This window comes from Sellimonas sp., assembly GCF_047234585.1.
GTDB lineage: Bacteria > Bacillota > Clostridia > Lachnospirales > Lachnospiraceae > Sellimonas > Sellimonas caecigallum.
Genome location: NZ_JBKSWG010000004.1, coordinates 56,910 through 146,334, shown reverse-complemented (window position 1 = coordinate 146,334; position 89,425 = coordinate 56,910). Strand labels below are relative to the sequence as shown.

The following is an 89,425-nucleotide window of genomic DNA, read 5'->3' as shown; positions in this document are numbered from 1 at the left end:
TTTTACCTACTTGCATTCTGCTTTTTTTAATTTTTAAATTAACTTAATGACATTGCGTTTACGCGGCCTTTTTTATGAAAAAATATCGTTCCGGTATGCGACAAATACGATGACGGAACGCTCTCCAAGCAAAACAGAACCTTTCGTTTTCGGCATATCAGGTTCCGGGAAGGTCTGTCGGAGTGGATCTCCTGTATTGACGGCGATGCGCCATTCAAAGCCATCTGGAAGAGGCGGAAGTGTCAGATAGACGGCTTCCCAGTACGTATTGACCGCCAGATAGACAGTATCTTCATAACCAGAAGTTTCATTTTGACCGGAGAACATGACACCTAAAACATGAGAATCGTATGCCAGATCGGGATGCCAGGGCACTGTTCCATGAAAACTGACAGAAGGGAAACCGAATCGGCTTTTTTCAAGGTCCCGGCAAATGACAGTGTGCTTTTTTCGGAAAGCAATCATGTATTTGACAAACGAAAAGAGGTTCCGATTTTTTTCCAGAAGATCCCAATTTAGCCATGAAATCAGATTATCCTGGCAATAGGGATTATTGTTCCCAAATCTTGTATCGGCAAATTCATCTCCAGAGAGAAACATCGGTGTCCCGCGGCTGCATAAAAGAACCGCGAAAGCGTTCATCATCATCCGCATCCTCAGACGGCAGACATCCGGATCATCTGTCTCTCCCTCAAAACCACAGTTCCAACTGTCGTTGGAATCTGTTCCGTCGGTGTTTCCCCACCCATTGGCTTCATTATGCTTCGTATTATATGAATACAGGTCATTCAGAGAAAAACCGTCGTGACATGTAAGAAAATTGACTGAGGCATTGCTTCCGCGCTCTTTTGGATGATAGAGATCCGGGGAACCGACAATTCTCAGTGCGGCGGAACCGATGACGCCATAGTCGCCCTTCAGGAACCGGCGCATGTCATCCCGGTATTTGCCGTTCCATTCCGCCCAGCGCCGCCATGAAGGGAAGGAACCTACCTGGTACAAACCTCCGGCATCCCATGCCTCCGCGATGAGCTTGACTTTGCCTAGGATAGAGTCAAAGGCAAGAGATTGCAAAAGAGGCGGCTGGCTCATAGGGGAACCGTCCTCGTTTCTCCCAAGGATGGAGGCAAGGTCAAAACGGAATCCATCCACATGATAATCTGTAACCCAATAGCGAAGGCAGTCAAGAATGAGGTTCTGCACCACTGGATGGTTGCAGTTCAGAGAATTTCCGCAGCCGCTGAAATTGTAATATTGTCCGTCTGGGGTAAGGAGATAGTATATGTTGTTATCAAATCCTCGGAATGAAATATATGGTCCCTCTTCATTTCCTTCAGCTGTGTGATTGAAAACGACATCAAAGATCACATCCATACCGGCCTCATGGAGTGCCTTGATCAGTTGTTTTAATTCCCAGCCTTCCTGATTATATTCGGAAGAGGAGGCGTAGCTTGTATTAGGCGCAAAAAAGCTGACCGGATTGTATCCCCAGTAATCCAAAAGCTGATTCTCATCGATGAGCCGGCAGTCCCTCATCTCATCAAACTCGAATACCGGCATTAGTTCTACTGTGTTGATCCCAAGTTCTTTGAGATAGGGGATTTTTTCCATAACGCCCCGGAAGGTGCCGGGATGATCTACACCAGAAGAAGTGTCTTTTGTAAATCCGCGAACATGAAGTTCATAGATGATCGTATCGGACATGAGAAGCGGAGTGTGTTTTTCTGCTCCCCAGTCAAAATTGTTGCGCACGACGCGCGCCCGGTAGCCATGAGAGATGTCGTTTTTGCATCCCCATCGGCTTTGCCCGGTAACAGCCTTGGCATATGGATCAAGTAGAATCTGCCTTTTATCAAACAGAAGTCCCTTCTTTGGCTCATAAGGACCATCCAGGCGATAGGCGTACTCAAACTCTTCGATATCCAGGCCAAATACGATCATGGAGTAGACAAAACCGATACGGTAATGGTCAGGAAAGGGGAGAACTGCAAACGGTTCTTCTGCTTCGCGATGGAATAAGAGGAGTTCACACGAACTGGCTCCCCTGGACTGGATCGTAAAATTTACACCGCCTGGAATGACCGTTGTGCCCGGATAGAGAAAGAATCCGGGACGTACCTGGAAACCGGATATCATATCAAGGGGTTTTAAATGGCTGCTTGGCACTAAAGTAAGGTCAGAAAAGTTCAATTTCAAAACACCTCCTGATGTAAGAAAAGCTGTCCTCTCAACAGGACAGCATTTTTTCTTTTCGTTCTATTCTTCGTCAGATGCGGCAGTTTTCTTTTCTGTTTCTTCCGTTTTCTCTTCAGGCTTTTTTTCAGCCGCTTCGCCTTTTGCCGATTCGGAGTGGGAAGCATTGTTCAGAGGGACATATTCACGCCCGGAAGTATCGCCGAGATCATCGTCCAGATCAAAATCCAGATCTTCAAAATCGTCTGCAAATTCATCTTCCAGATCCTCATTTTCTTTCTTATTCTTCATATAAAGAATTCCTGCGGCAGCAGCACCGATCGCTGCGAGACCTACGATACCTTTTTTCCATTTACTCATAGTCAAGGGTACTCCTTTCTGTTGATTCATATACAATTATTGTAATACTTTTGGGGAAGAAAGAAAAGGGAGTTTAGCAAATTTATTTTTTATTAATAGTTATCTGACAACATGTGTAAAGTTTTCAGAGGAATGGAGTTGAGGACCATTCCGAAATATGATAGAATGTACCATGTTCAGAATAGAAAAAAAGGATTGGAAAAATTGCAGAGTAGTAAAAAAGAAAAAGTACAGAAGAAACTTTTTAGCGTTATTTATGGCCGTACTGCGATTCTTTTACTGTTTGTTCTTGTGCAGTTTGCGGCAATGTTTCTTGGAATTTATGCCCTTGCAGATAAATGGACGTATCTGTATGGAGTATTTATGATCATCGGATTTTTTGTCGTGATCTATATTATCAATTCGGAAGAAAATCCAGCATTCAAGATGACATGGATTTTGTGCATCATGGCACTGCCGCTCTTTGGGTCGATCTTTTATATTTATGTAAAAACCCAGCTTGGTACAAGATATATCGGAAAGCGGCTGCGTGTTCTGCGGGAAGAAAGCAGCCCGTACATGCAGCAGGATATGGGGATCATCTCAGCTATGAAGGAGAGCAAACTGGCAAATAAAAATTTGTCTTATTATCTTGGAAAACACTTGGGATTTCCGACATACGGCAATACAGATATGGAGTTCTACCCTTTGGGCGAAGATAAATTTAAGGCGCTGATCAGAGAACTGAAAAAGGCAGAGCATTTCATTTTTATGGAGTACTTCATCGTGGAAGAAAGCTATATGTGGGACGAAGTAAGGCGCATACTTGAAGACAAGGTATCCGAGGGGGTTGAAGTAAGATTTATGTATGACGGCATGTGCAGTATCAGCATGCTGCCGTATGATTATCCGAAATATCTCCGAAGCAGAGGAATTCAGTGTAAGATGTTTAACCCGATCCGCCCGATCCTGTCCACCATACAGAATAATCGGGATCACAGAAAGATTTGTGTGATCGACGGAAAGGTCGGATTTACAGGGGGGATAAACCTTGGAGATGAGTATATTAATCGAAAAGAACGGTTCGGACACTGGAAGGATACGGCGATCATGTTGTCGGGCGACGCGGTCCGGAGTCTTACTGTTATGTTTCTCAATATGTGGAATGTGGATGAGAGAAAAAGTGAAAACTATGATCGCTATGTGCGGCCGGCCAAGAAGATATTTGACGAGTCTCTTGGATATGTACTTCCATATGGGGACTGCCCGTATGACAACGAAAATGTCGGAGAAGAAGTGTATTTTCATATCCTGAATCATGCTAAGGACTATGTACACATCATGACACCGTATCTCATTCTTGATAATGAGATGCTCACAACTCTTACGAGAGTGGCAAAGAGTGGGATAGAGGTTATTATTATCATGCCCCATATTCCAGATAAGCCGTACGCATTTGCCGTGGCAAAGACGTATTACAAAGAGCTTATAGAGGCAGGAGTGGAGATTTATGAGTACACGCCTGGGTTTGTTCATGCCAAGATATTTGTGTCTGACGACGATACTGCCACAGTGGGAACGATCAATCTGGATTTCAGGAGCCTTTACCTGCACTTTGAGAATGGGGTTTTCATCTACAACAATAAAGTGGTGGCAGATATCGAGAAGGATTTCCAGGAGACTTTACAGAAATGTCAGCGCGTGACATTGAAAGAAGTGCGGGAACGGAGCCTGAAGACCAAGATAGAAGGACAGATACTGCGGCTTTTCGCCCCGCTTATGTAGGCGGATGAAAAGGAAAGGCAGTCAGAACGCGAAAAACCCCATGTTTTTCGAAATCTTTCGGCAAAAAATGAAAAATCAAATGTACATTTACGAAAAAATATAGTATAATGCATAGGTGGTTGAAAAACGAATTCACATACAGGAGGATATGTTATGGTAAAAGCAGTAGTAGGTGCCAACTGGGGAGACGAGGGGAAAGGTAAGATCACGGATATGCTCGCGGAAAAAGCGGATATCATTGTTCGTTTCCAGGGAGGAGCAAATGCGGGACATACAATCATCAACGACTATGGAAAGTTTGCACTTCATACACTACCATCCGGCGTGTTCTATGATCATACAACCAGTGTTATCGGAAACGGCGTAGCTCTTGACATCCCGGTTCTGATAGGAGAAATTCAGTCCATCGTGGACAGAGATGTGCCGATGCCGAAGATCAAAGTATCTAATCGAGCACAGATGGTAATGTCTTATCACAAACTGTTCGACCAGTACGAGGAAGAAAGACTTGGAAAGAAATCTTTTGGTTCTACTAAGTCCGGGATCGCACCATTTTATTCAGATAAATATGCAAAGATCGGATTTCAGGTAAGCGAACTGTTTGATGAAGACTTATTAAAAGAAAAAGTTGTTCGTGTGGCAGAACAGAAAAATGTCCTTCTGGAACATTTATATCATAAACCGCTGATCAATCCGGATGAATTGTTTGAAGAGCTGATGGGATATAAGAAAATGATCGAGCCGTACGTGTGCGATGTATCCTTATTCCTTCACGAAGCTCTGAAAGAAGGAAAGGAAATCCTGCTGGAAGGCCAGCTTGGAACACTGAAAGATCCAGATCACGGAATTTACCCGATGGTTACATCTTCTTCTACCCTTGCTGCGTATGGAGCAATTGGAGCAGGAATTCCGCCGTACGAAATCAAAAAGGTAGTGACTGTGTGCAAGGCATATTCCAGTGCAGTAGGAGCAGGTGCTTTTGTAAGTGAGATTTTCGGGGAAGAAGCGGATGAGCTGAGACGCCGCGGAGGAGACGGCGGAGAATTCGGAGCTACGACGGGAAGGCCGAGAAGAATGGGATGGTTTGACGTAGTGGCTTCAAAATACGGATGCCGGATGCAGGGAACGACAGATGTGGCGTTTACTGTTTTGGATGTTCTGGGATATCTGGAAGAAATTCCAGTCTGTGTCGCTTACGATATCGATGGAGAGATTACAACAGAATTTCCGCCGACTTACTTGCTGGAAAAAGCAAAACCAGTCATCGAAAAGCTTCCGGGATGGAAATGTGATATCCGGGGAATTAAAAAATACGAGGATCTTCCGGAAAACTGCCGCAAATACATTGAATTTGTGGAAGAAAAGATCGGGTATCCGATCACACTTGTGTCCAATGGACCAGGAAGAGACGATATCATTTACAGATAGAAAAGCAAAAGAGAACAATAAAAACTCCCACCCTTTGCTTGAGGGGCGGGAGTTTTTGTTTTCAAGGAAAGACAGTACCGTTTTTTACAAAAGATGAATACCGCTTTCGACAGCTGCTTTTGAAATATCATCTGGCCAGATAGAGGACTGTACTTCGCCGATATGAGCTTTTCTCAAATAAAACATACAGATGCGGGACTGTCCAATTCCGCCGCCGACAGTGTATGGGAGCTCACCGTTCAAAAGAGATTTCTGAAAATCGAGATGAGCCCGGTCTTCGCATCCTGCCAAAGTAAGCTGACGCGCAAGAGACTCTTCATCCACGCGGATTCCCATCGAAGAGAGTTCCAGTGCGATATCCAGAACCGGATAGTACACGATGATATCCCCGTTCAGATCCCAGTCATCGTAGTCCGGGGCACGTCCGTCATGCTTTTTGCCGGAGGTGAGAGTTTTTCCGATCTGTTTGATAAAAATTGCCTTTTTCTTTTTGGCAAACAAATATTCCCGTTCTTTTGGGTCAGAATCCGGATACATATCTTCCAGTTCCTGGGAAGTGATAAAAGTAATCTCATCCGGAAGAATCTCATCTATGTAATTGTATCTTCTTGCCATGAAATGTTCAGTCTCTTTTAAAGCGGCGTAAACTTTTCGCACGGTGTACTCCAGTGTCTCATCGTTTCGCTCTTCCCTGGAGATTACTTTTTCCCAATCCCACTGATCCACATAGATAGAGTGCAGATTGTCGGTGTCTTCATCCCGCCGGATGGCGCTCATGTCTGTGTAGAGCCCTTCGCCTGAATGAAAGCCATAGCGTTTTAAAGCATACCGTTTCCATTTGGCAAGAGAGTGTACGATCTCTACATTGGCATCATCCTGTTCTCGGATCCCGAAAGAGACAGGACGCTCCACACCATTTAAGTTGTCGTTCAATCCGGATTCCGGTTTCACGAAAAGAGGGGCGGAGACACGGGTCAGATGCAGATTTTTGGCAAGGGAACGCTCAAAATGGTCTTTCACTTCTTTTATGGCAACCTCAGTCTCGCGGATGGAAAGGGGAGATGCATAGCCGTCTGGTATTATCAATTGCTTCATATCATTTAGTCCTCCTTTAGAAAATCAGTTTCTAGTTTAAAATAAAACTTTCGCACTGTCAAGAGATAAAGTGATGAAATAAAAACAAAAATGGTTTCGAATTTTTCCATACAATAGACACAGAAGAAGGTTATGATGGAAATGTCATAATTCCAGGAGCAGGAGCATATAATGAAGATACCGAAAAGAAAAGGAGGCAGGATCATGCAGCAGAACAGATGGACAGACACGATCGAAGTGCTGACGATAGAAGAATACTTGAGTAAACGAGAACGGATCAGAAGAGAAGAAAAAGAAGAGAGAGAGACGACAAAAGAAAGCAGGATGGTTCCCCTGCTTTGGATGAGTTAAAACTTATTTTCATCATCTTCATCTTCTCCGGAATCATGGTGTGAAAACCGGTAGAACATCGTATATGCGTAGAGAAGGACCGGCACGAAGATCGTACAGGCGATAGATGCCTTCAAAAATCCCTGAGTTTTGGAATGATCGATCAGGGCAAAGAGAAGAGTACTGCCGTACATGGCGATCAGAAGGATGATCCCGATCCATGCGAGAATGCGCTTTGTTTTTTTCATGAATAGACCCTCCGTAAGCTTTGAAACTGTTTTTATTATATAGAAAAACAAGTGGAAAAGCAAGGCTTGGCGGAGGGTTTTGCTTGCAATCCGGACATGCGTGTTATATAATATTCCTTATCGAGGAATATAAAGGCAAAGGAGAATTCGTGAAATGAGTACGTTATTAGAACAATGGAGAGAGACAGCCTATTCCAGAGAAATGACAAAAGATCAACTGGAAAAATTCTGGGGAGCTTATTTCCAGATCGAGAAAGGGATTTATGAAAAACTGCTTTCCAATCCGGATGAGAAAGTGAAAGGTACAGTAAAAGAGCTGGCTGAAAAGTACGGCGTGGAGCTTATGACAATGGTTGGCTTTCTGGATGGTATCAATGAAAGCCTCGTACAGGAAAACCCGATCGAGACGATGGATGAGAACACAGAAGTCACATTGATTTACGATAAAGAAAAACTGTACAAAAATATGGTAGATGCGAAGGCAGACTGGCTGTACGGACTTCCGCAGTGGAATATCCTTCTTTCCGAAGAGCAGCAGAAGGCTCTTTACAAAGAAGCAAAGAAAATGCACACATTTGTGAGAGAAGGAAAGAAAATCGGAAGAAACGATCCGTGTCCGTGCGGAAGCGGAAAGAAATATAAACACTGCTGCGGCAAAAACTAATGCTGCAGACAGCAGGAGTTCTGTTCCTTCTTTACTATGCGGTCATATGTGTGTATGTGAGAAGGTGGAATGCCACATTTTCCCGGGTATGGCTTTTTTCAGGGATAGTTCTGATTTTTGCAGAAGTATGCCGGAGTCAGATACCGGAAACGATAAAGATCATTTCAGCGGCTGCAGGGACGGTGTTCTGCGCCGCTGTTTTCTTTATTTTCATTCGGATGGTGTTTCTTTTGAGAAAGCCGGAAGAAAAGAGGCTTGATTACCTGATCGTGCTGGGTGCAAAGGTAGATGGCAGGAGGATTACCATTTCCCTCCGCCTGAGACTTGAGAAAGCCTTCCGGTATCTGCAGGAAAATCCAGACACAAAGGCGATCGTGTCCGGAGGCAAAGGAAAAGGAGAAGATATCTCAGAGGCGGAGGCGATGGCGTCCTATCTGGAAGAGGCCGGTATTCTAAAAAGCCGTATCGTCCGGGAAGGAAAATCCACATCCACAGAGGAAAATATGAAGTATTCCATTGAAGAAGTTCCAGACAGTAAAAAGAAGAGGACAGGAGTCGTGACGAACAGTTTTCACATGTATCGGGCAGTCATGCTCGGAAAATATGTGGGCTATGAGAATCTTTACCCGGTCACGGCAAAGTCAGAGCCGGTGCTTTTTCTCAATTATCTGCTCCGAGAGATATTGGCTGTTCTCGTATTTCCGGTTCGGAGGATATGGAAAGCAGGCAAAATGAGCATTGACAAATAAAATAGCAGTGATTATAATGAGAACCATAGTAAAAGGCAAATGCGTTGAAGAGACGAGTAGGATGCGGAAAGGATACAGAGAGAAGGGTCTAAGGCTGGAAGCCCTTTATCACGGAACCATCTGAAAACTACCTCTGAGCGGCGGCAAAACCGCCCGGCTTGAAACCGTTATCATTCAAATGAGATGTGTGCCATGTAAAGGCACATAAGCGGGGTGGAACCGCGGGTTGAAATACTCGTCCCTTGCAGTGTGAAAGCTGCAGGGGATTTTTTATGGCAAAAAAACTCTATTTTGAAAGGAGAGGGATATGGAACAGATCAAGGAACTTATCACTTTGAACAACGGAGTCCAAATTCCGGCTATAGGATTTGGCACATACAAAGCGGTAAAAGGAGATACGTCGGAAGTGATCAGAAAGGCGATCCGCTGTGGGTACCGGTATCTGGATACGGCCTCTTTTTATGGGACGGAGAAGTATGTCGGGGAGGCGATCCGGGAAAGTGGTATACCGAGGAAAGAATTTTTCATCGTGTCCAAAGTCTGGAAAGATGAAATGGGATACGAAAATACAAAAAAGGCTTTCACGAGGACACTGAAAAATCTCGGGACAGACTACTTGGATCTATATCTGATCCATTGGCCGAAGCCGACTCCAGACTACGATGACTGGGAGGAGCTGGATCGGGAGACGTGGAAAGCGATGGAAGAATTGTGTGAGGAAGGGAAGATAAGGGCAATCGGACTTAGCAATTTTCTTCCGCACCATATCGAAAGCCTTTTGAAAACGTGCAGGATTGTTCCGGCGGTAGATCAGCTGGAGTTTCATCCGGGATATACCCAGGAAGCAGCGGTAAGGTACTGCAAGGAAAAAGGGATTTGGGTGCAGGCGTGGAGCCCTCTTGGGAGAGCGCGTGTCATGGACGATAGGCTCATCGAGGAACTCTCTACGAAATATCAGGTTTCTCCAGCACAGATCTGCCTTCGATATGCTCTCCAGAAAGGAGTCATACCGATCCCGAAGGCATCGTCCGAGGAAAGGATGAAGAACAATAAAGATGTTTTCGGTTTTGAAATCAGTATGGAAGACATGTGCCGTCTGGACACGATGCCGCCGACGGGATGGTCGGGGGAACATCCGGACCGGGAACGCGTCATGCTGAAATAGAGAATATGAAAAAATAAGAAAAGGAGATATGAGATGAAGATTACATTGAAAGATGGTTCCGTAAAGGAATATAACGAAAGTAAGTCCGTAATTGATATTGCGGCGGATATCAGCGAAGGGCTCGCCAGAGTTGCCATGGCGGGGGAAGTAAATGGAGAAGTCGTAGATTTAAGGACAGTCCTGTCAGAAGACTGTGAGCTGAACATCCTTACATTTAACGACGAAGGAGGACGGGATACATTCCGTCATACTTCTTCCCACATCCTTGCACAGGCGGTAAAGAGACTGTATCCGGATACAAAACTGGCGATCGGACCGGCTATCGCGGATGGGTTCTATTATGACGTGGACAGAGAGACTCCGTTTACAACAGATGATCTGGAAAAAATCGAAAAAGAAATGAAAAAGATCGTAAAAGAAGCACTTCCTATCGAGTCATTTACTCTTCCGAGAGAGGAAGCTATCGCCTTGATGAAGGAAAAGGAAGAACCGTATAAAGTGGAGCTTATCGAGGATCTTCCGGAGGATGCCGTGATCAGCTTCTACAGACAGGGAGAATTCACGGACCTTTGCGCAGGACCGCACCTGATGAGCACAAAACCGGTCAAGGCGTTCAAGCTCACAAGCCTTGCGGGAGCGTACTGGAGAGGCGACGAGAAAAACAAGATGCTTACAAGAATCTACGGAACTTCCTTCACAAAGAAGGCAGATCTGGACGAATATCTGGAAAGACTGGAAGAGGCTAAAAAGCGCGATCACAGAAAGCTTGGAAAGGAACTTGGCCTCTTTATGATGAGAGAGGAAGGACCTGGATTCCCATTCTTCCTTCCGAAAGGAATGGCGCTGAAAAACGCACTTCTGGAATACTGGAGAGACATTCATACAAAACACGGGTACGTTGAGATTTCCACTCCGATCATGCTGAGCAGACATCTGTGGGAGACAAGTGGACACTGGGGACATTACAAAGAAAATATGTATACAACGGTTATCGATGAGCAGGATTTTGCAGTAAAACCAATGAACTGTCCGGGCGGTATCCTCGTATACGAATCAGAACCGCGTTCTTACCGTGATCTTCCGCTCCGTATGGGAGAACTTGGGATCGTACACCGTCATGAAAAATCCGGACAGATGCATGGACTTATGCGTGTCCGCTGCTTCACGCAGGACGATGCCCATATCTTCATGACTCCAGAGCAGATCAAAGATGAGATCCGCGGTGTGGCAGAACTGATCGATGAAGTCTACACACTGTTTGGATTTAAATACCATGTGGAACTGTCCACACGCCCGGAAGACAGCATGGGAAGCGATGAGGATTGGAACATGGCAACAGATGCCCTGAGAGAGGCACTTGACTCCCTCGGACTTCCGTACGTGGTAAACGAAGGGGATGGGGCATTCTACGGGCCAAAGATTGATTTCCATCTGGAAGATTCCATTGGACGTACTTGGCAGTGTGGAACAATCCAGCTTGATTTCCAGCTTCCGCTGCGTTTCCAGCTGGAATATACAGGAGCAGACGGAGAAAAACATCGTCCGATCATGATTCACCGGGTTGTATTCGGATCTATCGAACGATTCCTTGGTATTCTCATCGAACATTTTGCAGGGGCATTCCCTACATGGCTTGCTCCGGTGCAGGTAAAAGTGCTTCCAATCTCCGACAAATATCTGGATTATGCACAGAGTGTGTTTGAAGCATTGAAAAATGCCGGAATTCGCGTGGAGATCGACACGAGAGCTGAAAAGATCGGATACAAGATCAGGGAAGCTCAGATGCAGAAAATTCCGTATATGCTTGTGGTAGGCGCAAAAGAACAGGAAGAGGGTCTTGTGTCAGTCAGAAGCCGGTTTGCCGGAGATGAAGGACAAAGAACACTCGATGAATTTATCGGCGATATCAAAAAAGAAATTTTTGAAAAAACAAAACGTGAAGTAAAATCCGAAGAATAGACGGCAAAATATTCGGGCATACTACACTCTGAATAAAACTAAGGAGGTAGAAAACATGCCAGAATTGAAATGTACCGTGCAGAACTGTATGCACAATCAGAACTATTACTGTAACCTGGATGCGATCCATGTCGGAGGAGAACAGGCAAAACAGGCGTCCGATACATGTTGTGACAGCTTTGAAGAGAGAAAGAGCGGCACGTACAGCAACGCCACAATGGAAGCTTCCCCTGTCAGCATGATCGACTGTAAAGCGCAGGAATGCTGCTATAACGAGTCATGCAAATGCATGGCAGGAAAGATCAGCGTAGAGGGCGGCGGAGCCTGCACATGTGAAGGCACAGAGTGTGCAACATTCAAGTGCAGATAAAAGAACAATTGAATCCCTGTCAGAATATGACTGAACCAAAAAACCTCCAGACTGTCTGTCAGTTTGGAGGTTTTTGCGTGGTACATTTAAAACGGTGTCCCGACCATATCGTACGGAGTTACCTGATAAACGTAATAATTGAGCCAGTTTGTGTAAAGATTATTGGCATTAGATCTCCATGTAAGGAGTGGTTTATTTTCCGGGTTGTCATCCGGGTAGTAATTGACTGGGATATCGATCGGAAGACCTTTTGCTTTATCTCTTTTGTATTCCTGATCCAGTGTCATACGGTCATATTCCGGATGTCCCATGACGAAGATCTGTCGGCCGTCTTTTGTCATGGAAAGGAAGATGCCTGCTTCATCGGATTCGGCCAGGATTACAAGATCGCTTATGGCCCGGATTTTCTCCGGATCGATTTGAGTGTGGCGGGAATGAGGCGCGTAGAATACGTCGTCAAATCCGCGTACAAGAGGGATCTTGCGATTCAGGACACGATGCTTAAAGACACCGAAAAGCTTTTTGTCAAGCGGATATTTATCAATCCCGAAATGATAGTAATAGGCAGCTTGTGCTCCCCAGCACAGGTGGATCGTGGAGGTTACATTTGTCTTTGTCCAGTCCATGATCTCTTTCATTTCATCCCAGTAGTCGACTTCCTCAAAGCGGAGATGCTCGATAGGAGCACCGGTAATGATGAAACCGTCGAATTTTTGGTTTTTGATATCCTGAAATTTTACATAAAATTTGTTGAGATGGTTGGCGGACGTGTTTTTTGATTCATGGTTGGACACCATGACAAATGTCACATCTACCTGGAGCGGTGTGTTGGAAAAAGAGCGCAGAAGCTGTAATTCCGTATCTTCTTTGAGCGGCATCAGGTTCAAAAGGCCGATCTTTAAAGGACGGATGTCCTGATGGGTGGCGCGGTGTTCATCCATTACAAATATATTTTCCTGCTCCAGTATTTCTTTTGCAGGCAGCTCATTCTGTACACGAATCGGCATGGCTAGTCCTCTCCTTTTTTCTTATTTTCTTCTTTTATGTAGACAAAGGATCCGTCTTCCTTCATGTGGTCGACATCTCCGTATTCTGCCGTCTGACAAGGGAGTTTCTTTTTCTCCAGTTTATTTTCGATGATCATCTTGAAAATATAGTAGAGCACAGCAAATGTCGGTACCCCGGCGATCATTCCTACGAAACCGAACAATCCGCCTCCAAGAAGGATAGAAAATACGACCCAAAAAGCAGAAAGACCGGTGGAATCCCCGAGAATCTTTGGACCGATGACATTTCCGTCCAGCTGCTGGAGAAGCAAAATGAAGATGGCAAAATAAAGTCCCTTTAACGGATCGGTAAGACCGATCAGGATGATACACGGTATGGCTCCGATATACGGCCCAAAGAATGGGATGACATTCGTCACACCGACGATCACGCTTACAAGTACGACATACGGCATGTCAAGCAATGTAATTCCAAGGAAACACAGGACGCCGATGATGGCAGAGTCGATGATCTTTCCGATAATGAAACCGCCGAAGATTTCATTGCTCTTTCTCGTAATGTGAAGCGTCATGTTTGCATGGTCGGTTGTCATGACTGCGTAGATGATTTTCTTCGCCTGTGCAGCAAAGAGCTCCTTGCTAAGGAGTACGTACACAGATACGATGCATCCGATCAAAAACTGGAAAACTTCATTTAAAATGTTGATGGCTCCAGTGGTAAGATTAGTCATAATGACATTGATCTGACGCAGGAGATCTGTCTGTATCCAGTTCTGAAAGCTCTCTGTGGCATGGTTCAGCAGATTCTTGATGATCATACCGGTTGTTGATTTGTCAGACTGCAATTCTGTGAGTTTGTCCATCCCCGCATTCATCTGGGCAGGAAGTGTTGTAATAAGATTTTCGATACTTCTTGCCAATTCCGGTATCAGCATGTTGCACAGAGCTAATATGATTGCAAAGAGAAAAACCAAGGCCAAAAGAATGCCGGTCATGCGGGAAAGCTTTTCCGCCGTCTTTTGCTTTTTCAGTTTTTTCCCAAGTATAGGAAAAAGATACTTGTCGACTGTTTTTACAATTGGATTCAGCAGATAAGCGATGGCAAATCCATAGATGATGGGCTTTAGAATACCGATGACAGTACGGACACTGTCGGCAAGGATATCTGCCCTCAAAAATGCAAAATAAAGAACAATACATGCCGCCACCACAAGAAAATATGTCATGCCTCTGCTGAAAGATTGGCGCAGCTTGGAAGGCCCTTTTTTCCCAAAACGGGGAATGATATGGGAAGTCTCATCCTTTGCTGTCTTTTCTTTGTTTTGTTCTGATTCTTTCATTTGATTCCCTCATTTCGAAACATATAAATCTATTATAGCGGCGTCGTTAAAAACCGTCAACCAAAAGAAAATATGTTACATTTCCCAAGCTTTCTTTACATCTTCCAGCGGAAGATCCTCCCCCGTATAAAGCCGGAAAGCAGCAGCACCCTGGTAGAGGAGCATGGCCAGCCCGTTGGTGTTCGGACAGCCGGCTGCGTCTGCCATTTCGAGAAGACGTGTTCTGGCCGGAGAGTAAATGATGTCCATCACAAAAAGACCCGGATGTAGGAAGGAGATGCCCGGAATCGGAGACGCATCTGTGTGAGGAGCCATGCCTACATTGGTGGCATTGATCAGAATATTCGCATCAGAAAGAACAGAACGGAGCAACGCCGTATCTTCCAGGCTGAGAAGATGAACGGCGCAGCCGGTCGCTGTTCGGATTTTTTCGATGAATGCTGTATGCTTTTGTATGCTTTTTTCCCGCACAAAAACAGAAATCTCTTTTGCGCCGTCCAGAGCGGCCTGAGCGATGAGGGCTGTGCCGGCGCCTCCTGCGCCAAGGACGACAAGATTTTTGCCGCGGACCGGGCAGCTATTTGCCTGGAGGGCCATCATGGCACCTGTGCCATCGGTATTATATCCTGTTAGGATTCCGTCATTGTTGACGATCGTGTTGACAGCGCCGCAGAGATCAGCCTCTTTGGAAATATGATCGAGATATGGGAAAACGGAGGTTTTATTAGGCATGGAGAGATTTGCCCCTCTCATACCAAGTGTTCGCATAGAGCCGATGGCATCTTTCAGCGTATCCTGGTTGATGCAAAATGCCAGATAGACACAATTGATCCCCAGTTTTTCGAATGCAGTGTTATACATGGCAGGGGATTTGGAATGTGATGCAGGGTCGGCGAAAAAACCAAGAAGTTTTGTGTGACCGTTGATTTTTATAGACATAAATTAGGAACCTCTTTCTATATAGAATGATTTATGGTAAAATTATACCGGTTCAGTGTGTTAAAGTCAATGTGAAAAAATCAGACAAAAACAGACAAGGAGACAAAAAGTGAGAAATATATTTTTGATCGGATTTATGGGTACCGGAAAGACGACGATATCGGAAGAGCTTTGCCGCATGACGGGGAGGAAGCTTCTTGACATGGATAAGGAAATCGAGAAGCGTGAAAAAAGAAAAATCCCTGAAATTTTTGATACTGACGGAGAGGAATATTTCCGGAATCTGGAGACGGATTTTCTTAGAGAGATGCAGAAAGAAGAAGATGTGATCGTATCCTGTGGGGGAGGAGTGCCGCTTCGCCAGGAAAATGTAGAGGAGATGACAAAAAGCGGGACAATCGTCCTTTTGTCTGCTTCCCCGAAGACAATCTTTGAGCGGGTTCGTGACAGTCATGACAGACCAATCCTGGAAAAGAATAAGTCGGTTTCTTATATAGAAGAATTATTGGAAAGGCGCAGACCATGGTATGAAAAAGCAGCTGATGTGGAAATCGTGACAGACGGGAAAGAAATTTTCAATATTGCCAGAGAGATTCTGGAGAAATGTTCTTGTCAGGAAACATCAGAATAAAAAAGTCTGAGAAAATTTTCTCGAAAAATTGCTTGACACAAACACTTTAACATGGTAATGTATAAGCATGAATTTTATATTTCATAGCATAAACCGTTGAGAAAGATGAGTAAGTTGTCATGCAAGATCACAGAGAGCGGCAGATGGTGGGATTGCCGTATGGAGCGGATAGCCGAATGGACTTTTGAGGGCTGCCTGAAAGCCGTAAGGCAAGTATGGTGTGTCGGGAACCGAACCCGTTATCAATCAGGAGTGTATGTTAGTACATGAGAAAGTGGACTTGATGTCAAGTTGAGTGGTACCGCGATAATAAAGAGATTTATTACCGTCTCAAGCAGAAATAAGCTTGAGGCGGTTTTTATATTTCATGGGAAATATTGCATGAGAAATAAAACCACTTCCTTTCTTTGACTGGCAGCAGGGTATCTGGCATATGATATCCGAAAGAGGAAACTCAAATCAGAGAGTTCTCCGTTTTCGTGCGGAGAGCGAGGTAAAAATCAGAAAAGGAGAGAAAGAAAATGAAAAGAAAAATTGCGGCAGTTTTATTGAGCACAATGATGGTTATCGGAATGACAGCAGGATGCGGCAGCAAAGAAGAGGGAGGAACATCCGGGGAGGAGCAGTATACGATAGGAATTTCCCAGTTTGCAGAACATGGTTCCCTGGACAATTGCCGGGAAGGCTTTATCCAAGGGTTGAAAGAAGAAGGACTTGAAGAAGGAAAGAATCTGAAAATAGAATACAAAAATGCGGCAGCTGATCAAAGTACGGCAAAACAGATCACAGATTCCTTTGTCTCAAACAAAGCAGATCTCATCTGCGGCATAGCGACACCGGCTGCACAGGCAGCATACAATTCCGCCATGAATGCAGGTATTCCTGTCATCTACACGGCAGTAACAGATCCAAAGCTTGCCAAACTCGCGAAAGACGATGGGACGCCGGTAGGCGAAGTGACGGGGACGAGTGATGAACTTCCGATCAAGGAACAGTTGGAATTGATACGCAGGATGCTTCCGGATGCGAAAAAGGTTGGTATTCTCTATACGACAAGCGAGGTGAATTCCATATCAGCTATCGAGACATACGAAGAACTGGCGGGGGATTACAATCTTGAGATTGTCACAAAGGGTATTTCTCAGACGGCTGATATCTCTCTTGCCACGGATGAACTGCTGGGAGAAGTAGACTGTCTTACAAATCTGACAGATAATACGGTTGTCAACTCTTTGGCAACGATTTTAAATAAAGCAAACGAGAAAAAGATCCCGGTATTCGGAAGTGAGATTGAACAGGTCAAACTTGGCTGCATAGCTGCAGAGGGACTTGACTATATCGAGCTTGGAAAGCAGACAGGAAAGATGGCGGCACAGGTATTAAAAGGAGAGAAAAAGGCGTCTGAGATGAAATATGAGACGATTTCTGAGCCGGGATTATACATCAACACGAAAGCAGCGGAAAACCTTGGCGTTGCGGTAGATGAAGCATTAAAGGGAGAAGCAGTGGAAGTGTTTGCTGAGATTTCAAAGTAGAAAGGAAATTAAAATAGAGATGAGCATTTGGATATCGATTTTAGAGCAGGGACTGATCTATGGGATCCTGGCCCTTGGAGTGTATATCACATACAAGATTCTGGATTTTCCGGATCTGACAGTAGACGGAAGTTTTCCGCTTGGAGCTGCAGTTACGGCCACAATGATTGTCAAAGGGGTAAATCCATATCTTACGATCCCTGTCTCCTTTCTTGTGGGAGCGCTTGCAGGAGTTTGTACAGGACTGATCCACGTAAAATGTAAAGTAAGAGATCTTCTTTCCGGAATTATCATGATGACGGCACTCTGGACGATCAATCTTCGCCTTGCGGGAACGGCCAATGTACCAATCTTCGGAGAAAAAAGTATTTTTGACAATGAGACAATGGACGGTATCTTCTCCGGAAATTTTGCTCAGTATAAAGTTTTGATCATCGTCTTTGTCATCGCAGTGATCAGCAAGATCCTTCTGGATTTGTACATGAAGACAAAATCGGGATTCCTTCTCCGGGCAGTAGGAGATAACGAAAATCTCGTGACATCCCTGGCGAAAGATCAGGGAAATGTGAAGATTCTCGGACTTGCCATTGCAAACGGGCTTGTGGCTCTTGCTGGATGCATTTTCTGCCAGGAACAGAGAGTGTTTGAGATTTCCAGCGGAACCGGCGCCATCGTGATCGGGCTTGCAAGCGTGATCATCGGAACGAGTCTGTTCCGAAACCTGACGTTTTTAAAAGCTACTACGGCTGTTTTGATCGGATCTGTCATCTATAAGGCTTGCGTTGCAGCAGCTTTGAAATTCTGTGAACCGCAGGATATGAAACTTATCACAGCCGTGCTGTTTTTGATCATTCTCATCATCGGGATGGAAAGGAAAAAGAAGGTAAAGAAAAATGCTTGAATTAAAAGGAATCAGTAAATATTACAACCCAGGTACGATCAACGAGATGTGCCTTTTTGACGATTTCAACCTTACAGTCAACAGAGGGGATTTCGTCTCCGTCGTAGGCAGCAATGGATCTGGAAAAACATCCATGCTGAATATTCTCTGTGGGAGCATTCCTATCGAGGCCGGCCAGATCCTGATGGATGGGGAGGATATCTCCCGGATGAAAGAATATAAAAGAAACCGCCGTATTGGAAGAGTTTACCAGAACCCGGCATTGGGAACGTGCCCTTCTATGACAATTTTGGAAAACATGTCGCTGGCGGATAATAAGGGAAAAACTTACGGACTGTCGCGCGGGATCAACAAGGGAAGAAAAGAATTCTATCGGGAGCAGCTCAAGAGCCTCAATCTTGGGCTGGAAGATAAAATGGATGTCAAAGTAGGATCTCTTTCCGGCGGACAAAGGCAGGCGATGGCGCTTCTGATGTCCACGATGACGCCTATTGACTTCCTGATTCTGGATGAGCATACAGCAGCGCTGGATCCGAAGACAGCGGAGATCATCATGGAACTGACCGATCAGATTGTAAAGGAAAAGAATCTTACAACCATCATGGTTACCCACAATCTTCGATATGCCGTAGAATATGGAAACAGGATGCTTATGATGCACCAGGGAAAATGCATCCTTGACAAAGCAGGAAAAGAAAAGGAAGAGATCACGGTAGACAGCATCCTGGATCTTTTCAATGAAATCAGTATTGAATGTGGAAATTAACCGGAAGACCCGGTGTCAGACAAAGAATAGACTTGTCCGGCACGGGTCTTTCTGCAGTTTTGGAAAGGTGTAGTACGTGAAAAAACTGCATACCAGAAAAGAGATAGATTTACAAGAAAAGCAAAATGCCGTATAATTTTAGATGAAACGACAAAAGGAAACGACAAAAGGAGTATGTACATGAAAAGAATCGCGAAATTTGAAAAGGTCAGTTTGGAGCAGTTTCTTGCAGGGACGCAGGGAATTTTGAAAGAAGACGAGGCGAAAGAAGTGTATGACAGTCTGCCGCTTCCGAAGAGGGCGACAAAAGGCTCCGCAGGCTATGATTTTTATACACCATATCCGGTTGTATTAAAACCGGGAGAAACGGTAAAAATACCGACAGGAGTTCGTGTCTGGATGGAGGAAAACTGGGTTCTGAAATGCTATCCAAGGAGTGGACTTGGTTTCAAATATCGCCTTCAGCTTAATAACACGGTAGGTATCATCGACAGTGATTACTATTATTCTGACAATGAAGGACATATTTTTGCGAAGATTACCAATGATTCCAATGAGGACAAAACTGTGGAACTGAATGCACACGAAGGTTTTATGCAGGGAATCTTTGTGGAGTATGGAATTACTATCGATGATGAGGCGGACGGAGTAAGAAACGGGGGATTCGGAAGTACGACGAGGTAAGGCGGCTTTCGTTTGAACTTAAAAAGATAAAATCTATCAAACACAAGGAGGAATTGCGATGAATCTGGTGCAGGAAGTAATGGACTATGTAAAACGTTGTGATCCCGAAGTAGGACACGGGCTGGAACTCGAGATGGCGCGGCAGAAACGAAATCTGGAGCTGATCGCTTCAGAGAATATTATAAGTCCGGCTGTTATGCTTGCGATGGCTACCGTTCCCGCCAACAAGTATGCGGAAGGGTACCCTAACAGGAGATATTACGGCGGGTGCGAAAACGTTGATCAGATTGAAACGATCGCTATCGAGAGGGCAAAAGAGCTGTTCGGTGCAGAACACGCATGTGTACAGCCTCATTCCGGAGCGCAGGCGAATATGGCTGTCTATCAGGCTTTTTTGAAACCGGGAGATACGGTCATGGGACTCAATCTTGATCATGGCGGACACCTTACTCATGGTTCCCCGGTAAATCAGTCGGGAAAACTGTATCACTTTGTGCCGTACAGTGTAAACGATCAGGGAGTGCTTGATTATGATGAGATCCGAAAGATCGCAAAAGAGTGCCAGCCGAAGATGATCGTGGCAGGTGCATCGGCATATCCAAGAAAGATCCGTTTTGATCTGTTTGCGGATATCGCGAAAGAAGTAGGTGCATTCCTCTTTGTGGATATGGCACACATCGCAGGGCTTGTGGCGGCAGGGCTGCATCAGAATCCGGTGCCGTACGCGGATGTCGTGTCGACGACGACTCATAAGACACTTCGAGGGCCAAGGGGAGGATTGATTCTCTGTAAAGAAGAATATGGAAAAAAGATAGATAAGGCAATTTTCCCTGGGACACAGGGCGGTCCTCTGGAACATATCATTGCGGCAAAAGCAGTCTGCTTTGGAGAGGCATTGAAACCGGAATTTAAAGAATACCAGGCCCAGATCCTGAAAAATGCAAAAGCTCTTTCCGAAGCGCTTCTGGAAGAGGGGTTCTCCCTGGTAAGCGGTGGGACGGACAATCATCTGATGCTTGTAAATCTCTCAGGAATGGCGTTAACCGGAAAAGAGATGCAGAACCGTCTCGATGAGGTTTATATTACAGTCAACAAAAATGCGGTGCCAAATGACCCACAAAGCCCAAATGTGACAAGCGGAATTCGGATAGGGACGCCGGCAGTAACAACGAGAGGTCTGAAAGAAGAAGAGATGAAAGAGATTGCGGCGCTCATAAAAATGGCTGCTGTTGATTTTGAAAACAGTGCGGATGAGATCCGAAGGAGAGTGACGGATATTTGCTGCAGATATCCGATTTACGAATAAGATTTGCTTATCAAAATGAAAATGTCAGGGGCCGGATAGTTTGTAAAACTGTCCGGCCCCTGACTATATGAAAAGAAAAGGTATTATCGTTTGTTGCCCATGCAGAAAGTTGCGACAACACCTGGACCAGTGTGACTGCCGATGACAGTGCCGATCACATTTATCAGCACCGTCTGGATTCCATACTGTTTTCTGATCAAGTCGGCAACATACTGTGCATCTTCCTCACAGTCGCCGTGCGTGACCATGGCAATCTCATTGTCCCAGCCTTTTATCTGATCTGCCATCATATCGACAATCTTATGGAGGGATTTTTTTCGACCTCTTTCTTTGCCAATAACGACAAGTTTGCCGTTGTCGTCCACGTGGATGATCGGTTTGATTTTGACCATCGAACCGAGGACAGCGGTAGCTTTGGAGATACGTCCGCCGCGGTGGAGATGATGAAGATCGTCCACTGTGACGTTGTGGCATACATGGAGTTTATTTTCTTCTGCCCATGTCACAATCTCGTCATAGGCTTTTCCTTCCTGTTTCTGTTTCAAAACATAGTAGAGCAGAAGGGCTTCCCCCAGGCAGGCGCACAGAGAGTCAATGACAGTGATACGGCAATCCGGGTAGTCTTCCATCAGCTCTTGGGCAGCGAGCTGTTCGCTCCCCACACTTCCGCTGAGCCCGGAAGAAAAGCCAATATGGATGATGTCTTTCCCATCTTTGACAATCGATTCGAAAAACTCTCTTGCCTGAGATGGGGTAACCTGGGATGTGGTAGGCATAGCACCGGCACGAATCCGGTCGAAAAATTCTTTCTTGGAAAGCCCTTCCATGTCCGGATAAGACTGTCCATCGATGGTATATGATAAGCGTAATACCGGAATATGGTGCTCTTCAAGCCACTCTTTCGGCAGATCTACGGTACTGTCTGCTGTAATAACAAATTCTTTCACTTTTGCAAAACCTCCTCATTCAGTTTTTTTAATCATACCATTTTTTACTGAATGAAGCAAAAACTTTTGAAAAAATTCCAAAAAAATCTGAATCTGTCCAGTCATGCTCCCAGTTAATTCAGACGGATATTCAGGTAGCTTCTGCCGGATACAGTACGGTTAAAGCAGACGGAGCATACAATTATGATGCAACCGACGGCAAAACCGATCCAATTGAAAAGGGCGGTCAGTGTAAGAAGAAGCAGACGCATGAACTTCAGTGCGTAACCAAGCTCAAAGTTTGGCTGTGTATAGTTGGCTACTGCCACAAAAGCCATATATAACATGACTTCTGAATTGAACCAGCCCGACTGCACAGAGAATTCGCCCATGACGATACCGGCAATAACACTGAGGGGCGTGCTGAGCATACTTGGCGTGTTCAAAGCGGCAAGGCGCAGACCGTCGATAGCCAGTTCCAGCAAAAGGAGCTGGAAGTAAAGAGGAATATTGATCGTGTTTCTTACGAGCACAAAATCAAATACATCAGGTATCCATTCGGGGTTCTGCATAAAAAGAAGAAAGAGAGGAGTCAAAAATACAGTCATAATTGTAATGATGCTGCGGGAAATCTTCAGATAGATCCCGGTCAGCGTAGGAAAGTAATAGTCATTTGCCTCCTCGATTATGTCAAAGATCGAAGTCGGAAGAATCATGACGGAAGGTGAATTGTCCACGAGGATTACAATTTTTCCCTCCATGATACATGCCGCCGCTGTATCTGGGCGTTCAGTATATTTGAACTTGGGAAAAGGATTATACCATTTCCTTTTAAACAAAAGTTCCGCCAGAGTCTGCTGGTTCATCTTGAGATCGTGCTCTCTCATCTGTTCAAATTTTTGTATAAGAAGATTCAAAAGATCTTGATTTACCCGATTAGTCATATAGCAGAGCGTAACGTCCGTTCTGGACGATTTTCCGATCTCCATCATTTTCATTGTCAAATGTGGATCCCGGATCCGTCTTCTTATCAAAGCAGTGTTAAATACGATTGTCTCCACAAATCCGTCCCGGGATCCCCTGAGTGATTTGTCCTGGGCAGGTTCGTCTACGCTTCTTGCAGGGTATGTTCTGCAGTCGATAGCAATGCAGGATTCATAGCCGTCCACAAAGAGACATGCTACTCCGGATAAAATATTTTTTATGATTCCGTCAAATTCAGAAAAGGTATCGATTTCTACATAGGAAATCATTGTCCTGGAAAGTTCTGTGGAAGTTTTTGGCATTTGTTCCGGTGTAAGCTTAAACAATGTATCCATAACTTTAGACATGACTTCATCTTTCATAAATCCATCGATAAAGAAAAAACAACTTTCCCGTCCTCCGATGATCATGTCTCTCTCTATGATATCAAAGCTTTCCTTTACTGGGAGTACTTCGTTGATATAAGCGATATTTTCCTGTATGATTTTGGAAACTTTCATTGATTGTTCCTCCATTTTTCCTGTTTCAGTATGAAGTTTTTCCAAAACGGGGAAAAGTATACAGCAAAACGGGCACAGTATCGATAGACACTGTGCCCGCAGAAAGAAGCCCGTATTATACCCAGTGGAATACAGAGCTCAACAGGATTGCAACAAGGAAGATAGGAGCGATCCACTTGATCATGACAGTAAAAAGTTTTTCACTTTTGAATGTAGGACTGCTCAGTCTTACTTCGTCGGCAATTGACTTTGGCTTGATGAAAAATCCTACGAAAATGCAAGTCAGGAATGCGACGATCGGCATCAATACGCTGTTGCTTATAAAATCCATGAAATCCAGGATGGAAAGATTTAAAATCTTAATGAAACTCAGAGGCCCAAATCCAAGGGAAGATGGAGCGCCGAGAATCAATGCACATACGGCTACAGTAAGTGCAGAACGTTTTCTTGCCCAGTGCAGCTTGTCGCAGATAATAGATACGATGGTCTCCATCAGGGAGATGGAGGAAGTAAGGGCGGCAAACAGGACAAGAAGGAAGAAAACGGCTCCGACAAAACCGCCGAGAGGCATGTTTGCAAATACTTTTGGAAGCGTAACAAACATCAGGCCCGGACCCGTCTGGAGCGCATCTTTTCCAGAGAAAACAAATACCGCAGGGATGATCATAAGACCGGCAAGGAATGCAAAACCGGTATCAAAAATTTCAATCTGCCGGACAGATGATTCCAGATTGTTGTCTTTCCGCATGTAGGAGCCGTATGTAACCATGATTCCCATGGCCAGGGACATGGAATAGAAGAGCTGCCCCATAGCGGCAAGTACAGTCTTGCTGGAGAAATCTTTCAGGTTTGGTTTTAAATAGTATATGACACCTTCTTCGGCTCCTGGAAGTGTGATGCAATATACTGCGATGCCAACTGTCAGGATGACAAGAATCGGCATCATAAATTTGCTGACTTTCTCAATTCCTTTTTCTACACCAAAGAGGACGATGATGGCCGTTGCGGCAAGGAAAAGGAAGAACCATCCCAAAGGTTCGACCGGAGAAGCGGTAAATTCGGAAAAGTACGTATCCGCAGCAGCTTCTTTACCACCGCCTGTCGCAAAAACTGCCAGATATTTTGTAACCCATCCTCCGATTACAGAATAATAAGGGAAGATAATGATTGGTACCAGGGATGCCAGAACACCGAGAAAGCCGAAACGCTTATCTAACTTCTTGAATGCTCCGATGGCACTGAGTCCCGTTTTACGTCCGATAGCAATCTCCGCAAGCATAAGGGAGAAACCGAAAGTGACAGTAAGGATCAGATAGATGAGAAGGAATGTTCCTCCTCCGTACTGGGCTGCCAGATAAGGGAAACGCCAGATATTCCCTAGTCCTACAGCAGAACCGGCCGCAGCCAACACAAAGCCGAGTCTACTGGAAAAATTACTTCGCTCTTTCATTTGTACCCTCCTAATCTCTCAATAACTTATTTCTGTATCACTTTAAAGTAAGTGTGTATATTATGGCATAGTGGTATGCAAAAAGCAAGAAAAAAATTATATTGAAAAAAGTATTTGACATAGAAAGGAGGCTGTGATAATATAACTGTTGTATGAAAAACAAAGCAGAGTATCCGCTCTCACCGCAGCACAAAAGAGTGACTGATGGTTAAATATCCAGATCCTTGTATCCGCTAGAAAGAGGGGAAAGGGAGAGATGTTTGTGGGTAGTCTGTGGCTGTCCGCTTTTTTTGTGCGTGAAACTGTCAGCAGACAAAGTTTGGCAACAGAAAACGGACAGGACAAGGAATGAGTATTTCTATTTACGGAGGTGTACTACAATTAGCGAATTAATGATTAACGAGCAGATCCGCGACAGAGAAGTGCGGGTTATCGGACAGGATGGGGAACAATTAGGAATTATGTCTGCAAAGGAAGCTCAGAAGCTTGCGCAGGATGCGGAGCTGGATCTCGTAAAGATTGCTCCGACAGCAAAGCCGCCGGTATGTAAGATCATCGATTACGGCAAGTTCAGATATGAGCAGGCAAGAAAAGAGAAAGAAGCAAGAAAGAAACAGAAAACTGTAGATGTAAAAGAAGTTCGATTATCTCCAAATATTGATACGAATGACTTGAACACAAAAGTAAACAATGCAAAGAAATTTATCCAGAAAGGAAATAAAGTAAAAGTAACACTTCGTTTCCGCGGAAGAGAAATGGCTCACGTGCAGCAGAGCAAACATATCCTGGATGATTTTGCGGAACACCTGAAAGATGTAGCTGTAGTTGAGAAGGCAGCAAAGATGGAAGGCAGAAGCATGAGCATGGTTTTAACTGAAAAACGTTAAAAATAAACTTATTTTATTATTTAAGGAGGAACATTATTATGCCAAAAATCAAAACAAATAGAGCAGCTGCAAAGCGCTTTAAAAAGACAGCAACAGGACAGTTAAAGAGAAACAAAGCTTACAAGAGCCATATCTTAACAAAGAAATCCACAAAGAGAAAGAGAAACCTCAGAAAAGCGATCATCACAGATGCAACAAATGTGAAGAACATGAAAAAAGTATTACCGTACTTATAAGAGTTGGAAGAATAGAAGGAGGAGTAAGACATGGCAAGAATTAAAGGCGGAATGAACGCAAAGAAGAAACACAATAGAGTTTTGAAGTTAGCGAAAGGATACAGAGGAGCGCGCTCCAAACAGTACAGAGTGGCAAAACAGTCTGTTATGAGAGCACTCACAAGCTCATACGCTGGACGTAAACAGCGCAAGCGCCAGATGCGTCAGCTTTGGATCGCACGTATCAATGCTGCTGCAAGAATGAATGGATTATCCTACAGCAAAATGATGCACGGATTAAAGGTAGCAGGAGTAGAGATCAACAGAAAGATCCTTGCAGATATGGCTATCAACGATGCGGCTGGATTTGCAACACTTGCAGAACTTGCAAAAGCAAACCAGGCTTAATATTAGTTTAATAGTAACATGAGAAAAGACATCTCGAAGTCCAAGCGACTGGAGATGTCTTTTTTAGGCTAATTGTTTGGAACTAAAAAACCCTTCTGGTATAAATACATACCAGAAGGGTTTTTAAATCGAAATGCGGAAGATGGGACTTGAACCCACACAAGCGCAATGCTTACAAGATCCTTAGTCTTGCTCGTCTGCCAGTTCCGACACTTCCGCAAGCAACCGCTTTATCGGCTGTCCGAGGTATATAATACTATAAACTGGATAGAATGTCAAGAAAAAAATAAAATTTTTTTGCAATTCTGTAAAAGGAAAAATCTTTCCTGCACCAGGCTACAATTTGTAAAATGAAAGTGCTATACTTATACAATAATTGGCATTGTAGCCGAAAGGACAGCAGCTTATAGTTTATAAAAAGAAAAAAGAGAACTTAAAAAGTTCTCTTCAAAGGATGCGGAAGATGGGACTTGAACCCACACAAGCGCAATGCTTACAAGATCCTTAGTCTTGCTCGTCTGCCAGTTCCGACACTTCCGCAAGCAACCGTTTTATCGGCTGTCCGAGGTATATAATACTATGAATCGGACAGAATGTCAACAATAAATTTAAAAAAATAAAAAAATTGGAAAAGGAGGAAACTTTATGTTGGAACAGATTGATCTGTCGAAAAAGATGGAAAAAACAAAATATAAAGAGCAGATGAAAGAGCTGACTGTAAAGCTTGGACGACTGCAGAGGGAATGCCAGAAAGCAGAAATTCCGGTCATGATTGTTTTTGAGGGATTTGATGCTGCAGGGAAAGGGCTTCAGATCGGAAAGCTGATCCAGGCTCTGGATCCAAGAGGATTCGAAGTATTCGCTGTAAAAAAAGAGACAGAAGATGAAAAGTTTTATCCTTATATGAAACGATTCTGGATGAAGACGCCGGAAAAGGGGAAGATAGCGGTCTTTGATACGAGCTGGTACAGGAGAGTACTGGAGGAGCATTTTGAGAAGCAGCTGACGAAGAAAGAATTGAATCAGACATTCCAGGCGATCTTGTCATTTGAGAAAGAACTGACAGATGACGGACAGTTGATCATAAAGCTGTTTCTTGCTATTGATCAGAAAGAACAGAAAAAACGGTTTGAGAAACTTTCCTCTATCAAGGAAACGATGTGGAGAGTGACAAAAGACGATTGGAAGAGAAACGAAGGCTATCCGGAATACCTGGCAGTCAATGAGGAGATGTTGAAGCGTTCTGATACGGAGTATGCGCCGTGGACAATCGTGGAGGCCACGGATAAACGTTATGCTACAGTTAAGATTTATAAGACGGTAATCGCAGCTATGGAGACAGCGCTGGAGAAAGGGAAAAAACCGGGGACGATAGAATGTGGAATTGATATGGATGAGGAGAGTTCTGTTCTGAACCGGGCTGATCTGACACTTGCATGCCCAAAAGAAAAGTACGAAAAGAAGAAGGCAAAACTGCAGAAAGAACTGGCACGTCTGCACGGTGAATTATATAAAAAGCGGATTCCTGTTGTGCTCGGTTTTGAAGGATGGGATGCAGGGGGGAAGGGCGGTGCCATCAAGAGACTTACTCAGGCTCTGGACCCGAGGGGATTTGTCGTGATTCCAACAGCGTCTCCTAACGATCTCGAGCGGAAACACCATTATCTCTGGAGATTTTGGTGTAAAATGCCGAAGAAAGGACATATCGCCATATTTGACCGGACGTGGTATGGGAGAGTTATGGTGGAAAGAATAGAGGGATTCTGTACATCGCAGGAATGGAAACGGGCGTATAAGGAGATCAACGAGATGGAGACACAGCTTACGGATGCGGGAGCCATCGTGCTGAAATTCTGGATGCAGATCGACAAAGATGAACAGGAGAAAAGATTCCGGGAGCGCCAGGAAAATCCGGACAAGCAGTGGAAGATCACAGAAGAAGACTGGAGAAATCGGGAAAAATGGGATCTCTACGAGAAGGCGGTAGAAGAGATGATCATCAAGACATCTACGCCGCAGGCGCCGTGGATCATTGTGGAAGGAAATGACAAATACTACGCAAGGATCAAAGTACTCGAGACAGTCGTAGATGCCATAAAAAAACGGCTGGAAAAAGAAAAATAATTGAGTTGTAGGAAAAACTAAAAAAATTTCGAAAAAACTTTGAAGTAAAAAAAGGAAATTACCACCTTTTGTCGAATATAACTTATGTAGGAGATTATGACCATATGTGAAAGAAGGGACAGACTTGTATTACTCAGAAGAACTGATCGAAGAAGTGAGGATGAAAAATGATATCGTGGATGTGATCTCATCCTACGTTAGACTTTCCAAAAAAGGAAACTCCTGGTTTGGACTTTGCCCTTTCCACAATGAAAAATCTCCATCCTTTTCTGTGAGCAGAGATAAACAGATGTATTACTGTTTTGGATGTGGAGCAGGAGGGAATGTATTTACGTTTCTTATGGAATATGAACATTATACCTTTACGGAAGCACTTCAGCATCTGGCTCAGCGTGCAGGTGTGGATCTGCCAAAAGAAGACGAGTCGCAGGAAGCAAGAAGAAGGGCAGGAATCAGAGAGACACTTCTAGCAATCAATAAGCTGGCTGCCAAATATTATTATGCCCAATTAAAATCCGAGAAAGGAAAGACGGCACATGAGTATTTGACAGGGAGAAAACTCTCGGAGGATACGATTGTACATTTCGGGCTTGGATATGCAAACAAATACAGTGATGATCTAAGCCGATATCTGAAGATGAAGGGGTATTCGGATGAGATGATCATACAGGCTGGTCTTGCAAGTGCGGATGAGAAATACGGTCTGCACGATAAGTTCTGGAATCGGGTTATGTTTCCAATTATGGATGCAAACAGCAGAGTAATCGGATTTGGCGGACGAGTGATGGGAGAGGGTAAGCCCAAGTATCTCAATTCGCCCGAAACTCCCATTTTTGATAAGAGCAGAAATCTCTATGGACTGAATCGGGCAAGACAGACAAGAAAGCCGTATTTTCTTTTGTGTGAGGGGTATATGGATGTTATCGCTCTTCATCAGGCAGGATTTACGAATGCTGTGGCATCCCTTGGGACTGCTCTCACAGCAGGACATGCCTCATTGATCAAACGGTATGTGCAGGAAGTATATCTGACATATGACAGCGATGAAGCGGGGACAAGAGCAGCGCTTCGAGCTGTTCCGATCCTGAAAGATGCCGGCATCAGTGCGAAGGTCATCCGGATGGATCCATATAAGGATCCAGATGAATTTATTAAAAATCTTGGTCCGAAGGCATTTGAAGAGCGTATTTCAAAAGCACGAAACGGATTTATGTTCAGTTTGGAAGTGTTGGAAAAGCAGTTTGATATGGCTTCTCCGGAAGGAAAGACTGAATTTATGAAAGAAGCGGCCAGAAGACTCGGGACATTCGATGAGGAGATTGAACGGAACAATTACATTGAAGCGGTAGCAAAAACATACAAAGTCTCCTTTGAGGATCTTAGAAAGCTGGTGGCGAAGATGGCCGTCGTATCAGGCCTTGCCGTTCCGGTAAAAAGGGCAAAAAAGACGGAAGGAAACAGGGAAAAAGAGGATGGGAACCTGAAGTCACAGAAAATTCTCCTTACATGGATGATCGAAGATATGTCAGTGTTTGCCCAGGTTAAGAAATATATTTCGCCGGAAGATTTCCCTGGCGTTCCGTACCGGAAAGTGGCAGAACTGCTGTATGAACAATACGAAGCAGGACGACTCAATCCGGCCCAGATCCTGAACTATTTTACGGAAGAAGAGGAGCATAAAGAAGCGGCCTCTTTGTTCCACACAAAGATCAAAGAGCTGTCCACAAAGGAAGAGCAGGAAAAGGCTCTGAAAGAGACCGTGATACGGGTCAAGAATCACAGCATAGAAGAAGCTACACGGGCGTTGGATCCGACGGATATCAAAGGACTGCAGCGGCTGATGGAGGCAAAGAAGGATCTGCAGAAACTGCAACAGATACAGATTTCCATAAATTAGGATGATATGATAGAAACTAGCGATGAGAGGATGGACAAAAGCATGGAAGAAAACGTAGCGAAATTTGAAGAGAAACTTAAAGAACTGGTCGCACTCGGAAAGAAAAAGAAGAGCGTGCTGGAGATTCAGGAGATCAATGATTTTTTCGCTGACATGGAACTGGATACAGAGCACATGGAGAAGGTATACGAATATCTGGAAGCCGTCAATATCGACGTTCTTCGCATGGTAAACGACGATGACTTGGATGCAGATATTGATGATCTGATCCTTTCGGACGAAGAGGACGAAGTGGATATGGAGAAGATCGATCTCTCTGTCCCGGATGGAATCAGCATTGAAGATCCGGTGCGGATGTATTTAAAAGAGATTGGAAAGGTACCGCTTCTGAGCGCGGAGGAAGAGATCGATCTGGCAAAGAGAATGGCAGAAGGCGACGAAAGCGCTAAGAAACGTCTTGCAGAGGCAAACTTACGTCTTGTGGTAAGTATCGCGAAACGTTATGTGGGGCGTGGAATGCTCTTTCTTGACCTGATTCAGGAAGGAAACCTGGGTCTTATTAAGGCAGTGGAGAAATTTGATTATCAGAAGGGATTTAAGTTCAGTACTTACGCTACATGGTGGATTCGCCAGGCGATCACGAGAGCGATCGCAGACCAGGCAAGAACGATCCGTATCCCAGTCCATATGGTGGAAACGATCAACAAATTAATCCGGGTATCCCGCCAGCTTCTTCAGGAACTGGGAAGGGAGCCGCAGCCGGAAGAGATTGCAAAAGAACTGGACATGCCGGTAGACAGGGTGCGTGAGATTCTGAAGATTTCTCAGGAACCAGTTTCCCTTGAGACACCGATCGGAGAGGAGGAAGACAGCCATCTTGGAGATTTCATCCAGGATGACAATGTTCCGGTACCAGCCGAGGCAGCAGCGTCGACCCTTCTGAAAGAGCAGCTGAGTGAAGTGCTGAACACACTTACAGACAGAGAACAGAAAGTGCTGAGACTTCGGTTTGGCATGAATGATGGCCGTGCAAGGACGCTGGAAGAGGTCGGCAAGGAGTTTGATGTCACAAGAGAGCGTATCCGTCAGATTGAGGCAAAGGCACTCAGAAAATTGCGCCACCCAAGCAGAAGCCGAAAACTGAGAGATTACCTGGATTAGGAGGAATATATGGAATTGTCAAAGAGACTGGAAGCGGTTGCGTCTCTCGTGACGAAAGGGATGCGTCTTGCGGACGTCGGAACAGATCATGGCTATATTCCGATCTTCCTTGTAGAGAAGGGAGTAATTCCATCCGCAATCGCGATGGATATCAACGATGGGCCCCTTATGCGGGCCCGGGAACATATTCAGGAACACGGACTTTGCAGCAAAATAAAGACAAGAAAGTCGGACGGTCTGAAAGAACTGGATGTGAAAGAAACAGAGAGTATGATCGCCGCCGGAATGGGCGGCGCTCTTATTATAAAGATATTGTCAGACAGCCCTGAAGTAGCGGCATCTTTGAAAGAGTGTATTCTTCAACCTCAGTCTGAGATTGGAAAGGTGCGAAGATTTCTGATCAAAAACGGATTTTTTATTGATGAGGAGAATATGGTATATGAAGATGGCAAATATTATCCTATGCTGAGGGCGATACCAGGAAAGAAGGAGACGCAGCCGTATCGGGAGGAGGAGTATCTGTTCGGAAGATGCCTTCTGGAGAAGAAAGATCAGGTGCTTTGGTCTTTCCTGGAACGGGAGTGGGCGAAAAAGACACGGATTCGCGAGGAATTGTTTGAGATAGCAGAAAAACCGGATAGGATACGGGAAAGGATCCGTAATCTGGAAGAAGAGATCACGATACTTGAGAAAGCAAAGTCCGCCTTTTCCGCAAAAGGAACCAGGGAATAAACGGAGGAAATGATATGAATGCAGGAGAGATCAGAAGAATACTAACTGGTCTGGCGCCGGAAGAATACGCCATGGACTGGGACAACAGCGGATTTCTGCTGGGAAGAGAAGAAAAAGAAGTAAAAAAGGTCCTCATTACTGTGGATGTGGATGATGAGACAGTGGAAACTGCAGTAAAACAAAGTGTGGATCTGATCATTTCCCACCATCCACTTTTGTTTAGCGCTGTAAAGCGGATTACTGATGGAGATTTCATCGGAAAAAGGATTTTAACACTACTTGGGAAGGATATTGCATATTATGCAATGCATACCAATTACGATGTGTGCAGGATGGGCTTGCTTGCAGCGGATAGACTGGAACTGACAGGCGCTCTTCCTCTGGAAGTGACAGGAGAGAAAGATGGCCGGGCAGTCGGCATTGGATGTATCGGAACACTGAGTACAGAAGTGTCTGTGACCGAGTTCGCGGAACGGGTTCGGAAACGGTTTGGTCTGTGCGGTCTGCGCTGTTTTGGAGGGGAGAAAAAGATTCAGAAGGTGGCAGTATGCCCAGGAGCGGGCAGCAGTGTCATTCCTGAGGCTCTGAAAAAGGGGGCGGATGTGCTTGTAACAGGCGACATTGGGCACCATACAGGAATCGACGCGGCGGCTCAGGGGCTTTCGATCATCGATGCCGGACACTATGGGCTGGAATATTTGTTTATAGAAGATGTGAAGGAGCTTCTGGAAGAACAGTTCAAAGGAGAAGTATGTCTCCTTTCCATGCCAAAAAAAATACCTTTTTCTATAGTCTGATCCGAAAGGAGAGTTGGAAATGCAGAAAGTTTATACCGTCACATTTCCGGACGGAGAAAAGAAATGCTACCCGGATGGAACGACCTATCTGGAAATCGCCAAAGAGCGCCAGAGCATGTATGAAAATGACATTGTTCTAGTTGTTGATAATGGAAAACTGAAAGAGCTTTTCAAAGAAGTGGAACATGACTGCGAGCTTGTCTTCGTGACGACAGGGGACAACGCTGGGCATAAGACATATAAGAGAAGCATGAGCTTTCTGCTTGTAAAGGCGGTGTATGATGCTTTAGGGCATGAACATGTCGACAAGGTACGGATCCATTATTCTGTGGATCAGGGACTATACTGTACTATCGAAGGAAATAGGAAAGTCGATGAAGAGATACTGGAAAAAATTGAAAACCGAATGATCGAGATCATCAGAGAGGATATGCCGTTCTGCAAACGGAGCATTCAGACGGATGAGGCTGTCGATCTTTTTCATAAGTATGGGATGTACGATAAAGAAGAGCTCTTCCGGTATAGAAGAAGTTCCAGAGTCAATATTTATCGGATGAACGGATTTGAGGATTACAATTATGGATACATGGTGCCAAGCGCCGGATATCTCCGGTATTTTTCCCTGCATCTGTATGACGAGGGATTTGTGATCCAAATGCCGACTTTGCAGGATCCTAGAATTGTTCCTCCTTTTCGGCCGCAGAAAAAATTATTTGACGTGCTGAAGGAGTCTACAAAATGGGGAGATATGCTTGGGATTGAGACAGTCGGGGCGTTGAATTCTGAAATTACAAGGGCCGGGGCACAGAATATGGTGCTTGTGCAGGAAGCACAGCAGGAGAAGAAGATCGCCGAGATTGCCGAGATGATCAAAAACCGGAAAAATATCAAATTTATTCTTATTGCGGGACCGTCATCCTCCGGAAAGACAACGTTCTCGCACAGGCTGTCCATTCAGCTTCGGGTAAATGGGATGAGGCCGCATCCGCTGGCTGTGGATAATTATTTCGTGGACAGAGAGCATACGCCCAAGGATGAGAAAGGGAATTATGACTTTGAATGTCTCGAAGCTATTGATATAAAGCAGTTTAACGAAGATTTGCGGGGGCTTTTGGAAGGCAGGGAAGTGGAGATCCCTACCTTTGATTTCGTGACCGGACAGCGCAAATATAACGGTCACAGAATCCGGATGGAAGAGAATGACATCCTTGTGATAGAGGGGATCCATTGTCTGAATCCAGAGCTTACAAAGATGCTTCCGAGGGAAAACAAATTCCGCATTTACATCAGTGCTCTGACACAGCTGAATGTTGATGAACATAACCGAATCCCGACAACAGACGGACGTCTTATACGGAGGATTGTGAGAGATGCAAGGACGAGAGGAACGCCGGCAGACAGGACTATCGCCATGTGGTATTCCGTGAGAAGAGGGGAGGAGAGAAATATTTTCCCGTACCAGGAAGAGGCGGATGTCATGTTCAATTCCGCCCTGATCTATGAGCTGGCTGTGCTAAAGCAATACGTGGAGCCGCTGTTGTTTGGCATCTGCCCTGACACTCCGGTATATCCGGAAGCTAAGAGACTTTTGAAATTTCTGGATTATTTTCTGGGAATCGGTTCAGATAACATCCCCGCAAATTCCCTTTTGAGGGAATTTATCGGAGGGGGATGTTTTGAAGTGTAAAGAAAGCACGCATATCGTCAGGGAGCGGAGCCGTAAAGGAAAGCGCTTCCTTTGTAATGGGATGCAGAAAAGAGAGACGGTAGGAATGAAGAGCCTGCCGTCTTATTTTTGTGTAATCCGGACAGTATAGAAAGTCTCCGGGCAGAGGATGGCCGATATAGTTCATATGCACCCGGATTTGATGTGTGCGTCCCGTGTCCAGTGAGAGAGATAGCAGGGAGTATCCTCCCTCACAGTACAGCCGCCGATATATAGTCCGAGCATAGTCTCCATGCTCAAAATCTACCTGGCGTTCGATCGTAGAGCCTTCCTTCCTGCCGATAGGGGCTTCCACAACACCGGACAGTTCGGTTTTGCCCTTGACAACAGCCAGATATTCACGGTGGATATCTCGGTTTGCCACCATTCGGGATAGAAGGGAGGCGCTGTAAGAATGTTTTGCCAGAATAAGAAGGCCCGTTGTATCACGGTCCAGACGGTTGATGCACCTGTAGATAAAAGGCTCCTTTTTCTGTTGATAATAGTAAGCGGCTGCATTTGCCAGCGTGTTGTCATAGTTTCCCTGTGAAGGATGGATCGGCATTCCAGACGGTTTGTTGATGACAAGCAGATCAGCATCTTCGTAAACAACAGGAAAAGGCAGAGGGATGGGGACAATGTTGGCGGAGGAGAGCGTCTCCTCAATACGGATTTGAAGAGTGTCCGACGCGTGAAGTACATCTCCGGTTCTTGACCAGACTCCGTTTTTTACGATGCCTTGCGGCGTGCGTTTCAGAGAAACAATGACAGAATGAGAATATCCAAGGCTTTTTAAAAAGCCTTGGATCGTAAGAGGTGCGCCAGAAGGCGCTTTCTGTATATCCTGTTCTGTGATATGGTAAGTGAATTCTCGGATCATATTTAGCAGATTCCTTTTTTATTTTGATTTAACCTGTCTCCAAAGTTCGTTATAGATGCGGTCATTTTTATCTCCCAGGAACTTAAATGTCTCGCAGCCTTCCAACTCGGAAGCATCCGGGAATGCAATCCGGCTGTTGCGGATTGCCGGATCTTCGATCAGTTCCCTGGCTGCCGTATTTGGAGTGGAGTAAGTAATGAATTCGAAATTCATCAGCGCAATATCCGGGCGGCAGAGGAAGTTGATGAATTTTTCTGCGTTTTCTTTGTGCTGGGCATTTCTCGGGATAACCCAGGAATCGATCCAGATATTGGAACCTTCTTTCGGGATCACGTACTCAAGATCCGGATTTTCTTGCTGACAGTAGATTGCTTCCCCGGAATAGATCACGCCGATGGCAGCTTCATTGTTGATCATTTTGTCACGGACCTGGTCGATGACATATGCTTGAACGAGAGGTTTCTGCTCTATAAGAAGCTCCTGCGCTTCATAAAGTTCATCACGGTCTGTGGAATTCAGGGAGTATCCAAGATATTTTAATGTGACACCGAATGCATCCCGGACGCTGTCCTGCATGAGAATGCTGTCTTTGTAGTCTTCATCCCAGAGGACAGACCAGCTTTCAATCGGCTCTTTTACCATCTTCTTATTGTAGAGGATCCCTACAGTTCCCCAGCAGTAAGGGACGGAATATTCATTGTTCGCGTCAAATTGACGGGACTGTTCCATGTATGTCTGTCCGATATTTTTGATATTTGGGATGTTGTCAAAGTTGATTTTTGCAAGGAGATCATTGTCTATCATCCGCTGGATCATATAGTCGGACGGACAGATGACATCGTACGCGATGGCGCCGGACTCGACCTTCGGATACATGATCTCATTTGTCTCGTATTCTTCGTAGACGACATCGATACCGGTCTCTTCCTCAAACATGGTAATGGCTTCCGGATCCAGGTATTCCCCCCAATTGTACACGATAACGCGGTTGCTGCCATTTGCAAAATTTTGTTTGGAGTTGTAGAAAAATCCTCCGGCAACAATGACGATCACGAGCATTGCTGGGACCACTTTGCGGAAAATCGTTCGGCTGATCCGCACGGCTTTACGTTGTTTTTGACGCTCTTCTTTTGTCAGCTTCTTTGGCGGAGCTGTGTTGATGAGAACGAGCAGGAAAAGCACAGTCACAAACATCAGGGTAGAGAGCGCGTACATTTCCGGCTTGATCCCCTTTCGGACTTCACTGTAAATCTTTGTGGACAGGGTATCTACCCCAGGTCCTTTTGTAAAGTGTGTGATGATGAAATCGTCCAGGGACATGGTAAATGCCATGAGAAACCCGGAGAGTACTCCCGGCAGGATATCAGGGAATACTACTTTGAAAAAGGCATACAGTGGGGAAGCACCCAAGTCCTGCGCAGCCTCGTAAGTGTGTATATCCGTTTGTTTCAGCTTCGGAAGTACGCTCAGCATTACATACGGGATGTTAAACGTAATGTGTGCCAAAAGGATCGTAGTAAATCCAAGGGTCATTCTGAAAGCCAAAAACAAAAGCATAAGGGAAATCCCTGTTACGATCTCCGCATTCAGCATCGGAATATTTGCGATGGTCAGAAACACGGAACGGAATTTCTTTTTCGTTGCCTGCAGTCCGATGGCAGCCATCGTCCCAAGGATAGTTGCAAACAAGGCGGAAAGGAATGCTATGATCAGTGTCGTGTAGAGAGCGTTCATGATCGATTCATTCTGAAAGAGGGCAACATACCACTCTCCGGTAAAGCCGCCCCACTTTGAACGGGTCTTTGATGCGTTGAAGGAGAGCACCACAAGAGTGAGGATCGGCGCATACAAAAGGATCAGGATCAAAGCAAGATAGATTTTCTGTAATGTCTTTTTCATTTAGAATGCCGCCCCCTTTCCTTCTTTATCGTATTTTGCCACGAGGATCATACTTGCCACGATGAAAATCGTAAGGACAAGCGACAATCCGCTTCCTGTGTGCCAGTCGCTTCCCTGAGTAAAGGTCTGATCGATGACATTTCCGATCAGAAGGACTTTGCTTCCGCCCAGGAGGTCGGAGATGACAAAGGTTGTCAGAGATGGCACAAAGACCATGGTAATCCCGCTGATTACACCCGGAAGACTCAGCGGAAAGATGATCTTTAGAAAAGTTTGGAAACTGTTGGCGCCCAGATCTCTGGCGGCAGAGATCACGTTCTGATCAATTTTCGACAGTACGTTGTAGATCGGGAGCACCATAAATGGCAGAAAATCATACACCATTCCAAGTACGATGGCGTACGGCGTATTGATGATATCAATGGTCGGCAGATTTAAAAACCGAAGTAAGGTATTGATGACACCGTTGTTTTCCAGCAGATTCTGCCAGGCAAGTGTCCGAAGCAGAAAATTTACCCACATCGGAAGGATGAACATCAGCACAATAAAGCTGCTTTTTCCAACTTTCATATTTGTGAGGATCATGGCCAGCGGGTAAGCCAAAAGCAGGCAAACCGTGGTACTGATGACAGACAAAAGGAGGGAAAGTCCAAGTGCCTTTAAATTTTCCGGAGTTGCCATGGCAGCAAGATTTTTCAAGGTAAAATCTCCGTTATCATTTGTGAGACCGTAGTAGATGACCATAAAAAGCGGGATGATGATAAAGGAGACGGACCAGAACAGATATGGCCCTGCAAGGAGTTTTCTCTTATTCATCAGCAGCCGCAGCCTCCTCATCTTCAGATTCCGGTTTTTTCATGATCTGGATATCGAATGGATCCACCTTGATGCCAACCTTCGTTCCGACAGGAAACATGTCGGTACTGTGTACGAGCCATTCGAAATTGTGGGCCGTTACCTCCATTTCGTAGTGGACACCTTTGAAGATCAGATGCGTCACAACACCCTCCATGATGCCATCTTCCGGTTTCACAAGATCGATATCCTCCGGGCGGATGACTGCGTCTACCGGCTCGTCTTTCCCGAATCCAGTATCTACACAAGGGAAATTTGTGCCGAGTATCTGGACGAGTTTGTCCTGGACCATGATGGCAGGAAGGATGTTGCTCTCCCCGATGAAATCGGCCACAAAAGCGTTCTGCGGCTCGTTGTAAATATCTTCCGGTGTTCCGATCTGCTGGATATAGCCCTGGTTCATGACAACGATGGTGTCAGACATGGTAAGTGCTTCCTCCTGGTCGTGCGTTACATAGATGAAAGTAATGCCAAGTTCATTTTTCAGACGAATAAGCTCGTACTGCATATCCTGGCGGAGTTTCAGATCCAAAGCCCCAAGCGGTTCATCAAGAAGAAGTACTTTAGGTTCATTTACGATCGCCCGGGCAATGGCGATACGCTGTTGCTGTCCGCCGCTTAGAGAGTCCGGATATCGGTTTTCAAAGCCGTCAAGATTGACAAGTTTTAGAGCGTAGCGGATCTTGTCCTGGATATAAGATTTCGATTTCTTTTTGATCTTCAGACCAAACGCAATATTTTCCGCGATAGTCATATGGGTAAAAAGAGCATATTTCTGAAATACGGTATTGAGCTGACGTTTGTTCGGGGCCAGGTCGGTAATATCTTTGCCCTGAAAAAGAATGCGTCCTTGATCTGGCTTTTCAAAACCTCCAAGGATTCTGAGAAGAGTCGTCTTTCCGCATCCGCTTGGCCCAAGCAGCGTAAGAAACTCGTTTTCCCGGATATAAAGATTAAGATCATCCAGGACAAGATTGTCATCGAATGATTTGGAAATGTTTTTGATATCGATCAGTTTGTTTGGCATCGCATTATCCTCCGAAATTCATTTTAAAAACTGGGTGGTGTACTAACCCAGATAAACTTCGCCCCTGTCTTCCCATTTGCTGTAATATAGTGGGAGGCATGGGGAGTAAAGTAAAAAGATTCTCCTTTTTTGGCTTTGTAGATCTTGGGTCCGACGTGAATCTGAATGCTGCCGGACAAGACATAACCGAACTCTTCGCCCTCGTGGGGGACATCCGGATATGTGGATCCGCCTGGCTCGATGGTCACTCTGACAGGCTCCATCATATTTTTCTGCGCGTTTGGGATGATCCATTCGATTTTTAGTTTCTGCTCCGAATCCGTCTTTTCAAAATAGTCTTCTTCCCCAAAGATGATCTGTTCTTCGGTTTCTTCCGAAAAAAAGCCCGGGAGATCGGTCCCTAGACACTGCAGTATATCTACAAGTGTGGCAATGGAAGGAGACGTCAGATCCCGCTCCAGTTGGGAGATGAACCCTTTGGAAAGTTCGCAGCGGTCCGCAAGTTCCTCTTGAGTTAGACCTTTCGCGATACGAAGCTCTTTGATTTTTGCACCTATGTTCATTTTGCTTCTCCTGATTTTACAGAAACAGTATCTGTGTCATATAAAAATAAACAAAAAGTTTAGTATTGCTTAACAAGCGCACCGGATACTATTATACATAAAAAAAAGAAAAGTGCAATCTTTTTTACAAAAGAAAGTAAAAAAGACTGCACTCTATCGTATTTTTCAGATCAGAGGTAAAAACGGCGGACACCGTCCATGCTGGAATGCATATTCTGAAGAAGAAGATCAGCGACTGTGACGGCAGCCATGGATTCCACGACTACAACAGCACGCGGTACAATGACCGGGTCATGACGGCCGTGGATAGAAATCTGTGTATCTTCCAAACCTGAAGTGACGGTGTGCTGCATGGAGGAGATGGATGGAGTAGGCTTGATGGCCACGCGGAATAAAACAGGACTTCCGTCGCTCATGCCGCCCAGGACTCCGCCGGCATGGTTTGTTTTTTTAACGATCTTGCCTTCATCCATGCAAAAAGCATCGTTGTTCAGACTTCCTTTTGAGCGGGAAGCGGAAAATCCACTGCCGATTTCAAAACCTTTCACGGAGCCGATGGACAGCATCGCGTGGGCAAGAAGCGCATCCAGTTTTTGAAAGACAGGTTCGCCTATACCTGCGGGCATTCCTTCGATAATGCATTCGATGATTCCACCTGCGGAGTCTTTCTTTTCCATACATTCTTTCAGATATGCTTCTGCCTTTTTGGAATAACCAAGATGCGGCATGAAAAGAGGGCTGCTGGAAATGACGGAGAGATCGTATTCCTCCGTAGGAATTTCATACGGACCGATTGCTTTCGTGTAAGCTGTCACGGTAATGCCGAGCTCTTTCAGAAGAGCTGAAGCTACAGCGCCTCCGGCTACCCTGCCGATGGTTTCACGGCCGGAGGAGCGGCCGCCGCCCCGATAGTCCCGAAATCCGTACTTGACATCGAAGGTATAGTCGGCATGCCCAGGACGATAACACTCTTTGATCTGGCTATAGTCGTGGGAACGCTGATCTGTATTTCGAACAAGGATGGAAATCGGAGTGCCGGTTGTACGTCCCTCAAAGACACCTGACAAGATTTCTGCCTCATCGGCTTCCTTGCGGGCGGTCGTATATGCGTTTTGTCCCGGCTTCCTGCGATTCAGATATTTCTGTATGTCAGACGCACAAAGAGAAAGCCCGGATGGACATCCGTCGATGACAACTCCGATGCCCGGACCATGGGATTCACCCCATGTGCTGATTTGAAATTCTTTCCCAAAAGATGAACCTGCCATAATATTTCCTCCTGTTTTCGTTTGATGTAAAATCTGTCTTGTTATTGCTTTATTATATATAAAGGAAGAAGCCCCTGCAATGATAAATTTGTTGAAAAAGAAAGAAAAGTATTGCTAACTTGAAATTTTAAATTCCAGTGCAGAGTTAAATTCCACCACACTTTGTTTTTTGCCGATTTTGCAGAAGATTTTTGAGCAAAATATCTTCTTTTCTGCTATAATTAGCTCAACTCATCGAAAAATACTTGATTTCTGGGCATAGGAAACGGACCGCTGAAAAATAGTGTGCGAGACTGAATTCCACCGGTCACATCTAAAAAATGTGAAATGTTTACTTCCAGTCTGACAGCAGATTTCGATCAGTTGATTAGTGATTAAAGCGGATCAGCTTAGGTGTCAGATTTACCTCATCCGGGGCAATCGGCCTAAGCTGAAATGCGTTTAAGACCTCTCCTCCCAGCGTTTCCAATGCAACGCTGTATGGCGTTCTTCCATCCAGGCTTTCCCTGGGAGTAGAGTTGATATGGTTCACGATCAGATTGACATCCCATTGTGTGAGAAACTCAAAGCTGGTGCCTTTCGGCAGAACCATCCGGAGCATCGTGTGTGTCTGCTCCAGTCCGCCCTTCTGCCCGCTCTGCATCGGGTCACAGTAATAAATGCTGGAACGCTGTATTCCGTTTACACCGGTCTCCAAAGCATCCGGGTCACCAAATTCAGAGCCCCGGTCCGTCAGGATATATTCAAACACGGAAGCGAATTCAAAAGTTCCCATACGCTTTTCCAGACGGTCAAAAACAAGACGGACAGCGCCTTTCGTGCATCGGTTCATCAGAAAGGCGAGGAAGAGCTTCTCTTTGGTAAAAAACATAGTCAGCAAGGTCTTTTTTGATTCCCTGGACGAATGTACGGTATCCATTTGAACATAGTCTGTTAGACCGAGGGAACAAAAGTCGCGATATAACCGGTTGGTGAAGACGGCTCTGTCCGTGATCTGTGTTTTATGGCACTTCCTTGGCTTGAAATGGACCTTCCGCTTCAGATCTATGTTACGTGCCGTAAAGAGTCCCTGATCAAGATAGGAATACATCGTACGGACGGACATATCCAGTTCTGGATGGTTTGTCAGGATATGATAAGGGGACTGTCCCTGTTCGATCAGAGGGGAAACGATCAGATCCTTTTCGTGAAGTTCCCGTTTCGTCATGTTGATCCCTGTTCTGGAATCCCGAAGTGTTTCCCGATACTTCCTGTCAGCAAACCTGGCGTTATAAGAGTATTTGTGGGCGATCGTGCAGTGACTGATTTTTTTCGTACAGCCGTTGCAGACATAGGGAGCCCGGTCAAGCCTTGAGCAGCGTTCTTTTTCGAAGTCTTTGCAGGTCTGGTTACAGGTAGGACAGGATGCGCATTTGATGCCGCACAGGACAATCTTTCCGCAGGCATTTGTCTTCCTGCAGTGATAGCGGTGGGTACAGAAGTTTTTGGCATTATAGAAAGTCCCTTTATGATACCAATCCGAGAGCCGGTGAGCCCTGACTTCTTTTGAGATTGTGGTAGGGTCCTTGCACAGGAACCTGGCAATATCTTTAAAGGATGTGCCTTTGTTCAGTTCATTTTCGATATAGATACGGTCTTCGAGGGTAAGATGTTTCTGGTTACCAGGAATATATTTACTCATCATGTGCCTCCTTCTACTGCTGTCAGAAGGAGAGATAACCATACCATGAATATATGAAAGAGTAAATATCAACTGTGCAGAAGTAAACTCTACTGTCCCTTAGAGGGGTGGAATTTAAAATTTCATTTTAGGAAAGAAAAGTATTTATTTCTTCCGACAATCTTCAACAAATTTTCACTGTACTTTTCTATATATACATATTATAATATTCCATGTATGAGTTAAGAGTAAGGGAGTAAAGGTAAATGAATAAAAGAAAGGAACAGATTGATATAGAAGAAACAAAAAGGAAAGAACGAATCAAGCACAAACGAGGTCCAAGGAAAAGAGGACAAAATCAGAATCCAAAGTCAGAGGTTCGGAAACAAAAAAGAAAAGGTATTGGTAAGAAGGTTGCTATTGCAGCAGGCAGCATCGCCGGTGTCGCAGCAGTAGTATACCTTGGGGGAGCATTCTATTTCAACAGCCACTTTTATCTTGGAACAACAGTAAACGGAAATGATTTTTCAGGGAAGAGCGTCAAGGCTGCGGAGACATACATGGGAAAACAGGTGGACAGTTATGTGCTTACGCTGAATGAAATCGATGGAGGTACGGAGACGATCTCAGGACAGGACATCGACCTTACGTACAAACCAGGAGATGATCTGGAGAAAGTCAAAGATCAGCAGAATCCGTTCCTTTGGCCGGTATGTCTGTGGTCAAAGAGCGAACTGACCGCATCTGTGGGAGTGGAATACGATGCCGGAAAATTGGAGACTGTGATCAATTCCCTGGACTGTATGAAGGAAGAAAATCAGACACCGTCGCAGAACGCACAGCCAAAATACGACGGAAATCAATTTGTGGTCCAGCCAGAAGTAGTAGGTACGGCGATCAACGTGGAAAATTTCAAAAAGGCAGTGGATTCGTACATCAGCGGATTTCAGCCGCAAATGGATATGAAAGAAGAAAACTGCTATACGCTTCCGAAATATGTGTCTGATTCACAGGAAGTGAGCGATGCAGTGACAAAGATGAATCAGTACCTGGGCAGCAAGATTACCTACGATCTTTCGCCAAAGACAGAGGTGGTAGATAGGACACTCATTTCTCAGTGGCTCACAGTCGACGAAAATATGCAGGTCACTTTCGACAGTGAAAAGATCACGGCATATATAAAGGAGCTGGCATCGAAGTATAATACAGTCGGTACAACAAGACAGTTTGTGAGCGGACGGGGCGATACGGTCAATGTCTCCGGAGGAGATTTCGGATGGAGTATGAACCAGAAAGATGAATATGCTGCACTGGTAGCCAATATAGAGAGTGGAAAAGAAGTGACACGTGAACCAAAATGGTCGAGGCGCGGTGCCGATCACGGTGATATGAACGACTACGGAAACACTTACGCGGAGGTAGATCTTACCACTCAGAAATTCTGGTTTTTCCAGGACGGAAAGGCTATCATGAACTGTGATATCGTAACAGGAAAACCGAATGGAAGTGATGATACACCTCAGGGAAGCTACGATCTTACGTACAAAACCAAAAATGCGGTTCTGAGAGGAGAAAAGCTGGCAAATGGAGAATACTCATATGAATCTCCGGTAGCATTCTGGATGCCGTTTAACGGAGATATCGGTTTTCATGATGCATCGTGGCAGACACGCTTCGGAGGAGACTGGTATAAGACACATGGTTCTCACGGCTGTATCAATATGAAATATGATGATGCACAGAAACTGTATGATCTGATCAATGAATCTACGCCGATCATCTGCCATTTTTAACAAATACGAAACGGAGAATAAAGAATGTATGAATTGATAAAGCGTGACGGCCTCGCCAAAAGAGGCCGGTTCACAACGGTACACGGGGTCATCGAGACCCCTGTATTTATGAATGTGGGTACAGCAGCAGCCATCAAAGGCGCCGTGTCCACAGAGGATTTGAATCGAATCGGGACACAGGTGGAGCTGTCCAACACGTACCACCTCCATGTACGGCCTGGAGATGAGGTTGTGAAAAAACTTGGAGGACTTCACAAATTCATGGTGTGGGACAAGCCGATCCTGACGGATTCCGGAGGATTTCAGGTGTTTTCCCTGGCAGGACTCAGAAAGATCAAAGAAGAGGGTGTGCACTTTCAGTCACATATTGACGGCCGAAAGATCTTTATGGGGCCGGAAGAAAGTATGCGCATTCAGTCCAATCTGGCGTCTACGATCGCCATGGCGTTCGATGAATGTCCGGCCAGCACAAAAGACCGGGATTACATCGAAAAATCTGTGGCAAGAACAACCAGATGGCTCAGGCGGTGCAAGACAGAGATGGAGAGGCTCAATTCGCTGCCGGATACGATCAACCCTGATCAAATGCTTTTTGGGATCAATCAGGGAGGGATTCTCGAGGATGTCAGAATTGCCCACGCGCAGGCGATATCCGAGCTGGATCTGCCGGGCTATGCTATCGGAGGACTTGCAGTAGGCGAATCACATGAAGAGATGTACCGGATCCTGGATGCGGTTGTGCCACACCTTCCGCTTCACAAACCGACATATCTGATGGGAGTCGGTACGCCGGCCAATATCCTGGAAGCGGTAGAAAGAGGAGTGGATTTCTTTGACTGCGTTTACCCGACAAGAAACGGAAGGCACGGGCATGTGTATACGAATCAGGGAAAGCTGAATTTGTTTAATGCCAAATATGAGCTTGATGACCGGCCGATCGAAGAGGGATGTCAGTGTCCGGTATGCCAAAAATATTCCAGAGCATATATCAGACATCTGCTGAAAGCAAAAGAAATGCTTGGCATGCGGTTCTGCGTACTCCATAATCTGTATTTTTACAATACCATGATGGAAGAAATCAGACAGGCCATCGAAGAAGGACGATTCAAAGAGTACAAAAAGCAGAAGCTGGCTGGCATGGAACAGACAAAGAATGTATAAATTGCAAAAAAGAACTTGATGAAACAGAAAAAATTGTGTATGATAGCAATAGTGTTTATCTGAAATAGGAGGAAGAAACGATGGAATACACAGTATTATCACAGTCAAGCAGCGGAGGATTATTTGCAAATCCGTTGTTCATGATCCTTTTTTATGTAGTGATCCTGGGCGGACTTTGGTTCCTGCTTATGAGACCACAGAAAAAAGAACAGAAAAGAATCCAGGCGATGATTGCTGATATGGAAGTTGGCGATACAGTTTTGACGACAAGCGGCTTTTATGGGGTTGTGATCGATATCACAGAAGAAGACGTGATCGTAGAGTTCGGCAACAACAAGAACTGCCGTATCCCGATGCAGAAAGCAGCCATCATGCAGGTGGAAAAACCGGGTGCAGAGACAAAATAAGAAGCAATGTAAAAAGAGGAATTCCTTTGATAGGAGGACCTCTTTTTTTCTATGTAAAACACTTTTGCAAGGTAAAGGGTTGAAACGAACGGGAAAATATTATATTATATTCTGTAACAGATTTTCTGGGAGGTAGATGACATGAATTTTAAAGTCGGAGTGATCAGAGGGGACGGGATCGGACCTGAGATCGTAGAAGAAGCAGTGAAAGTTTTAAATAAAGCAGGGGAAGCATTTGGACATACTTTCTCTTATGAGGAACTCCTTCTTGGGGGAGCATCCATCGATGCCCACGGGATTCCGCTCACAGAGGAGACTGTGGCGCGGGCAAGAGAATGTGATGCCATTTTGATGGGATCGATTGGAGGCGATGCCAAGACATCCCCATGGTATCAGTTGGAACCTTCCAAAAGACCGGAGGCAGGACTTCTGAAAATCCGAAAGGAGCTGAATCTTTTTGCCAATCTTCGTCCGGCTGTCCTCTACGAGGAGTTGGAGGGGGCATGTCCACTGAAGCCGGAGCTTACCCAGGGAGGTTTTGACTTTATGATCATGAGGGAGCTCACGGGGGGACTCTACTTTGGAGAGAGAAAAACAGTGGAGGAAAACGGCGTTCTTACCGCGTACGATTCCCTTACATACAATGAAAAAGAGATCCGGCGCATCGCTGTGAGAGCATTTGATATTGCAAGAAAACGCAGGAAAAAAGTAACGAGTGTAGACAAGGCAAATGTGCTGGATTCCTCCAGACTCTGGAGAAAAGTAGTAGAGGAAGTGGCGAAAGAATATCCGGATGTGGAGATGGAACATATGCTGGTAGACAATTGCGCCATGCAGATTGTCAAAAACCCAAAGCAGTTCGATGTGGTACTTACGGAAAACATGTTCGGCGACATCTTGTCTGATGAGGCAAGCATGGTAACCGGTTCTATCGGAATGCTGGCAAGCGCCAGCCTCAATGATACAAAATTTGGCCTCTATGAGCCAAGCGGCGGATCAGCTCCGGATATCGCAGGAAAGGGGATCGCTAATCCCATCGCAACCATTTTGTCGGCAGCTATGATGCTCCGGTTTTCCTTTGATCTTGACAAAGAGGCGGACGCCATCGAAAATGCCGTTGCCAAAGTGCTGAAAGAAGGATACCGCACGATCGACATCATGTCGGAAGGATGTACCCAGATCGGAACAAAAGAGATGGGTAACAAGATCTGTGAAAGAATGCAGTAGAATAAGGCGGAAAAAGAGGCATATAGAGAAAAAAAGCAGCTAGGAGGAAGAATTAATGAGAAGTGATACAGTGACAAAAGGGACGCAGCAGGCACCGCACCGATCTCTGATGAATGCGCTTGGTCTCACAAAAGAAGAGATGGAAAAACCACTTGTGGGGATTGTAAGCTCTTACAATGAGATCGTTCCGGGGCACATGAATCTTGACAAAATCGTGGAAGCAGTAAAAATGGGGGTTGCAATGGCAGGCGGGACGCCGATCGTATTTCCAGCAATTGCTGTGTGTGACGGCATTGCGATGGGACATATCGGGATGAAATATTCTCTCGTAACGCGTGATCTTATCGCTGACTCTACGGAAGCGATGGCGATGGCACATCAGTTTGATGCCCTTGTCATGGTTCCAAACTGTGATAAGAATGTGCCGGGACTTTTGATGGCAGCAGCAAGAATCAATGTCCCGACGATCTTTGTGAGCGGCGGCCCGATGCTGGCAGGACATGTGAAAGGAGAAAAGAGAAGTCTTTCCAGTATGTTCGAGGCAGTCGGTGCCTATGCTGCCGGAAAAATCGACGAAAATGAATTAAACGAATTTGAGTGCAAGACATGTCCGACATGCGGATCCTGTTCCGGGATGTATACAGCCAACAGTATGAACTGTCTGACAGAAGTGCTCGGTATGGGACTTAGGGGAAACGGAACAATTCCAGCAGTCTACTCCGAACGGATCCGTCTGGCAAAGCATGCCGGAATGCAGGTTATGGAGCTTTGGAGAAAGAATATCTGTCCGAGAGATATCATGACGAAAGAGGCTATTTTAAATGCACTGACTGTCGATATGGCACTCGGGTGTTCCACAAACAGCATGCTCCATCTTCCGGCTATCGCACACGAGATCGGCATGGACTTCGAAATTGATTTTGCCAATGGAATCAGTGAAAAGACACCGAATCTTTGTCATCTGGCGCCGGCCGGACCGACATATATCGAGGATCTCAACGAGGCGGGAGGCGTCTATGCTGTCATGAATGAGCTTGACAAAAAAGGCCTTCTGCACACAGACTGTATGACAGTGACAGGAAAGACAGTAAAAGAAAATATAGCTGGATGCGAAAACTTAAATCCTGAAGTCATAAGACCGATCGACCATCCATATAGTGAAACGGGTGGCCTTGCGGTTCTCAAAGGCAATCTTGCTCCGGACGGAAGCGTTGTAAAGCGTTCCGCTGTAGTGGAAGAGATGATGGTACACGAGGGGCCGGCAAGAGTCTTCGAATGCGAAGAAGATGCCATTGAGGCGATCAAAGGAGGAAAAATCCGCCCAGGCGATGTGGTAGTGATCCGTTATGTAGGACCGAAAGGCGGACCAGGCATGCCGGAAATGCTGAATCCGACCTCTGCCATTGCCGGCATGGGACTTGGGTCCAGTGTCGCGCTTATCACAGACGGACGGTTCTCAGGGGCGTCCAGAGGGGCATCCATCGGACATGTATCCCCGGAAGCGGCAGTGGGAGGCCCGATCGCGCTTGTGGAAGAGGGGGATATCATCAAAATCGATATTCCTGGCCTTACCATCACACTGGATGTCCCGGAAGAAGAACTGGAACAGAGAAAAGCAAACTGGAAACCAGTTCCTCCGAAGGTAACAACAGGTTATCTTGCCCGCTATGCAGCTATGGTTACCAGCGGCAACAGGGGAGCAATTCTGCAGTCCCCGGAATATAAATAAACGGTAAAGGAGAAAGCATATGCAGCTTACAGGAGCAGAAATTGTAATCGAATGTTTAAAAGAGCAGGGCGTGGATACCGTTTTTGGATATCCGGGCGGAGCGATCCTGAATGTATATGATGCGTTGTATAAACATAAAAATGAGATCACACATATTCTAACATCCCATGAGCAGGGGGCAGCCCATGCTGCGGACGGATATGCGAGAGCAACCGGAAAAGTGGGGGTCTGTTTTGCTACAAGCGGTCCCGGAGCAACAAACCTTGTGACGGGGATTGCCACGGCATATATGGACTCTATCCCAGTGGTTGCCATTACGTGCAACGTGGGTGTATCGCTGCTCGGAAAAGACAGTTTTCAGGAAATTGATATTGCAGGGATCACGATGCCGATCACAAAGCACAATTATATCGTAAAAGATGTCAATGATCTGGCAAAAACGATCCGGAGAGCATTTATCATTGCGAAAAGAGGAAGGCCAGGACCGGTTCTCATCGATATCCCGAAAGATGTGACGGCAAATCTGGCTGAATATGAGCCGAAGATGATCGTGCCGCCTGAGAAAAAAGAGGATGTGTGCGAGAATGACCTGAAAATTGCGGCAGCGATGATTCAGGAAGCAAAGAAACCTTATATATTCATTGGAGGCGGAGCAGTTCTTTCCGGCGCAAGCGAAGAAATTTTTGAATTCGTCAAAAAGATAGATGCTCCGGTTACGGATTCTCTTATGGGAAAAGGGGCATTTCCGGGGACGGATCCGTATTATACCGGAATGCTCGGAATGCATGGTACAAAGACAGCCAACCACGGTGTAAGTGAATGCGATCTGCTTGTTGTTCTTGGAGCTCGTTTCAGTGACCGTGTAACTGGAAATGCTTCCAAGTTTGCGTCAAACGCTAAAATCCTGCAGATCGACGTTGATCCTGCAGAAATGAACAAAAACGTTGTTATTACGCACGGAGTGACCGGAGATCTCAGTATCGTGCTGAAAAAGCTGAATGCCATGATCAGCCAGCAGAATCACGCGGAATGGATTCGGACGATTGAAGCGTACAAAGAAAAATATCCGCTCAAATACCATCCGGATGTGTTGACAGGACCGTTTGTTGTGGAAGAGATTTACCGTCAGACAGAAGGAGATGCTATTATTGTCACGGAAGTCGGTCAGCACCAGATGTGGGCGGCGCAGTATTATAAATATAAAGAGCCGCGTACATTTCTTACATCCGGCGGACTTGGGACAATGGGATATGGTCTTGGTGCGTCTCTCGGAGCCAAGATGGGGCGCCCGGACAAATGTGTAGTCAATATTGCAGGGGACGGATGTTTCCGTATGAATATGAATGAAATCGCCACAGCAGTGAGACATCAGATTCCGATTATCCAGGTTGTGATCAACAATCATGTACTTGGCATGGTACGTCAGTGGCAGAATCTGTTTTACGGTCAGCGTTATTCCGCAACCGTGCTCAATGATAAAGTCGATTTTGTAAAGCTGGCGGAAGCGATGGGGGCAAAAGCATTCCGCGCTCAAACAAAAGAAGAATTCCAAGATGCATTTCAGAAAGCAAGAAGTCTGGGCGAGCCGGTTGTCATTGATTGCCAGATCGATTGTGACGACAAAGTGTGGCCGATGGTTGCACCTGGGGATGCTATAGACAAAGTTTTTGACGAAGAGGATCTTAAGAAAAAGATGCAATAGAATAAATCAAATAAAAGCCGGGCGAATGGGGAATGTTTGGCGGATATTCAGGAGGGAAAATGAAGAGAGTATATAATTTTTCAGCTGGTCCGGCCGTATTGCCGGAAGAAGTCTTAAAAGAAGCGGCGGCGGAGATGCTTGATTACAGGGGGACGGGAATGTCTGTTATGGAAATGAGCCATCGTTCGAAAACATTCGCCGGAATCATACAGACAGCTGAGCAGGATCTCAGGGATCTGCTTGCCATTCCGGATAATTACAAAGTCCTGTTTTTGCAGGGCGGAGCATCCACGCAGTTTGCCATGATACCGATGAACCTTATGAGGCGCAAGAAGGCGGACTATATCATTACGGGACAGTGGGCAAAAAAAGCCTGGCAAGAGGCGCAGAAGTATGGAAAAGCCAATGTGGCGGCATCTTCCGAGGACAAGACATTCTCCTATATTCCCGATCTGAGTAATCTCGCCATTTCGGAGGATGCGGACTATGTATATATCTGTGAGAACAATACGATCTATGGTACAAAGTTTAAGACATTGCCGGATACCAAGGGGAAACCTCTCGTTGCAGATGTTTCTTCCTGCTTCCTGTCTGAACCTGTAGATGTGACGAAATATGGAATACTCTACGGAGGAGCGCAGAAAAATATTGGTCCTGCAGGAGTGACGATCGTGATTATAAGGGAAGACCTTATCACAGAGGAAGTCCTTCCAGGCACACCGACGATGCTCCGCTACAAAACACACGCGGATGCGGGCTCTCTCTACAATACCCCGCCGGCTTATGGAATCTATATTTGCGGGAAAGTATTCCGCTGGCTTAAGAATCTGGGTGGACTCGAAGAGATGAAAAAGCGCAATGAGGAGAAGGCAAAGATTCTCTATGACTACCTGGATTCCAGCAGTCTTTTTCATGGGACAGTAAAGAAGAAAGACCGCTCTCTCATGAACGTTCCGTTCGTGACAGGGGACAAAGATCTGGATGCCAGATTCATACAGGAGGCCGAGGCCTCCGGTCTTGTCAACCTGAAAGGACATCGTTCGGTCGGTGGAATGAGAGCAAGTATATACAATGCCATGCCAAGAGAAGGTGTGGAGACACTTGTGGACTTTATGAAAAAGTATGAAAAGGAGATTCTGAATGTATAAGTATCATTGCTTGAATGCCATTTCAAAAAGCGGACTGGACATCTTTCCGGAAACATATGAAGCACAAGAGACGATGGAGTACGCGGATGCTGTCCTCGTGAGAAGCGCGCCTATGCATGAGATGGAATTTCCTCTGTGCCTGAAGGCTGTCGCCAGAGCGGGAGCGGGCGTCAATAATATCCCGCTGGAAGCTTGTGCGGAACGGGGGATCGTTGTGTTTAATACGCCCGGAGCCAATGCAAACGGGGTAAAGGAACTTGTCATTGCAGGGATGCTTCTGGCTTCAAGGGACATTATGGGCGGAATTGAATGGGTCAAGGCTCACGCCGGGGAAACAGATGTGGCAAAAAGGGCGGAAAAGCAGAAAAAAGAGTTTGCGGGCTGTGAGATCGAGGGAAAGAGACTTGGAGTGATCGGTCTTGGTGCTATCGGTGCGCTGGTGGCCAATGCAGCTCTTCATCTCGGAATGGAAGTGTACGGGTACGATCCGTATTTGTCTGTTGATTCGGCATGGAGTTTGTCGCGGCATATCCGACATGTGAAAGATGTGAATGAAATATACAGCCAGTGCGATTACATCACAGTACATGTACCGGCTTTGGAAAATACAAAAGGAATGATCGGGAAGGACGCCGTTCAAAAGATGAAAGACGGCGCTGTCCTTTTAAATTTTGCACGGGACATTCTTGTCGATGAACAGGATGTCATGGATGCATTGGAAAACGGAAAACTGAAAAAATATGTGACAGATTTTCCAAACCCGCAGACTGCGGGAAAAGATGGGGTTATCGTTATTCCTCATCTGGGGGCGTCCACGGAAGAGTCGGAAGAAAACTGTGCCAAAATGGCTGTAAAAGAAATCCGGGAATACCTTGAAAATGGCAATATCCGAAATTCGGTTAATTATCCGGACTGTGATATGGGAAAGCGGGGCAGCAATGCCAGGATCACGATCCTGCATCACAATGTTCCAAACATGATTGGACAGTTTACCGCAATTCTCGCGGGAAGAGACCTTAATATTGCCGATCTGACAAATAAAAGCCGGGGGAAATACGCATACACAATGATTGACGTGGATGCAGAAAATCTGGAAGGAATGGAAAAGGACATCGAAAAGATACGGGATGTCCTGAAAGTTCGGATCATCTCATGATGTCAGAGGAAAAGTTTCTTGTTTCCGAAGAAAAAGTACGATATACTTCTACGTGTAGAAATATCGTACTTTTTTTGTGGGGTGTATACGAATGAAAAAAAGAAGACATGACTTCCGGATAAAACCGGAAAAGAATGCCGTGAAGGGGAGAAAAAGAAAACGGCAGAATTTGAGACTGATAGTTGCAGGAGCGGCCTGCATGCTGCTTTGTATGCTGGTCATGATTCTGATCGGAGGTCCGTCCATGCCGGAAGGAAAAGATGAGACAGTCATTTGTCTGACCGCGGATTCTGTAGAAATTATGCAGGATGGGCAGATCCCGGAACTGAAGGCAAAGGCCAAGTTCGCTGATCATGTGAAAGAAACAGAGAAAACGAAGCTTCTGAGCAAGGAAGCGGAGTATACAGTGCAGGATCTGGCAGACGATCTGAATCGGGGAGACGGGTACGAGATCGAGTGCAGTGCAGACGGCACGGTGGAGGGGACATTCCCGGTCAAGATCCGGCTTTCCAGTGATCTCAGGAATTCCCTGGAGAGTGAATGGCTTGGAAAAGTAAAGCTGGAATTAAAAACCGGAGAGGTAACTGTAAAAAACAGTTACGGGAGCTGGGACAAGGATCGCTTCAAAAAGAATGACGGCACTTATGCAGCAAATGAATTTATCAAGTCTAAGGGAGAGACCTTTTATTTTGACGGGAAAGGCAAGCTGACCAAAGGCTGGCAGACTATCGGCGGAGCACGATATTATTTTGAAAAAGACGGCAGCATGAAGATCGGATGGCACAAATCGAAAAAGGCAGTATATTACTTAAAAGATGACGGCAGTGCCGCCGTAGGCTGGCAGACCATCGGCGAGGATCGGTATTACTTTGATCCGGATGGCAAAATGCTGACTGGAAAGAAAAAGGTCGGAGTGCAGGAGTGTATCTTTGCAGATGACGGAAAACTGAAGTCGGTTTCCGGCGGAGCAGATCCGGATAAGCCGATGATCGCCCTTACATTTGATGATGGGCCGGGACCAAGGACGGGAGAACTGCTGGAACAGTTGGAAAAGCATAACGCCAGAGCGACCTTTTTTATGCTCGGTAAGAACGCGAAAAAATATCCTCAGTTTGTCAAAAAGATGACGGAAATAAACTGCGAACTTGGCAATCACTCTTATGATCATGCAAAACTGACAAACCTAGATGAACAGCATGTAAAAATGCAGATCAAAGATACGAATGAGGCAGTAAGAGACGCGAGCGGGCAGCCGCCGACTCTGCTGAGACCACCATACGGAGCAGTCAATGACATTGTCAAAGAAAACGTCGGAATGCCGATGATCATGTGGTCCATTGATACGCAGGATTGGAAGACAAAAGATATGCAGCAGACAGTGGACGCTGTTCTCTCTAAAGTAAAAGACGGGGATATCATACTGATGCACGACATCCATTCTTCCAGCATCGACGCGGCGCTCAGACTCATACCGGATCTTCAGAGACGGGGGTTCCAGCTTGTTACGGTATCAGAACTTGCACAGGCGAGAGGAGAAACGATGCAAAATGGCGGAAAATATTTTCAATTCTATAGATAGAAAAAGTGTTGACAAACAGATTGTCGTGAAGTAAGATAAAAACAACTTAAAAATGAATCTGCTTTGAAAATACAGTGAAAAGAAGTAGTAGGCATCATGGAAAGTCACAGAGAGTCCCGGATTGGTGGAATGGGATACGAGAAGTGTTGCTGAATTCGTCTTGGAGTAGAGTGCTGAATGCGCAGGCTAGTAGGCATTTCCGGCAGCAGCCGTTATCTGCAAAGGTATATCTTTTTGTGAGAGTACCTGTTGAGGCAGTCATCGAGAGATGGCTGTGAATTGAGGTGGAACCACGGTATTGATCGTCCTCTGGAGTTTTCCAGAGGACTTTTTTTATTCCACAGGAAAGTCCTTTTAAATTCCGTTTTGATATTTTCGATGCAGGAGAAAGAACAGGAGGAACAGATCATGATTATTGTATTGAAGCCAAGAACCGCAGAAGAGGACCTGAACCGGGTAGTAAAGATGGTAGAAGGGAAAGGTCTCGAAGCCCATGTTGTAAGGGGAGAAGAGATGACGATCATCGGGTGTATCGGGGACACGGTGCGTATCGACCCGAGATTGTTTGAAGTGGACAGGAGTGTAGATAAGGTCATGCATGTCCAGGAACCATATAAGCTGGCAAACAGAGCGTTCCACCCGGAAGACTCGACAGTGGATGTGTCAGGAGTGAAAGTGGGCGGCGGACATATGGCAATGATTGCCGGTCCGTGTTCTGTTGAGACGGAAGAGCAAGTGATCGAAGTGGCGCGGGCTGTAAAGGCAGCAGGAGCAAATCTCCTTCGCGGAGGCGCATTCAAACCGCGTACGAGCCCGTACTCTTTCCAGGGACTGGGCTTGGAAGGACTGGATCTTTTGTGTAAAGCAAAGGAAGAAACAGGACTTCCGATTGTGACGGAACTGATGTCGGCGGAATATCTTGAAATTTTTGATGAAAAAGTGGATCTTATCCAAATTGGTGCAAGAAATATGCAGAATTTTGATCTTCTGAAACAGCTTGGACAGACAAAAAGACCAATCCTCCTTAAGAGGGGACTGAATGCCACATACGAAGAATGGGTTATGTCAGCCGAGTACATCATGGCTTCGGGAAATGAGAATGTCATTCTCTGCGAACGAGGGGTCCGTACATTCGAAACATATACAAGAAACACGTTGGATCTTCAGGCGATCCCGGTTTTGAGAAGAATGACACATCTTCCGGTCATCATCGATCCAAGTCATGCAGGAGGAAAATGGTGGCTTGTGGATTCCATGGCAAAAGCAGCTGTGGCAGCAGGAGCGGACGGTTTGATGATCGAAGTTCACAATAATCCGGAGCTGGCACTGTGTGATGGCGGACAATCTTTAAAACCGACAAAATATGCAGACCTTTTAAAGCAGCTTTCTAAGATTGCAGCGGCAGTAGGAAAAGAGTGGTAAATATTCCAAGGAAAGAAGTAAAGGCGGGAAGGGACATGAAATTGAATGTAAATCTGGGGGAGAAGAGTTATGAGATTTTTATTGAGAGAGGCGTTTTGAGAAGGGCTGCGGATCTGATCGCAGAAGTATTCCACGGGAAGAAGATCATGATCATTTCAGACGATCGTGTGTATGGATATTACGGAGAAGTTCTGAAAGAGCAACTTCAGACAAAGTGGGAATGTTACGAAGCGGTTGTCCCTCATGGAGAAGCATCAAAGAGTATGGCGATCCTGCCGGAGATCTATGGAAAGCTTCTGCAGGCAAAACTTTCCAGGAGCGATCTCATCGTAGCGCTCGGAGGGGGAGTGGTAGGAGATATGGCTGGATTCGCAGCTGCGACCTATCTGCGAGGGATTCCCTTCATACAGATTCCTACATCTCTTTTGGCTCAGGTGGATTCTTCCGTCGGAGGGAAGGTGGCGGTTGATCTGAAAGAAGGAAAAAACCTCGTAGGGGCTTTCTATCAGCCGAAGCTCGTTCTCATCGATCCAGACGTCCTTTCGACACTTCCGAAACGTTATATCAACGATGGGATGGGGGAAGTCATCAAGTACGGCTGCATAAAAGACAGAGGACTCTTCGATATACTGAAAAAGGCAAGGTCGTTTGAAGGGCTTGGAGAGGAGCTTACGGGAGTGATAGCCCGTTGTGTGGATATCAAACGACAGATAGTTGAGGAGGATCAATATGACACCGGGGAAAGGATGCTTTTGAATTTCGGACATACATTGGGACACGCTGTGGAACAGAAATTTGCCTATGAAAGAGAAAGTCACGGAGAGGCAGTGGCAGTTGGAATGTACCAGATTACGAGGATTGCCGAGGAGAAGGGAATGACAGAAGAAGGGACAGCAGAAGAACTCAGAGAAGTGCTGAAATCCTATGGTCTTCCGATCAGCGCCGGGGTAAAGATGAAAGAGTTGAAAGCTGCGATGATGCTGGACAAGAAAAATCTTAACGATCGTCTGCGGATTATTCTGATCAAAAAAATGGGAGAAAGTTTTATTTTTCCGACAGATGTTACGTTTTTTGAAGACGATATAACTGTATGATTCAAAAAAGGATAAGAGCACAAGGCTCTTATCCTATTTTTTTTAAGCGGTGCTTATCCAGGAGAGCGTGAAGCTTGTCCGTAGGATTCAGAACCGAACTGATGGAGATATCGTGATTCAGGGAGTCGATGATAATGGCAAGAAATTTGCTCATATCCGCTTCCACAAAATATGGTTTTTCATAAATTTCCGGCGGAAGATAAGTAAGGTTTGTTGTGATCAGACGATCGATATAGCCGGTATTATAGTAATCGTCAAATTTTTGGAACCCTTCTGTGAAAAGGCCGAAGGTTGTACAGACAAACACACGGGATGCGCCGCGGTCTTTGATCTGCCGTGCAACATCCAGCATACTTTCTCCGGATGCGATCATATCGTCCACGATGATAACAGTCTTTCCTTTCACGTCATCGCCAAGGAATTCATGGGCAACAATCGGATTCTTTCCGTTGATGATCGTGGAATAATCGCGGCGTTTATAGAACATTCCCATGTCTACGCCAAGAACATTGGAAAAATACACAGCACGGTGCATAGCTCCTTCGTCCGGGCTTACGATCATCAGATGTTCCTTGTCAGTCTGAAGCTCAGGTTCTGCTTTTAAAAGAGCCTTCATAAACTGATACGGCGGATTGAAATTGTCAAATCCTTTTAATGGAATCGCATTCTGGACACGTGGGTCATGGGCGTCGAATGTGATGATATTGGAGACACCCATATCGACCAGTTCCTCCAGAGCAAGGGCACAGTCCAGAGATTCGCGTTTCGTGCGTTTATGCTGGCGGCTTTCATAGAGAAACGGCATGATAACGTTGATCCGTCTGGCTTTTCCAGTAGCAGCGGAAATAATACGTTTCAGATCCTGATAGTGATCATCCGGCGACATATGATTGAGATGTCCGTTTACAGAGTAAGTCAGACTATAATTGCAGATATCAACCATCACAAACAGGTCTTTTCCGCGGATCGTCTCGTTTAAAATACCCTTTGCCTCCCCGGAGCCAAACCGAGGACAGCTGTGTTTTACAAGATAGTTTTCCTGCATATAAGTAGAAAAAAGTGCAGAGTCTACATATTTGTTCAGGGATTCCTTACGGAACTGCACAATGTAGTCATTGACTTTCTCTCCCATTTTTTCGCAGCTTTTTAAAGCAGCGATTTTCAGTGGGGCAACAGGCAGAGCCTGTTCCAGTAATTGAATATTTGGCATTATTGGTCTCCTATATCGTTTGTATTTCCAGATTTTGGTTCTTTTTACGTTTGCAAAGGCTAACGCTACCCTAATTTATACCATTTTTTTAGAGGGATGGCAAGAAAGGGAACGAAAAAATTGCATTTTCAGAGGGAATTTAGTATGATAGAAAACAGGAAAGAAAGCAGAACAGGAGAAAAACAAGCATGAGCATGAGACAGATGCCAAAAAAGCATGAACATATTGTAGCGTCAGTGGAGGAAGGAAGCATTGCCTGGGAGATGGGTATCGAAAAAGGCGACAAGCTGATTTCCATCAATGACAATGAGATAGAGGATGTATTTGATTATCACTACTACGTCAATGATGAATACCTGGTCGTCCTGATCCAAAAACCGGACGGCGAAGAGTGGGAGCTGGAGATCGAAAAAGAGTATGAGGAGGATCTTGGGATCACATTTGAACAGGGGTTGATGGATGAATACCGTTCTTGCCGGAATCACTGTGTCTTCTGTTTTATCGATCAGATGCCGAAAGGGATGAGGGAGACACTTTACTTTAAAGATGATGATTCCAGGCTTTCCTTTCTTCAGGGGAATTACATTACTCTTACAAATATGAGCGACCATGATATTGACAGGATCATCCGGTATCATCTGGAGCCGATCAATATCTCGTTCCACACGACAAACCCCAAGCTTCGCTGTAAGATGCTCCACAACCGGTTCGCCGGGGAAGCTCTCCGGAAAGTAGACAGACTTTACGAGGGCGGGATAACAATGAATGGGCAGATCGTCCTGTGCAAAGGGCTCAATGATGGGGAAGAGCTGGAGAGAAGTCTGAGTGATCTCTCCGGGTATATTCCGAATCTTCAGAGCGTGTCGGTCGTTCCGGTAGGATTGAGCAAATACCGGGACGGCCTTTATCCTCTTGAGCCGTTTACCAGGGAAGATGCGCGCGAAGTGCTGGAGGTAATCCACCGCTGGCAGGAAAAGCTTTATAAGAAATATGGATATCATTTTATCCATGCAGGTGATGAGTGGTATATCCTGGCAGGTTATGAAGTGCCTGAGGCGGAACGGTATGACGGGTATCTTCAGCTGGAAAATGGGGTGGGGATGATACGTCTTTTGAAAGATGAGTTCCAGGAGGCGTTTGAGAACCTGGAACCTATAGACAGAACGATCCACATCTCCATGGCGACCGGAGTGCTTGCATATGACTACCTGAAAGAATTTCTGGAAAAGATGAAAGAAAAGTGCCCGAATCTGAAAGTACACCTCTACAAAATCCGAAATGACTTTTTCGGAGAGCGGATCACAGTGTCAGGGTTGATCACAGGTCAGGATCTGATCAGTCAGCTTAAGGGACAGGAACTTGGGGAGAGGCTGCTCTTGCCTTGCAATATGTTAAGAAGCGGCGAACCGGTATTTCTGGATGATGTGACAGTACAGGAATTAGAAGATGCTTTACAAGTGAAGACAGATATTGTAAAATCAAGCGGACAGGATTTTATCGATTCGATCATAAAGGAGAGAAAACATGAGTAAACCAGTAGTTGCAATAGTCGGCAGACCGAACGTAGGTAAATCTACCTTATTTAATGTTCTGGCCGGCGAAATGATTTCTATTGTAAAAGATACACCGGGTGTGACAAGAGACCGTATCTACGCGGATGTTTCCTGGCTTGACAGAGAATTTACCCTCATAGACACAGGGGGTATTGAACCGGAGAGCAGTGACATCATCCTTTCCCAGATGAGGGAACAGGCACAGATCGCCATAGATACGGCGGATGTTATCATTTTTATCACGGATGTCCGACAGGGGCTTGTGGATGCGGATTCCAAAGTGGCAGACATGCTCAGACGCGCCAGAAAACCGGTCATCCTGGCAGTAAATAAAGTGGACAATTTTCATAAATTCATGCCGGATGTCTACGAATTTTACAATTTGGGGATCGGAGATCCGACGCCGGTATCCGCCGCATCAAGGCTTGGGATCGGGGATCTTCTGGACACGGTTATTTCCTATTTTCCGGAGGACAAAGAGGAAGAGGAAGAAGATGACAGACCGAGGATCGCTATCGTCGGAAAACCAAATGTAGGGAAGTCGTCAATAGTAAATAAATTATTGGGAGAAAACCGTGTGATTGTTTCGGATATTGCCGGGACAACAAGGGATGCTATTGATACGAACATTGTCCATAATGGAAAAGAGTATGTATTCATCGATACAGCGGGACTTCGCAGAAAGAACAAGATAAAAGAAGAACTGGAACGATACAGCATTATTCGTACAGTTACTGCTGTGGAACGGGCGGATGTAGTTCTCATGGTCATCGATGCAGTGGAAGGCGTGACAGAGCAGGATGCCAAGATTGCAGGAATCGCCCATGAGAGAGGAAAAGGTATCATTATTGTTGTCAATAAATGGGATGCCATCGAGAAAAACGACAAAACAATGCGGGAGTACGAAAAGAAGATCCGAACGGTTCTTTCCTATATGCCGTATGCTGAGATTATGTATGTGTCCGCAAAGACCGGACAGAGGCTGCCGAAGCTTTTTGATATGATTGATATGGTAATCGAGAATCAGACACTCCGCATTGCAACAGGTGTACTTAATGAGATTATGACAGAAGCGGTTGCAATGCAGCAGCCGCCTTCAGACAAAGGAAAGCGTCTGAAACTTTACTATATTACCCAGGTTTCCGTAAAACCGCCTACTTTTGTGATCTTTGTCAATGATAAAGAATTGATGCATTTTTCTTATACAAGATATCTGGAAAATAAGATCCGGGAAGCATTCGGATTTAAGGGGACATCGCTGAAATTTTTTATCCGGGAGCGCAAGGAGAAGGAGCAGTAAGATGGAACGGTTGATTTGCATTGGAATCGGATATATTTTTGGGCTGTTTCAGACAGGCTACATATATGGAAAATTGCACCACGTAGATATCAGAAAGATGGGAAGCGGCAATGCCGGATCGACGAACGCGCTTCGCACACTCGGGATAAAAGCAGGAGCCGTTACATTTTTTGGAGACTGCTTCAAATGCATTTTTGCAGTGCTTATCGCCCGTCTGATTTTTGGAAATACCAAAGGAGACATTCTCCCGCTCCTTTCCATGTATGCCGGATTGGGAGCTGTGCTTGGACATAATTTCCCATTTTATATGAAATTCAAAGGCGGAAAAGGGATCGCTGCTATGGCAGGGCTCCTTGCAGCTACCACGAATATCTGGATTTGCTTGATTGCGCTTGCTGTATTTGTTACAATAGTAGCAGCAACAAAATATGTATCCGTCGGTTCGATCGCGGTCGTGATCATTTTCTTTGCAGGCGTGGTAATAAGAGGGCAGATCGGAGACTATGGCATGGAAGGAGCGCCCCTCTATGAGATGTATGTTGTGGCGGGCTTTCTGGCTTTGATGGCCATCTGGAAACACCGTGCCAACATTGGCCGGCTTTTGAACGGGACGGAAAATAAAATCAGCTTCGGAAAGAAAAAATAGGAGGCATGGTATGGCAAAAGTTGGTATTATGGGAGCTGGAAGCTGGGGTACAGCGATTGCCTGGCTTTTGACAAACAACGGAAATGATGTGACTGTATGGTCCATTGATGAGAAAGAAGTAAAAGAGCTTGACAGAGAAAGAGAACATAAAAGCAAGCTTCCGGGCGTAAAGCTCCAGGACAGTATCTGTTTTACGAATGTGATGGAAGAAGGAGTCAAAGATAAAGATTTCGTTGTGCTGGCAGTTCCTTCTCCGTTTACGAGAGAAACCGCACGAAAGATGAGGCCATATGTAGCAGAAGGTCAGATTCTCGTCAATGTGGCAAAAGGAATCGAGGAGACGACGCTCATGACGCTGAGTCAGCAAATCGAAGAGGAAGTGCCGCAGGCGGATGTGGCTGTCCTTTCAGGCCCAAGCCACGCGGAAGAAGTGGGAAGAGGGCTTCCGACTACCTGCGTTGTAGGTGCGAGGACGAAAAAGACAGCAGAATATCTGCAGCAGGTATTCATGAGTGAAGTGTTCCGTGTTTACACAAGTCCGGATATCCTGGGAATTGAGCTTGGCGGTTCTCTGAAGAATGTCATCGCACTGGCAGCAGGAACTGCCGACGGGCTTGGTTACGGAGATAACACCAAGGCAGCGCTGATCACAAGAGGGATCGCAGAGATCTCGAGACTCGGGGTAAAGATGGGTGGAAAGATCCAGACATTTACAGGGCTTACAGGAATAGGAGACCTGATCGTGACCTGTGCAAGCGTTCACAGCCGAAACCGTAAGGCAGGCTATCTCATCGGAAAAGGGATGACGATGGAGGAAGCCATGGCTGAAGTAAAGATGGTTGTGGAAGGAGTCTATTCTGCCAAGGCTGCTATGGCCCTTGCGAAAAAGTACGAGGTGTCCATGCCGATCGTAGAGCAGGTAAACGCGGTGCTTTTTGACGGCAAAGACCCGGGGGAAGCGGTAAAAGAGCTAATGCTTCGGGACAGAAAAACAGAACACAGTGAACTTCCTTGGGAAAATGAGTAGATGATTCCAAGGTCTAAAAGCCCTCTTGTATGCATACACTTGTATCAGCATTACAAGGGGGTAATTTTATTATGGAAAGTTTTCAGCTTTATCATGATATGCAGGCAAGAACAAACGGGGAAATCTATCTTGGAGTGGTAGGGCCTGTCCGTACCGGGAAATCTACTTTTATCAAACGATTTATGGATCTTCTTGTGATCCCGCATATGGAAGATGAGAATCAAAAGGCGCGAACGATGGATGAGCTTCCACAGTCCTCGTCTGGGAAGACAATTATGACAACAGAGCCCAAATTTATTCCGAAAGAGGCGGCTGATCTTGTTCTGTCGGATGATGTGAAGGTAAAGGTACGTCTCATCGACTGTGTCGGATATATGACGGAAGGGGCGAAAGGGCATATCGAGGATGGGGAAGAACGAAAAGTAAAAACACCGTGGTTCGACTACGAAATCCCGTTCACGAAAGCGGCGGGGATTGGAACAAGAAAGGTCATTCACGACCATGCCACCATCGGGATTGTCGTCACAACGGACGGAACCATCGGAGAAATCCCAAGGGAGTCATATCGCGATCCGGAGGAGAAGACGATAAGGGAGCTAAAAGAGATCGGGAAACCATTCCTCGTGCTTGTTAACTCCTCCCGCCCTTATGGAAAGGAAGCGATGGAGACTGCAGAAGAGATACGGAATAAGTTTGAAGTAACAGTCCTTCCTGTGAACTGCGAGCAGCTGAAAGAGGAGGATATCCATCAGATGATGGAGGAGATCCTTTTTGAATTCCCGGTATCGGAGCTGGAATTCTACATTCCCAAATGGGTGGAAATGCTTCCGAGAGAACATAAGATCAAGGCTGAGTTAATCGGAGAAATCCGGAGAATGATGGAGGAACGAACAGAAATCAGAGATTTTGTAGGCGGCATTCCGAAATCGGAACTTACGTACATAGAGTCCGTCCGAGTGGAGAAGATTGAGATGGATACAGGATGTGTAAAAATCGAGATACGGGTTTATGAAAAATTTTATTATGAAATGCTCAGCGAAATGACAGGAACACAGATCCGCAATGAGTATGAACTTTTAAAATCCATGAAGGAGATGTCCGGACTCCGGACAGAGTACACCCATGTGAAAGACGCTATGGACAGTGTCAAGATGAAAGGGTATGGAGTCGTAAGTCCGATCAAAGAGGAAATCCGGATGGCTGAACCAGAGATCATCCGGCAGGGAAACAAATACGGGGTAAAGATCCATTCCGAAGCGCCATCCATCCATATGATACGAGCCAATATTGAAACAGAGATCGCACCGATCGTGGGAAATGAACAGCAGGCTCAAGATGTTATCCGCTATATCAAAGAAGCAAAAGAGAGCGAAGAGGGCGTGTGGAAGACGAATATCTTCGGAAAGTCCATAGAGGAACTTGTCATGGATGGAATGAAAAACAAGATCACGATGATCAACGACGAATGCCAGGTTAAACTTCAGGATACAATGCAGAAGATTGTAAACGACAGCAACGGGGGAATTGTCTGCATCATTATCTGACAGTATAAAAAAGATAAACTTTAGAGCAGCGGGTGTGGTATAATGGGGCTGTCAGATCAAAACGGCGGCCCCTGTCCGGGAAGAAACAGCGCCGTGAATGAAGAGGAGAAAATAAAGTGAGAGAAAGATATCCCAGATTTCCTGTTTTTATCCGTCTCGATGACAGACAGATTCTTTTTTTCGGGGCCGGATCTGTCGCGAAGCGGCGGATCCAGGTTCTTTTGTCCTTCGGAGCGAAGATCCAAGTCATTGCTCCGAAGATACCTGGGAGTGTCGAAGAGCAATTTCGGACATGGATCAAGACAGGACAAGTTCATTATAAAAAGAAGCAGTTTGAAGAGACGGATCTGGAAAAAAGTATGTTCATGGTCTTTGCGGCAACTGACAAACCGGAAGTAAATGCGATGATTGCCCGTCTCTGTAGAAAACGGGGGATTCCAGTCAATAATGCCTCCGATGCTTCCGACTGTGATTTCTTCTTTCCATCTGTCGTGAGAAAGGAAGACATTGTGATCGGAATTACCGGAAATGGGGAAGATCATAGAAAAGTCAGGGAAGTACGTGAGATGATACAGTGGAAAAGCGATGAAAAGGAGGAACATATATGCTTGTAAAAATATATACGGATGGTGCGGCAAGGGGCAACCCGGACGGACCGGGAGGATACGGCGTGATTCTGGAATATACAGATAGAAAAGGGGAACTGCACACGAAGGAGATTTCTCAGGGTTATGTAAAGACGACAAATAACCGGATGGAACTTATGGCTGTCATTGCCGGACTGGAAGCGCTGAATCGGCCGTGTGAGGTGGAGGTTTATTCTGATTCACAGTATGTTGTCAACGCATTCAACCAGCACTGGATAGAAAGCTGGATCAAAAAAAACTGGAAACGAGGAAAGAATGAACCGGTTAAAAATACGGATCTCTGGAAGAGACTTCTTGCGGCAAAAGAAAACCATCACGTCACTTTTATCTGGGTAAAGGGACACGATGGGCACCCGCAGAATGAGCGCTGCGACACGCTTGCCACAACTGCTGCAGATGGAAATGATCGGATTGTTGATGAAGGGCTTGCCATTTAGACATGGATATGGTATGGTATTACAGGCATAAGTAGGACAAACAGTCGCGGATGCAAGTCCCGAAAGGGAGCAGACGAGGAAAGTCCGGGCTTCACAGGGCAGGATGCCGGATAACGTCCGGTGGAGGCGACTCCAAGGATAGTGCAACAGAAATAAACCGCCGCTTATGCGGTAAGGGTGGAAAGGCAGTGTAAGAGACTACCGCCTTTCTGGTAACAGGGAGGGCACATGTAAACCCCATCCGAAGAAAGACCGAATGAAAACGATACGGCGGCCCGTCGTGTTTTAGGTGGGTTGATGGAACCCCGTGGCGACATGGGGTCTAGATAGATGACTGTTCGAGACATAACCCGGCTTACCGTCCTGCTCATGCCATCTGATAGAAAGAGAAGAAACAGATGTTTTGGGAACCAGTACAGAAAAATCTGTATTCAGGTTCCTTTTTGATTGAAAAAATGATAAAATACAGGTAGAGATCTACGGCTTTTGATATGAAAACCAGAGGAGGTGCAAGTATATGAGTAAACGCATTATTACCATCAACCGTATGTACGGAAGCAATGGACGGCGGATAGGGAGAAAACTGGCCCAGGAACTTGGAATTCATTTTTATGACAAAGAGTTGATTCTCCTGGCAAGTGAAAAAAGAGGGATAGATATTCCATATGAGGAACTTGTAAAGATCGATGAGACGAGGGCAAGTTCCTGGCGGTATCCGGTGGATGACCAGTATCAGATGGAACCAAAATATCGTCATGACCCACTAAACGACGTGCTGTTTGCCGCAGAGAAAGAGGTTATCCAGGAAATAGCGCAGAAAGAAGATTGTGTCATCGTTGGAAGATGTGCAAATGATATATTGGAAGGACAATGCAGAAGTGTTTATATCTATGCACCTCTGGAAAAACGAATAGAGACAGTCGTGGAACGTGCGAAGACAGATGAGAAGACAGCGCGTGCGCTGATAAAGAAGATGGATAAACAAAGAAGAATATTTTACAATTATTATACAGACAAGAAGTGGGATGATATGGAACAGTATGATCTCTGCATTGACAGCAGTAAATTTACGGACGAAGAGATCGTGACAATGCTGGCATCTATGTATGCGCATATCTCATGACAGAATAAACAAGAGACGGCACAATCCATCTGGACTGTGCCGTCTTTCATTCAACTATTTTCTCTGATACTTTTCTTCGCAGTATTTGCAGCGGTATTCTTCTCTCTCCGGATCCGTGAGAATAAAGACATGATCCAGCTCCTGCTCGATAGACGTAATGCAGCGTGGATTTTTGCAGCGGATGACATTACGGATCTCTTTTGGAAGAGTAAGTGCTTTCTTTCTTACAACGGTTTCATTTTCTATAATGTTGATCGTAATATTATGATCAATAAAGCCAAGAATATCGAGATCGATCATTTCAAGCGGACATTCAATCTTGATGATATCCTTTTTCCCCATCTTATTGCTGCGGGCATTTTTGATGATGGCAACACAGCAGTCAAGCTTGTCCAGGCGAAGATATTTATAAATATCCATACTTTTTCCGGCCTGGATATGGTCCAGGACAAATCCCTCGGAGATGCGTCCTATATTTAATGTGTTTTTTACCATAATTGTTTCCTTTCTTATATTTGCTATAAAACCAGATCAGTCTTCTACAGAGATATTAAGAAGTGTCAGGATCAGCGCCATACGCACGTAGACGCCGTATTTAGCCTGTTTAAAATACACGGCGCGTGGGTCATCATCTACTTCCACAGAGATTTCATTGACACGCGGCAGTGGGTGCAGGACAAGCATATCTTTGTTTGCAAGTTCCATTTTCGCTTTGTCCAGGATGTAGAAATCTTTCATGCGCACGTAGTCTTCCTCGTTGAAGAAACGTTCTTTTTGGACACGTGTCATATACAGGATATCCAGATCCGGGAGAGCTTCTTCCATGCGGACGACTTCTTTGTACGGGATATTGTTGCGCTTCAGAACATCGTGCCGGATATAGCTTGGAAGACGAAGTTCTTCCGGGGAGATCAGAACAAATTCGATATTTTCATAACGGACAAGTGCCTGGATGAGAGAGTGCACTGTACGCCCGAATTTCAGATCCCCGCACAGACCGATTGTGAGATGGTCAAGACGTCCTTTTAAAGAGCGGATCGTCAAAAGGTCTGTGAGCGTTTGGGTCGGATGCTGATGTCCTCCATCCCCCGCGTTGATGATCGGTATACTGGAGTGAGCGGCAGCAACCATCGTGGAACCTTCCTTTGGATGGCGCATTGCGGCAATATCGGCGTAGCAGGAGACGGTACGGATCGTATCGGCCACACTTTCGCCTTTTGCTGCGGAGCTCGACTCTGCAGAAGAAAAGCCAAGAACACTTCCACCCAGATTCAGCATTGCAGCTTCATGACTTAATCTGGTACGGGTACTTGGCTCATAAAACAATGTTGCTAATTTTTTTCCTGCACAGGCATGTGCATATTTCGCCGGGTTCTTTTCAATATCATTGGCAAGATCCAAAAGCTGATCCAGCTCTTCTACAGAAAAGTCCAACGGGCTCATTAAATGTCTCATAAAACATCCTCCTTGCTTCCTAGCTCTACTAATCATATAATAAAATAGTCTGGTTTTCAACAGGCAATCTGGATTTTCTCCCTGAAATATATTATAATACTAAAAAGAGTCGGTATACAGGGGACAGTAGGATCTGACACATAAGGCGTAGTGTCCCGTGCGTACCGACATTAGTTTGAAAAAAGGAGTGGACTGATGGCAGCGTTAGAGGAATTACGTAACGAACTGGATGAGATCGATGCACAGATTATCCGTCTGTATGAGCAGAGGATGAAGGTGTGCGGCGAAGTTGCTGATTTTAAGATACAAAATGGAAGGAAAGTATACGACCGGACAAGAGAACAGCAGAAGCTGGCAGCTGCTGCAAAACAGGTTGAGAATCCGGAATACAAAAAAGGTGTGCAGGAGTTGTTTGCTTTGTTGATGTCCGTGAGCAGAAAGCTTCAGTATCAGAAACTCTCTGAAAATGGAGTCCTCGGAAAGCTTCCATTTATTGAGACTGACAGACTGGACACAGAAAATGTTAGGATTGTATTTCAAGGTGTGGAAGGGGCATACAGCCAGGCTGCCATGAAGCAGTATTTTGGGAAAGACGTGCGAGGATACCATGTGCACACATGGAGAGAAGCTATGGAAGCAATCGAAGATGGAGCGGCAGATTTTGCGGTTCTCCCTATCGAAAATTCTTCAGCGGGGGCAGTCAACGAAGTCTATGATCTCCTTGTGGAGTTTGAAAACTATATCGTAGGGGAGACTGTACTGCCGGTCAATCACGTGCTGGCCGGGCTTCCGGGGAGCAAGGAAGAGCAAATCATGAAAGTTTATTCTCATCCGCAGGGGCTGATGCAGTGTGAAAAGTATCTGTATGGCCATGCAGGGATGGAGAAAATCAGTGTGCCGAATACTGCTGTCGCGGCAAGAACGGTTGTCGAGGAAAATGACCCGACACATGCAGCCATCTGCAGTGCCTACGCAGCCGAGGTATACGGCCTGGAGATTCTGAGAGAGAGAGTCAATGACAGCAGCTGCAATTCGACTCGTTTTATCATTGTGACTAACCAGAAAATATTCTGCAAAGAGGCACGTAAGATCAGCATTTGTTTTGAGCTTCCGCATCAGAGCGGTTCATTATATCAGATGCTCTCACATTTCATATACAACGATCTGAATATGACAAAGATTGAGTCAAGACCAGTGGAAGACAGACCTTGGGAATACAGATTTTTTGTGGATTTTGAAGGCAACCTTGCGGACGGTGCAGTCAAGAATGCCATCCGTGGATTAAGGGAAGAGGCAAAAAGCTTGAAAATACTCGGAAACTATTAGAAAGATCGGAAAAGAGGAAAGAAAGATGCGGACAAATGAACTGATGCTGTACCGGAATATGGAGTACGGCAGGATACTGGATGATATGACTTTTTTGATGGAACATGCCGGAAGCGATTTTTACAATCCGGAGGATTTAAGAGGTCTGTATTTTGAATGTATCAATGAGATCCTCGAGCTTTCGGAAAGTCATGGACTAGAAGGAAATCTGTGGCATACTTATCTGACTTTTTTGCTGGTAAATGACGAAAATGCGTACAGTACAGCCTGCGAAATGCGCGGTCAGGTAGAAGGTAGCATAAATGATGTGGCTCTCCACGATTTCTCTATCATGAAAGAATTGTTTGACTATGACTTGAGGGATATGGAGAAGAAGCTTGGCGTCTCTGCAGTCGGTATGATCCTTGACTATGCAGGGACGAAGCAGGATGGACATGTATACAATCGAAGAGTACGGGATCGGATCTGCGAACTGGCCTGCCATCTCGGAAAGACAGAAACAAAAGAACAATTTAAGGATGTCATGACCCAGTTTTATAAAGAGTTCGGTGTGGGTAAGTTTGGACTTCACAAGGCATTTCGTATCGAGCATACAGAGAAAGGAGCCAGGATCGTCCCTATTACCAAGATTGCACATGTGAAGCTGGATGATCTGGTAGGGTATGAAATCCCGAAGCAGAAACTTACGGAAAATACAGAAGCGTTTGTAAACAGAAGAAGAGCAAATAACTGCCTTCTGTTTGGTGATGCGGGGACAGGAAAATCTTCCTCCATCAAGGCAATCCTGAATCAGTACTATGATCAAGGGCTCCGGATGATAGAAGTATATAAACATCAGTTCCAGGATCTGAATGACGTGATTGCCCAGATCAAGAGCCGGAATTACCGTTTCATTATTTATATGGATGACCTGTCATTTGAAGAGTTCGAGATTGAATATAAGTATCTGAAAGCAGTCATCGAAGGAGGACTGGAGAGAAAGCCGGAAAACGTATTGATTTATGCCACATCGAACCGCAGACATCTCGTGAGAGAACAGTGGAGCGATAAAGAGGGCAGAAGGGACGACCTTCACGCATCCGACACGGTTCAGGAAAAACTTTCTCTTGTGGCAAGGTTTGGAGTATCTATTTTCTTTGTGGGACCTGGGAAAAAGGAATTTCAGAATATTGTCCTGGAACTGGCAAGGAGGAACGGGATTGATATGCCTGAGGAGGAGCTGCTTTTACAGGCAAACAAGTGGGAGATGACCCACGGCGGCAAATCCGGGCGCACAGCGCAGCAGTTTATCGATTATTTGTTGGGGAAAGAATAGCGGGTATGTTCCGCTGAAAAAAGGTAAGGAGAGGATATACGATGAGAAAAAATGATGAAAAGTACGGGGCATATGTACAGATTTTGAAGGAAGAGCTTGTGCCGGCCATGGGATGTACAGAACCGATCGCCCTTGCATATGCGGCCGCAAAAGCGCGGGAAGTGCTGGGGGCAGTGCCGGACAAAGTTGTGATCGGAGCAAGCGGAAGTATTATCAAAAATGTGAAATCAGTGATTGTTCCGAATACAGATCACTTAAAGGGAATCCCGGCAGCTGCCACAGCGGGGATTATCGCCGGAAAGCCGGAGAAAGAGCTGGAAGTCATTGCTCAGGTAACGAAGGAAGAGATCCAGGAGATGAAGGATTTCCTGAAAAATACGGACATCTCAGTGGAATACGTAGACCACGGAATCACATTTGAAATCATAGTGACTGTGTATAAAGGAGAATCTTACGCGAAAGTCCGTATCGCAAACTATCATACAAATATCGTTCTCATCGAAAAGGATGGGAAGGTTCTCTACGAAGTGGAAGTGGAAGGAGAAAAAGAGGAAGGGCTTACAGACAGAAGCCTTCTGAACATGAGAGACATTTTTGACTTTGCCAACACGGTAGATATCGAAGACGTAAGAGAAGTGATCGGCCGCCAGATCAGATACAACACAGCAATCGCGCAGGAAGGGCTGAAAGGGGATTACGGCGCAAATATCGGAAGCGTCCTTCTGAAGATGGAGGGGGATAATATCCGTGTCCGCGCAAAGGCTATGGCGGCGGCAGGTTCTGATGCAAGAATGAACGGCTGCGAACTTCCGGTTATCATCAACTCCGGAAGCGGCAACCAGGGGATGACCTGTTCTCTTCCGGTTATTGAATACGCAAAGGAATTGGAGTCGGGCGAGGAGAAACTTTACCGCGCACTGACGCTCTCGAACCTTGTAGCAATCCACCAGAAGACAGGGATCGGAAGATTGTCCGCATACTGCGGAGCTGTCTGCGCCGGTGCGGCAGCTGGTGCCGGGATCGCGTATTTGTACGGTGGGACATTTGAGGATATCGCGCATACGGTAGTCAATGCCCTTGCCATTGTCTCTGGAATTGTGTGTGACGGAGCAAAAGCGTCCTGCGCTGCCAAGATCGCTTCTTCTGTGGAAGCGGGAATCCTTGGTTACAATATGTACAAATGCGGCCAGCAGTTTTACGCCGGGGATGGAATTGTGACAAAGGGCGTGGATGAAACGATCCGCAATATCGGGCGGCTTGGAAAAGACGGAATGAAAGAAACAAATGTAGAGATCATTGATATGATGGTCGGAGAAGGATGTAAATAGTATATAGCCTGTAGAAGAAAGAGGAAAAACGATGCCTGCATTTTTTGATGAGATTGAACCGTTTCTCGGAGACGGCAGTAAAAATGAAGCGGGGGAGACTCTGGAAGAATTTCTGGAGAAATACGACCCATATAAATATAGGAACCCGTGCAGCACCGTGGACATGGTTGTTTTTTCCTACAGCGGGGAGATGGCCAGCAGAATGGATCAGATGAAGGTACTTCTTATCAAGAGGAAAAATCATCCGAGCATCGGGACCTGGGCTATGCCAGGCGGATTCGTAAATCTCAGAGAAAATCTCGAAGATGCTGCCAAGAGAGAATTGTATGAAGAGACTGGAGTCAAAGGTATTCGAGCAGAGCAGATCGGAGCTTTCGGGGATGTGAAACGAGATCCGCGCGCCCGGGTTATCACTTCCGCCTATATGTCTGTAGTACGGGAACAGGATATTACCGTTTGTGCCGGAGATGACGCAAAGGAGGCGGCGTGGTTTCGTATTGCGGTACAGAAGAAAAAGGAAGAGGATGAGGCAGCTCTGTTTACGCTCTTTTTGGAGAATGAGGAATTTGACATCCACATGCAGCCTGTCGTGCGGATGCGGAGCAAAGGGGATCTGATACGGGAAAGAACATGGGAGATACTGGATGCATGTGGAACAGCATCGGATCATGCGGCCATCATCCTGCAGGCGTACCTGACACTGGAGGAACGGCTTGGCACGTTGGAAATAGAAAAGAAAAGGAGAAACAATACGGATGAAATGGAATAAATTCAGACTGCAGACGACAACGGAGGCAGAAGACATTGTAAGCAGCATGCTCGCTGATCTGGGTGTAGAGGGAGTCGAAATCGAAGATAAGATCCCGCTTACGGAAAAAGAAAAGGAGCAGATGTTTGTAGATATCCTTCCGGTAACCGGGAAGGACGACGGTGTCGCCTACATCAGCTTTTATCTGGAAGAAGGGGCGGACAAAGAGGGGATCCTTGCAGGCGTAAAGCAGGAACTTGACGAGATGAGAGAATTCCTTGACCTTGGAACATGCACCATCGAAGAATCGGAGACAGAAGACGTGGACTGGGTCAACAATTGGAAAAAATATTTCCATCAGTTTTATGTCGATGACATTCTGATCATTCCGTCTTGGGAAAAGGTAAAGCCGGAAGATGAAGGGAAAATGATCATCCACATTGATCCGGGCACAGCTTTTGGTACAGGGATGCATGAGACGACACAGCTTTGTATCCGGCAGTTGAAGAAATACGTTACAGCGGGAAGTGAGATTTTGGATGTGGGATGCGGAAGCGGAATTCTTGGCATGCTGGCACTGAAATTTGGGGCCGGACATTCTGTCGGGACAGATTTGGATCCATGTGCCATCGAGGCAACCCATGAAAATATGGAAGGCAACGGAATACAAAAAGAACAGTATGAAGTCATGATAGGAAATATCATCGATGATAAAGCCGTGCAGGATAAGGTAGGATATGAAAAGTACGATATCGTAGTAGCAAATATCTTGGCAGATGTCCTGGTACCTCTTACACCGGTTGTTGTCCATCAGATGAAGCCGGGAGCTGTCTACATCACAAGCGGTATTATTGACAACAAGGAAGAGACGGTAAAAAAAGCAGTAAAAGAGGCGGGACTTGAACTTCTCGATGTGACCTACCAAGGAGAATGGGTCTGCGTGACAGCGAGAAAGCCGCAGTAAAGGCAGGAGAGACAAATATGCAGCATTTTTTCGTGACCCCGGAACAAGTGGAGGAAACATATATCCGCATTGAAGGGACGGACGTGAATCACATCCGCAATGTCCTCCGGATGAGAAAGGGAGAAAGGATAGAGATCAGCGACGGTAACAATCAGAAATATTTGTGTGAGATTGACTCCATGGATGGGCAGCAGGTGCGAGCAAAGATTGTGGAAAGAAAAGAGACGGATACAGAACTTCCGGTACGTATCATTTTATTTCAGGGGCTTCCAAAGAGCGATAAGATGGAGTGGATCGTGCAGAAGACTGTGGAACTTGGTGTGAACAAAATCGTTCCGGTAGAGACAAAACGAGCCGTAGTCAAGTTGGATGAGAAAAAAGCCGGGAAAAAGACGCAGAGATGGCAGTCCATCTCGGAAAGCGCGGCGAAACAAGCGGGGAGAGGAGTGATCCCGCAAGTGGAGAATCCGATTCGTTTTGCGGATGCGCTTGCTTATGCAAAAGATCTGGATCTTGTCCTGATTCCGTATGAGCTGGCCGAAGGGATGGAGGAGACGAGAAAGATCCTTTCCGGTATCAAAAAAGGGATGTCTGTAGGTATTTTTATCGGGCCGGAAGGCGGATTCGAGAAAGAGGAAGTGGAGGCGGCGATCACATGTGCCAATGCTCATCCGCTTACTCTTGGAAAAAGGATTCTTAGGACGGAGACGGCAGGGATCACAGTGCTGTCCATCTTGATGTATCTCCTGGAAGAATAGGGGAAAGTGACCATTTGAAGAAACATGTCATATGGTAATAGAAAAGGCAGAAGGGAATTTTTTTCATGGAAGTATATTTGGACAATTCGGCGACAACGAAAGCGTACGATGAGGTAGGGGAATTAGTGCGCAAAGTTATGTGCGAAGATTACGGCAATCCATCTTCGCTCCACAGAAAGGGAATGGAAGCGGAGCAATATATAAGAAATGCTAAAGAGACGTTTGCGAAGCTTCTGAAAGTGCAGGAAAAAGAAATCTATTTTACTTCCGGCGGTACAGAGAGCGACAATCTGGCACTGATCGGTACAGCCAGAGCCTGCAAGAGGAGGGGAAACCATCTGATCACTTCCTCCATAGAGCATCCGGCGATCTTAAACACAATGCGTTATCTGGAGGAAGAAGAAGGGTTTCAGGTAACCTACCTTCCTGTAGACAGAAATGGAAGGATCAGTCTTGATGCAATCCGGGACGCGCTTTGCAAAGAGACGATCCTCGTTTCTGTCATGTATGTGAACAATGAGATGGGAGCCCTGGAACCGATAAAAGAGGCGTCTGCTATCGTAAAATCTTACAACAGGGATATCATTTTTCATTCGGATGCCGTACAGGGATTTGGAAAATATCGTATCTATCCGAAGAGGGAAGGAATTGATCTGCTGACTGTAAGCAGTCATAAGATCCACGGGCCGAAAGGGGTAGGTGCTCTTTACATCAACGAAAAAGTACGGGTCCATCCTATCATCTTTGGAGGCGAACAGCAAAAAAATATTCGTTCCGGGACAGAAAATGTACCTGGCATTGCTGGATTTGCGCTGGCCTCCAGAATGATCTACACAAATTTGGAAGAAAAGACAGAGCGGATGAGAAGACTGAAAGCACGTTTTGTGGACGGGATCCGCAAGATCGATCATGTTAAGATCCACGGGTATGTGGATGATAACAGCGCACCCCATATTGTGAGTGCAGGGATCGGGGGCGTCCGCAGCGAAGTACTTTTGCATGCCCTGGAAGAAAGAGGCATCTATGTTTCTTCCGGATCGGCGTGTGCATCCAACCATCCGGGCATCAGCGGGGTGCTCAGAGGAATTGGCGTGGAGAGAGAGTACCTGGATGCAACTCTTCGTTTCAGCATGTCAGAATTTACAACGGAAGAAGAAATTGACTATGTTCTGAAAACATTATATAATTGTGTACCGATGCTTAGAAGATACAGACGAAGATAGATAAAGGAGAAAAAAATGACATTTCAGACTTTTTTGATAAAATACGGGGAGATCGGAATCAAGGGGAAAAACCGTTATATGTTTGAAGACGCTCTTGTGCGCCAGATCCGTCACTCCTTGCGGGATGTGGAGGGATCTTTCCACGTACACAAATGCCAGGGACGTATTTACGTAGACTGTGAAGGATATTATGACTATGATGAAGCTGTGGAAAGCCTGAAAAGGGTGTTTGGTATTGTCGGCATCTGCCCGGTAGTGAGGACAGAAGTAAAAGAATATGAAGAACTGAAAAAAGATGTGGTGGCTTATATGGATGAGGCATACCCGGATAAGAATATCACATTTAAAGTAGAATCAAGGCGTGCGAAGAAGACCTACCCGGTCAATTCCATGGAAATAAACTGCGGCCTTGGGGAAGCGATCCTGGATGCATTTCCAGAGATCCGTGTGGATGTCCACAATCCGGATGTGCTTCTGAATGTGGAAATCAGGGAAGAAGTGTATATCTATTCCCAGATTATTCCGGGTCCGGGAGGCATGCCGATCGGTACGAACGGAAAGGCCATGCTTCTGCTTTCAGGAGGGATTGACAGTCCGGTGGCAGGTTATATGGTTGCAAAAAGAGGGGTCGGGCTGGAAGCGACCTACTTCCATGCACCGCCGTACACAAGTGAGAGGGCAAAGCAGAAAGTTGTGGATCTTGCCAAGAAACTGGCAAAGTATACAGGGCCGATCCGTCTGAATGTCGTGAATTTCACAGACATTCAGCTTGCTATCTACGATAAGTGCCCGCACGACGAGCTGACGATCATCATGCGCCGGTACATGATGAAGATCGCAGAATATTTTGCAGACCAGAGCGGCTGTCTGGGACTGATCACGGGGGAAAGCATCGGACAGGTGGCCAGCCAGACGATGCAAAGTCTTCTTGTGACAAATGAAGTATGTCATCTGCCAGTATTTCGTCCGCTGATCGGATTTGACAAGCAGGAGATCGTAGATATCTCTGAAAAGATCGATACGTACGAGACGTCCATACAGCCGTTTGAAGACTGCTGTACGATCTTTGTAGCCAAGCATCCAGTTACAAAACCGAAGCTGGATGTGATCAAACGTTCAGAGCAGAGGCTGTCTGAGGACATCGACAGGCTGTTTGAAGAGGCGGTAAACAGTGTGGAAGTGATCATTGCAGAATAAAATGGAAAGAAAAAATCCCCCGCGGTTTGCGTGGGGGATTCCATTTCAAATCATTTGCTTTGATTAAACAAGATAAGGTTTTAAAACCTCTAAAACTTCATCTACACCTGCATCTGTGTGGATGTTTAAATCGATCGGTTTAGATAAATCCAGGCTGAAGATACCCATGATAGACTTTGCATCGATTACGTATCTGCCAGAAACTAAATCGAAATCATAATCGAATTTTGTAATTTCGTTTACAAATGATTTTACTTTGTCAATTGAGTTTAATGAAATCTGTACTGTTTTCATTGGAAACACTCCTCTCTTTTTCTGTTTATATGGATATCTTAAGATAGGAGAGCCAAAAAGTCAAGAAACAAACTGCCAAAGAATTCACAAGAAATTTGGTCATATTTGATATATTATTTGGAAAATTTGGAAAAGGATGATACTATAGATGAAAAAAGCAGCGTTACACAATCTGGGATGTAAGGTCAATGGCTATGAGACAGAGGCAATGCAGCGGCTTTTGGAGGAAGACGGGTATGAAATCGTACCTTTTCACGAAAAAGCAGATGTTTACGTGATCAACACGTGTACAGTGACAAACATGGCAGACCGGAAATCGCGGCAGATGCTCCACAGGGCAAGGAAACTAAATCCGGATGCTGTCATAGTGGCAGCAGGATGCTATGTCCAGGCTCAGGAGGCAAAAGGTCAGGAAATCGAGGGAATCGATATCTTGATCGGAAATAATCAGAAAAAAAATCTTCTGAAACTTCTTAAGGCACATTTGGACAAGCAGGAAGTGAAAGACGTAATAGACATCAATCACACCGACGAATTCGAGGAGCTTTATATCGATTCTGCCGGGGAACACACAAGGGCGTATATCAAAGTACAAGATGGATGCAATCAGTTCTGCACTTACTGCATCATCCCTCACGTGAGAGGAAGGATACGGAGCAGAAATCCGGAAGAGATCGTCAAAGAAGTAAAGAGACTTGCAGAAGCCGGATATAAGGAAGTCATCCTGACAGGCATTCATGTAAGTTCTTATGGAATGGATTTTATTGATTCAAAGATGAATTTTGACAAGTGGGTTGAAATGGATGGAGAAAAGAAAGACCTCCTGTATCTAATACAAAGGATCCACGAAGTGGAAGGGATTAAAAGGATTCGACTAAGTTCTCTGGAGCCGCGTATTATCACGGAAACGTTTGCAAAAGGTATTGCGGCGCTTCCAAAGATCTGTCCGCACTTTCATCTGTCCATGCAGAGCGGATGTGATGAGACATTAAAAAGAATGAACCGACATTACACAAGCGCCGAGTATTATGAAAAATGTATGATTCTCAGGAAGTATTTCGAACATCCAGCCATCACAACAGATGTGATTGTAGGTTTCCCCGGAGAGACAGCGGAAGAGTTTGAGACGACAAGACAGTTTATTGACAAAGTGAATTTCTATGAAACCCATGTGTTTAAATACTCTAAGAGGAGCGGGACGATCGCGGCTGACATGCCAGATCAAGTAGATGAGCAGGTTAAGTCAGAGAGAAGTGCGGTGCTTTTGCAAATGAGCAAACAAAAGAAACGTGCATTTGAGGAGAAAATGATCGGCCAAGAAGTGGAAGTGCTGATGGAGGAACCTGTTGAGAAAGACGGAAAAATCTACCAGACAGGACACACAAAAGAGTATGTAAAAATTGCGATAGAATCAGACAAATCGCTGGAGAATCAGATTATAAATATAGTCATTCAGAACGATTCTCAATTTATGGATTGAATTTTAAGCCGGATTATATTAGAATAGAATAGTAGTATTGGAGGTCGCAGCGATGAAAGATTTATCAAACACACAATTTTTCCGGGTGGAATCTGGGCCGCAGATTCAGGCCAAGGACATTCTTGAGATCGTGTACAAGGCATTGCGTGAAAAAGGGTATAATCCGGTTAACCAGATGGTTGGGTATATTATGTCTGGTGACCCTACCTATATCACAAGCCATAACGGAGCGAGAAGTCTTGTGATGAAGCTGGAAAGAGATGAGCTGGTCGAAGAGATGCTGAAATCATATATCAAGCATAACGGCTGGGAGTAAGATACACCATGAGAATAATGGGATTGGACTTTGGGGCGAAGACCGTGGGAGTGGCAATTTGCGACCCTCTGGGTCTCACTGCCCAGGGTATTGAGACGATAACGAGAAAGCAGGAAAATAAACTTCGCCAGACCTTGGCGAGGATCGAAGAACTGATTGAAGAATATAAAGTGGAAAAAATTGTTCTTGGTTTTCCAAAACATATGAACAATGATGTTGGAGAGCGCGCCGAGAAGACGCTGGAGTTTAAAGAGATGCTGGAGAGGCGAACAGGGCTTTTGGTTGAATTGTGGGACGAAAGACTGACGACCGTTTCCGCTGAGCGCGTACTTATAGAAACCAATGTTCGCAGGGAAAACAGGAAACAGTATATAGATAAAATTGCGGCAGTATTTATACTGCAGGGATATCTGGATTCCATTGGTATGAGAGGAGTTTAGAATGGAAAAGATTATGTTTATGCCGAACGATTCTGCGGAGCCGACGGCGTTTTATGTGCTGGAACAGACCAGGATTGGAGGAGCGTCCTATATTCTTGTGACGGATTCCGAGGAAGGGGATGCCCAATGCCTGATTTTAAAAGAAAAAGAAGGGACGGACGAAGAGAGCCTGTATGAGATCGTGGAGGATGAAGTGGAACTTATGGCTGTCTCAAAAGTGTTCGAAGAGCTTCTGGAAGATGTAGGCATCGAAATGTAATTTCCAGCGGACGGATTTTTATACCAGTCGAGAATAAGAGAACGGAAAATAAATTAATGGAGGTGCAGAATTGAAAAAAAAGAACAATTCAAAATTGCGTATCATTCCAATCGGCGGACTGGAGCAGATTGGAATGAATATTACTGCCTTTGAATACGAAGACAGTATTATTGTGGTGGACTGCGGTCTTGCGTTTCCGGAGGACGACATGCTGGGAATCGACCTTGTTATACCGGACATCACATATTTGAGAGATAATATATCAAAAGTAAAAGGGTTTGTCATCACTCATGGACATGAGGACCATATCGGTGCTCTCCCGTACGTGCTGAAACAGATGAACCTCCCAATCTACACTACAAAGCTTACGATGGGGATCATTGAAAATAAATTGAAAGAACACAATCTGATGCGCTGTACGAAACGAAAAGTGGTTCGGCATGGACAGTCCATCAATCTTGGGAAATTCCGGATCGAATTCATCAAGACAAACCACAGTATCCAGGATGCATCGGCTCTTGCCATTTATTCCCCGGCAGGGGTTGTCATCCACACGGGGGACTTCAAGGTGGATTATACACCGGTGTTTGGCGATGCTATCGATCTGCAGAGATTTGCGGAGATCGGGAAAAAGGGAGTGCTGGCATTGATGTCGGACAGTACAAATGCAGAGCGTGCCGGATTTACGCAGTCTGAGCGGACGGTAGGGCGCACATTTGACCATATTTTTGCAGAACATTCCAACACGAGGATTATTATTGCAACATTTGCATCAAATGTAGATCGTGTGCAGCAGATCATCAACTCAGCTTATAAGTATGGAAGGAAAGTCGTAGTAGAAGGCCGCAGTATGGTCAACATCATTTCTACGGCTGCAGAGCTTGGATATCTTGATATACCGAAAAACACATTGATCGATATCGACAAACTGAAAAATTATCCTCCAGAAAAAACTGTACTCATCACGACAGGGAGTCAGGGTGAATCCATGGCCGCACTTTCAAGGATGGCCGCAGATATCCACAAAAAAGTGACGATCATGCCTGGCGATACTGTTATTTTCAGCTCCAATCCGATACCGGGGAACGAAAAGTCAGTTTCCAGAGTCATCAATGAACTTTCTGCAAAAGGCGCAAATGTCATTTTCCAGGATGCTCATGTTTCCGGACATGCTTGCCAGGAAGAATTGAAACTGATCTATTCTCTCGTAAAACCGAAATATGCCATCCCGGTACACGGGGAATACCGACATATGAAAGCAAATGCAGGGATTGCGGAATCCCTTGGTATCCCGAAGGAAAATATTTTTATTCTTCAGGCGGGAGACGTATTGGAATTGGATGACAATGGGGCGAAGATCGCAGGACATGTACAGACAGGAGCGATTCTTGTGGACGGCCTTGGAGTGGGAGATGTCGGAAATATTGTACTCCGTGACCGGCAGCATCTGGCGGAAGACGGCATTCTTATCGTTGTCCTGACGTTGGAGAAGGGAAGTAATCAGCTTTTGGCAGGGCCGGATATTGTGTCCAGAGGATTTGTCTATGTGCGAGAATCTGAAGGATTGATGGAAGAGGCCAAAGAAGTGCTGAATGTAGCGTTGGAAGGGTGCCTTGCCAGCAGAAATACAGACTGGAGCAAGATTAAACTGGTAATTCGTGACACAATGAACGAATTTATCTGGAAGCGGACAAAGAGAAGACCGATGATCCTTCCGATCATCATGGACGTGGAAGTATAAGATTACAGAAAGTGGAAAGAGAATGATAGTAGATAAGCGTATGGTAGAATATATCCATTCTCTGGAAACCAGAAACAGTGAAATATTGGAAGAGATCGAGCAGGAAGCACTTAGAGAGCGGGTTCCCATTATCAGAAAGGAAATGCAAAGCTTTTTACAAGTGCTTTTGCTTTTGAAAAAACCAAAACGGATTCTGGAGATTGGAACGGCAGTGGGCTTTTCTGCCATCTTGATGAGTGAAGCGGCGGGAGAGGACTGCACTGTCACAACAATAGAAAATTATGACAAACGGATTCCGACAGCCAGGGAAAATTTCCGCAGAGCAGGAAAGGAAAACAAGATTACTCTTCTGGAAGGGGACGCAGCGGAAGTTTTGTGTAAGCTTGACGGAACGTACGATTTTATCTTTATGGATGCCGCAAAGGCGCAGTACATCCACTATTTTCGGGAGGCAATGCGCCTTCTTGAGGATGGCGGACTTCTTGTTTCAGACAATGTGCTTCAGGACGGAGATATCATGGAGTCCCGCTTTGCAGTAGAGAGAAGAAAACGAACGATACACAGCCGCATGAGGGAATATCTGTATTTATTAAAGCATGATGATCGGATTGTTACCTCCATCGTCCCAATCGGAGACGGTGCGGCAGTCAGCATAAAAAAGGAGAGAAAACAAGATGCGTAACCCAGAATTGATGATACCGGCCAGCAGCCTGGAAGTACTGAAGACAGCAGTCGTTTTCGGAGCGGATGCCGTGTATATCGGCGGGGAGGCGTTCGGCCTCAGAGCGAAAGCAAAGAATTTCTCGATGGAAGAAATGAAAGAGGGAATTGAGTTTGCCCACGAACGTGGAGTCAAAGTCTATGTCACGGCCAATATCCTCGCCCACAATGAAGACCTGCAGGGAGTCAGAGCGTATTTTCAGGAGCTGCGGGGACTAAAGCCGGATGCGCTTATCATTGCAGATCCGGGTATTTTTGATATCGCAAAAGAGGTGTGCCCGGAAATTCCGAGACATATCAGCACTCAGGCAAACAATACGAATTACGGCACCTATATGTTCTGGTACAGACAAGGAGCGGAACGAGTTGTAACCGCCAGAGAATTATCCCTTGCGGAGATCCGGGAGATTCGGGAACATATCCCGGATGATTTGGAGATTGAGACATTTATTCATGGCGCCATGTGTATTTCTTACTCGGGAAGATGTCTTTTGAGCAACTATTTTACAGGCAGGGATGCAAATCATGGAGCCTGCACTCATCCGTGCAGATGGAAATATTCCATCGTGGAGGAGACGAGGCCGGGAGAATATATGCCGGTTTTTGAAAATGAAAGAGGGACTTACATTTTTAACTCAAAAGACTTGTGCATGATTGAGCATATCCCGGAAATGCTGGATGCGGGAATCGACAGCTTTAAGATTGAAGGGAGGATGAAGACGGCACTTTATGTGGCTACTGTGGCCAGAACATACCGCAAGGCCATCGATGACTGCCTGAAAGATCCAAAACTGTATGAAGAAAATATGGACTGGTACCGGGAACAAATTGCCAATTGTACGTACCGGAAATTTACAACCGGCTTTTTCTTCGGAAAGCCAAATGAAGAGGCACAGATTTATGACAATAACACGTATCTGAAAAATTATACGTACCTTGGCATTGTGGAGGAAGAAAAAGACGGCAGGATCCGTCTGGAGCAGAGAAATAAGTTTTCGGTAGGGGAACAGATCGAAATCATGAAGCCGGACGGAAGAGATATCCTTGCCACAGTACAGGGAATTTGGGATGAAGAAGGAAACGCTCAGGAGAGCGCGCCGCATCCAAAGCAGATCCTTTGGGTTAAACTGGATGAAAGTGCAGAAAAGTACGATCTGCTCAGACGAAAGGAAGAGTAGTGGATGCAGAAAATCTCCATCCGGCGCAGCATGTGCGGATATAGCAAATCAAATATCAGAAGAAAAAAAAGTGCGTAGTTTTTCTATAGCACTTTTTTCTATTCTGGAGACATAAGATCGGGAGATGCCAAGTTCTTTTGCAATTTCACGCTGTGTTCGGATTTCCTCATTGTAAAGTCCGTAGCGCATCCGAAGAACAAGACGTTCTCGACTGGAAAGATCGGATTCGACTTTTTGATAAAGTTTCAGGATGTCATCCTGAAGGGCAATCTGGATATCGAAGTCTTCTTCCGGCGACTCCATAATATCGTACAGGCGGATTTCATTCCCCTCCTTGTCTGTTCCGATCGGTTCGTACAAGGAGACTTCTCCTGAGGCTTTTTTGCGGGAACGCAGAAGCATAAGCAGTTCATTTTCGATGCATCGGGCAGCGTAAGTGGCAAGACGGACCCCTTTGTCTGGATTGAACGTCATCACTGCCTTGATGAGTCCGATCGTGCCGATGGAGATCAGATCTTCGGAGTCTTCGGACAGATGCTGATATTTTTTGACAACATGTGCCACAAGGCGCAGATTATGTTCGATGAGGATGTGTTTTGCTTCCAGGTCTCCCTCTGTATATTTCTGCAGATACTCGCGTTCTTCGTCGGCCGTGAGGGGTTGTGGAAATGATTTCAAGACAGGCACCTCTCAACATGTTTGATAATAGTCTATGAGTGGACAGAATTCTTTGTGCTTTTCCAAAATAAGAATTGACATGGTAAGAGAGAACGTTTAGGATAGAAACAGGAAATTCTAGTACCATTCCGGTACATATACGGATATTTCGTCCGTATCATTTCATGTGGATCAGAAAAGAAAATATGGGTTTTGCAATGGTAAAGTCTGCCGTCATTGACGGTCTGAATGTGTGTGAGGTTCGCGTGGAGGCGGATACAAGCAATGGTCTTCCGCTGTTTCATATGGTAGGATACCTTTCTTCGGAAGTAAAGGAAGCAGGGGAACGTGTAAGGACAGCGATCCGACATACGGGGATTAAAATGCAGCCTCAGAAAATGGTAGTAAATCTGTCCCCGGCGGATATCAGGAAAAGAGGAGCGTCTTTTGACCTGCCCATCGCGGTGGCCCTCGCTGTTTCGGCGGGAATTTTTGCAGACACGAGGACGGAGGATGCTTTGTTCATAGGAGAACTTGGATTGAATGCTTCCGTGCGGAAAGTAAACGGAATTCTTCCTATTGTTGCGGAAGCGCGGAAAAAGGGATATCGGCTCTGCATTGTTCCAAAGGAGAACGAGGCGGAAGGGGGAATGGTAGAGGGGATCAAAGTCTGCGGTGTCTCTACGCTTGGAGAAGTGTGGGATTACCTGAATTCCGGAAAACTTTCATCTGGATCGAGAAGAAATAGGAACATAAACGTAAGAGAAGATCATGAAAAAGATTTTTCTGAAATGTGTGGGCAAAGAGCGGTAAAAAGAGCTGCTGAGATTGCGGCTTCCGGAGGACACAATATTCTTTATATCGGGGCACCCGGATCAGGAAAAACGATGGCTGCACAGAGAATGGCGACGATACTGCCGAGGCTAACAGAAGAAGAAATGCTGGAGACAACAGGGGTGTATAGTGTGGCCGGTTTGCTCCGGGAGGAGTGTCCTATGATTACCATCCCGCCATTTCGGGAAGTCCACCATACGATCACGAGGGCGGCACTTGTGGGAGGCGGACTCTACCCGGTACCTGGGGAAATCAGCCTTGCCAACAGAGGTGTGCTTTTTCTGGACGAACTGACGGAATTTCAGAAGCCTGTTCTGGAGGCACTCAGGGAACCATTGGAGACAAAAGAAGTCCACATCGTAAGAAAGAGAAGAAATTATATTTTCCCGGCCAATGTGATTCTGACAGCGGCTATGAACCCGTGTCCCTGCGGCTATTATCCGGACTATGAGAAATGCAGCTGTACGCCAGGAGAGATACATCGATATCTTGGACGTGTCAGCCAGCCGCTGCTTGACCGTATCGATATCTGCATGGAGGCCCCGCGCGTGACCTTTCAGGAGCTGAATTCCCAAGAAAAGGAGGAGACATCGGCGCAGATCCGTGAGCGCGTCATACAGACGAGAAACATACAGAATATGCGCTATAAGGGCACAAAGATTACCACAAACGCAGAGATTCCGTCCGGCAAAATCAAGCAGTTCTGTGAGCTGGAGAGAAAAGAAAGGGGACTGCTTGAAAAGGCATTTGAACGTATGGGACTGACGGCGAGAAGCTGTCACAAAATCCTGAAAGTAGCAAGGACTATCGCAGATATGGAAATGAGTGAACGGATCAAAAGCGAGCATTTGGCAGAGGCCATCAGCTACCGCTATATAAACAGCAAACTTTGGGGAGGGGTTCGTGATGTGTAGAGAAAATGAGTTTTACGAATACTGGTTAGCATGTGTTAAAGGAATTACATCTTCCCAGAAGAGAAAACTGAGGGAGATGTTTGGGACAGAGAAAGAGCTGTTTTATATAGAAGAAACAGGATACAAGTCCTGCATGCTACTGACGGAGAAAGAGTGTGAGAACTTGCGGGAAAATCAAAGAAAGGGAGTGATGGATGCAAGAAAGAGGGAGTGGGAAAAAGCGAGAAAAAATGGGATGCGCATCGTGACTTACTTTTCTGCGGAGTACCCCGAAAGACTAAGACAAATTCCAGATCCTCCGTACGCGTTGTTTGGAATGGGGCCGGACTGTTTTCGGTTTCCAAAAGGCACAGCGGCCATTGTAGGAGCCAGGAGCGCAAGTCCATACGGTCTCAAAATGGCTTATGAATTCGGGAAAAACTTGTCTGCATCCGGCATATATATAATCAGTGGAATGGCCCGGGGTGTGGACGGAGAAGGAATCCGTGGGGCACTGGACGGATCCTGCACCGCTGTCGCTGTACTTGGATGCGGAGCGGACGTATGTTATCCAAGAGAGAACCGTGGCCTTTACGAAGCACTTAAGAAAACCGGGGGAATCCTGTCGGAGTACCCGCCGGGGACACCTCCTCTGGCATGGAATTTTCCTCCTAGAAACCGAATTATCAGCGGGCTGTCGGACATAGTTCTCGTCATGGAAGCGAAAGAACGCAGCGGTTCTCTGATCACAGCCGATTTTGCTCTGGAGCAGGGAAAAGACGTGTACGCGCTTCCAGGCCCGGTCACAAGTGTGCTGAGCAAAGGATGCAACCGACTGATCAGGCAGGGAGCCGGCATCCTTCTTTCCCCGGAAGAACTGCTTTTGGATCTCCCGTATGAAATGCAGAAAAAAGTATTTCAAAATGTGAAAAATTCCGAAGAAAATGAAATAAAGCTTGAAAGTCCGGAAAAATTGTTGTATAGTTTGCTTTGTTTGTATCCCAAGAGCCTTTCTGAGCTGGAGGAAGAAAGTGGATTTTCGAGAGGAAAAACCATGGAAATACTGCTTCAGATGGAACTGGCAGGGTGGGTGCAGGAAATTTCGAAGAATTATTATATCCGATTGAAGTAATATTTGAAGTTGGATGGAGGAATAAGATTATGGCACGTTATCTGGTAATCGTGGAATCCCCTGCAAAAGTGAAGACGATCAAGAAATTCCTTGGCAGCAGCTACGTTGTCATGGCATCTCAGGGGCATGTACGTGATTTCCCGAAAAGTCAGCTTGGTATTGATGTAGAACATGATTTTGAGCCAAAGTACATCACGATCCGCGGAAAAGGAGAGATTCTTGCGGAACTCAGAAAAGAAGTAAAAAAAGCAGATAAGATCTATTTGGCAACTGACCCCGACCGGGAGGGTGAAGCGATCTCCTGGCATTTGACAAAGGCGCTGAAACTCGAAGGGAAAAAAGTATACCGGATCAGCTTCAATGAGATCACAAAAAAAGCAGTCAAAGAGTCCATTAAAAATGCCAGGGAGATCGACATGAATCTGGTTGATGCCCAGCAGGCGAGAAGAGCCCTTGACAGAGTGATCGGCTACAAGATCAGTCCGCTTCTCTGGAAAAAAGTAAAAAGGGGATTGAGTGCAGGAAGGGTGCAGTCCGTGGCGCTTCGTATCATTGCAGACCGGGAGGAGGAGATCGATGCATTTATCCCGGAAGAATACTGGTCTTTGGATGTGCTTTTGAAAGTAAAGGGAGAAAGAAAACCCCTGACAGCCAAATTTTATGGTACGGAAAAAGAGAAGATGACGATTCGATCCGAAGAGGAAAAAAATCAGATTATCAGTGAACTGGAAAATGAGACTTTCCAGGTGGCCGAAGTGAAAAAAGGAGAGAGAAGCCAGAAAGCTCCGGTTCCGTTTACAACAAGTACCCTTCAGCAGGAAGCATCCAAAGTTCTGAATTTTGCGACTCAGAAGACGATGCGGATTGCGCAGCAGCTATATGAAGGGGTGGATATCAAAGGACAGGGAACAATTGGTATCATTACCTACCTGCGTACCGACTCTACCCGTATTTCCGATGAGGCCATGGAAGCGGCCAAGATGTATATCGAGGAGGTTTACGGACCGGAATTCGTGGAGGATACGGAGAAAAAAAAGGACGGAGGGAAAAATGTGCAGGATGCGCACGAGGCGATCCGCCCGACGGATATCGCAAGGACGCCGGCCATGGTAAAAGAATCCCTCACAAGAGACCAGTTCAGGCTGTATCAGCTGATCTGGAAGCGGTTTACTGCCAGCAGGATGAAGCCTGCCAAATATGAGACGACATCCGTGAAGATCGATGCCGGAAAATACCGGTTTACTGTGGCTGCTTCTAAAATCCTTTTTGAAGGTTTTCGCCAGGTATATGTGCAGGCCGACGAGGAAAAGACACAGAGCAATGTGCTGCTGAACGGTCTTACCAAAGAATCAGAGCTTACCAAAGAGTCTTTTGACAGCCGGCAGCATTTTACGCAGCCTCCGGCTCACTATACTGAGGCGTCTCTTGTGAAGGCCCTGGAAGAGTTGGGCATTGGCCGGCCGAGTACGTATGCTCCGACGATCTCCACGATCATTGCCAGACGTTATGTAGCCAAAGAAAATAAGAATCTCTACCTCACGGAGCTTGGAGAGGTCGTCAACAATATGATGCGGAAGTCATTCGAGAGTATTGTGGATGTGAATTTTACCGCCAACATGGAGGGGTTGCTTGACAAGGTGGCGGAAGGAAAAGTACAGTGGAAGACCGTCATAAGCAACTTCTACCCGGATCTGGAAGAAGCCGTGGAAGTCGCAGAGAAAGAGCTGGAAGAAGTAAAGATCGAAGATGAAGTAACAGATGTGATCTGCGAAGAGTGCGGGCGGAATATGGTTGTTAAATACGGACCTCACGGAAAATTCCTGGCATGTCCTGGCTTTCCGGAATGCAGAAATACGAAGCCGTACCTGGAAAAAGCAGGTGTCAGCTGTC

General features: G+C 45.7%; 83 protein-coding genes, 2 tRNA genes, 1 other RNA gene and 1 other annotated feature (1 of these 87 running past the window's edge). Of the genes, 62 read left to right on the top strand and 24 right to left on the bottom strand.

Annotated features, from left to right (window positions below):
- Positions 1–72: 72 nt before the first annotated feature.
- Together ACLROL_RS02880 and ACLROL_RS02875 are read right to left on the bottom strand one after the other, a co-directional pair.
- Positions 73–2,136, bottom strand: coding sequence for a glycogen debranching protein (locus ACLROL_RS02880; protein ID WP_221919304.1), 2,064 nt, complete (start codon positions 2,134–2,136; stop codon positions 73–75).
- A 120-nt stretch (positions 2,137–2,256) separates the two neighbouring features.
- Positions 2,257–2,553, bottom strand: a complete 297-nt coding sequence (locus ACLROL_RS02875) for a hypothetical protein (protein WP_287448189.1) — start codon at positions 2,551–2,553, stop codon at positions 2,257–2,259.
- A gap of 165 nt (positions 2,554–2,718) precedes the next feature.
- Here ACLROL_RS02875 and cls point away from each other — a divergent pair, with 165 nt between their 5' ends.
- Both cls and ACLROL_RS02865 read left to right on the top strand, forming a co-directional pair.
- The gene (cls, locus tag ACLROL_RS02870; RefSeq protein WP_413067293.1) at positions 2,719–4,317 is read left to right on the top strand and encodes a cardiolipin synthase; all 1,599 of its coding nucleotides are present in this window, start codon (positions 2,719–2,721) and stop codon (positions 4,315–4,317) included.
- 153 nt (positions 4,318–4,470) lie between these two features.
- A complete protein-coding gene (locus tag ACLROL_RS02865; protein WP_221919143.1) occupies positions 4,471–5,745 on the top strand; it encodes an adenylosuccinate synthase in 1,275 nt (424 codons plus the stop codon).
- Positions 5,746–5,829: 84 nt separating this feature from the next.
- On the opposite strand, the gene asnA is transcribed toward ACLROL_RS02865, so the two are convergent.
- Positions 5,830–6,840 carry an aspartate--ammonia ligase gene (gene asnA / locus ACLROL_RS02860; RefSeq protein ID WP_413067290.1) on the bottom strand — a complete coding sequence of 337 codons (1,011 nt, stop codon included), beginning with the start codon at positions 6,838–6,840 and terminating at the stop codon, positions 5,830–5,832.
- A 204-nt stretch (positions 6,841–7,044) separates the two neighbouring features.
- Between asnA and ACLROL_RS02855 the strand changes: the two genes are divergently transcribed.
- Positions 7,045–7,191, top strand: a complete 147-nt coding sequence (locus ACLROL_RS02855) for a hypothetical protein (protein ID WP_158095374.1) — start codon at positions 7,045–7,047, stop codon at positions 7,189–7,191.
- Here ACLROL_RS02855 and ACLROL_RS02850 read toward each other — a convergent pair.
- Entirely contained in the window at positions 7,188–7,418 is a 231-nt protein-coding gene (locus tag ACLROL_RS02850; protein WP_087213197.1) for a hypothetical protein, read from the bottom strand. The genes ACLROL_RS02855 and ACLROL_RS02850 overlap by 4 nt on opposite strands.
- Positions 7,419–7,572: 154 nt before the next feature.
- Here ACLROL_RS02850 and ACLROL_RS02845 point away from each other — a divergent pair, with 154 nt between their 5' ends.
- The 5 genes from ACLROL_RS02845 (at position 7,573) to ACLROL_RS02825 (ending at position 12,325) form a co-directional block, all read left to right on the top strand.
- Positions 7,573–8,082 carry an SEC-C metal-binding domain-containing protein gene (locus tag ACLROL_RS02845; protein ID WP_087199476.1) on the top strand — a complete coding sequence of 170 codons (510 nt, stop codon included), beginning with the start codon at positions 7,573–7,575 and terminating at the stop codon, positions 8,080–8,082.
- Positions 8,082–8,831 (top strand): YdcF family protein, encoded by a 750-nt coding sequence (locus ACLROL_RS02840; protein WP_246599049.1) that lies wholly within the window; start codon positions 8,082–8,084, stop codon positions 8,829–8,831. The genes ACLROL_RS02845 and ACLROL_RS02840 overlap by 1 nt, the downstream gene beginning before the upstream one ends.
- 307 nt (positions 8,832–9,138) lie before the next feature.
- Positions 9,139–9,996, top strand: a complete 858-nt coding sequence (locus tag ACLROL_RS02835) for an aldo/keto reductase (RefSeq protein ID WP_413067289.1) — start codon at positions 9,139–9,141, stop codon at positions 9,994–9,996.
- Between the two features lie 33 nt (positions 9,997–10,029).
- Positions 10,030–11,955, top strand: coding sequence for a threonine--tRNA ligase (gene thrS / locus ACLROL_RS02830; RefSeq protein ID WP_221919140.1), 1,926 nt, complete (start codon positions 10,030–10,032; stop codon positions 11,953–11,955).
- A 55-nt stretch (positions 11,956–12,010) separates the two neighbouring features.
- Positions 12,011–12,325: a DUF1540 domain-containing protein gene (locus ACLROL_RS02825; RefSeq protein ID WP_087213192.1), complete on the top strand. Its 315-nt coding sequence runs from the start codon at positions 12,011–12,013 to the stop codon at positions 12,323–12,325.
- Between the two features lie 86 nt (positions 12,326–12,411).
- Here ACLROL_RS02825 and metA read toward each other — a convergent pair whose 3' ends face one another.
- The 3 genes from metA to aroE all read right to left on the bottom strand — a co-directional run bounded on the left by metA (position 12,412) and on the right by aroE (position 15,611).
- On the bottom strand, positions 12,412–13,332 hold the full coding sequence (gene metA, locus ACLROL_RS02820; RefSeq protein ID WP_087199485.1) for a homoserine O-acetyltransferase MetA: 921 nt from the start codon (positions 13,330–13,332) through the stop codon (positions 12,412–12,414).
- A gap of 2 nt (positions 13,333–13,334) precedes the next feature.
- Positions 13,335–14,672 (bottom strand): AI-2E family transporter, encoded by a 1,338-nt coding sequence (locus tag ACLROL_RS02815; protein WP_221919139.1) that lies wholly within the window; start codon positions 14,670–14,672, stop codon positions 13,335–13,337.
- A 75-nt stretch (positions 14,673–14,747) separates the two neighbouring features.
- Complete coding sequence (gene aroE, locus ACLROL_RS02810; protein ID WP_413067288.1) at positions 14,748–15,611, bottom strand: shikimate dehydrogenase; 864 nt, start codon at positions 15,609–15,611, stop codon at positions 14,748–14,750.
- Between the two features lie 109 nt (positions 15,612–15,720).
- Between aroE and ACLROL_RS02805 the strand changes: the two genes are divergently transcribed.
- From ACLROL_RS02805 to glyA, 7 genes are all read left to right on the top strand, one after another.
- Complete coding sequence (locus ACLROL_RS02805) at positions 15,721–16,242, top strand: shikimate kinase (protein WP_413067287.1); 522 nt, start codon at positions 15,721–15,723, stop codon at positions 16,240–16,242.
- A gap of 105 nt (positions 16,243–16,347) precedes the next feature.
- A complete protein-coding gene (locus ACLROL_RS02800) occupies positions 16,348–16,512 on the top strand; it encodes a hypothetical protein (protein WP_413067286.1) in 165 nt (54 codons plus the stop codon).
- Positions 16,513–16,763: 251 nt separating this feature from the next.
- Positions 16,764–17,777, top strand: coding sequence for an ABC transporter substrate-binding protein (locus tag ACLROL_RS02795; RefSeq protein ID WP_221919137.1), 1,014 nt, complete (start codon positions 16,764–16,766; stop codon positions 17,775–17,777).
- A 19-nt stretch (positions 17,778–17,796) separates the two neighbouring features.
- The gene (locus ACLROL_RS02790; protein WP_087199494.1) at positions 17,797–18,678 is read left to right on the top strand and encodes an ABC transporter permease; all 882 of its coding nucleotides are present in this window, start codon (positions 17,797–17,799) and stop codon (positions 18,676–18,678) included.
- Entirely contained in the window at positions 18,671–19,444 is a 774-nt protein-coding gene (locus ACLROL_RS02785) for an ABC transporter ATP-binding protein (protein WP_087199495.1), read from the top strand. The genes ACLROL_RS02790 and ACLROL_RS02785 overlap by 8 nt, the downstream gene beginning before the upstream one ends.
- Before the next feature lie 180 nt (positions 19,445–19,624).
- Positions 19,625–20,128 (top strand): deoxyuridine 5'-triphosphate nucleotidohydrolase, encoded by a 504-nt coding sequence (locus tag ACLROL_RS02780; protein ID WP_204244031.1) that lies wholly within the window; start codon positions 19,625–19,627, stop codon positions 20,126–20,128.
- Positions 20,129–20,192: 64 nt separating this feature from the next.
- Positions 20,193–21,434 carry a serine hydroxymethyltransferase gene (glyA, locus tag ACLROL_RS02775; RefSeq protein WP_287448233.1) on the top strand — a complete coding sequence of 414 codons (1,242 nt, stop codon included), beginning with the start codon at positions 20,193–20,195 and terminating at the stop codon, positions 21,432–21,434.
- A gap of 83 nt (positions 21,435–21,517) precedes the next feature.
- On the opposite strand, the gene ACLROL_RS02770 is transcribed toward glyA, so the two are convergent.
- From ACLROL_RS02770 to ACLROL_RS02760, 3 genes are all read right to left on the bottom strand, one after another.
- Positions 21,518–22,381, bottom strand: a complete 864-nt coding sequence (locus ACLROL_RS02770; RefSeq protein ID WP_087199499.1) for a DegV family protein — start codon at positions 22,379–22,381, stop codon at positions 21,518–21,520.
- 113 nt (positions 22,382–22,494) lie between these two features.
- Positions 22,495–23,859, bottom strand: coding sequence for a spore germination protein (locus ACLROL_RS02765; protein WP_413067285.1), 1,365 nt, complete (start codon positions 23,857–23,859; stop codon positions 22,495–22,497).
- Positions 23,860–23,959: 100 nt separating this feature from the next.
- Positions 23,960–25,294, bottom strand: coding sequence for a sodium-dependent transporter (locus ACLROL_RS02760; RefSeq protein WP_413067284.1), 1,335 nt, complete (start codon positions 25,292–25,294; stop codon positions 23,960–23,962).
- Between the two features lie 392 nt (positions 25,295–25,686).
- Between ACLROL_RS02760 and infC the strand changes: the two genes are divergently transcribed.
- Genes infC through rplT form a run of 3 tightly spaced genes read left to right on the top strand, consistent with a single transcriptional unit; the run spans position 25,687 to position 26,804 of the window.
- On the top strand, positions 25,687–26,181 hold the full coding sequence (infC, locus tag ACLROL_RS02755; RefSeq protein ID WP_087199504.1) for a translation initiation factor IF-3: 495 nt from the start codon (positions 25,687–25,689) through the stop codon (positions 26,179–26,181).
- Positions 26,182–26,219: 38 nt separating this feature from the next.
- Entirely contained in the window at positions 26,220–26,417 is a 198-nt protein-coding gene (rpmI, locus tag ACLROL_RS02750) for a 50S ribosomal protein L35 (RefSeq protein ID WP_087199506.1), read from the top strand.
- Positions 26,418–26,447: 30 nt separating this feature from the next.
- Positions 26,448–26,804: a 50S ribosomal protein L20 gene (rplT, locus tag ACLROL_RS02745; RefSeq protein ID WP_087199508.1), complete on the top strand. Its 357-nt coding sequence runs from the start codon at positions 26,448–26,450 to the stop codon at positions 26,802–26,804.
- 134 nt (positions 26,805–26,938) lie between these two features.
- Here the strand turns inward: rplT and ACLROL_RS02740 are convergent.
- Positions 26,939–27,023, bottom strand: a tRNA-Leu gene (locus tag ACLROL_RS02740).
- Positions 27,024–27,259: 236 nt separating this feature from the next.
- Positions 27,260–27,344, bottom strand: a tRNA-Leu gene (locus ACLROL_RS02735).
- Positions 27,345–27,449: 105 nt separating this feature from the next.
- Between ACLROL_RS02735 and pap the strand changes: the two genes are divergently transcribed.
- The 6 genes from pap (at position 27,450) to ACLROL_RS02705 (ending at position 35,202) form a co-directional block, all read left to right on the top strand.
- Complete coding sequence (gene pap / locus ACLROL_RS02730) at positions 27,450–28,928, top strand: polyphosphate:AMP phosphotransferase (RefSeq protein ID WP_221919136.1); 1,479 nt, start codon at positions 27,450–27,452, stop codon at positions 28,926–28,928.
- Between the two features lie 124 nt (positions 28,929–29,052).
- Entirely contained in the window at positions 29,053–30,825 is a 1,773-nt protein-coding gene (dnaG, locus tag ACLROL_RS02725) for a DNA primase (RefSeq protein ID WP_087199736.1), read from the top strand.
- A gap of 42 nt (positions 30,826–30,867) precedes the next feature.
- Positions 30,868–31,986, top strand: a complete 1,119-nt coding sequence (gene rpoD, locus ACLROL_RS02720; protein WP_087199512.1) for an RNA polymerase sigma factor RpoD — start codon at positions 30,868–30,870, stop codon at positions 31,984–31,986.
- A 9-nt stretch (positions 31,987–31,995) separates the two neighbouring features.
- The gene (locus tag ACLROL_RS02715; RefSeq protein WP_087199514.1) at positions 31,996–32,718 is read left to right on the top strand and encodes a tRNA (adenine(22)-N(1))-methyltransferase; all 723 of its coding nucleotides are present in this window, start codon (positions 31,996–31,998) and stop codon (positions 32,716–32,718) included.
- 14 nt (positions 32,719–32,732) lie between these two features.
- Complete coding sequence (locus tag ACLROL_RS02710) at positions 32,733–33,515, top strand: Nif3-like dinuclear metal center hexameric protein (protein WP_087199516.1); 783 nt, start codon at positions 32,733–32,735, stop codon at positions 33,513–33,515.
- Positions 33,516–33,534: 19 nt separating this feature from the next.
- The gene (locus tag ACLROL_RS02705; protein ID WP_087211109.1) at positions 33,535–35,202 is read left to right on the top strand and encodes a nucleoside kinase; all 1,668 of its coding nucleotides are present in this window, start codon (positions 33,535–33,537) and stop codon (positions 35,200–35,202) included.
- Here the strand turns inward: ACLROL_RS02705 and ACLROL_RS02700 are convergent.
- The 7 genes from ACLROL_RS02700 to ACLROL_RS02670 all read right to left on the bottom strand — a co-directional run bounded on the left by ACLROL_RS02700 (position 35,174) and on the right by ACLROL_RS02670 (position 43,393).
- On the bottom strand, positions 35,174–36,100 hold the full coding sequence (locus tag ACLROL_RS02700) for an RluA family pseudouridine synthase (protein ID WP_413067283.1): 927 nt from the start codon (positions 36,098–36,100) through the stop codon (positions 35,174–35,176). The genes ACLROL_RS02705 and ACLROL_RS02700 overlap by 29 nt on opposite strands.
- 18 nt (positions 36,101–36,118) lie before the next feature.
- Positions 36,119–37,999, bottom strand: coding sequence for an extracellular solute-binding protein (locus ACLROL_RS02695; RefSeq protein WP_087211115.1), 1,881 nt, complete (start codon positions 37,997–37,999; stop codon positions 36,119–36,121).
- Positions 38,000–38,815, bottom strand: coding sequence for an ABC transporter permease (locus tag ACLROL_RS02690; protein WP_087199528.1), 816 nt, complete (start codon positions 38,813–38,815; stop codon positions 38,000–38,002). It abuts the gene before it with no gap.
- Positions 38,808–39,881: a spermidine/putrescine ABC transporter ATP-binding protein gene (gene potA, locus ACLROL_RS02685; RefSeq protein ID WP_087199530.1), complete on the bottom strand. Its 1,074-nt coding sequence runs from the start codon at positions 39,879–39,881 to the stop codon at positions 38,808–38,810. Before potA ends, ACLROL_RS02690 begins: the two co-directional genes overlap by 8 nt.
- Before the next feature lie 23 nt (positions 39,882–39,904).
- A complete protein-coding gene (locus ACLROL_RS02680) occupies positions 39,905–40,444 on the bottom strand; it encodes a helix-turn-helix domain-containing protein (protein ID WP_087211120.1) in 540 nt (179 codons plus the stop codon).
- Between the two features lie 170 nt (positions 40,445–40,614).
- Positions 40,615–41,712: a chorismate synthase gene (gene aroC / locus ACLROL_RS02675; protein ID WP_087199534.1), complete on the bottom strand. Its 1,098-nt coding sequence runs from the start codon at positions 41,710–41,712 to the stop codon at positions 40,615–40,617.
- A 367-nt stretch (positions 41,713–42,079) separates the two neighbouring features.
- Entirely contained in the window at positions 42,080–43,393 is a 1,314-nt protein-coding gene (locus ACLROL_RS02670) for an IS30 family transposase (protein ID WP_087210550.1), read from the bottom strand.
- A gap of 245 nt (positions 43,394–43,638) precedes the next feature.
- On the opposite strand from ACLROL_RS02670, the gene ACLROL_RS02665 reads away from it, so the two are divergent.
- The 11 genes from ACLROL_RS02665 (at position 43,639) to aroB (ending at position 57,790) form a co-directional block, all read left to right on the top strand.
- A complete protein-coding gene (locus ACLROL_RS02665) occupies positions 43,639–45,165 on the top strand; it encodes a L,D-transpeptidase family protein (protein WP_087211124.1) in 1,527 nt (508 codons plus the stop codon).
- Positions 45,166–45,189: 24 nt separating this feature from the next.
- Positions 45,190–46,326: a tRNA guanosine(34) transglycosylase Tgt gene (tgt, locus tag ACLROL_RS02660; protein WP_087199538.1), complete on the top strand. Its 1,137-nt coding sequence runs from the start codon at positions 45,190–45,192 to the stop codon at positions 46,324–46,326.
- Positions 46,327–46,466: 140 nt separating this feature from the next.
- A complete protein-coding gene (yajC, locus tag ACLROL_RS02655) occupies positions 46,467–46,733 on the top strand; it encodes a preprotein translocase subunit YajC (protein ID WP_087199738.1) in 267 nt (88 codons plus the stop codon).
- A 141-nt stretch (positions 46,734–46,874) separates the two neighbouring features.
- Complete coding sequence (gene leuB, locus ACLROL_RS02650) at positions 46,875–47,960, top strand: 3-isopropylmalate dehydrogenase (RefSeq protein ID WP_413067282.1); 1,086 nt, start codon at positions 46,875–46,877, stop codon at positions 47,958–47,960.
- A 55-nt stretch (positions 47,961–48,015) separates the two neighbouring features.
- Positions 48,016–49,689 carry a dihydroxy-acid dehydratase gene (gene ilvD / locus ACLROL_RS02645; protein ID WP_087199542.1) on the top strand — a complete coding sequence of 558 codons (1,674 nt, stop codon included), beginning with the start codon at positions 48,016–48,018 and terminating at the stop codon, positions 49,687–49,689.
- Between the two features lie 19 nt (positions 49,690–49,708).
- Positions 49,709–51,391, top strand: coding sequence for a biosynthetic-type acetolactate synthase large subunit (gene ilvB, locus ACLROL_RS02640; protein ID WP_221919127.1), 1,683 nt, complete (start codon positions 49,709–49,711; stop codon positions 51,389–51,391).
- A 59-nt stretch (positions 51,392–51,450) separates the two neighbouring features.
- Entirely contained in the window at positions 51,451–52,539 is a 1,089-nt protein-coding gene (gene serC, locus ACLROL_RS02635) for a 3-phosphoserine/phosphohydroxythreonine transaminase (protein WP_087199546.1), read from the top strand.
- Entirely contained in the window at positions 52,532–53,695 is a 1,164-nt protein-coding gene (locus tag ACLROL_RS02630) for a phosphoglycerate dehydrogenase (RefSeq protein WP_413067281.1), read from the top strand. The genes serC and ACLROL_RS02630 overlap by 8 nt, the downstream gene beginning before the upstream one ends.
- Before the next feature lie 91 nt (positions 53,696–53,786).
- Entirely contained in the window at positions 53,787–55,274 is a 1,488-nt protein-coding gene (locus ACLROL_RS02625; RefSeq protein WP_413067280.1) for a polysaccharide deacetylase family protein, read from the top strand.
- A gap of 65 nt (positions 55,275–55,339) precedes the next feature.
- Positions 55,340–55,587: a binding site (T-box leader), on the top strand.
- 95 nt (positions 55,588–55,682) lie between these two features.
- Positions 55,683–56,696, top strand: a complete 1,014-nt coding sequence (gene aroF, locus ACLROL_RS02620) for a 3-deoxy-7-phosphoheptulonate synthase (RefSeq protein WP_087199740.1) — start codon at positions 55,683–55,685, stop codon at positions 56,694–56,696.
- Between the two features lie 35 nt (positions 56,697–56,731).
- Positions 56,732–57,790 carry a 3-dehydroquinate synthase gene (gene aroB, locus ACLROL_RS02615; RefSeq protein WP_087199742.1) on the top strand — a complete coding sequence of 353 codons (1,059 nt, stop codon included), beginning with the start codon at positions 56,732–56,734 and terminating at the stop codon, positions 57,788–57,790.
- 28 nt (positions 57,791–57,818) lie between these two features.
- On the opposite strand, the gene ACLROL_RS02610 is transcribed toward aroB, so the two are convergent.
- Positions 57,819–59,000: a ribose-phosphate pyrophosphokinase gene (locus ACLROL_RS02610; protein WP_087211141.1), complete on the bottom strand. Its 1,182-nt coding sequence runs from the start codon at positions 58,998–59,000 to the stop codon at positions 57,819–57,821.
- A gap of 188 nt (positions 59,001–59,188) precedes the next feature.
- On the opposite strand from ACLROL_RS02610, the gene ACLROL_RS02605 reads away from it, so the two are divergent.
- The 9 genes from ACLROL_RS02605 (at position 59,189) to ACLROL_RS02565 (ending at position 67,277) form a co-directional block, all read left to right on the top strand.
- A complete protein-coding gene (locus tag ACLROL_RS02605) occupies positions 59,189–60,532 on the top strand; it encodes a DUF512 domain-containing protein (protein WP_288722602.1) in 1,344 nt (447 codons plus the stop codon).
- Positions 60,525–61,853, top strand: a complete 1,329-nt coding sequence (gene der, locus ACLROL_RS02600) for a ribosome biogenesis GTPase Der (protein ID WP_087199554.1) — start codon at positions 60,525–60,527, stop codon at positions 61,851–61,853. Before ACLROL_RS02605 ends, der begins: the two co-directional genes overlap by 8 nt.
- Position 61,854: 1 nt before the next feature.
- Entirely contained in the window at positions 61,855–62,499 is a 645-nt protein-coding gene (gene plsY, locus ACLROL_RS02595; RefSeq protein ID WP_087199556.1) for a glycerol-3-phosphate 1-O-acyltransferase PlsY, read from the top strand.
- Positions 62,500–62,509: 10 nt separating this feature from the next.
- Complete coding sequence (locus ACLROL_RS02590) at positions 62,510–63,526, top strand: NAD(P)H-dependent glycerol-3-phosphate dehydrogenase (RefSeq protein ID WP_087211145.1); 1,017 nt, start codon at positions 62,510–62,512, stop codon at positions 63,524–63,526.
- A gap of 71 nt (positions 63,527–63,597) precedes the next feature.
- Positions 63,598–65,070 (top strand): stage IV sporulation protein A, encoded by a 1,473-nt coding sequence (spoIVA, locus tag ACLROL_RS02585; protein ID WP_413067279.1) that lies wholly within the window; start codon positions 63,598–63,600, stop codon positions 65,068–65,070.
- Between the two features lie 116 nt (positions 65,071–65,186).
- Positions 65,187–65,684: a bifunctional precorrin-2 dehydrogenase/sirohydrochlorin ferrochelatase gene (locus ACLROL_RS02580; protein WP_087211151.1), complete on the top strand. Its 498-nt coding sequence runs from the start codon at positions 65,187–65,189 to the stop codon at positions 65,682–65,684.
- The gene (gene rnhA, locus ACLROL_RS02575) at positions 65,675–66,154 is read left to right on the top strand and encodes a ribonuclease HI (RefSeq protein WP_087199564.1); all 480 of its coding nucleotides are present in this window, start codon (positions 65,675–65,677) and stop codon (positions 66,152–66,154) included. The genes ACLROL_RS02580 and rnhA overlap by 10 nt, the downstream gene beginning before the upstream one ends.
- Positions 66,155–66,182: 28 nt before the next feature.
- An RNA gene (rnpB, locus tag ACLROL_RS02570) (RNase P RNA component class A) lies at positions 66,183–66,528 on the top strand.
- A 143-nt stretch (positions 66,529–66,671) separates the two neighbouring features.
- Entirely contained in the window at positions 66,672–67,277 is a 606-nt protein-coding gene (locus ACLROL_RS02565; protein ID WP_087211157.1) for an AAA family ATPase, read from the top strand.
- Positions 67,278–67,331: 54 nt separating this feature from the next.
- On the opposite strand, the gene ACLROL_RS02560 is transcribed toward ACLROL_RS02565, so the two are convergent.
- Together ACLROL_RS02560 and pyrB are read right to left on the bottom strand one after the other, a co-directional pair.
- Positions 67,332–67,772 (bottom strand): aspartate carbamoyltransferase regulatory subunit, encoded by a 441-nt coding sequence (locus ACLROL_RS02560; protein ID WP_087199567.1) that lies wholly within the window; start codon positions 67,770–67,772, stop codon positions 67,332–67,334.
- 36 nt (positions 67,773–67,808) lie between these two features.
- Positions 67,809–68,732, bottom strand: a complete 924-nt coding sequence (gene pyrB, locus ACLROL_RS02555) for an aspartate carbamoyltransferase (protein WP_087199569.1) — start codon at positions 68,730–68,732, stop codon at positions 67,809–67,811.
- 195 nt (positions 68,733–68,927) lie between these two features.
- On the opposite strand from pyrB, the gene pheA reads away from it, so the two are divergent.
- From pheA to thiI, 8 genes are all read left to right on the top strand, one after another.
- The gene (gene pheA, locus ACLROL_RS02550; protein ID WP_087199571.1) at positions 68,928–70,058 is read left to right on the top strand and encodes a prephenate dehydratase; all 1,131 of its coding nucleotides are present in this window, start codon (positions 68,928–68,930) and stop codon (positions 70,056–70,058) included.
- A gap of 25 nt (positions 70,059–70,083) precedes the next feature.
- Positions 70,084–71,373 carry an ATP-binding protein gene (locus tag ACLROL_RS02545; protein WP_087211162.1) on the top strand — a complete coding sequence of 430 codons (1,290 nt, stop codon included), beginning with the start codon at positions 70,084–70,086 and terminating at the stop codon, positions 71,371–71,373.
- 41 nt (positions 71,374–71,414) lie between these two features.
- Positions 71,415–72,701: a serine dehydratase subunit alpha family protein gene (locus ACLROL_RS02540; protein ID WP_221919121.1), complete on the top strand. Its 1,287-nt coding sequence runs from the start codon at positions 71,415–71,417 to the stop codon at positions 72,699–72,701.
- A 31-nt stretch (positions 72,702–72,732) separates the two neighbouring features.
- A complete protein-coding gene (locus ACLROL_RS02535) occupies positions 72,733–73,470 on the top strand; it encodes an NUDIX domain-containing protein (RefSeq protein ID WP_413067278.1) in 738 nt (245 codons plus the stop codon).
- Positions 73,457–74,413, top strand: coding sequence for a 50S ribosomal protein L11 methyltransferase (gene prmA / locus ACLROL_RS02530; protein WP_087199580.1), 957 nt, complete (start codon positions 73,457–73,459; stop codon positions 74,411–74,413). Before ACLROL_RS02535 ends, prmA begins: the two co-directional genes overlap by 14 nt.
- A gap of 17 nt (positions 74,414–74,430) precedes the next feature.
- Complete coding sequence (locus tag ACLROL_RS02525; RefSeq protein ID WP_413067292.1) at positions 74,431–75,171, top strand: 16S rRNA (uracil(1498)-N(3))-methyltransferase; 741 nt, start codon at positions 74,431–74,433, stop codon at positions 75,169–75,171.
- Between the two features lie 65 nt (positions 75,172–75,236).
- A complete protein-coding gene (locus ACLROL_RS02520) occupies positions 75,237–76,394 on the top strand; it encodes a cysteine desulfurase family protein (RefSeq protein ID WP_413067277.1) in 1,158 nt (385 codons plus the stop codon).
- Between the two features lie 15 nt (positions 76,395–76,409).
- Positions 76,410–77,591 (top strand): tRNA uracil 4-sulfurtransferase ThiI, encoded by a 1,182-nt coding sequence (gene thiI / locus ACLROL_RS02515; protein ID WP_087199585.1) that lies wholly within the window; start codon positions 76,410–76,412, stop codon positions 77,589–77,591.
- Positions 77,592–77,654: 63 nt separating this feature from the next.
- Here the strand turns inward: thiI and ACLROL_RS02510 are convergent, their stop codons facing one another.
- Positions 77,655–77,885 (bottom strand): HPr family phosphocarrier protein, encoded by a 231-nt coding sequence (locus ACLROL_RS02510; RefSeq protein WP_087199587.1) that lies wholly within the window; start codon positions 77,883–77,885, stop codon positions 77,655–77,657.
- 148 nt (positions 77,886–78,033) lie between these two features.
- Here ACLROL_RS02510 and mtaB point away from each other — a divergent pair, with 148 nt between their 5' ends.
- The 7 genes from mtaB to ACLROL_RS02475 all read left to right on the top strand — a co-directional run bounded on the left by mtaB (position 78,034) and on the right by ACLROL_RS02475 (position 84,019).
- Entirely contained in the window at positions 78,034–79,365 is a 1,332-nt protein-coding gene (gene mtaB, locus ACLROL_RS02505; protein WP_087211175.1) for a tRNA (N(6)-L-threonylcarbamoyladenosine(37)-C(2))-methylthiotransferase MtaB, read from the top strand.
- 52 nt (positions 79,366–79,417) lie between these two features.
- Positions 79,418–79,681, top strand: a complete 264-nt coding sequence (locus tag ACLROL_RS02500; protein WP_087199591.1) for an IreB family regulatory phosphoprotein — start codon at positions 79,418–79,420, stop codon at positions 79,679–79,681.
- A gap of 8 nt (positions 79,682–79,689) precedes the next feature.
- Positions 79,690–80,121, top strand: coding sequence for a Holliday junction resolvase RuvX (ruvX, locus tag ACLROL_RS02495; protein WP_087199593.1), 432 nt, complete (start codon positions 79,690–79,692; stop codon positions 80,119–80,121).
- 1 nt (position 80,122) lies between these two features.
- On the top strand, positions 80,123–80,380 hold the full coding sequence (locus tag ACLROL_RS02490; RefSeq protein WP_087199595.1) for a DUF1292 domain-containing protein: 258 nt from the start codon (positions 80,123–80,125) through the stop codon (positions 80,378–80,380).
- A 70-nt stretch (positions 80,381–80,450) separates the two neighbouring features.
- Entirely contained in the window at positions 80,451–82,121 is a 1,671-nt protein-coding gene (locus ACLROL_RS02485) for a ribonuclease J (RefSeq protein WP_087199597.1), read from the top strand.
- Between the two features lie 22 nt (positions 82,122–82,143).
- Positions 82,144–82,803, top strand: a complete 660-nt coding sequence (locus ACLROL_RS02480) for an O-methyltransferase (protein WP_087211180.1) — start codon at positions 82,144–82,146, stop codon at positions 82,801–82,803.
- A complete protein-coding gene (locus tag ACLROL_RS02475; protein WP_221919118.1) occupies positions 82,796–84,019 on the top strand; it encodes a peptidase U32 family protein in 1,224 nt (407 codons plus the stop codon). Before ACLROL_RS02480 ends, ACLROL_RS02475 begins: the two co-directional genes overlap by 8 nt.
- Positions 84,020–84,067: 48 nt before the next feature.
- On the opposite strand, the gene sigK is transcribed toward ACLROL_RS02475, so the two are convergent.
- A complete protein-coding gene (gene sigK, locus ACLROL_RS02470; RefSeq protein ID WP_087199604.1) occupies positions 84,068–84,697 on the bottom strand; it encodes an RNA polymerase sporulation sigma factor SigK in 630 nt (209 codons plus the stop codon).
- Positions 84,698–84,882: 185 nt separating this feature from the next.
- Between sigK and ACLROL_RS02465 the strand changes: the two genes are divergently transcribed.
- The 3 genes in view from ACLROL_RS02465 to topA are tightly spaced (at most 29 nt apart) and all read left to right on the top strand, a layout consistent with a single transcriptional unit that may run on beyond the window.
- A complete protein-coding gene (locus ACLROL_RS02465; protein ID WP_087211229.1) occupies positions 84,883–86,424 on the top strand; it encodes a YifB family Mg chelatase-like AAA ATPase in 1,542 nt (513 codons plus the stop codon).
- Positions 86,417–87,535 (top strand): DNA-processing protein DprA, encoded by a 1,119-nt coding sequence (dprA, locus tag ACLROL_RS02460; protein WP_287448685.1) that lies wholly within the window; start codon positions 86,417–86,419, stop codon positions 87,533–87,535. The genes ACLROL_RS02465 and dprA overlap by 8 nt, the downstream gene beginning before the upstream one ends.
- A gap of 29 nt (positions 87,536–87,564) precedes the next feature.
- A protein-coding gene (topA, locus tag ACLROL_RS02455) for a type I DNA topoisomerase (protein ID WP_087199609.1) crosses the window boundary here: on the top strand, positions 87,565–89,425 show its 5' portion. It continues 215 nt past the right edge of the window; 1,861 of the gene's 2,076 nt are visible here — the first part of the coding sequence; it begins with the start codon at positions 87,565–87,567; its stop codon lies beyond the right edge, outside the window.

Coding starts and splice junctions, on each gene's coding strand:
- ACLROL_RS02695 (WP_087211115.1), bottom strand. CDS start 37,999: ATGAAAAAGACATTACAGAAAATCTATCTTGCTTTGATCCTGATCCTT.
- ACLROL_RS02540 (WP_221919121.1), top strand. CDS start 71,415: ATGAGAAAAAATGATGAAAAGTACGGGGCATATGTACAGATTTTGAAG.
- ACLROL_RS02500 (WP_087199591.1), top strand. CDS start 79,418: ATGAAAGATTTATCAAACACACAATTTTTCCGGGTGGAATCTGGGCCG.
- ACLROL_RS02835 (WP_413067289.1), top strand. CDS start 9,139: ATGGAACAGATCAAGGAACTTATCACTTTGAACAACGGAGTCCAAATT.
- ACLROL_RS02800 (WP_413067286.1), top strand. CDS start 16,348: ATGAGTAAGTTGTCATGCAAGATCACAGAGAGCGGCAGATGGTGGGAT.
- ACLROL_RS02625 (WP_413067280.1), top strand. CDS start 53,787: ATGAAAAAAAGAAGACATGACTTCCGGATAAAACCGGAAAAGAATGCC.
- cls (WP_413067293.1), top strand. CDS start 2,719: ATGTACCATGTTCAGAATAGAAAAAAAGGATTGGAAAAATTGCAGAGT.
- ACLROL_RS02875 (WP_287448189.1), bottom strand. CDS start 2,553: ATGAGTAAATGGAAAAAAGGTATCGTAGGTCTCGCAGCGATCGGTGCT.
- leuB (WP_413067282.1), top strand. CDS start 46,875: ATGAATTTTAAAGTCGGAGTGATCAGAGGGGACGGGATCGGACCTGAG.
- ACLROL_RS02480 (WP_087211180.1), top strand. CDS start 82,144: ATGATAGTAGATAAGCGTATGGTAGAATATATCCATTCTCTGGAAACC.
- ACLROL_RS02630 (WP_413067281.1), top strand. CDS start 52,532: ATGTATAAGTATCATTGCTTGAATGCCATTTCAAAAAGCGGACTGGAC.
- ACLROL_RS02715 (WP_087199514.1), top strand. CDS start 31,996: ATGGAATTGTCAAAGAGACTGGAAGCGGTTGCGTCTCTCGTGACGAAA.
- ACLROL_RS02535 (WP_413067278.1), top strand. CDS start 72,733: ATGCCTGCATTTTTTGATGAGATTGAACCGTTTCTCGGAGACGGCAGT.
- ACLROL_RS02845 (WP_087199476.1), top strand. CDS start 7,573: ATGAGTACGTTATTAGAACAATGGAGAGAGACAGCCTATTCCAGAGAA.
- pheA (WP_087199571.1), top strand. CDS start 68,928: ATGGCAGCGTTAGAGGAATTACGTAACGAACTGGATGAGATCGATGCA.
- ACLROL_RS02670 (WP_087210550.1), bottom strand. CDS start 43,393: ATGAGTAAATATATTCCTGGTAACCAGAAACATCTTACCCTCGAAGAC.
- ACLROL_RS02790 (WP_087199494.1), top strand. CDS start 17,797: ATGAGCATTTGGATATCGATTTTAGAGCAGGGACTGATCTATGGGATC.
- aroF (WP_087199740.1), top strand. CDS start 55,683: ATGATTATTGTATTGAAGCCAAGAACCGCAGAAGAGGACCTGAACCGG.
- rplT (WP_087199508.1), top strand. CDS start 26,448: ATGGCAAGAATTAAAGGCGGAATGAACGCAAAGAAGAAACACAATAGA.
- aroE (WP_413067288.1), bottom strand. CDS start 15,611: ATGTCTATAAAAATCAACGGTCACACAAAACTTCTTGGTTTTTTCGCC.
- ACLROL_RS02545 (WP_087211162.1), top strand. CDS start 70,084: ATGCGGACAAATGAACTGATGCTGTACCGGAATATGGAGTACGGCAGG.
- ACLROL_RS02880 (WP_221919304.1), bottom strand. CDS start 2,136: ATGATATCCGGTTTCCAGGTACGTCCCGGATTCTTTCTCTATCCGGGC.
- ACLROL_RS02700 (WP_413067283.1), bottom strand. CDS start 36,100: ATGATCCGAGAATTCACTTACCATATCACAGAACAGGATATACAGAAA.
- rpoD (WP_087199512.1), top strand. CDS start 30,868: ATGGAAGAAAACGTAGCGAAATTTGAAGAGAAACTTAAAGAACTGGTC.
- potA (WP_087199530.1), bottom strand. CDS start 39,881: ATGCCAAACAAACTGATCGATATCAAAAACATTTCCAAATCATTCGAT.
- infC (WP_087199504.1), top strand. CDS start 25,687: ATGATTAACGAGCAGATCCGCGACAGAGAAGTGCGGGTTATCGGACAG.
- ACLROL_RS02690 (WP_087199528.1), bottom strand. CDS start 38,815: ATGAATAAGAGAAAACTCCTTGCAGGGCCATATCTGTTCTGGTCCGTC.
- ilvB (WP_221919127.1), top strand. CDS start 49,709: ATGCAGCTTACAGGAGCAGAAATTGTAATCGAATGTTTAAAAGAGCAG.
- pyrB (WP_087199569.1), bottom strand. CDS start 68,732: ATGAGACATTTAATGAGCCCGTTGGACTTTTCTGTAGAAGAGCTGGAT.
- ACLROL_RS02490 (WP_087199595.1), top strand. CDS start 80,123: ATGGAAAAGATTATGTTTATGCCGAACGATTCTGCGGAGCCGACGGCG.
- ACLROL_RS02850 (WP_087213197.1), bottom strand. CDS start 7,418: ATGAAAAAAACAAAGCGCATTCTCGCATGGATCGGGATCATCCTTCTG.
- rnhA (WP_087199564.1), top strand. CDS start 65,675: ATGCTTGTAAAAATATATACGGATGGTGCGGCAAGGGGCAACCCGGAC.
- ACLROL_RS02665 (WP_087211124.1), top strand. CDS start 43,639: ATGAATAAAAGAAAGGAACAGATTGATATAGAAGAAACAAAAAGGAAA.
- dprA (WP_287448685.1), top strand. CDS start 86,417: ATGTGTAGAGAAAATGAGTTTTACGAATACTGGTTAGCATGTGTTAAA.
- rpmI (WP_087199506.1), top strand. CDS start 26,220: ATGCCAAAAATCAAAACAAATAGAGCAGCTGCAAAGCGCTTTAAAAAG.
- ACLROL_RS02525 (WP_413067292.1), top strand. CDS start 74,431: ATGCAGCATTTTTTCGTGACCCCGGAACAAGTGGAGGAAACATATATC.
- asnA (WP_413067290.1), bottom strand. CDS start 6,840: ATGAAGCAATTGATAATACCAGACGGCTATGCATCTCCCCTTTCCATC.
- ACLROL_RS02795 (WP_221919137.1), top strand. CDS start 16,764: ATGAAAAGAAAAATTGCGGCAGTTTTATTGAGCACAATGATGGTTATC.
- ACLROL_RS02520 (WP_413067277.1), top strand. CDS start 75,237: ATGGAAGTATATTTGGACAATTCGGCGACAACGAAAGCGTACGATGAG.
- ACLROL_RS02760 (WP_413067284.1), bottom strand. CDS start 25,294: ATGAAAGAGCGAAGTAATTTTTCCAGTAGACTCGGCTTTGTGTTGGCT.
- pap (WP_221919136.1), top strand. CDS start 27,450: ATGTTGGAACAGATTGATCTGTCGAAAAAGATGGAAAAAACAAAATAT.
- prmA (WP_087199580.1), top strand. CDS start 73,457: ATGAAATGGAATAAATTCAGACTGCAGACGACAACGGAGGCAGAAGAC.
- yajC (WP_087199738.1), top strand. CDS start 46,467: ATGATCCTTTTTTATGTAGTGATCCTGGGCGGACTTTGGTTCCTGCTT.
- ACLROL_RS02785 (WP_087199495.1), top strand. CDS start 18,671: ATGCTTGAATTAAAAGGAATCAGTAAATATTACAACCCAGGTACGATC.
- ACLROL_RS02475 (WP_221919118.1), top strand. CDS start 82,796: ATGCGTAACCCAGAATTGATGATACCGGCCAGCAGCCTGGAAGTACTG.
- ACLROL_RS02765 (WP_413067285.1), bottom strand. CDS start 23,859: ATGGAGGAACAATCAATGAAAGTTTCCAAAATCATACAGGAAAATATC.
- plsY (WP_087199556.1), top strand. CDS start 61,855: ATGGAACGGTTGATTTGCATTGGAATCGGATATATTTTTGGGCTGTTT.
- spoIVA (WP_413067279.1), top strand. CDS start 63,598: ATGGAAAGTTTTCAGCTTTATCATGATATGCAGGCAAGAACAAACGGG.
- ruvX (WP_087199593.1), top strand. CDS start 79,690: ATGAGAATAATGGGATTGGACTTTGGGGCGAAGACCGTGGGAGTGGCA.
- thrS (WP_221919140.1), top strand. CDS start 10,030: ATGAAGATTACATTGAAAGATGGTTCCGTAAAGGAATATAACGAAAGT.
- serC (WP_087199546.1), top strand. CDS start 51,451: ATGAAGAGAGTATATAATTTTTCAGCTGGTCCGGCCGTATTGCCGGAA.
- ACLROL_RS02560 (WP_087199567.1), bottom strand. CDS start 67,772: ATGGTAAAAAACACATTAAATATAGGACGCATCTCCGAGGGATTTGTC.
- ACLROL_RS02855 (WP_158095374.1), top strand. CDS start 7,045: ATGCAGCAGAACAGATGGACAGACACGATCGAAGTGCTGACGATAGAA.
- aroC (WP_087199534.1), bottom strand. CDS start 41,712: ATGGCAGGTTCATCTTTTGGGAAAGAATTTCAAATCAGCACATGGGGT.
- mtaB (WP_087211175.1), top strand. CDS start 78,034: ATGAAAAAAGCAGCGTTACACAATCTGGGATGTAAGGTCAATGGCTAT.
- ACLROL_RS02705 (WP_087211109.1), top strand. CDS start 33,535: ATGCAGAAAGTTTATACCGTCACATTTCCGGACGGAGAAAAGAAATGC.
- ilvD (WP_087199542.1), top strand. CDS start 48,016: ATGAGAAGTGATACAGTGACAAAAGGGACGCAGCAGGCACCGCACCGA.
- ACLROL_RS02510 (WP_087199587.1), bottom strand. CDS start 77,885: ATGAAAACAGTACAGATTTCATTAAACTCAATTGACAAAGTAAAATCA.
- ACLROL_RS02865 (WP_221919143.1), top strand. CDS start 4,471: ATGGTAAAAGCAGTAGTAGGTGCCAACTGGGGAGACGAGGGGAAAGGT.
- tgt (WP_087199538.1), top strand. CDS start 45,190: ATGTATGAATTGATAAAGCGTGACGGCCTCGCCAAAAGAGGCCGGTTC.
- ACLROL_RS02565 (WP_087211157.1), top strand. CDS start 66,672: ATGAGTAAACGCATTATTACCATCAACCGTATGTACGGAAGCAATGGA.
- ACLROL_RS02605 (WP_288722602.1), top strand. CDS start 59,189: ATGAGCATGAGACAGATGCCAAAAAAGCATGAACATATTGTAGCGTCA.
- ACLROL_RS02840 (WP_246599049.1), top strand. CDS start 8,082: ATGCTGCAGACAGCAGGAGTTCTGTTCCTTCTTTACTATGCGGTCATA.
- ACLROL_RS02590 (WP_087211145.1), top strand. CDS start 62,510: ATGGCAAAAGTTGGTATTATGGGAGCTGGAAGCTGGGGTACAGCGATT.
- ACLROL_RS02815 (WP_221919139.1), bottom strand. CDS start 14,672: ATGAAAGAATCAGAACAAAACAAAGAAAAGACAGCAAAGGATGAGACT.
- ACLROL_RS02710 (WP_087199516.1), top strand. CDS start 32,733: ATGAATGCAGGAGAGATCAGAAGAATACTAACTGGTCTGGCGCCGGAA.
- ACLROL_RS02825 (WP_087213192.1), top strand. CDS start 12,011: ATGCCAGAATTGAAATGTACCGTGCAGAACTGTATGCACAATCAGAAC.
- aroB (WP_087199742.1), top strand. CDS start 56,732: ATGAAATTGAATGTAAATCTGGGGGAGAAGAGTTATGAGATTTTTATT.
- ACLROL_RS02680 (WP_087211120.1), bottom strand. CDS start 40,444: ATGAACATAGGTGCAAAAATCAAAGAGCTTCGTATCGCGAAAGGTCTA.
- thiI (WP_087199585.1), top strand. CDS start 76,410: ATGACATTTCAGACTTTTTTGATAAAATACGGGGAGATCGGAATCAAG.
- ACLROL_RS02610 (WP_087211141.1), bottom strand. CDS start 59,000: ATGCCAAATATTCAATTACTGGAACAGGCTCTGCCTGTTGCCCCACTG.
- metA (WP_087199485.1), bottom strand. CDS start 13,332: ATGCCGATTCGTGTACAGAATGAGCTGCCTGCAAAAGAAATACTGGAG.
- der (WP_087199554.1), top strand. CDS start 60,525: ATGAGTAAACCAGTAGTTGCAATAGTCGGCAGACCGAACGTAGGTAAA.
- ACLROL_RS02780 (WP_204244031.1), top strand. CDS start 19,625: ATGAAAAGAATCGCGAAATTTGAAAAGGTCAGTTTGGAGCAGTTTCTT.
- ACLROL_RS02465 (WP_087211229.1), top strand. CDS start 84,883: ATGGGTTTTGCAATGGTAAAGTCTGCCGTCATTGACGGTCTGAATGTG.